This window comes from Achromobacter deleyi (assembly GCF_902859705.1).
Lineage (GTDB): Bacteria > Pseudomonadota > Gammaproteobacteria > Burkholderiales > Burkholderiaceae_B > Achromobacter > Achromobacter deleyi.
The window spans coordinates 1-114,231 of sequence record NZ_CADIJO010000015.1 but is presented as its reverse complement, the minus strand read 5'-3'; the positions used below and the strand labels follow the sequence as shown (position 1 = coordinate 114,231).

Annotated in this window: 101 protein-coding genes and 1 pseudogene (1 of these 102 only partly in view); 51 read left to right on the top strand and 51 right to left on the bottom strand. The window is 67.5% G+C overall.

Annotated features, from left to right (window positions below; genetic code table 11):
- Positions 1–806, bottom strand: the start of a protein-coding gene (locus HV798_RS20780; RefSeq protein ID WP_175193764.1) for a heavy metal translocating P-type ATPase. Its footprint begins 1,474 nt before the window's first position; the window shows 806 of its 2,280 coding nt (coding positions 1–806); the start codon lies at positions 804–806; its stop codon lies beyond the left edge, outside the window.
- A gap of 157 nt (positions 807–963) precedes the next feature.
- Between HV798_RS20780 and HV798_RS20775 the strand changes: the two genes are divergently transcribed.
- The 5 genes from HV798_RS20775 (at position 964) to HV798_RS20755 (ending at position 6,243) form a co-directional block, all read left to right on the top strand.
- On the top strand, positions 964–1,164 hold the full coding sequence (locus tag HV798_RS20775; protein ID WP_175193763.1) for a heavy-metal-associated domain-containing protein: 201 nt from the start codon (positions 964–966) through the stop codon (positions 1,162–1,164).
- A 169-nt stretch (positions 1,165–1,333) separates the two neighbouring features.
- Positions 1,334–2,062, top strand: coding sequence for a glutathione peroxidase (locus tag HV798_RS20770; protein ID WP_025136439.1), 729 nt, complete (start codon positions 1,334–1,336; stop codon positions 2,060–2,062).
- 211 nt (positions 2,063–2,273) lie between these two features.
- Positions 2,274–3,710 (top strand): dihydrolipoyl dehydrogenase, encoded by a 1,437-nt coding sequence (locus tag HV798_RS20765; RefSeq protein ID WP_175193762.1) that lies wholly within the window; start codon positions 2,274–2,276, stop codon positions 3,708–3,710.
- A gap of 182 nt (positions 3,711–3,892) precedes the next feature.
- Entirely contained in the window at positions 3,893–5,557 is a 1,665-nt protein-coding gene (locus HV798_RS20760; protein ID WP_175193761.1) for an HAL/PAL/TAL family ammonia-lyase, read from the top strand.
- Complete coding sequence (locus tag HV798_RS20755) at positions 5,554–6,243, top strand: GntR family transcriptional regulator (RefSeq protein ID WP_175193760.1); 690 nt, start codon at positions 5,554–5,556, stop codon at positions 6,241–6,243. Before HV798_RS20760 ends, HV798_RS20755 begins: the two co-directional genes overlap by 4 nt.
- A 34-nt stretch (positions 6,244–6,277) precedes the next feature.
- Here HV798_RS20755 and HV798_RS20750 read toward each other — a convergent pair whose 3' ends face one another.
- From HV798_RS20750 to HV798_RS20740, 3 genes are all read right to left on the bottom strand, one after another.
- Entirely contained in the window at positions 6,278–7,168 is an 891-nt protein-coding gene (locus tag HV798_RS20750; protein ID WP_025136443.1) for a 23S rRNA (adenine(2030)-N(6))-methyltransferase RlmJ, read from the bottom strand.
- Between the two features lie 12 nt (positions 7,169–7,180).
- Positions 7,181–7,936 (bottom strand): glycerophosphodiester phosphodiesterase, encoded by a 756-nt coding sequence (gene ugpQ, locus HV798_RS20745; protein WP_175193759.1) that lies wholly within the window; start codon positions 7,934–7,936, stop codon positions 7,181–7,183.
- 437 nt (positions 7,937–8,373) lie between these two features.
- Positions 8,374–9,666 carry a M20/M25/M40 family metallo-hydrolase gene (locus tag HV798_RS20740; protein ID WP_175193758.1) on the bottom strand — a complete coding sequence of 431 codons (1,293 nt, stop codon included), beginning with the start codon at positions 9,664–9,666 and terminating at the stop codon, positions 8,374–8,376.
- Positions 9,667–9,980: 314 nt separating this feature from the next.
- Between HV798_RS20740 and HV798_RS20735 the strand changes: the two genes are divergently transcribed.
- Positions 9,981–11,948, top strand: coding sequence for a SurA N-terminal domain-containing protein (locus tag HV798_RS20735; protein ID WP_175193757.1), 1,968 nt, complete (start codon positions 9,981–9,983; stop codon positions 11,946–11,948).
- Positions 11,949–12,029: 81 nt separating this feature from the next.
- Here the strand turns inward: HV798_RS20735 and HV798_RS20730 are convergent, their stop codons facing one another.
- On the bottom strand, positions 12,030–12,677 hold the full coding sequence (locus HV798_RS20730) for an arylesterase (RefSeq protein ID WP_025136447.1): 648 nt from the start codon (positions 12,675–12,677) through the stop codon (positions 12,030–12,032).
- Here HV798_RS20730 and HV798_RS20725 point away from each other — a divergent pair.
- Complete coding sequence (locus HV798_RS20725; protein ID WP_025136448.1) at positions 12,676–13,347, top strand: ABC transporter ATP-binding protein; 672 nt, start codon at positions 12,676–12,678, stop codon at positions 13,345–13,347. The two genes, HV798_RS20730 and HV798_RS20725, sit on opposite strands and share 2 nt — an antisense overlap.
- A 51-nt stretch (positions 13,348–13,398) precedes the next feature.
- Here HV798_RS20725 and HV798_RS20720 read toward each other — a convergent pair whose 3' ends face one another.
- From HV798_RS20720 to HV798_RS20710, 3 genes are read right to left on the bottom strand one after another with little or no spacing between them, the layout of a single operon-like run.
- On the bottom strand, positions 13,399–14,382 hold the full coding sequence (locus HV798_RS20720; protein ID WP_025136449.1) for an ABC transporter substrate-binding protein: 984 nt from the start codon (positions 14,380–14,382) through the stop codon (positions 13,399–13,401).
- Between the two features lie 23 nt (positions 14,383–14,405).
- On the bottom strand, positions 14,406–16,052 hold the full coding sequence (locus HV798_RS20715) for an ABC transporter permease (protein WP_175193756.1): 1,647 nt from the start codon (positions 16,050–16,052) through the stop codon (positions 14,406–14,408).
- 13 nt (positions 16,053–16,065) lie between these two features.
- Positions 16,066–17,142 (bottom strand): ABC transporter ATP-binding protein, encoded by a 1,077-nt coding sequence (locus HV798_RS20710; RefSeq protein WP_175193755.1) that lies wholly within the window; start codon positions 17,140–17,142, stop codon positions 16,066–16,068.
- A 242-nt stretch (positions 17,143–17,384) separates the two neighbouring features.
- Between HV798_RS20710 and HV798_RS20705 the strand changes: the two genes are divergently transcribed.
- The 3 genes from HV798_RS20705 (at position 17,385) to HV798_RS20695 (ending at position 19,575) form a co-directional block, all read left to right on the top strand.
- On the top strand, positions 17,385–18,293 hold the full coding sequence (locus HV798_RS20705) for a LysR substrate-binding domain-containing protein (RefSeq protein WP_025136452.1): 909 nt from the start codon (positions 17,385–17,387) through the stop codon (positions 18,291–18,293).
- A gap of 51 nt (positions 18,294–18,344) precedes the next feature.
- Entirely contained in the window at positions 18,345–19,061 is a 717-nt protein-coding gene (gene serB / locus HV798_RS20700) for a phosphoserine phosphatase SerB (protein WP_175216497.1), read from the top strand.
- A gap of 190 nt (positions 19,062–19,251) precedes the next feature.
- Positions 19,252–19,575, top strand: a complete 324-nt coding sequence (locus tag HV798_RS20695) for a hypothetical protein (protein WP_175193753.1) — start codon at positions 19,252–19,254, stop codon at positions 19,573–19,575.
- Positions 19,576–19,637: 62 nt separating this feature from the next.
- Here the strand turns inward: HV798_RS20695 and fabV are convergent, their stop codons facing one another.
- A complete protein-coding gene (gene fabV / locus HV798_RS20690) occupies positions 19,638–20,834 on the bottom strand; it encodes an enoyl-ACP reductase FabV (protein WP_175193752.1) in 1,197 nt (398 codons plus the stop codon).
- 83 nt (positions 20,835–20,917) lie between these two features.
- A complete protein-coding gene (locus HV798_RS20685; RefSeq protein ID WP_175193751.1) occupies positions 20,918–21,877 on the bottom strand; it encodes a DMT family transporter in 960 nt (319 codons plus the stop codon).
- Between the two features lie 87 nt (positions 21,878–21,964).
- Between HV798_RS20685 and HV798_RS20680 the strand changes: the two genes are divergently transcribed.
- The 13 genes from HV798_RS20680 (at position 21,965) to HV798_RS20620 (ending at position 35,226) form a co-directional block, all read left to right on the top strand.
- Positions 21,965–22,870, top strand: coding sequence for a LysR family transcriptional regulator (locus tag HV798_RS20680; protein WP_175193750.1), 906 nt, complete (start codon positions 21,965–21,967; stop codon positions 22,868–22,870).
- Positions 22,871–23,215: 345 nt separating this feature from the next.
- On the top strand, positions 23,216–24,262 hold the full coding sequence (locus tag HV798_RS20675) for a TRAP transporter substrate-binding protein (protein WP_175193749.1): 1,047 nt from the start codon (positions 23,216–23,218) through the stop codon (positions 24,260–24,262).
- A 77-nt stretch (positions 24,263–24,339) separates the two neighbouring features.
- Positions 24,340–24,960 carry a TRAP transporter small permease subunit gene (locus HV798_RS20670; protein WP_175193748.1) on the top strand — a complete coding sequence of 207 codons (621 nt, stop codon included), beginning with the start codon at positions 24,340–24,342 and terminating at the stop codon, positions 24,958–24,960.
- A complete protein-coding gene (locus HV798_RS20665; protein WP_175193747.1) occupies positions 24,957–26,240 on the top strand; it encodes a TRAP transporter large permease in 1,284 nt (427 codons plus the stop codon). The genes HV798_RS20670 and HV798_RS20665 overlap by 4 nt, the downstream gene beginning before the upstream one ends.
- A gap of 75 nt (positions 26,241–26,315) precedes the next feature.
- Positions 26,316–26,999, top strand: coding sequence for a DUF2848 domain-containing protein (locus HV798_RS20660; RefSeq protein ID WP_175193746.1), 684 nt, complete (start codon positions 26,316–26,318; stop codon positions 26,997–26,999).
- Between the two features lie 101 nt (positions 27,000–27,100).
- Complete coding sequence (locus HV798_RS20655; protein ID WP_175193745.1) at positions 27,101–28,450, top strand: amidase; 1,350 nt, start codon at positions 27,101–27,103, stop codon at positions 28,448–28,450.
- Between the two features lie 70 nt (positions 28,451–28,520).
- Positions 28,521–29,432, top strand: coding sequence for a LysR family transcriptional regulator (locus HV798_RS20650; RefSeq protein WP_175193744.1), 912 nt, complete (start codon positions 28,521–28,523; stop codon positions 29,430–29,432).
- Between the two features lie 101 nt (positions 29,433–29,533).
- Positions 29,534–30,340, top strand: a complete 807-nt coding sequence (locus HV798_RS20645) for a putative hydro-lyase (protein ID WP_175193743.1) — start codon at positions 29,534–29,536, stop codon at positions 30,338–30,340.
- A 326-nt stretch (positions 30,341–30,666) separates the two neighbouring features.
- Positions 30,667–31,923 (top strand): ABC transporter substrate-binding protein, encoded by a 1,257-nt coding sequence (locus tag HV798_RS20640; protein WP_175193742.1) that lies wholly within the window; start codon positions 30,667–30,669, stop codon positions 31,921–31,923.
- A gap of 45 nt (positions 31,924–31,968) precedes the next feature.
- Complete coding sequence (locus HV798_RS20635) at positions 31,969–32,820, top strand: branched-chain amino acid ABC transporter permease (protein WP_025136466.1); 852 nt, start codon at positions 31,969–31,971, stop codon at positions 32,818–32,820.
- Between the two features lies 1 nt (position 32,821).
- Positions 32,822–33,811, top strand: coding sequence for a branched-chain amino acid ABC transporter permease (locus HV798_RS20630; RefSeq protein WP_175193741.1), 990 nt, complete (start codon positions 32,822–32,824; stop codon positions 33,809–33,811).
- Positions 33,792–34,514, top strand: coding sequence for an ABC transporter ATP-binding protein (locus HV798_RS20625; RefSeq protein ID WP_175193740.1), 723 nt, complete (start codon positions 33,792–33,794; stop codon positions 34,512–34,514). Before HV798_RS20630 ends, HV798_RS20625 begins: the two co-directional genes overlap by 20 nt.
- A 4-nt stretch (positions 34,515–34,518) precedes the next feature.
- A complete protein-coding gene (locus tag HV798_RS20620) occupies positions 34,519–35,226 on the top strand; it encodes an ABC transporter ATP-binding protein (protein WP_025136469.1) in 708 nt (235 codons plus the stop codon).
- A 94-nt stretch (positions 35,227–35,320) separates the two neighbouring features.
- On the opposite strand, the gene HV798_RS20615 is transcribed toward HV798_RS20620, so the two are convergent.
- The 4 genes from HV798_RS20615 to HV798_RS20600 all read right to left on the bottom strand — a co-directional run bounded on the left by HV798_RS20615 (position 35,321) and on the right by HV798_RS20600 (position 39,506).
- Positions 35,321–36,391: a porin gene (locus HV798_RS20615; protein ID WP_175193739.1), complete on the bottom strand. Its 1,071-nt coding sequence runs from the start codon at positions 36,389–36,391 to the stop codon at positions 35,321–35,323.
- A 337-nt stretch (positions 36,392–36,728) separates the two neighbouring features.
- Complete coding sequence (locus HV798_RS20610) at positions 36,729–38,030, bottom strand: TRAP transporter large permease (RefSeq protein ID WP_175216496.1); 1,302 nt, start codon at positions 38,028–38,030, stop codon at positions 36,729–36,731.
- Positions 38,023–38,523 (bottom strand): TRAP transporter small permease, encoded by a 501-nt coding sequence (locus HV798_RS20605; RefSeq protein ID WP_175193737.1) that lies wholly within the window; start codon positions 38,521–38,523, stop codon positions 38,023–38,025. The genes HV798_RS20610 and HV798_RS20605 overlap by 8 nt, the downstream gene beginning before the upstream one ends.
- An 8-nt stretch (positions 38,524–38,531) precedes the next feature.
- Entirely contained in the window at positions 38,532–39,506 is a 975-nt protein-coding gene (locus tag HV798_RS20600) for a TRAP transporter substrate-binding protein (RefSeq protein WP_175193736.1), read from the bottom strand.
- 279 nt (positions 39,507–39,785) lie between these two features.
- Here HV798_RS20600 and nudC point away from each other — a divergent pair, with 279 nt between their 5' ends.
- The 3 genes from nudC to HV798_RS20585 all read left to right on the top strand — a co-directional run bounded on the left by nudC (position 39,786) and on the right by HV798_RS20585 (position 44,928).
- Positions 39,786–40,556, top strand: a complete 771-nt coding sequence (gene nudC, locus HV798_RS20595) for an NAD(+) diphosphatase (RefSeq protein WP_175193735.1) — start codon at positions 39,786–39,788, stop codon at positions 40,554–40,556.
- A 157-nt stretch (positions 40,557–40,713) separates the two neighbouring features.
- Complete coding sequence (locus HV798_RS20590; protein WP_006388202.1) at positions 40,714–41,223, top strand: winged helix DNA-binding protein; 510 nt, start codon at positions 40,714–40,716, stop codon at positions 41,221–41,223.
- An 81-nt stretch (positions 41,224–41,304) separates the two neighbouring features.
- The gene (locus tag HV798_RS20585) at positions 41,305–44,928 is read left to right on the top strand and encodes a hydantoinase B/oxoprolinase family protein (RefSeq protein ID WP_175193734.1); all 3,624 of its coding nucleotides are present in this window, start codon (positions 41,305–41,307) and stop codon (positions 44,926–44,928) included.
- A 73-nt stretch (positions 44,929–45,001) separates the two neighbouring features.
- Here HV798_RS20585 and HV798_RS20580 read toward each other — a convergent pair whose 3' ends face one another.
- Complete coding sequence (locus HV798_RS20580; RefSeq protein WP_175193733.1) at positions 45,002–46,063, bottom strand: C45 family autoproteolytic acyltransferase/hydrolase; 1,062 nt, start codon at positions 46,061–46,063, stop codon at positions 45,002–45,004.
- A gap of 164 nt (positions 46,064–46,227) precedes the next feature.
- Between HV798_RS20580 and glnH the strand changes: the two genes are divergently transcribed.
- The 3 genes from glnH (at position 46,228) to glnQ (ending at position 48,521) form a co-directional block, all read left to right on the top strand.
- Positions 46,228–46,980, top strand: a complete 753-nt coding sequence (gene glnH / locus HV798_RS20575) for a glutamine ABC transporter substrate-binding protein GlnH (RefSeq protein ID WP_025136477.1) — start codon at positions 46,228–46,230, stop codon at positions 46,978–46,980.
- A 159-nt stretch (positions 46,981–47,139) separates the two neighbouring features.
- Positions 47,140–47,796 (top strand): glutamine ABC transporter permease GlnP, encoded by a 657-nt coding sequence (gene glnP / locus HV798_RS20570; protein ID WP_025136478.1) that lies wholly within the window; start codon positions 47,140–47,142, stop codon positions 47,794–47,796.
- Entirely contained in the window at positions 47,793–48,521 is a 729-nt protein-coding gene (glnQ, locus tag HV798_RS20565; protein WP_025136479.1) for a glutamine ABC transporter ATP-binding protein GlnQ, read from the top strand. Before glnP ends, glnQ begins: the two co-directional genes overlap by 4 nt.
- Before the next feature lie 165 nt (positions 48,522–48,686).
- Here glnQ and HV798_RS20560 read toward each other — a convergent pair whose 3' ends face one another.
- The 5 genes from HV798_RS20560 to HV798_RS20540 form a co-directional block, all read right to left on the bottom strand.
- The gene (locus HV798_RS20560) at positions 48,687–50,981 is read right to left on the bottom strand and encodes a RelA/SpoT family protein (RefSeq protein ID WP_025136480.1); all 2,295 of its coding nucleotides are present in this window, start codon (positions 50,979–50,981) and stop codon (positions 48,687–48,689) included.
- A gap of 22 nt (positions 50,982–51,003) precedes the next feature.
- Entirely contained in the window at positions 51,004–51,207 is a 204-nt protein-coding gene (gene rpoZ / locus HV798_RS20555) for a DNA-directed RNA polymerase subunit omega (protein ID WP_006219679.1), read from the bottom strand.
- Positions 51,208–51,253: 46 nt separating this feature from the next.
- Positions 51,254–51,886 carry a guanylate kinase gene (gmk, locus tag HV798_RS20550; protein WP_175193732.1) on the bottom strand — a complete coding sequence of 211 codons (633 nt, stop codon included), beginning with the start codon at positions 51,884–51,886 and terminating at the stop codon, positions 51,254–51,256.
- Positions 51,887–52,005: 119 nt separating this feature from the next.
- Positions 52,006–52,944, bottom strand: a complete 939-nt coding sequence (locus HV798_RS20545) for a c-type cytochrome (RefSeq protein ID WP_425486162.1) — start codon at positions 52,942–52,944, stop codon at positions 52,006–52,008.
- Positions 52,945–52,949: 5 nt separating this feature from the next.
- Positions 52,950–53,672: a c-type cytochrome gene (locus HV798_RS20540; protein WP_425486161.1), complete on the bottom strand. Its 723-nt coding sequence runs from the start codon at positions 53,670–53,672 to the stop codon at positions 52,950–52,952.
- Positions 53,673–53,955: 283 nt separating this feature from the next.
- On the opposite strand from HV798_RS20540, the gene HV798_RS20535 reads away from it, so the two are divergent.
- A complete protein-coding gene (locus tag HV798_RS20535) occupies positions 53,956–54,726 on the top strand; it encodes an SDR family oxidoreductase (RefSeq protein ID WP_025136484.1) in 771 nt (256 codons plus the stop codon).
- A gap of 238 nt (positions 54,727–54,964) precedes the next feature.
- Here HV798_RS20535 and HV798_RS20530 read toward each other — a convergent pair whose 3' ends face one another.
- The 3 genes from HV798_RS20530 to HV798_RS20520 all read right to left on the bottom strand — a co-directional run bounded on the left by HV798_RS20530 (position 54,965) and on the right by HV798_RS20520 (position 58,441).
- Positions 54,965–55,561 (bottom strand): C40 family peptidase, encoded by a 597-nt coding sequence (locus HV798_RS20530; protein WP_025136485.1) that lies wholly within the window; start codon positions 55,559–55,561, stop codon positions 54,965–54,967.
- Positions 55,562–55,893: 332 nt separating this feature from the next.
- A complete protein-coding gene (locus tag HV798_RS20525; protein ID WP_175193730.1) occupies positions 55,894–58,026 on the bottom strand; it encodes a TonB-dependent receptor in 2,133 nt (710 codons plus the stop codon).
- 58 nt (positions 58,027–58,084) lie between these two features.
- Positions 58,085–58,441 (bottom strand): hypothetical protein, encoded by a 357-nt coding sequence (locus HV798_RS20520; RefSeq protein WP_246289001.1) that lies wholly within the window; start codon positions 58,439–58,441, stop codon positions 58,085–58,087.
- A gap of 275 nt (positions 58,442–58,716) precedes the next feature.
- Here HV798_RS20520 and HV798_RS20515 point away from each other — a divergent pair, with 275 nt between their 5' ends.
- Positions 58,717–60,216 carry an AMP nucleosidase gene (locus tag HV798_RS20515; RefSeq protein WP_425486158.1) on the top strand — a complete coding sequence of 500 codons (1,500 nt, stop codon included), beginning with the start codon at positions 58,717–58,719 and terminating at the stop codon, positions 60,214–60,216.
- Positions 60,217–60,424: 208 nt separating this feature from the next.
- The gene (locus tag HV798_RS20510; protein WP_175193729.1) at positions 60,425–61,969 is read left to right on the top strand and encodes an amino acid permease; all 1,545 of its coding nucleotides are present in this window, start codon (positions 60,425–60,427) and stop codon (positions 61,967–61,969) included.
- Positions 61,970–61,984: 15 nt separating this feature from the next.
- Here the strand turns inward: HV798_RS20510 and HV798_RS20505 are convergent, their stop codons facing one another.
- On the bottom strand, positions 61,985–64,081 hold the full coding sequence (locus HV798_RS20505) for a TerD family protein (RefSeq protein WP_175193728.1): 2,097 nt from the start codon (positions 64,079–64,081) through the stop codon (positions 61,985–61,987).
- A gap of 132 nt (positions 64,082–64,213) precedes the next feature.
- Positions 64,214–65,143: a YicC/YloC family endoribonuclease gene (locus HV798_RS20500; protein ID WP_175193727.1), complete on the bottom strand. Its 930-nt coding sequence runs from the start codon at positions 65,141–65,143 to the stop codon at positions 64,214–64,216.
- A gap of 195 nt (positions 65,144–65,338) precedes the next feature.
- Here HV798_RS20500 and rph point away from each other — a divergent pair, with 195 nt between their 5' ends.
- On the top strand, positions 65,339–66,076 hold the full coding sequence (gene rph / locus HV798_RS20495; protein WP_175193726.1) for a ribonuclease PH: 738 nt from the start codon (positions 65,339–65,341) through the stop codon (positions 66,074–66,076).
- Between the two features lie 102 nt (positions 66,077–66,178).
- Here the strand turns inward: rph and HV798_RS20490 are convergent, their stop codons facing one another.
- Both HV798_RS20490 and HV798_RS20485 read right to left on the bottom strand, forming a co-directional pair.
- A complete protein-coding gene (locus tag HV798_RS20490) occupies positions 66,179–67,549 on the bottom strand; it encodes an MmgE/PrpD family protein (protein WP_175193725.1) in 1,371 nt (456 codons plus the stop codon).
- A gap of 1 nt (position 67,550) precedes the next feature.
- A complete protein-coding gene (locus HV798_RS20485; RefSeq protein WP_175193724.1) occupies positions 67,551–68,711 on the bottom strand; it encodes an acyl-CoA dehydrogenase family protein in 1,161 nt (386 codons plus the stop codon).
- Here HV798_RS20485 and HV798_RS20480 point away from each other — a divergent pair.
- Positions 68,710–70,368, top strand: a pseudogene (locus HV798_RS20480) (methyl-accepting chemotaxis protein); the annotation flags it as partial. The gene HV798_RS20485 and the pseudogene HV798_RS20480 overlap by 2 nt on opposite strands.
- A gap of 150 nt (positions 70,369–70,518) precedes the next feature.
- Here HV798_RS20480 and HV798_RS20475 read toward each other — a convergent pair.
- On the bottom strand, positions 70,519–72,372 hold the full coding sequence (locus HV798_RS20475) for an EAL domain-containing protein (RefSeq protein WP_343038580.1): 1,854 nt from the start codon (positions 72,370–72,372) through the stop codon (positions 70,519–70,521).
- Positions 72,373–72,499: 127 nt separating this feature from the next.
- Between HV798_RS20475 and rdgB the strand changes: the two genes are divergently transcribed.
- The 5 genes from rdgB to ntrC all read left to right on the top strand — a co-directional run bounded on the left by rdgB (position 72,500) and on the right by ntrC (position 78,731).
- Complete coding sequence (gene rdgB, locus HV798_RS20470) at positions 72,500–73,123, top strand: RdgB/HAM1 family non-canonical purine NTP pyrophosphatase (protein WP_175193723.1); 624 nt, start codon at positions 72,500–72,502, stop codon at positions 73,121–73,123.
- A 34-nt stretch (positions 73,124–73,157) separates the two neighbouring features.
- A complete protein-coding gene (gene hemW / locus HV798_RS20465) occupies positions 73,158–74,378 on the top strand; it encodes a radical SAM family heme chaperone HemW (RefSeq protein WP_175193722.1) in 1,221 nt (406 codons plus the stop codon).
- A gap of 184 nt (positions 74,379–74,562) precedes the next feature.
- Positions 74,563–75,975 (top strand): type I glutamate--ammonia ligase, encoded by a 1,413-nt coding sequence (glnA, locus tag HV798_RS20460; protein ID WP_025136498.1) that lies wholly within the window; start codon positions 74,563–74,565, stop codon positions 75,973–75,975.
- 192 nt (positions 75,976–76,167) lie between these two features.
- Positions 76,168–77,232, top strand: a complete 1,065-nt coding sequence (glnL, locus tag HV798_RS20455) for a nitrogen regulation protein NR(II) (RefSeq protein ID WP_025136499.1) — start codon at positions 76,168–76,170, stop codon at positions 77,230–77,232.
- Positions 77,232–78,731 (top strand): nitrogen regulation protein NR(I), encoded by a 1,500-nt coding sequence (gene ntrC, locus HV798_RS20450; protein ID WP_025136500.1) that lies wholly within the window; start codon positions 77,232–77,234, stop codon positions 78,729–78,731. The genes glnL and ntrC overlap by 1 nt, the downstream gene beginning before the upstream one ends.
- A gap of 495 nt (positions 78,732–79,226) precedes the next feature.
- Here the strand turns inward: ntrC and HV798_RS20445 are convergent, their stop codons facing one another.
- The 10 genes from HV798_RS20445 to HV798_RS20400 all read right to left on the bottom strand — a co-directional run bounded on the left by HV798_RS20445 (position 79,227) and on the right by HV798_RS20400 (position 89,813).
- Positions 79,227–79,835 carry a PepSY-associated TM helix domain-containing protein gene (locus tag HV798_RS20445; RefSeq protein WP_246288998.1) on the bottom strand — a complete coding sequence of 203 codons (609 nt, stop codon included), beginning with the start codon at positions 79,833–79,835 and terminating at the stop codon, positions 79,227–79,229.
- Positions 79,836–79,903: 68 nt separating this feature from the next.
- A complete protein-coding gene (locus HV798_RS20440; protein WP_175193721.1) occupies positions 79,904–81,004 on the bottom strand; it encodes a YncE family protein in 1,101 nt (366 codons plus the stop codon).
- An 80-nt stretch (positions 81,005–81,084) separates the two neighbouring features.
- The gene (locus tag HV798_RS20435) at positions 81,085–83,490 is read right to left on the bottom strand and encodes a TonB-dependent siderophore receptor (RefSeq protein WP_175193720.1); all 2,406 of its coding nucleotides are present in this window, start codon (positions 83,488–83,490) and stop codon (positions 81,085–81,087) included.
- A 172-nt stretch (positions 83,491–83,662) separates the two neighbouring features.
- Complete coding sequence (locus tag HV798_RS20430) at positions 83,663–84,652, bottom strand: FecR domain-containing protein (RefSeq protein ID WP_175193719.1); 990 nt, start codon at positions 84,650–84,652, stop codon at positions 83,663–83,665.
- Positions 84,622–85,137 (bottom strand): sigma-70 family RNA polymerase sigma factor, encoded by a 516-nt coding sequence (locus tag HV798_RS20425; RefSeq protein WP_025136505.1) that lies wholly within the window; start codon positions 85,135–85,137, stop codon positions 84,622–84,624. The genes HV798_RS20430 and HV798_RS20425 overlap by 31 nt, the downstream gene beginning before the upstream one ends.
- A gap of 88 nt (positions 85,138–85,225) precedes the next feature.
- Positions 85,226–85,714 (bottom strand): GlcG/HbpS family heme-binding protein, encoded by a 489-nt coding sequence (locus HV798_RS20420; protein ID WP_025136506.1) that lies wholly within the window; start codon positions 85,712–85,714, stop codon positions 85,226–85,228.
- Between the two features lie 157 nt (positions 85,715–85,871).
- Positions 85,872–86,486 carry a response regulator transcription factor gene (locus HV798_RS20415; RefSeq protein WP_025136507.1) on the bottom strand — a complete coding sequence of 205 codons (615 nt, stop codon included), beginning with the start codon at positions 86,484–86,486 and terminating at the stop codon, positions 85,872–85,874.
- Complete coding sequence (locus tag HV798_RS20410; protein WP_175216495.1) at positions 86,483–87,991, bottom strand: sensor histidine kinase; 1,509 nt, start codon at positions 87,989–87,991, stop codon at positions 86,483–86,485. The genes HV798_RS20415 and HV798_RS20410 overlap by 4 nt, the downstream gene beginning before the upstream one ends.
- 113 nt (positions 87,992–88,104) lie before the next feature.
- A complete protein-coding gene (locus tag HV798_RS20405; RefSeq protein ID WP_425486157.1) occupies positions 88,105–89,271 on the bottom strand; it encodes an HPP family protein in 1,167 nt (388 codons plus the stop codon).
- An 89-nt stretch (positions 89,272–89,360) separates the two neighbouring features.
- The gene (locus tag HV798_RS20400; RefSeq protein ID WP_175193717.1) at positions 89,361–89,813 is read right to left on the bottom strand and encodes a MarR family winged helix-turn-helix transcriptional regulator; all 453 of its coding nucleotides are present in this window, start codon (positions 89,811–89,813) and stop codon (positions 89,361–89,363) included.
- 114 nt (positions 89,814–89,927) lie between these two features.
- Between HV798_RS20400 and HV798_RS20395 the strand changes: the two genes are divergently transcribed.
- The gene (locus tag HV798_RS20395; RefSeq protein ID WP_175193716.1) at positions 89,928–91,727 is read left to right on the top strand and encodes a chloride channel protein; all 1,800 of its coding nucleotides are present in this window, start codon (positions 89,928–89,930) and stop codon (positions 91,725–91,727) included.
- 90 nt (positions 91,728–91,817) lie between these two features.
- Here HV798_RS20395 and HV798_RS20390 read toward each other — a convergent pair whose 3' ends face one another.
- A complete protein-coding gene (locus HV798_RS20390) occupies positions 91,818–92,711 on the bottom strand; it encodes a LysR family transcriptional regulator (protein WP_175193715.1) in 894 nt (297 codons plus the stop codon).
- A gap of 170 nt (positions 92,712–92,881) precedes the next feature.
- Between HV798_RS20390 and argC the strand changes: the two genes are divergently transcribed.
- Together argC and HV798_RS20380 are read left to right on the top strand one after the other, a co-directional pair.
- Entirely contained in the window at positions 92,882–93,826 is a 945-nt protein-coding gene (argC, locus tag HV798_RS20385; RefSeq protein ID WP_175193714.1) for an N-acetyl-gamma-glutamyl-phosphate reductase, read from the top strand.
- 85 nt (positions 93,827–93,911) lie between these two features.
- Positions 93,912–94,469, top strand: a complete 558-nt coding sequence (locus HV798_RS20380; protein ID WP_175193713.1) for a DUF6622 family protein — start codon at positions 93,912–93,914, stop codon at positions 94,467–94,469.
- A 36-nt stretch (positions 94,470–94,505) separates the two neighbouring features.
- Here the strand turns inward: HV798_RS20380 and HV798_RS20375 are convergent, their stop codons facing one another.
- Entirely contained in the window at positions 94,506–95,402 is an 897-nt protein-coding gene (locus HV798_RS20375; RefSeq protein ID WP_051593535.1) for a LysR family transcriptional regulator, read from the bottom strand.
- Positions 95,403–95,562: 160 nt separating this feature from the next.
- Here HV798_RS20375 and HV798_RS20370 point away from each other — a divergent pair, with 160 nt between their 5' ends.
- The 4 genes from HV798_RS20370 to HV798_RS20355 are packed head-to-tail and all read left to right on the top strand — an operon-like array spanning position 95,563 to position 99,994.
- Entirely contained in the window at positions 95,563–97,200 is a 1,638-nt protein-coding gene (locus tag HV798_RS20370) for an ATP-dependent acyl-CoA ligase (RefSeq protein WP_175193712.1), read from the top strand.
- A 21-nt stretch (positions 97,201–97,221) separates the two neighbouring features.
- Positions 97,222–98,535, top strand: a complete 1,314-nt coding sequence (locus HV798_RS20365; protein ID WP_175193711.1) for an MFS transporter — start codon at positions 97,222–97,224, stop codon at positions 98,533–98,535.
- Entirely contained in the window at positions 98,532–99,683 is a 1,152-nt protein-coding gene (locus tag HV798_RS20360) for a thiolase family protein (protein WP_175193710.1), read from the top strand. The genes HV798_RS20365 and HV798_RS20360 overlap by 4 nt, the downstream gene beginning before the upstream one ends.
- Entirely contained in the window at positions 99,680–99,994 is a 315-nt protein-coding gene (locus HV798_RS20355) for a zinc ribbon domain-containing protein (protein WP_175193709.1), read from the top strand. Before HV798_RS20360 ends, HV798_RS20355 begins: the two co-directional genes overlap by 4 nt.
- A 63-nt stretch (positions 99,995–100,057) precedes the next feature.
- On the opposite strand, the gene HV798_RS20350 is transcribed toward HV798_RS20355, so the two are convergent.
- Positions 100,058–101,422: a S41 family peptidase gene (locus HV798_RS20350; protein ID WP_175193708.1), complete on the bottom strand. Its 1,365-nt coding sequence runs from the start codon at positions 101,420–101,422 to the stop codon at positions 100,058–100,060.
- Positions 101,423–101,452: 30 nt separating this feature from the next.
- Positions 101,453–102,274 carry a TlpA disulfide reductase family protein gene (locus tag HV798_RS20345; RefSeq protein WP_175193707.1) on the bottom strand — a complete coding sequence of 274 codons (822 nt, stop codon included), beginning with the start codon at positions 102,272–102,274 and terminating at the stop codon, positions 101,453–101,455.
- 197 nt (positions 102,275–102,471) lie between these two features.
- Between HV798_RS20345 and HV798_RS20340 the strand changes: the two genes are divergently transcribed.
- A complete protein-coding gene (locus HV798_RS20340; RefSeq protein ID WP_175193706.1) occupies positions 102,472–103,548 on the top strand; it encodes an NAD(P)H-dependent flavin oxidoreductase in 1,077 nt (358 codons plus the stop codon).
- Between the two features lie 7 nt (positions 103,549–103,555).
- Here the strand turns inward: HV798_RS20340 and HV798_RS20335 are convergent, their stop codons facing one another.
- Genes HV798_RS20335 through HV798_RS20310 form a run of 6 tightly spaced genes read right to left on the bottom strand, consistent with a single transcriptional unit; the run spans position 103,556 to position 107,942 of the window.
- Positions 103,556–103,978, bottom strand: a complete 423-nt coding sequence (locus tag HV798_RS20335; RefSeq protein WP_175193705.1) for a RidA family protein — start codon at positions 103,976–103,978, stop codon at positions 103,556–103,558.
- Between the two features lie 40 nt (positions 103,979–104,018).
- Positions 104,019–104,744 carry an amino acid ABC transporter ATP-binding protein gene (locus HV798_RS20330; RefSeq protein ID WP_175193799.1) on the bottom strand — a complete coding sequence of 242 codons (726 nt, stop codon included), beginning with the start codon at positions 104,742–104,744 and terminating at the stop codon, positions 104,019–104,021.
- 14 nt (positions 104,745–104,758) lie between these two features.
- A complete protein-coding gene (locus tag HV798_RS20325; protein ID WP_175193704.1) occupies positions 104,759–105,718 on the bottom strand; it encodes an agmatinase in 960 nt (319 codons plus the stop codon).
- 26 nt (positions 105,719–105,744) lie between these two features.
- A complete protein-coding gene (locus HV798_RS20320) occupies positions 105,745–106,407 on the bottom strand; it encodes an amino acid ABC transporter permease (RefSeq protein WP_175193703.1) in 663 nt (220 codons plus the stop codon).
- Positions 106,397–107,077, bottom strand: a complete 681-nt coding sequence (locus HV798_RS20315; protein WP_175193702.1) for an amino acid ABC transporter permease — start codon at positions 107,075–107,077, stop codon at positions 106,397–106,399. The genes HV798_RS20320 and HV798_RS20315 overlap by 11 nt, the downstream gene beginning before the upstream one ends.
- 13 nt (positions 107,078–107,090) lie before the next feature.
- Positions 107,091–107,942: a transporter substrate-binding domain-containing protein gene (locus HV798_RS20310; protein WP_175193701.1), complete on the bottom strand. Its 852-nt coding sequence runs from the start codon at positions 107,940–107,942 to the stop codon at positions 107,091–107,093.
- 147 nt (positions 107,943–108,089) lie between these two features.
- Here HV798_RS20310 and HV798_RS20305 point away from each other — a divergent pair, with 147 nt between their 5' ends.
- The 4 genes from HV798_RS20305 to HV798_RS20290 all read left to right on the top strand — a co-directional run bounded on the left by HV798_RS20305 (position 108,090) and on the right by HV798_RS20290 (position 111,425).
- Positions 108,090–109,001: a LysR family transcriptional regulator gene (locus HV798_RS20305; RefSeq protein ID WP_175193700.1), complete on the top strand. Its 912-nt coding sequence runs from the start codon at positions 108,090–108,092 to the stop codon at positions 108,999–109,001.
- A 127-nt stretch (positions 109,002–109,128) separates the two neighbouring features.
- The gene (locus HV798_RS20300) at positions 109,129–109,923 is read left to right on the top strand and encodes an amino acid ABC transporter substrate-binding protein (RefSeq protein WP_175193699.1); all 795 of its coding nucleotides are present in this window, start codon (positions 109,129–109,131) and stop codon (positions 109,921–109,923) included.
- 70 nt (positions 109,924–109,993) lie between these two features.
- On the top strand, positions 109,994–110,647 hold the full coding sequence (locus HV798_RS20295; RefSeq protein WP_025136523.1) for an amino acid ABC transporter permease: 654 nt from the start codon (positions 109,994–109,996) through the stop codon (positions 110,645–110,647).
- Between the two features lie 25 nt (positions 110,648–110,672).
- The gene (locus tag HV798_RS20290) at positions 110,673–111,425 is read left to right on the top strand and encodes an amino acid ABC transporter ATP-binding protein (RefSeq protein WP_175193798.1); all 753 of its coding nucleotides are present in this window, start codon (positions 110,673–110,675) and stop codon (positions 111,423–111,425) included.
- Between the two features lie 13 nt (positions 111,426–111,438).
- Here HV798_RS20290 and HV798_RS20285 read toward each other — a convergent pair whose 3' ends face one another.
- The 3 genes from HV798_RS20285 to HV798_RS20275 all read right to left on the bottom strand — a co-directional run.
- Positions 111,439–112,263 (bottom strand): ABC transporter ATP-binding protein, encoded by an 825-nt coding sequence (locus tag HV798_RS20285; protein WP_175193698.1) that lies wholly within the window; start codon positions 112,261–112,263, stop codon positions 111,439–111,441.
- Positions 112,242–113,300: a FecCD family ABC transporter permease gene (locus HV798_RS20280; protein WP_175193697.1), complete on the bottom strand. Its 1,059-nt coding sequence runs from the start codon at positions 113,298–113,300 to the stop codon at positions 112,242–112,244. Before HV798_RS20280 ends, HV798_RS20285 begins: the two co-directional genes overlap by 22 nt.
- A partial coding sequence (locus HV798_RS20275; RefSeq protein ID WP_175216494.1) for a FecCD family ABC transporter permease occupies positions 113,297–114,231 on the bottom strand: 935 nt, incomplete at its 5' end. The genes HV798_RS20275 and HV798_RS20280, both read right to left, overlap by 4 nt.

Here is a 114,231-nt window from a genome sequence, read left to right as displayed (position 1 = left end):
AGCACGAGGTCGCCACGGCGCACCTGTTCGATCTCGACGTCCTGCGGCTGGCCATCCCGCAGCACGCGCGCGGTGCGCGGCTGCAGGCCGATCAGCCGCTTGATGGCGGCGCCGGTCTTGCCCTTGGCGCGGGCTTCCAGCGTGCGGCCCAGCAAGATCAGCGTGACGATGACGGCGGCGGCCTCGTAATAGACGTTGCGGGCGGCTTCGGGCAGCCAGTCGGGCGCAAAGGTGGCCACGACGGAATAGCCCCACGCGGCACCTGCGCCCAGCGCCACCAGCGAATTCATTTCCGGGGCGCGGCGCCACAGCGCGGTCAGGCCCTTGCTGAAGAAGTGGCGGCCCGGCCAGGCCAGCACGGCCGTGGTCAGCACGAATTGCAGCAGCCAGCTGTTCTGCTGGCCGATGGTGCCCAGCACCCAGTGGTGCAGGGCGGGAATCAGGTGCGAGCCCATTTCCAGCACGAATACGGGCAACGTCAGCACCAGCGCGGCAATGAAGGCATGCTGCAGGCGCCGCGCTTCGGCGTCGCGGGCTTCGGATTGGCGTTCGGCGTGATCGTCCTGGGCCACGATGGGGCGGGCCTCGTAGCCCATTTTCACGACGGCCTCGACCAGCGCCTCGGGTTGGGCGGCTTGCGGGTCATAGGCGACCAGGGCGCGTTCGGTGGCCAGGTTGACCTGGGCCTGGGCCACGCCCGGCACGCGGGTCAAGGCCTTTTCCACGCGCTTCACGCAGGACGCGCAGGTCATGCCTTCGATGGCAAGTTCCAGCTCGACGGATGGGGCAGGGATGGCAGCGCTCATGGCAGTCTCGGTGGGGAGTGAACCCACAGTGTCATCCTTCCCATGATGGGAAGGTCAAGGTTTATTCTACGCTTGACCTTCCTATAATGGGAAGGTTTAAGCTGGGTTCAAGCTTGCGGGAAGCCATCCGCGCAGCCAACCTGAAATGGAGAACAGCATGAGCATCGAATTCCAAGTCCCCGACATGACCTGCGGCCATTGCGTCAAGACCATCACCGGCGCGGTCAATGCGGCCGCGCCCGGCGCTACGGTTGCCGTGGACCTGCCCAGCCACCGCGTGACCGTCAGCGGCACGGACCAGGCCGACAAGGTCGAGGCCGCCATCCGCGACGCCGGCTACGAGCCGCAACGCGTCTGAGGCCTGCCTGCCGCCAGAAGTTATGATAGAAAACTTCTGGCGGTGGTTATTTCGTAATTGCCAAAATCTATCGATCAAGTAAATTTATTAAATTTGAATAATTGATAGATCAGATTTATCATTCTTTCCATGGTGGTTAAACAAACCCCGCTACCCAAGGAGAGATTGAATGCTGCAAAACCGTGAAGGCCAACGTGTTCCCAACGTAACGTTCCCCGTCCGTGAGGGCAACACCTGGAAAAAGCTCACGTCCGACGACCTGTTCAAGAACAAGACGGTCGTGGTCTTTTCGCTTCCCGGCGCGTTCACGCCGACCTGCTCGTCCACCCACCTGCCGCGCTACAACGAACTGGCTCCGGCCTTCTTCGAAGCCGGCGTCGACAGCATCGTCTGCGTGTCCGTCAACGACACCTTCGTCATGAACGAATGGGCCAAGGACCAGGAATCGGCCAACATCACGCTGCTGCCCGACGGCAACGGTGAATTCACCGAAGGCATGGGCATGCTGGTCGACAAGAGCGACCTGGGCTTCGGCAAGCGCAGCTGGCGCTATTCCATGCTGGTCAAGGACGGCGTGGTCCAGAAGATGTTCATCGAGCCGGAAAAGGAAGGCGACCCGTTTGAAGTGTCGGACGCCGACACCATGCTGGCGCACTTCGCCCCGTCGGCCAAGAAGCCCGACCAGGTGGTCGTGTTCTCCAAGCCGGGCTGCCCGTTCTGCGTCGAAGCCAAGGCGCTGCTGGACAGCAAGGGCTACGCCCCGATCGAGATCCCGCTGGAAAACAAGGTCCGCGGCCGTGTGATCGGCGCCGTGTCCGGCAAGGGCACTGCTCCCCAGGTGTTCATCAACGGCGCGCTGATCGGCGGCCTGGAAGACCTGAAGGCGCACTTCGCCTAAATCAGTCTGATTGCTGGCGGGGAAGCGGCACCATGCCGCTTCCCGCCGCCGGGCCGCCCTGCGCGGTCCGGCGCGCCGGTTTCCCTTGCTTCGTATCTTCGAGCGGCCTCTTTTTGGGGCGGCGGGACGGCGTTCGTCCCGAGGGTGCGCAACAAGGCGGAATCCGCCTTTGAAACCATTGCTCCACGTGACAACCCGGGGGACCTGATAGATGAAGACTCTGCACACCGATATCGCCGTTCTTGGCGCCGGCACGGCCGGCCTGGCCGCCTACCGCGCCGCGAAGGCCGCGGGCAAGCGCGCGCTGCTGATCGAAGGCGGCCCCTATGGCACCACCTGCGCCCGCGTCGGCTGCATGCCGTCCAAGCTGCTGATCGCCGCGGCCGAAGCGGCCCACAACGCCGCCCACACCGAGCCGTTCGGCGTGCATGTGCAGGGCGAGATCGCCGTGGACGGCGTGGCCGTGATGGACCGCGTCAAGCGCGAACGCGACCGCTTCGTGGGCTTCGTGCTGGAAGGCGTCGAGAACATTCCCGCCGAAGACAAGATTCGCGGCTACGCCCGTTTCGTGTCCGACACGGTGCTGCGGGTGGACGACCATACCGAGATCCACGCCTCCCGCGTGGTGATCGCAACGGGTTCGCGGCCGGCGGTACCGCCGCCGTTCCGCGGGCTGGGTGATCGCCTGGTATTGAACGATGACGTGTTCGCCTGGGACGATCTGCCGCGCCGCGTGGCCGTATTCGGCCCGGGGGTGATCGGGCTGGAACTGGGCCAGGCGCTGGCACGGCTGGGCGTGGAGGTGCGCGTGTTCGGCGTCAGCGGCAGCCTGGGCGGCATCAGCGATCCGCAGGTACGCCACAGCGCCCGCAAGATCTTCCAGCGCGAGTTCTATCTGGACCCGGATGCCCGGGTGCTGGAAACGCAACGCGTGGGCGACGAGGTGGAAGTGCGCTACGTGGCGCTGGACAACAGCGAGCGCACCGAGCGTTTCGATTACGCGCTGGTGGCCACCGGCCGCCGTCCGAACGTGGATGGGCTGGGGCTGGAGAACACGTCGCTGCAATTGAATGCGCAGGGCGTGCCGCTGTTTGACCGTGACACGATGCAGGCGGGCGACTCGGCCATTTTCATCGCCGGTGATGCCAACGCCGACGCGCCGCTGCTGCACGAAGCCGCCGACGAAGGCCGCATCGCGGGCGAGAACGCGGCCCGTTATCCCGAAGTGCGCCAGGGCTTGCGCCGAGCGCCGCTGGCGGTGGTGTTCTCGGACCCGCAGATCGCGCTGGCGGGGCAGGGCCATGGTCGCCTGACCCCGGGCACGTTCGTCACGGGCGAGGTAGATTTCAGCGACCAGGGCCGTTCGCGGGTGATGCTGAAGAACCGCGGCCTGCTGCATGTGTATGCGGACATCGCGACGGGCCGCTTCCTGGGCGCGGAAATGGTGGGCCCCAGCGCCGAGCACATCGGCCATCTGCTGGCCTGGGCCGTGCAGCAGGAACTGACGGTGGCGCGCATGCTGGAAATGCCGTTCTACCATCCCGTCATCGAGGAAGGCCTGCGCACCGCGCTGCGCGATGCCGCGGCCAAGCTGGCGCGTGCGCAGGAAGCGCTGCGCCAGGTGGAAGCGGAAAGCGCCACGGCGTAAGGCCGGGGTGGGGGTCGCTCCGCGGCCCAACGCCCGCCGCCGTCGGCGAGCCAACCCGCCAGGCCATCACGTCTGCGAAGTTCGAAAAGGGCTGCCTTCGGGCAGCCCTTTTTCACGTTGCCGGCTTCTTGTCAGGTCAGAATATTTTATAGATAATCTATAAAAACTACCTGGCCTTCCCCATGACTACGCCTGAAATCATCCTGGACGGTGCGCATCTGTGCGCCGACGACGTTGTTGCCATCGCGCGGTCCGGCGCCAAAGTGGCCCTGGCAGACAGCGCCCGCGCCGCCCTCGGCGCCACGCGCGAATACATCGAGACGAACTGGCTCAACGACGCGGCGCCTCTGATGTACGCCTTCAATACCGGGGTGGGCGCGCTCAAGAGCCAGCGCATCGCGCCGGATGAAATCGCCACCTTCCAGGCGAGCCTGGTGCGGTCTCATTCCGCCGGCACGGGCGAACCGATGCCGCACGAGGTCGTGCGCGCGATGATGGCGTTGCGGGTGAATGCCTTTGCCAGCAACCATTCCGGCGTGCGCGTCGCGATCGTGGACCGGCTCATCGCCATGCTCAATGCGGGCATCACGCCCGTCATCGCGTCCAAAGGCAGCGTGGGCGCCAGCGGCGACCTGGCGCCGTTGGCGTTGATGAGCGGGGCCATGATGGGCCTGCCGCAATCGCGGGTGGCCTACCGGGGCGAGGTGATGCCGGCCGCGCGGGCCTTCGAACTGGCAGGGCTGGCGCCCACGATCGATGTGCAGGCCAAGGACGCGACGGCGCTCATCAACGGCGCGACGGCCTCGCTGGCGTATGCGGTGCTGGCGGCCAGCGACGCGCGCAAGCTGCTGACCAGCGCGACCATTTCCATGGTGTTGTCGCTGGAAGCCTTGCGCGGCGAACTCTCGTGCTTCGAGGCCCGGGTGATGCAGGCCCGCCCGCATCGTGGCCAGCGCGACGTGGCGGCCGCGATCCGCCAACTGGTGGCCGGCAGCCTGCGCTGCACGGAACCAGCCCGCCAGATACGCCTGCGCGGCACGCCGGGGCTGGACCCGGCGCTGGCGGGCACGCCGCACGAACCGCCGCTGGCCCCGCGTATCCAGGACGTGTATTCGCTGCGTTGCGTGCCGCAGGTCCATGGGCCGGTGCTCGAGGCGCTGGACTACATCGATGTCATTCTTGCCACCGAGATGAACAGCGCCACCGACAATCCACTCATCTTCCCGGAAGACGAAGGCTATGCCATTGTTTCGGGCGGCCACTTCCACGGCCAATACATTGCCCAGGCGATGGACCTGCTTGCCTTGGCGGTGACGGACCTGTCGGCGATCTGCGACCGCCGCAGCGCGCGGCTGGTGGACCCGGCCTGCAACTTCGGGCTGCCGGGCAACCTGATTGCCGAACGGCCCGGGATCAATACGGGGTTTTCGGTCGTGCAAAGCCTGGGCACGGGCCTGGTGCTGGAAAACGTGGGCCTGTGCGGGCCGGCCAGCGCCACCAGCCTGCCGGCCAAGGGCAACACCGAAGATCACATCAGCAATTCGTGCTTCGCGGCGCGGCGCACGCGCACGGTGGTCGAGAACGCCCAGGCGGTGGTCACGGTGGAAATGCTGCTGGCCGCGCAGGCGCTGGACCTGGCCGAGCCGGATCTGCGCGCCTATCCCGTAGGCCAGGGCACGGCTGCGGCCTGGTCTGCGATCCGCGCCGTTGTGCCGGCCATGCTGGGCGATGACCGCTGGGTGCACGACGACATCGCGCTGCTGCAATCGCGGGTGGCGGACGGCAGCCTGGCTGCCGCCGTGCAGTCGGCCTGCGGGCCGCTATGGTCTGCGCAGGGGGCGGCATGACACCGGTGGCTGGCGCGGCATCGCGCGACGATGACGACACCTTGCCCGGGCGCATCGCGCGCACGCTGGTCGAACGCATCATCACGGGGCAATTGCGGCCCGGCGAACGGGTGGGGCAGGACGCCCTGGCGGCAGAGTTCGGCGCCAGCCACGTGCCGGTCCGGGAAGCCTTCCGCCGGGTCGAGGCGCGCGGCCTGCTGGTCAGCGAGCCGCGCAAGGGCGTGCGTGTCAGTGCGCTGGACGAGGCCTCGGTGCTGGAAATCACCCGCATGCGCGGCGCCCTGGAATCCCTGGCATTGCGCTATGCGATACCGGCGATGACCGCGGACGATATCGGGCTGGCGCAGGCCGCAATTCAGGCAGGGGAACAGGCAAAGGACATGCAGCAATGGGAGGCCGCGAACCGCGTCTTTCACGAAGCCCTGTACCGGCCCTGCGCGATGCCCCGCCTGCTGGCCAGCATCGACATGCTGCACGAGTCGCGCGAACGCTACATGCACGTGACCGCGGCGTGCGTGGACTGGGACCCCGGCTCGCAACGCGAGCACCAGCAACTGCTGGCGGCGGTAACCAAGCGCGATGTCGAGCGGGCCTGCCGCCTGCTAGAGGCGCACATCGCCGAGGCGGGCGAGATCCTGGTGCAGGGGCTGGAAAAATGGCGCGCCACGGTGGCCGGGCCCGGCTGATGCGGGTCGGCGCCGTGGCGGCATGGCGCGGGAATCAGTCGTCAGACTGTTTCTTGGGCACCGGGAACGGGTTTTCGCGGTATTGCAGTGTGAAGCTGGCGCGGTCGTCCTGGGCCAGTTCACGGGCCAGGTAGGGCATGGCTTGCTTGAGGGCGTCGTGCAGCGTCCAGGGCGGGTTGACCAGGAACATGCCGCTGCCATGCAGGCCGTAGCCGTCGATGGTGGCCTTCTTGACGGTCAGGGTGGCATGCAGCCAGCTCTTGACCTTCAGGTTCTCGAAGTGGCGCGCCATTTCGCTGGCTTCGCGCCGCTGCACCAGCGGATACCAGACGGCAAAGGTGCCGGTGGCAAAGCGCTTGATGCATTCCTTGACGGTGATCAGGGTGCGGCGGTAGTCGTTCTTGTCTTCGTAGGAAGGGTCGATCAGGACCATGCCGCGGCGCGTGGGCGGCGGCAACAGGGCCTTGACGCCTTCGAAGCCGTCGTCGCCGTAGATGGTGGTCTGGCGCTGGGCGGTGCGGCCCTGGTGTTCGAGGTTGACGACCAATGCGTCGATCTCGGTGGGGTGCATTTCGAACAGGCGCAGGCGATCGGACGGGCGCAGCGCATCCAGGGTGAGCCAGGGCGAACCGGGGTAGCGCTTCAGGCGGCCGTTGGTGTTGAAGGCGCGGATGCGGGCGACGTAGTCGGCCAACAGGGGCGGCAGGTCGTCGCGTTCCCAGAGGCGGCCGATGCCGTCTGCGAATTCGGACGTCTTGGCGGCCCAGTCGCTGTCCAGGCTGTAGAGGCCGGCGCCGGCATGGGTGTCGACGACCCAGTACGGCGCATCCTTGCGATTGAAGTAGTCCAGGGTGTGGACCAGGATGGCGTGCTTGAGAACGTCGGCGTGGTTGCCGGCGTGGAAGGCGTGGCGATAGCTGAACACGGGGCGGGCGCCTTAAGCGGAAGCGGCCGGCGCGATGGCGGCCAGTTCGTCGGTGAAGATGCCGTCGATACCCCAGTCGAGCAGCAGCTGGGCGCGCGCGGGGTCGTTGACGGTCCAGGCGGCGATGCGGTAGCCGGCGGCGTGCACGGCGTCGATCAGTTCGCGGGTGGCGTCTTTCTGGTTGATGTTCAGAGCGACGCAGTCGTACTTGACCAGGCGGTCGAGCCAGTCGGCGGGCACTTTTTCAACGAGCAGGGCGCGCGGCAGTTCGGGGGCGACTTCCAGGGCGGCCTGCAGGGCTTCTTCGGCAAACGAAGACAACAGCGGGGGCACGGCGGCGTCTTTCCACAGTTCGCGGGCGGCCAGGGCGACGGCGGCGCCGGTCTCGGCTTCGCGGCCGGGGCAGGGCTTGATTTCGACGTTGCTGGCGATGCCGTTGGCAACGGTGTAGCGGGCGACGGCGGCGAAGGTGGGCAGGGGCTCGCCGGCAAAGCGGGCGGAATGCCAGCTGCCGAAGTCGAGCTGGGCGAGTTCGCTGAAGGTCTTGGCGGCGGCGGGGCCGTGGCCGTTGGAGGTGCGGTCGACGTCGTCGTCGTGCATGAGGACGAGGATGTTGTCGCTGCTGAGCTTGACGTCGTATTCGAAGATGGTGAAGCCGTGGTCGGCGCCTGTGCGCATGGCGGCCAGGGTGTTCTCCGGCGCCAGGCGGCCGCCGCCGCGGTGGGCGATATGACGGGAATAGGGCCAGGTGGGGAGTTTTGCTGTCATTTCTTTTGTTGCTTTATCGGTGCTTTTGGATAGGTTGCAAGGATACTCCTTCTTGGGGGTGGGTTTTTTTGGGTGGGTGGGTGGGTTCTTTTGGCGCGGCGTCGGGGCGGTGGGGCCGGGGCGGGGCTACGCGGCTTGTCCGGCGCGCGGGCGCCGGACAGCGCGTGCTCATCCTCGTCGTCGCCTGCGGCGACTCCTACGGATTCCGCCGCGCGCGCCGCTACACGCCCCGCCCCGGCCCCACCGCCCCGACGCCGCTCGCGTTTGGGATTAACCACGCGCGGTTGGGGCGAGTTGTGTGCTTGGGCTTCGTGGGGGGCAAAACTGTGGGGGGGAGAGGTGGATTGCGCCCGTCCAGGACGGGCCGCCCTGCGCGGCCGTCCTGGACATACGCTGCTGGTGATGTAGCGGTTGATGGCTTTGTTGTTGTGGTGGCTCTACTTCAGTGGGGCCTTGTCTTGTGAGATGTCCATGATCATGCGGGCGGCCAGGTAGAGGCGCGGGACGATGGAGTTGATCTGGATGTATTCGGCGTCGTTGGAGTGGGCGCCGAAGCCGGACAGGCCCATGCCTTCGATCACGGGGCCGCGGGCCTTGAGGGCGGCGAAGGCGGCGTCGGTGCCGCCGCCGCTGGCGCGGTCGATGACTTTCATGGGCAGGTCGAGTTCTTTGTAGATGGCGACGCCGTGGTTGGCCAGGGCGCGGGACGCGGGGGTGGCTTCCAGTGGCGGGCGGCGCACTTCGAATTTGACGGTGACCTTGGAGTCGGGCAAGAGCTTTTTCTGCACGCGTTCCTGCAGGGTGCGCGAGAGGGCGTCGAAGTCGGAGACTTTCAGGGCGCGGGCGTCGGCCTGGGCGGTGGCCTGGCCGGGGATGACGTTGCGGTTAGTGCCGGCCTGGGCGACGGTCCAGTTCAGTTTCAGGCCTTCTTCGGGTTTGGACAGCTTGTCCAGTTGCAGCAGCTGGTGGGCGAGTTCGTAGAGGGCGTTGACGCCGCCTTCGGGGCGGGCGCCGGCGTGGGAGGTCTTGCCTTGCACGTTGAGGTAGGCCGCGCCGATGCCGCTGGTGGCCAGGGTCAGGCGGGGCTCGGTGCCGCCGCCCTCGAAGGAGAAGACGGCGTCCTGGTCGGCGCCCAGGCGGGTGATGGTATCGCGGGCGCCGGGCGAGCTGATTTCTTCGTCGCCGTTGATGAGGACCGTGATGACGCCGTAGTCCTTGAAGTCCATTTTCTGCAAGAGGGCCAGGGTGTGCAGGATGGTGGCGACGCCGTGCTTGTCGTCGGCGATGCCCAGGCCGTAGGCGCGTTCGCCGTCGATGCGAAAGGGCTGGTCGCGCAGCATGCCGTTGCGATAGACGGTGTCCATGTGGGCGATCAGCATGATTTTCTTCTGGCCGCTGCCTTTGAATTCGGCATGGACCATGGGGCCGACGTGTTCGGGGGTGTCGTCCAGGCGGAAGATGTCGGTGGGCTTGATGATGTCGACCTTGCCGCCCAGCGCCTTGAGGCGGTCGCCGATGAGGGCGGCGATGCGTTCCACGCCTTCGACGTCCTTGCTGCCCGATTCGATGTTGACCAGGTCGCGCATGGTGTCGAGCATGCCTTGCTTCTGCCCCTGGGCGGCTTCGTGCACGGCGGCGACGGGGGCGGCCAGGGCGGCATGGGCGCCACCCAGGAAGGCCAGGGCGACGGCGGCGCGCAGGATGTGGGGACGTGAGAGCGGGAACGGCATGGATGGTCACCTATGCGTGGAGGGGATTTCACAATACGGGGGCAGGCCGGGTGCGAAAACGGGGGTTTCCCGAGTTGACGGGCGCAGGCTTCCATGGGGTCGGAAGGGCCCGGCAACGCCTCCGCGGGCAGGCGGGCGGGGCGGCAAGAGACGCGTTAGAATCGGGCGCTGCGGGACGAATGAGAAATGCTAAAATCCGCCCGCTGACCCGGTTTGACCGGTATGGGAATAGGGCGAATGAGATTCGCCTTTTTTTATGCGTTTTCGTGCGGCCCGGGCGGAAGTCTCCTCCCGAGTGCGGCAACAGGGATTCCATGTTCGAATTTATTCGCAGCCATCGGCGCTGGATGCAGTTCATCCTGCTGCTTCTGATTGTGCCTTCCTTCTTCCTCGTCGGGATTCAAGGCTATGACAGCTTTATGCGCCGCGAGCCTGAATTGGCAACCGTCGCCGGCCAGCCGATTTCCCGCGCCGAGTTCGACCAGGCGCACCGCAACCAGCTGGAGCAATTCCGCCAACGCCTGGGCGCCCAGTTCGACCCCGCGGTGATCGATACGCCGGCGCTGCGCGAAAGCCTGCTGAACCAGCTGATCAATCAACGCCTCCTGGCCAACGTGGCCGTCGACAACCGTTTCTCGGTGTCCGACGAAACGCTGCGCAACACCATCGCCGCGATCCCGGAAGTCCAGGACAACGGCCGTTTCTCGCCGGAACGCTATCGCCAGGTGCTGGCCGCGCAAGGCATGTCGCCCACGTCGTTCGAGGCCGGCCTGCGCCGCGACCTGGCCGTGGCCCGCGTGCTCGAGCCCGTCGGCCAGTCGGCCCGCGCGCCCGGTGAAGTCGTGGCCACGCTGGAAACCGCGCTGACGCAGCAACGCACGGTGCAGCTGCGCCGCTTCACGGCGGCCGATTTCCGTTCGCAAGTGACCGTCACGCCGGCTGACATCCAGACCTGGTACGACGCCAACAAGCAGCAACTGCAGATTCCCGAACAGGTGCAGGTGCAATACCTGGTGCTCGACGAAGCCGCCGCCACGCAGGGCGTGCAGGTCAAGGACGAAGACCTGGCCTCGTACTACGAGCAGAACAAGACCCGCTTTGGTCAACCCGAGCGCCGCCGCGCCAGCCACATCATGATCGAAGTGCCCGCGGGCGCCTCGGAAGATGCGCGCAAGGCTGCCCGCGCCAAGGCCGAAGACCTGGCCAAGCAGGCGGCCGCCGATCCGGCCAAGTTCGCCGATCTGGCCCGCAAGAATTCGCAGGACGCCGGTTCGGCCGCCAATGGCGGCGACCTGGGCTGGCTGGCGCCGGGCATGCTGTCCGGTCCGCTCGAAAAGGCGGTGTTCAGCCAATCCAAGGATCAGGTGTCCGGCGTGGTGGAAAGCCCGTCCGGTTTCCACGTGGTCAAGGTCACCGAGATCCAGCCGGCTGCGATCAAGCCGCTGGCCGAGGTCAAGGAACAGATCACCGCCGAAGTGCGCAAGCAATTGGCCGCCATCCGCTTCTCGGAAATGGCCAGCCAGCTGAACAAGCAGGTCTACGACCAGCGCGACAGCCTGCAGCCGGCCGCCGACGCGGTGGGCCTGAAGCTGCGCACCGCTTCGGGCGTCACCCGCGAAGGCCTGTTGCCCGCCGACCAGGCTGGCCCGGGTTCCGCCGTCGACAGCCCGGATGCCGCGCTGCTGGACAACCCGCGCGTGCGCCAGGTGGTGTTCTCGCCCGACGTGCTGCGTGAAAAGCAGAATTCCGGCGTGATCGAACTGTCGCCCGACACGATGCTGGCGGTGCGCGTGGCCGCGGTTGAACCCGCCCACATCCCGCCGCTGGACAAGGTCAGCGATTCCATCCGCGCCAAGCTGCTGGACGAGCGTTCTGCCGAAGCCGCCAAGAAGGCCGGCGAAGCCGCACTGGCGGCCGACCAGGCCAGCCCGGCGGCAACGCCGGAAGGTTTTGGCGGCCCGCTGGTCGTGTCGCGCCAAGACCCGAAGAACCTGCCGCGCCCGGTGCTGGACGCCGTGATGCGTCTGCCCGCATCCAAGCTGCCGGCCTACACGGGTGTGCAGTCGGGCGCCGACTACACGCTGGTGCGCCTGGAAAAGGTCGATGCCGGCACGGTCGACGCGGCTGACAAGGAACGCCTGGCGCAGCAGTTGTCGGGCGCCTGGGGCCAGGCCGAGAACGAAGCGCTGGTGCGCATGCTGCGCGAAGAGTACAAGGTGCAGGTGCTGCCGGCCGCCGCCGACGTCATCCGCGGCGACCAGCCCCAACAGGCCGCAGGCTGAGGCTTGCGCCACGCCGCGGCGTCCTGAGGGTGCCGCGGGCTTGACCTGAAGTTGCGCCGTCGTTGCGTCGCCGTTGCCGTGTTACTGCAACAGCGGCCGCAACACCGGCCACACGTTATCCAGCAATTGGCCCTGCGCATCCTCGTTCGGATGGATGCCGTCGGCCTGGAACATCGCCCGGTTCGTTGCAATGCCTTCCATCAGGAAGGGCACGAGCCGGGCGTTTTCGTCTTTGGCGACCGTGGGAAACACCTGGGCAAAGCGCTGGGTGTAGTCGCGGCCGTAGTTGGGCGGGATCTGCATGCCCACGATGACCACCTGGGCCTCGGCCTTGCGGGCCGTTTGCGCCATGGTGCGCAGGTTCTGCTCGGTCATGTTCAGGGGCAGGCCGCGCAGGGCGTCGTTCGAGCCCAGTTCCAGCACCACCACGGCCGGCTCATGCTGGCGCAGCAGCGCGGGCAGGCGGGCGACGCCGCCGCTGGTGGTGTCGCCACTGATGCTGGCATTCACGACCTTGTACTTCGGGTATTGTTCGGAAAGCCGGGCAGACAGCAGCGGCACCCAGCCGGTGCCGCGCTTGATGCCATATTCGGCGGCCAGGCTGTCGCCCACCACCAGCACGGTGCGCAGCGCGGAACCCTGCGCCGCGGCGGCGGTCTGAGCGTGGGCGGGCGCCAACAGGGCGCTCGCAAGGACGGACGTAAGTAGCAGACGGGGAAATAGGCGCATGGATAGCAAGAATTCGATCGAGGTGAAAGGGCTGGGCAAGCGGGTAGCCGATGCCGGCGGGACGCTGTCTATCCTGGAAGACATCGATTTTACGGTGCAGGCGGGCAGCGCCGTGGCCATCACCGGCAGCTCCGGTTCGGGCAAGTCCACCTTGTTGGGACTGCTGGCGGGCCTGGATGTTCCCAGCTCGGGCAGCGTGCGCCTGGCCGGGCAGGACCTGTTCGCGCTCGATGAGGACGGCCGGGCGCGCCTGCGCGCCAATCACGTGGGATTTGTGTTTCAGTCGTTTCAGCTGCTGCCGAACCTGACGGCGCTGGAAAACGTGATGCTGCCCCTGGAACTGGCCGGCCAGCCGGCCCGCGAGGCCGCGCAGGCCATGCTGGAACGGGTGGGCCTGGGCGCGCGGCTGCATCATTATCCGCGCACCCTGTCGGGCGGCGAGCAGCAGCGTGTGTCGCTGGCGCGCGCCTTCGTGGTGCAGCCGGATCTGCTGTTCGCGGACGAACCCACCGGCAGCCTGGATGCCGCCACGGGCGTGACGGTCATCGATCTGATGTTCGACCTGCACCGGGAACACGGCACCACCCTGGTGCTGGTGACCCACGATCCGCAGTTGGCCGCGCGCTGCGCCCGTCAGCTGGTGCTGGCGGCCGGACGCATGGTCCAGTAGGGGGCCAGCGTGCGGAGCCGGCGGGCCTGATGGCCCGCCGGGCAGTACCGCTTACTTGGCCTTGGCGACCGCCTGGTTCCAGGCGGTGACCACCGCTTCATATTCCTTGGCCGCCGCGTCCTGGCTGACCGGGAAGATCTTGATGCTCTTGAAGTCGGGCAGGGTGGTCAGGCTGGCCACCGCGATGTCCGTGCGGGTGGGGCGGCGGAAGTTCTTCACCAGCTGCGCTTCCTGGGCCTCCTTGCTGAGCAGGCCGTCGTAGAGCGCCTTGGCGGCGTCCAGGTTCTTGGCGCCCTTGATGATGAACATGCCTTCGGGCGCCAGGTAGCTGCCTTCGGACGGGTACACCAGCTTGATTTCCTTCTGGCCGCCGGCCACGTATTCCTGGGCGGCGTATTCCAGCGTCATGCCCACCGCGTATTCGCCCGCGGCCACGCCCTTGTAGGTGGTGCCCGACGAGGCCGTGACCACGGCGTTGGCGGCGATCTTGTCCAGGCCTTCCTGGCCGAACTGCTTGTACAGGCCATAGACCAGCATGTAGGCCGTGCCGCTCTTGGACGGGTCGGTGATGGCGAACTTGCCCTTCCATTGCGGCTGCATCAGGTCGGACCAGGTGGCCGGGGCCGGCAGGCCCTTCAACTGGCGTTCGTTGACCATCAGCACCATGATGTGCACGTTGGTGCCCACCCACAGGTCGTCCGGGCCGCGGAATTCGGCGGGAATCTTGTCCAGGTCGGGCGAGCGGTAGGGTTGCAGGTGCTGGCGGTAGGCGCCCAGCGTGCCGAAGCCGCCGCTCCAGAACAGGTCGCCGCGCGGGTTCTGCGCTTCGGCCTCGATGCGCTTCATCATCGTGCCCGTGCCGCCGGTGACCGGCTGCACGTTCAGCTTGGGCGATTTGGCCTTGACGGCGTCCAGCGCGGTTTCGATGGTTTCGGTGTTGTTGGACGAGTACAGGACCACGTTCTGGGCGTGCAGGGCGCCCGAGGCCAGGGTGGCGGCCAACAGGCCGGTTTGCAGGAGGTGTTTGAGGTGCATGGGTCGCCTTTGGTGGGTGCGGGTTATTTGCCGGAGAACAGCTTGATGCGGAACGCCTTGACCGACACGATGATGGGCAGCACGATCACCGTGACCAGCGCGGCGCCGTAAGCCGAGGCCATGCCCAGGCGGCCGCCGTCGACCTGCCGGAAAATGGCAATGGGCATGGTTTCCAGGCCGCCGCTGTAGGCCACGATGGACGCCGACAGCTCGGAAATCGTGGTCAGCCACATCAGGATGGCCGCCGAGATGATCGAGGCCTTCATGGCGGGCAGGATCACCTTGAAGAAGGTCATCAGCGGCGACACGCCCAGGCTGATCGAGGCCTCTTCGATGGAATCGGGAATGTTGAACAGCACGGACGAGGCGTTGCGCACCGCGAACGGCAGGCGCCGCACCGCATAGCACAGCACCATGATGCCGGACGTGCCCGCCAGCACCAGCCAGCCGGTGTTGAAGGTCTGCACCAGCGCAATGCCCAGCACCGTGCCCGAGATGGTCAGCGGCAGCACCACGATGTAGTCCAGCACCTGCGTGAAGGCGCTGCGCTTCTTGATGGTCAGGTAGCTGACCAGCACCGCGAAGGCCACGCCCGTCACGGTGGCCAGCGAGGCGAATTTCAGCGAATTCAGGATGGGTTCCGGCGCGCCGTGCAGCGCCCGCTGCATGCTGGCGAGCGACCACGAACCCCATTGCATCACCGGCCCGCTGGTCTTGGTGAACGCGGCCACGAATACGATGATGAGCGGCAGCATCGACACCAGGATCACCAGGCCGACGCCGCCCGTGTAGAGCAGCGCGGTCCACGAGCGCACGTGGCGTGCCGCCGGCGCGCGGCCCTGCGTCATGGTGTAGACCTTGCGTTCGACCACGCGTTTCTGGATGAACAGCACGATGGCGACGATGGCGATGGACACGACCGACATGGCGCTTTGCAGCGTGGGGCTGCCGCCCATTTCGCTGACGAAGGTGTTGTAGGTCATCACCGACAGCAGCGGCACGCGGCTGCCCAGCAGCATCGCCAGCGCGAAGTTGCCCACCACCAGCGTGAACACCACCAGCGCGTTCACCAGCACCGCGGGCAGCAGCACCGGCACCAGCACGCGCAGCTTGGTCATGAAGGGCGGCGTGCCCAGGCTGAGGCCGGCTTCTTCCAGCTGGCCGTCAAAGCCGCGCAGCGCGGCCAGTACGCCCAGGTAGATGTAGGTGTAGTACACCAGCGTCATCGAGAAGACCATGCCGGTCCAGCCGTAGAACGACGGCAGCGAGATGCCCGCATCGCCCAGCAGATTGGTCAGGATGCCGTTGTTGCCCAGGATCAGCAGCCACGACTGGCCCACGATGATCTCGGGAATCACGATGGTCAGCACCGGCAGGATGGCCACCAGGTTCTTGAGCGGGAAGTCGTAGCGCGCCACCATGTAGGCGAAGGGCACGCCCACCAGGATGGTGCAGGTGGTGACCGCCAGGCCCAGCACCAGCGTGTTGCCGAAGGCCTCCAGGTATTGCGAGTCGGCCAACAGGGCCTTGAAGCCTTCCAGCGAAAAGCCGCCGTCCTGGCCGGTGATGCTGTTGCTGAACAGCACCCCCAGCGGGTACAGCACGAAAAACAGCAACAGCGCCAGGCTGATTGCGGTCAGGATGCCCCAGGGCCACCATTTGATCTTCATGGCGCGGGCGTCCTCAAGCGTTCACGACGCGGCTGTCGGCGGGAATCAGCACCTGCACCGATTCGCCGGGCTGGAACTGCGCCACCATGTTGCCCGCGTGCAGTTCCACGCGAATTTCCGAACCGTTCTGCAGTTCGATGCGGTAGGCGGTCTTGAAGCCCAGGTACTGGCGCCGCAGCACCTTGCCGGGCAGCGTGTTGGGCACATAGGGCGCAGGCGCCATCAGCGCCAGTTCTTCGGGCCGGGCGATCAGCACGGCGCGGTCGGCCAGGTCGGCGCCGCCCAGGGTGCCGTCAAAGCCCAGTCCGCACAGTTCAAAGCGCACGTGGCCGGCCGGGGCGCCGGCCAGGCCCGCGCGAGCCGGCACCGGGATCACGTTGGCCGAGCCGATGAAGTCCGCCACGTAGGCATTGACGGGCGTGCCGTACAGTTCCTCGGGCGTGCCCAGCTGGGCGATGTTGCCGCTGTCCATGATGGCGATGCGGTCGGACATGGCCAGCGCTTCTTCCTGGTCGTGCGTGACGAACACGGTGGTGATGCCGGCTTCGCGCACCAGGTCCAGGATGACGTCGCGCATCTGCAGGCGCATCTTGGCGTCCAGGTTCGAAAGCGGCTCATCCATCAGCAGCACGCGCGGCCGGATCACCAGGGCGCGCGCCAGCGCCACCCGCTGGCGCTGGCCGCCGCTCATCTCGGCCGGGTAGCGGTCGGCCAAGGCCAGCAGGCCGACCTTGTCCAGCGCTTCGTTGACGCGGCGGGTGGTTTCCGCACGCGCCACGCCGCGGGCTCGCAGGCCATAGGCGACGTTGTCGAAGGCGCTCTTGTCCGGAAACAGCGCGTAGTCCTGGAACACCATGCCGATGTCGCGGCGGTGGGCGGACACATGAGTGACGTCGTCCTGGTCGAACAGCAGGCGGCCGCCATCGGGCGCGTAGAAGCCGGCAATGCAGCGCAGCAGGGTGGTCTTGCCGCAGCCGCTGGGCCCCAGCAGCGTGTAGAACCCGCCGTCGGGAATGTGCAGCGACAGGTTGCGCAGCACTTGCTGGCCGCCGAAGGTCTTGATGATGCCGTCTACCGTGATGGATGCCATGTGAGGTTCCTGCCTGTGATTGACGGCATCATAGGCAGGCCCATCGCCCGCCACCAGCAGCGTTTTTTAAGGCGAGTCGTTAGATTTTCTAAGAGGTCGGCGGCGCCGCAATCCCCTAGAATGCGGCCAACAGCCACGGCGCTTCACAATGCGCCGGGCAAAAAACAGACAGACAAGGGAAAACGTGGGTAACAGCAGCAGAGCCTTGCGCCATCGCGGCGCGCGGGCGGACGTCGCCTGAGATGGCGGGCCAGAGCCTGCCGCCGCTGAAGGCCTTGCGGGTGTTCGAGGCCGCGGCGCGCCTGCGCAGCTTCACTGCGGCGGCCGACGAATTGAGCATCACGCACAGCGCGGTCAGCCAGCAGATCCGCATTCTCGAAGACTACGTGGGCCAGCCGCTGTTCGCGCGCGAGGCGCGCGGCGTGACCTTGCTGCCTTGTGCGCAGGCGTATTTTCCCGAGGTGCAGGCCAGCCTGGAGCGCATCGCCGTGGCCACGGCCAAGCTGCGTTCGCCCAGTTATGGCGGCATGCTGCGCGTCAGCGCCACGCCGTCCCTGACCATGAAATGGCTGATTCCGCGCCTGTCGGCGTTCCAGGCGCTGCACCCCGGCGTGGACGTGCAATTGAGCACCCAGGGCCGTTCGTTCCTGGACCGCGGCGACGATGCGGGCAGCGACGTGCTGATCCGCCACGGCTACCTGGCGCATCCCGAGATGGCATGCGTGCATTGCCTGGATGATTTCCATGTGCCGGTGGCGTCGCCGCGCTTCATCGAGCGCAACCGGCTGGCCACGCCCGCCGATTGCCTGCGTCATCCGCTCTTGAAGGTGGCGGGCGGCATGGACCACTGGCCGCGCTGGTTTGCGCTGGCCAAGGTGGATGTGCCGGCGCAATTGCCCGGACCGGTGTTCGACCATCAGTTCCTGTGCATGCAGGCAGCCATGAATGACCTGGGCATTGCGCTGGCGCCATGGTGCCTGCTGCAGGATGACCTGCAGGCGGACCGGCTGCGGCCCGTGTTTCTCGAACCGCGCCTGCCCAATGCCGGCGTGCATGCGCTGTACCGCCAGGAGGGGCCTGCGGCCGCGGCGGCGCGGCATTTCATTGACTGGCTGGGCCGCGAGGCCGGCCATCCGCTGCCCGGGCAATAGCCTTTCGCACCCCGTTCACCCTCGACCCGACTGATCCAAGGACCGACTTCCATGCAAGCTTTCCCCGACGCCGCCGGCCTGCACTGGCGCGGCATCACGCCGTCGCTTTCGCTGTCCGACTACAAGGTCATTGCGTTCGACATGGACTCGACCCTGATCGCTATCGAGACCCTGGACGAGATGGCCGACCTGATGGGCAAGAAGGCCGAGGTGGCCGCGCTGACCGAAGCGGCCATGCGCGGCGAGATCACCGACTACAAGCAGAGCCTGCGCGAGCGCGTGGCGCTGCTGGCGGGCATGCCGCAGGCGGGGCTGGATGAGGTCTACGAACAGCGCCTGCGGCTCAATCCCGGCGTCGAAACCCTGATTGCCGCGTGCAAGGCCGCGGGCCTTTTCTGCCTGCTGGTGACGGGCGGCTTCACCTGCTTCACCGATCGGCTGCGGGTGCGGCTGGGGCTGGACGACGTGCGCGCCAATGTCCTGGAAATCGAAGGCGGCCGCCTGACCGGGCTGCTGCTGCCGCAGCCCTGGGGCGACCTGTGCGACGGCGAGGAAAAGCGCCGCAAGCTGCTGGAGGTGTGCACGGCGCTGGGCGTGGGACCGGAACAGGCGATTGCGGTAGGTGACGGCGCCAACGACCTGCCGATGCTGCGTACCGCCGGACTATCCGTCGCCTACCATGCCAAGCCCGCGGTGCGCCAGCAAGCCAAGGTCGCCATCGACACCGGCGGCCTGGATCAACTGTTGCGTCTGTTCGCCGCGAAATAAGCATTGAAACCGCGCGATCCGCGGATGTAATCTAGCCGCGACCCCACGGATTTACGGCGTGACCGCAGCCTGCGCAAGACGGTGTCCGGCATTGTTGCCGGCAACGGATTAAAGCTTGCTTCGAAAACGCCGTAAACAGAGAAGGAAGGGCATACCGTCTTTCCTTGCTCGCTAGCGCGAAGGAAATGACATGGGCATTTCTCGATCCGTCCGTGCGTTGCTGGTCTCATGTGCCATGGCCCCCGCTGCCGCGTTGGCGGCGCCGTCCGGCGGCACCATCCACTTCCAGGGCATCATCACCGAGCCGGCCGATTGCCGCGTGCAGGTCGCCGGGCCGCCACAGGCGCCGACAGCCCTGGCGCGTTGTCCGGCGCCGGCCGGGCTGGCGGCGGCCGACCACGCCGCCTGGCAGGCGTCCAAGGTCAGCGTCAGCACCCGCACGCTGGTGCTGCGGGCCGATGCCCAGGGCCGGCCGCTGCAATATGGCCAGGTCGTGACGCTGACCTACCAATAATCAGTCTCACATAGCCCGCTCCGGCATCCCCGCCCACGGACCGTGGGCGGGCATACGCAGGTTCAGGCCGGGATCAAGCCCGGAATCTTCACGTCCGGGTTGACGTCGGCCTGGTAGTCCACGCCCTCGATCTCGAAGCCGAACAGGCGCAGGAATTCCTGCTTGTAGCCGGCGAAATCGGTCAGTTCGTACAGATTGCCATCGGTGACCTGGTGCCACAGGGCCTGCACCTGGGCCTGTACGGCCGGGTCCAGTTCCTTGTAGTCGGCGCGCAGGCGGCCTTCGGCATCCAGGATGGGCGCATCGCCGCACAGGCTGTCGCGATACAGGCCGTAGACCTGCTCGATGCAGCCTTCATGGGTGCCTTGCTGCTTCATCACCTTGAACAGCAGCGACAGGTACAGCGGCATCATCGGGATTGCCGAGCTGGCCTGGGTCACCACGGCCTTCAGCACCGATACGCGGGCGTCGCCGCCACGCGCGGCCAGCTTGGCGCGGATGTCCAGCACCTTCTGGTCCAGGTCTTTCTTGGCTGCGCCGATCGAGCCGTTCCAGTAGATGTCGTGGGTGATCTTTTCACCCAGATAGGTGAAGGCGGTGGTGGTGGCGCCTTCGGCCAGCACGCCGGCCTCGAGCAGCGCGTCGATCCACAGCTGCCAGTCGTCGCCGCCCATCACGGCCACGGTGCCGTCGATCTCGGCCTGGGTGGCCGGTTCCAGCACCGATTCCTTGATGACTTCCTTGTCGGTATCCAACCCGCGCAGGTTTACGGCGTGGCCGATCGGCTTGAGGGTCGAGCTGAAGACTTCGCCGGTCTTGGGATGCGTGCGGCGCGGCGCGGCCAGGCTGTAGATCACCTGGTCGACCTGGCCCAGGTCGGCCTTGATGGCCGCAATGGTCTGGGCCTTGATGGCGTCGGAAAACGCGTCGCCGTTGATGCTCTTGGCGTACAGCCCTTCGGCGCTGGCGAACTTGTCGAAAGCGGCGCTGTTGTACCAGCCCGGCGTGCCGGCCTTGGCCGCGTCGCCCGGCCGCTCGAAGAACACCCCCAGGGTCTGGGCGCCGCACCCGAAGGCCGCGCTGATGCGGGCGGCCAGGCCGTAGCCGGTGGACGCGCCGATCACCAGCACGCGCTTGGGGCCCCCGGCGATCGGACCCTGGGCACGGACGTAGTCGATCTGGTTCTTGACGTTGGCTTCGCAGCCGACAGGATGGGTCGTGACGCAGATGAAGCCGCGCACGCGGGGTTTGATGATCATGAAGACCTCGTTCTGGGAATGCCGGGAAGGCGTGCCGCCCTGCAGGCGGCAAGCGCCGAGCATTGTACGGGAGTGCGCCGGCCCTAGCGGGCGTCGGCGCTGGCAGCCGCCGCGGCCAGCGCCCGGCCGCGCCGCCATTCGACCAGGCCGATGCCGATGCCGCTGGCGCAGATGATGGCAATGCCCAGCCAGGTCAGCGGATCGGGAAAGTGGTCCCAGACCAGCCAGCCGACCGTGGTGGCGCTGATGATCTGCAGGTAGATGAAGGGCGCCAGCGTGGACGCCGGGGCGCGGCGGTAGGCGGCGATCTGGAACAGGTGGCCCAGGCCGCCGGTGATGCCGGTGGAAATCAGCAGGGTCCAGTCCAGCGGCGTCAGCGCCTGCAGCACGGGCAGGGCGGGCGGCAGGATGAAGGGCAGGGCCAGGGTCAGGCAGCCCGTACCCACGGCGCCGCTCCAGATCAGCGAGGTGAAGGGGTCATCGCCCGCCACGCGCCGGGTGGCGATGAACTGGGCGGCAAAGCAACAGGCCGTGATCAGGCCGAAGATCGTGCCTACCGGGTGCAGCCCGCCGCCCGGGCGGATCACGATGACCACGCCGATGAAGGCGATGCCGGCCGCGACGAAGCGCGACAGGCGGGCGGGTTCTTTCAGTATCCAGGGGGCCAGCGACAGCACCAGCAGCGGCGCCAGGAAATTGATGGCGGTGGCTTCGGCCTGGGGAATGTAGCTAAGCGTGGTGAAGAACATCAGCGTGGCCAGGAACATCGAGCCGCCGCGCAGGATCTGTTCGCGCGGCTTCTTGCTGCGCAGGATGCCCGGCCCGCGGGTGGGCAGCACCAGCGCCAGCACCAGCACCAGGTGCACCGCATAGCGGAACCACGACAGCACCAGCAGCGGCACCCCGGCATTCATGACCCATTTGCCGCTGGCATCCAGGCACGACAGCGTCCACATCGACGCCACCAGCAGCAGGATGCCGACGAGCGGACCGCTGGCGGCAGGGGCGCCGCGACGCGGGCGACCGGTATCGGCCGGGGACATGGACAGACTCCTTGTGCGCGAGGGAGCCGCGGGCGGGGTCCCGGGGCGGCTGACATGATACGCTCATCGCGCCAGGGGAAAAGGCTCATGATCGAACTACGCAACATAGAAACATTTTTTTGGGTGGCCACGCTGGGCAGTTTCCGCGCGGCCTCGGACAAGCTCAACACCACGCAGCCGGCGGTGTCGCAACGCATCGCCTCGCTCGAGGCCGACCTGGGCGTGCGGCTGTTCGAACGCGACGCCCGCGGCGTCAAGCTGACGGGCAAGGGCCACGAACTGCTGTCGCACGCCGAGCGCATGCTGCAGGTGCGGCGCGACATGTTCGAGGCGGCCCGCGCGCAGAACGTCATGACCGGCACCGTGCGCATCGGCGTGGCCGAGACCATCGTGCAGACCTGGCTGCCCACGCTGATCGAGCTGGTGCACACCACGTACCCCGCGCTGGTGCTGGAAATCGAGGTCGACACGACCCACGTGCTGCGCTCGCACCTGATGGCGCGGCAGATCGACCTGGCCTTCCTGATGGGGCCGGTGCTCGAGGCGCGGGTCGAAAACCTGCCGCTGTGCACGTATCCGCTGGCCTGGGTCGCCAGCCCGTTGCTCGAACTGGGGCCCGAGCCGCTGACGCTGGAACGCATCGGCCGGCTGCCCGTCATCACCTATCCGTCCAACAGCGCGCCTTACCGCGTGGTGCGCGACATGCTCACCCGCGCAGGCGTCACATCACCGCGCATGTATGGCAGCGCATCGATGTCGATGGTGGTGCGCATGACGCAGGACGGCATCGGCACCAGCGTCATCGCGCCCGTGTTCCTGGGCAAGGAACTGGCGCGTGGCGAATTGCGCATCCTGCAGGTGGATGCCGATCCGCTTCCCGAACTGAGCTTCACCGCGACCTGGGTGCAAGGCCCGGACAGCCACGCGGTCAGGCTCATCGCGCAGATGGCGCAGAAGGTCGCGGCGCAGGCCGGCGACAGCATTCCCGTCTAGGTGTTTTCCCCGAAAGGTACCGCGCGGCCGCCCTGAAAGGCGGCTGCGGCGGGGGTACGCCTGGCGCCTGCCATTTGCCGCAAAGCCGCATGGTTGCTGGCTTTGCGCGTAGCGGCCAAGGCGGCTCTGGTGAGACCCAAGAAATATTTATACCCCCACATCGCAACATACGATTGGACGCTGTACGCCCCTGACGCTGCAATGGCGGCAGATCAGAAAAAGCCTGGATACACAGTGCGGGGGAAAGCCAACACTCCTCTGACGTTTCGATTTCTACCCGCGCGCGATCAGGGTAACGGGGACCTGCGCGCGGCAGACCATCCCGCCAGCTAGGAGTTTCAGTCCATGAAGAAGTCACTTGTTTTAGCCGCCATCGCCGCCAGCCTGCTCGCGGGCGCTGCCCAGGCGCAAGACCTGCCCAAGACCCACCTGAAGGTCGTGGGCGGCCTGTCCAACCTGACCGCCTATAACGACTACGAAAAGCCGTTCTGGACCAAGACCGTGCCGGAACAGTCCAAAGGCCAGGTGACGGCGGACATCAAGGGCTTCAACGAAATGGGCCTGAAGGGCCCGGAACTGCTGCGCCTGATGTCGACGGGCGTGGTCGAATTCGGCACCGCCACGCTGTCGTACTTCGCTAGCGACAACCCCATCAACGAGGCTATCGACCTGGCCGGCCTGGCGCCCGACGTGCAGACCGCGCGCGCCGTGACCAACGCGTTCGAGCCGGTGTATGCCCGCCTGTACGGCGAAGGCAACAACGTCAAGCTGCTGGGCATTTCCACCTATCCGGCCCAGGTGCTGTTCTGCAACGCCGAGATCAAGGGCCTGGCCGACATCAAGGGCAAGAAGGTGCGCACCAGCAGCCGCACCACGGCCGAGTTCGTCGAGGCGCTGGGCGGCTCCAGCGTCACGATGGCCTTCGGCGAAGTGGTGCCGGCGTTGCAGAACAAGGTGGTCGATTGCGCCATCACCGGTTCGCTGTCGGGCTATTCGGCCAAGTGGTACGAAGTGTCGACCCACCTGGTGGCGCTGCCGATCAACTGGAACCAGCAGATCCACGCCGTCAACCAGAAGGCCTGGGACAAGCTCGATCCCAACGTGCGCGCGTTCCTGCAGGCCAACGTGAAGACGCTGGTCGACAACATCTGGGACGCCGCGGCGCGCCAGACCCAGGAAGGCTATGACTGCAACACGGGGGCTGCGGCATGCCCGTTCCCGGTCAAGGGCAAGATGGTGCTGGTGCAGCCGTCCGATGCCGACCGCGCGCTGCTCAAGAAGGTCACGCAGGAAGCCGTGCTGCCCAAGTGGGCCGCCCGCTGCTCGGCGCAATGCGTCAAGGACTTCAACGCCACCGTCGGCAAGACGCTGGGCGTGACGGCGAGCAAGTAAGCGCCGGGGCGCGCCGCCGTGGCGGCGCGCCCGTCAATCTTCATCCAGGCCGAATCCGGCCGCAACAGGTTCTTCCCATGACCCGATCCGAACACCTCCGCCTGCTGGGCGGGCTGCTGCGGCGCGCCGAGACCTTCTCGCGCGCGGCGGTATGGGCGGGCGGCGCGCTGACCGTCGCCAGCGTCCTGCTCATTTCCTTTGATGTCCTGGCCCGCAAATTCCTGGGCTTCAACACAGGCGGCGCGGACGAATTGTCCAGCTACGCCTTCGCCATCAGCACCTCGTGGGCGCTGGCTTTCGCCACGCTGCAGCGCGCCAACGTGCGCGTGGACGTGCTCTACCAGATGCTGCCGGTGCGCGTGTCGGCGCTGCTGGACTGGCTTTCCATGGTGGCCCTGGCGGTCTTCATGGTGTTCCTGACGTATTACGCGTTCGAAGTGGTGCAGACCTCCTGGGCGCAGAAGTCCGCGGCCAACACGCCGCTGGCCACGCCGCTGTGGATTCCGCAAGGGCTGTGGCTGCTGGGGCTGGCCTGGATGTGCGTGACCGTGGCCTTGATGCTGGCGCGTGCGTCGGCGGCTTTGGTGACGGGCGACCTGGCGCTGGTCAAGGAGATCTGCGGCGTGCGTTCGGCGCAGGAAGAGGCCGACGAGGAAGCCGCCGCCGGTGAACGCATGGTCAAGGGAGCCGCAGCATGATCGCCACCGCCCTGACGCTGCTGCTGGTGCTGATCGGCCTGTCCATTCCCGTGGGCGCCGCCCTGGGCGTGCTGGGCCTGATCCTGGACCCGCTGTTTTCCATGCTGCCGCTGTCGCGTGCGATCGGCGAAATCTCGTGGAGCACGAACAACGAATTCCTGCTGGTGGCCATTCCGCTGTTCATCATGCTGGGCGAGGTGCTGCTGCGCGCCGGGTTCGCCGAACGCATGTACGGCGCGATGAGCCTGTGGCTGTCGTGGCTGCCGGGCGGCCTGATGCACGCCAACATCGGCGCGTCCACGCTGTTCTCGGCCACGTCGGGCTCCAGCGTGGCCACGGCGGCCACCGTCGGCACCGTGGCCATTCCGCAGATCCGCAAGTACGGCTACAACGAGCCGCTGTTCCTGGGCAGCCTGGCGGCCGGGGGCACGCTGGGGATCCTGATCCCGCCGTCCATCAACCTGGTGATCTACGGGGTGCTGACCAATTCGTCGGTGCCCAAGCTCTACCTGGCCGGCATCATCCCCGGTTTTGCCATGGCGGCGCTGTTCATGCTGACGGTGGCGATCGCCTGCCTGGCCAAGCCGTCCTGGGGCGGCAAGAAGATCCAGGCCACCTGGGGCGAACGCTTTGCCAGCCTGGTGCACCTGGCCCCGCCCATGGGCATCTTCCTGCTGGTGGTGGGATCGATCTACGCGGGCCTGGCCACGCCCACCGAAGCCGCCGCGCTGGGCGTGCTGGGCGCGCTGATCCTGGCCGCCTGGTTCCGCCGGCTGACCTGGACGATGCTGCGCGAGGCGATGGAAGGCACCATGCGTTCCACCGCGATGATCATGCTGATCGTCGTGGCGGCCAGCTTCCTGAACTTCGTCATGTCCGCCACCGGCCTGACCGACGCGCTGACGCAGTCGATCACCGGCCTGGGCCTGTCGCCGGGCTGGATGCTGCTGATCGTGATCGTGTTCTACCTGGTGCTGGGCTGCTTCATGGAGACGCTGTCCATGATGATCACGACCATCCCCATCGTGGCGCCCATCATGATCGCGCTGGGCTACGACCCCATCTGGCTGGGCATCATCATCATCATCCTCGTCGAGGCCGCGTTGATCACGCCGCCGGTAGGCCTGAACCTGTTCGTGGTGCAAAGCCTGCGCAAGAGCGGGTCGATGGGCGCGGTGATCGTCGGCAGCCTGCCGTTCGTGGCGGCGATGTTCGTGATGCTGGCGCTGCTGTCGTGGTGGCCGGACCTGGCCTTGTGGCTGCCGCGGGTGTTCGGCTAGCGCCGGCCCCGCATTGCCTGGGGCGCGGCAACGCGCCGCGCCCGATTCCCTTCCTTTTCCATTCGCAGGATAGTCATGAAAGCCGTATTCCAGATCGAAGCCGACACCCCCCGCCAGGTCGAGGTGGATTTCAACACCCTGATCGTCGCGGGCTGGGCCGGACGCGACATGGCCGCGATCGAGCACCATATCGAAGAACTGGCCGCCATCGGCGTGCCGCGCCCCAGCAGCGTGCCGCTGTATTACCGCATCGCAGAAAACCAGCTGACCCAGGGCGAGCGCGTGCAGGCGCTGGGCGGCGACTCGTCGGGCGAAGTCGAGACCTTCGTCTTTGCCGCGGGCGGCGAGATGTACGTCAGCATCGCGTCCGACCACACCGACCGCAAGCTGGAGACGGTCAGCGTGGCCATGTCCAAGCAGGTCTGCGTCAAGCCGGTGGCGGACAAGGCCTGGCGCCTGGCCGACGTGGCCGGCTACTGGGACGAACTGATCATCCGGTCCTGGATCGTCGAGAACGGCGAACAGGTGCTGTACCAGGAAGGCCCGCTGGCGTCGTTGCGCACCCCGCAGGAGCTGATCGCCGGCTATACGGGCGGGGCCGCCATGCTGCCCGAAGGCGCCGGCATGACCTGCGGCACGGTGGGCGCGATCGGCGGCATCCGCGCCGCGACCGAGTTCACCATGGAACTGCATGATCCGCGTCGCCAACGCAGCCTGCGCCACCGTTATCATGTCGAAAGCTTGCCCGTGGTGGCCTGACCTGAGGCCATCCTTTTGACAGGTACGGCGCGCCCCGGCGGGGCGCGCCAGCGCTATTTCCGTCCGTATTCTTCACGCCGCCCGGCGGCACCTGGAACCTTATGCTTGCGACCCTGAACGACTTGACGGCAGCCCTGAACGACGGCCGCACCACCTCCGTGCAACTGACCGAGGCCGCGCTGGCCCGCGCCGCCGATCCGGCGGGCGAGGGCGCGCGCGCCTTTACCCGCCTGTACGCCGAATCGGCCCTGGCCCAGGCTCGCGCCTCCGACACGCTGCGCGCCGCCGGCATCGTCCGCTCGGCCGTGGAAGGCTTGCCGATCAGCATCAAGGACCTGTTCGACATCGAAGGGGAAACCACGATGGCCGGGTCCGTGGCACGCGAAGGCGAGCCGGCCGCCGACGCCAACGCCGAAGTGGTGCAACGCCTGATCGCCGCGGGCGCGGTCATCATCGGCCGCACCAACATGACCGAATTCGCCTATTCCGGCCTGGGCATCAACCCGCATTACGGCACCCCGCTGAACCCGTGGGACCGCGCCACCGGCCGCATTCCCGGCGGTTCGTCGTCGGGCGCGGCCGTGTCGGTGGCCGATGGCATGGCCGTGGCCGCCATCGGTTCGGATACCGGCGGCTCGGTGCGCATTCCAGCCGCGCTGTGCGGCCTGACCGGTTTCAAGCCCAGCGCCTGGCGCGTGTCGATGCAAGGCGTGCTGCCGCTGTCGGCCAACCTGGACTCGATCGGCCCCATCGCCGCCAGTGTGCGCTGCTGCGCCGAGCTGGACGCCATCCTGTCGGGCGAGGGCGGCCCGGTGCCCGACCCGCTGCCGCTGCGCGGCCTGCGCCTGGCGGTGCCCAAGACGCTGGCGCTGGACGCCATGGACAAGCACGTGTCCGACACCTTCGCCCGTACCGTGGCCCGCCTGGTCGAGGCCGGCGCGCTGGTCGACGAGATCGCCATCCCTGAATTCGCCGAACTGGCCAACATCAACGCCAAGGGCGGCTTCACGGCCGCCGAGGCCTGGGCCTGGCATCGCGGCCTGATCGAACGCGCCGGCAAGCGCTACGACCCCCGCGTGGTCTCGCGCATCATGCGCGGCAAGGACATGAGCGCGGCCGACTACCTGGACCTGCTCGATGCGCGCGAAGCCTGGGTGGCCGCAGTGGACCGCCGCATCGCCGGCTACGACGCCCTGATCATGCCGACCACGCCCATCGTGGCCCCGCCCGTGGCCGACCTGGCCGCCTCGGACGAAGCCTATTACGCCGCCAACGGCCTGATCCTGCGCAATCCCACCCTGATCAATTTCCTGGATGGCTGCGCGCTGTCGCTGCCGTGCCACGCCGACGGCACGGCGCCGGTGGGCCTGATGCTCGCCGGCAGCAACGGCGCCGACCGCCGCATCCTGGCCATCGGCCAGGCGGTCGAAGACCTGCTGGCCGGACGTTGAGGCCGCGGCGGGGCCCGGGCGGCCCCGCCCACGGCTGGACACGCGCTGGGATACGCGGCAAGCTGGCTGCATGATCGACCTGCGCAATATCGAGACGTTTTTCTGGGTGGCCACGCTGGGCGGTTTCCGCGCGGCTGCCGAAAAGCTCAATGCCACCCAGCCGGCCATTTCCCAGCGCATTGCGTCGCTGGAATCCGACCTGGGCATCCGCCTGTTCGACCGTGACGTGCGCGGCATCAAGCTCACCGGCAAGGGGCGCGAACTGCTGTCCCACGCCGAACGCATGCTGCAACTGCGGCGCGACATGCAGGAAGCCGCCCGCGCCAAGAGCATCATGAGCGGCACGCTGCGCCTGGGCGTGTCCGAGACCATCGTGCACACCTGGCTGCCCACCCTGATGGAGTACCTGCACGACGCCTATCCGGCGCTGATGGTCGAGATCCAGGTGGACACCACCACCATGCTCAAGACCCAGCTGGCGTCGCGCCAGATCGACCTGGCGTTCCTGCTGGGCCCCATGGAAGAGCCGCGGGTCGAGAACCTGTACCTGTGCAATTACCCGCTCAGCTGGGTCGCCAGTCCCAAGCTCAAGGTCGGGCGCCTGCCCATCAGCCTGAAGCGGCTGGCGCAATGGCCGGTCATCACGTATTCATCCACCACCGACCCGCACCGCGCGGTGCGCCAGCTGATGCTTCAGGCCGGGGTGGAATCGCCCCGCATGTACGGCAGTTCGGCCCTGAGCGTGATCGTGCGGATGGCGCTGGACGGCATCGGCACGGCCGTCATCGCGCCCGTGATCCTGCACAAAGAGCTGGTGCAAGGCGAATTGCGGCTGCTGGACGTCAAGGCGCCGGCCTTGCCGCCGCTGCACTACACGGCCTGCTGGATGCAGGGGCCGGACAGCCAGGTGCCGCGTGCGGTCGCCGAAGCCGCACAGCAGATTGCGCGCGAAGAGGCGCTGCGCCATCCGGCAAAACCCTGATAAGGAATTTTGATCGGGGTCTATCGCAACATGTGATTAGACGCTGGCGCCGAGTTCCTGTGCAATGTCCCCATACCAATACTGGCGCAAGGGGAATAGACATGGCATTAGATCTGGCAGCCCGCAACAGCATCGAACTGGCGCGCCGCGCCCGGCTCGACGCCCGCAGCGGCAAACTGACCGGACCCACGGCGAATCTTGCGCCGGGGCACGTGCAGGCCAACCTGGCGATCCTGCCGCGCGCGCTGGCGGCCGATTTCCTGCATTTCTGCCAGCGCAATCCCAAGCCTTGCCCCTTGCTGGCGATGTCCGAACCGGGCGATCCCGCCTTGCCCGAACTGGGCCACGACATCGACATCCGCACCGACATCCCGCGCTACCGCGTCTGGCAGAACGGCGAACTGGTGGCCGAGCCCACCGATGTGCGCGACATCTGGCGTGACGACCTGGTGTCGTTCCTGATCGGCTGCTCATTCTCGTTCGAAGAGGCGATGCTGGATAACGGCCTGCCCGTGCGCCACATCGAACAGGGTTGCAACGTGCCGATGTACCGCACCAATATCCCGACCCACGCGGCCGGGGCCTTCGGCGGCCCGCTGGTGGTGTCGATGCGTCCGCTCAAGGCCGCCGACGCCATCCGCGCGATCCAGGTGACCTCGCGTTTTCCCTCGGTACACGGCGCGCCGGTGCACATCGGCGACCCCGCGTTGATCGGGATTGCCGACATCAACCGGCCGGATTATGGTGACGCGGTAGAAGTGCGGCCGGGCGAACTGCCCGTGTTCTGGGCTTGCGGCGTGACGCCGCAGTCGGTCGTGGCAGCCGTGCGCCCCGAATTCTGCATCACCCACGCGCCGGGCCACATGCTGGTCACCGACCTGATCAACAGCCGCATGGCCATCCTGTAGGCGCAGGCCGGCCAGGCATTTCTCAGTATTCCGTCAGCGCAAACGCGCTAGAAACAGGGTCACCGACAGGAATCTTCACCTTCACGCACGAATCAGCAGTCCGCACCACCGACGCCCGCTAGCCGGGCGCGCCAAGCAGCTTTGGTTTTGCCTCCAGAACGATCCATGAAAGGACAAGGGGAAAAGGCGACAAAAGTTCAGGGCCTACCGCCTTCCGGCATGCCGGAGGGTGGCGGGTTGCCGCAAGCCCGGAACCTCCGGGCCCGGGGCCGTGCGCCCCGCATATTGCATTGCTTTCACAGTGGGATTTTTCCAGGAGTCTAGTAATGAAGATGAAGCTCATTGCGGGTGTCGCCGCGAGTCTGGCGATGTTGGCTGCCGTGCCGCTTGCGGCCCAGGCGCAGGTCAAGACCGTCAAGATCGGCGCGATCTATCCCTTGTCCGGCGCGCTGGCGTCCACCGGCGCCGAGATCAAGGCCGCCGTGGAATTGGCCGTGGACATCATCAACAACCCGCATCCCGAGCTCGAGGGCATTCCCCTGGCCGCGGGCGCCGGGCTGCCGGCGCTGGGCGGGGCCAAGATCGAAGTGGTGTTCGGCGATTCTCAGGGCAAGCCCGAAGTGGGCCTGGCGGATGCGCAGCGCCTGATCGACCAGGAAAAAGTGGTGGCCCTGACCGGCGCCTACCAATCCGCCGTGACCAAGACCGCCAGCCGCATCGCCGAGCAGCGCGGCATTCCGTACCTGAACGGTGAATCCAGCAGCCCGGACCTGACCGAACGCGGCTACAAGTGGTTCTTCCGCACCTCGCCCAACGACGATACGTTCGTCGAAAACATGATGCAGTTCCTGGACACCATCAAGGGCACGCCGACGGCCAAGATCGCTGTGGTGTACGAGAACACCGACTTCGGCGTCAACACTTACAAGGCCGTTGAAAAGTTCGCCAAGCAGTACAAGCGCGAAGTGGTGGCCAACATTGCCTACAGCGCCGGTTCGGCCTCGGTGACCGCCGAAGTGCAGAAGCTGGCTGCCGCCAAGGCCGACGTGGCGATCTTCGCCAGCTACACCTCGGATGCCATGCTGTTCGTGCGCACCATGCGTGAAAGCAAGTACGCGCCGCCCGTGCTGCTGGCCAACGACGCCGGCTTCATCGATTCGCGCTTCGTGCAGGAAGTGGGCCCGCAGGTGCAGGGTGTGCTGACGCGCGACGTGTGGGGCAACGACGTCGCCGCCGCCAAGGCCGGGCTGAAGAAGATCAACGACATGTACAAGGCCAAGACCGGCAAGGACCTGAACGGCAACAACGCCCGTTCGATGCAGGGCGTGCTGGTGCTGGCCGACGCCATCAACCGCGCCGGCTCCACCGATCCGGAAGCGATCCGCAAGGCGCTGGCCGCCACCGACCTGGGCGAGTCGCAAGTGGCCATGCCCTGGGCCGGCGTGAAGTTCGACGACAAGGGCCAGAACACCAAGGGCTCGGGCCTGATCCTGGAACTGAAGGGCGCGTCATACCAGACGGTATGGCCGGAAAAGTACCGCACCGACAAGACGCTGCCCACGCTGCCGTTCTCCTGGAAGTAATCATCAGCCGTGGCGGGCCGCGGGGGCCCGCCACAGGAGCACTCCATGTTTGAAGCTCTCTCGGCAGGCCTGTTCAACGGCCTGATCTATGCCGCGGTGGCGGTGGGGCTGGCGCTGATCTGGGGCATCACCGACGTCATCAACTTCGCCCACGGCGAATTCCTGATGCTCGGCATGTATGCCGCCTATTGGCTCTATACCCTGGGGCATATCGACCCCACGCTGTCCGCGCCGCTGGTGGCCATCATCCTGGCCTTCGTCGGATTCCTGACCTATGCGTTGATCATCAAGCGCCTGCAGAAAGGCCCGGCCATGGCGGTCATCCTGGCCACCTTCGGGCTGGGCCTGGTGCTGCGCCAGCTGGCCTTCATCGCCTTCAGCCCCGACTACCGCAGCCTGCCTGACACGATGGTGTCCGGCAGCGTGACGCTGGCGGGCATCTCGCTGGGCCGTCCGCAGGTGGTGACCGGCCTGATCGCGCTGGTGGTCATCGTGGCGCTGTTCATCCTGGTGTACCGCACCCGCTGGGGCCATGCCCTGCAGGCGGTCGCCGAAGACCGCCAGGTGGCGGCGCTGGTGGGCATTTCGCCGGACCGGGTCAACGCCCAGGTCTGGATGCTGGGCAGCGCCGCGGTGGGTCTTGCCGGCGCGCTGCTGACCACCTTCTTCTACGTGTTTCCGTCGGTGGGCACGGTGTTCGGCCTGCTGGCCTTCGTGGCGGTGTGCATGGGCGGCTTCGGTTCGCTGCCGGGCGCGTTCATCGCGGGCATCCTGATTGGCATCATCGAGGCGATGACGGGCTACTTCGTGGCGCCCGCCTTGAAGACGGTCAGCGTGTTCATCCTGTTCATTCTGGTTCTCTGGTACCGGCCGCGCGGCCTGTTCGGGCGGTGGTGACATGACGACGACACAGAAAATCGATGGTGCGTCCTCGGGCGTGCCGAAATGGCCGGTGGCCGTGGCCCTGGGGGTGGCGGTGCTGCTGGCGGCGGTGCCGCTGGCGGTGACGGACTCGTTCACCTTGCAGGTGCTGCTGCTGGCCATCATGTTCGGCGCGCTGGGCGCGTGCTGGAACCTGGTGGGCGGCTTCCTGGGGCGCATTTCCTTCGGCCACAGCGTGTTCGTGGGCGTGGGGGGCTACACCACCTTGCTGCTGCTGCATCACCTGAAGCTCACGCCCCTGTTGGGTATTCCCCTGGGCGGGCTGATCAGCGCCGCGTTGGCCTGGCTGGTGGGCGGGCCGACGTTGCGCCTGTCCGGCCACTACTTCGCCATGGCCACCATCGCGCTATTGCAGATCGGCTTGCTGCTGCTGATCAACTGGGAATGGGCGGGCGGCGCCGTCGGGCTGGAAGCGCCCATCGGCGATGCGGCCTGGATGCTGCTGTTTCGCAGCAAGGTGCCGTACTACTGGATCGCAGTGGGGCTGGCGTTCCTGACGTTCTGCGCCACGTACTTCCTGGTGCATTCCAAGACGGGCTTCTATTGGCGCGCGATCAACGGCGACGAAGCGGCCTCGCGCAGCCTGGGCGTGCCGGCCGACCGCTACAAGATGCTGGCGTTCGTGCTGTCGGCGGGCATGACCGGGGTCTGGGGCGGTTTCTTCGCGATGTATGTGGGCTTCATCGATCCGGAATCGATGTTCAGCCTGACCATGTCGGTGCAGGTGGTGCTGGTGGCCATCCTGGGCGGGGTGGGCACGCTGGTCGGCCCATGGCTGGGCGCGGCGGTGCTGTTGCCGTTGTCGGAAGGCACCCGCGTGCTGTGGGGCAGTTCGGGCCTGGGCCTGGACCTGCTGATTTTCGGGCTGGCGATTCTGCTCGTCACCCTGTTCCTGCCAGGCGGTCTGGTGACATTGAGGAGGCGCCGTGGCTCTGCTGGACGTTAAGGACCTGACCAAGCGCTTCGGCGGCCTGGTCGCCAACAAGGACATCTCGCTGTCGGTCGAGGCGGGCGAGATCGTCGCCATCATCGGCCCCAACGGGGCAGGCAAGAGCACATTGTTCAACGGCCTGGTGGGCCATCACGAGCCCACCTCGGGCAGCGTGACCTTCGGCGGTGAATCCATGATCGGCCGCCGGCCCGAGCAGGTCGCGGCCATGGGGCTGGTGCGCACCTACCAGATCCCGCGCAGCTTCGGCCAGATGACGGTGCTGGAAAACGCCATGGTCGGCGCGCTGCTGCGCCATCCGCGGCTGCCCGATGCGCGCCGCGCCTCGGCCAAGGTGCTGGAACTGGTCGGCCTGGCCGACCGCGCCAACACGCTGGCCGCCGAACTGAACGTGGCGGGGCAGAAGCGGGTCGAGCTGGCGCGCGCGCTGGCGACCGAGCCGCGCATGCTGCTGCTGGACGAAGTGGCGGGCGGCCTGAACCCGGCCGAAGCCATTGCGCTGGCGGAGATCCTGCGCGGCATCCATGCCGCCGGGGTCACGCTCATCATCGTCGAGCACGTGTTGGAAGTGGTGATGCGGCTGGCCCAGCGGGTGCTGGTGCTGAACTTCGGCCAGATGATTGCCGAAGGCGCGCCGCAGGACATCGTGCGCAATCCCGCCGTGATCGAAGCCTATCTGGGGAGAAAGCACCGTGCCTGAAGTGATGTTGAAGGTAGAGAACCTGAGCGTGGCCTATGGCGGCGTGCAGGCCGTGCGCGGCGTGTCCCTGGAAGTGCGCCCGGGCGAGATCGCCGCGCTGCTGGGCGCGAACGGCGCCGGCAAGTCCAGCACGCTGCTGGCCATCATCGGCTCGGTCAAGCCCAAGGAAGGCCGGGTGGTCTTCGAAGGGCGCGACATCACGGGCACCCCGCCGGACCAGTTGGTCAAGCAGGGCATCGCGATGATTCCGGAAGGCGCGCGGGTGTTTGCGCGCCAACCGGTGGAGCAGAACCTGCGGCTGGGGGCCTACACGGTACGCGACGAACGCATCTACCAGGAGCGGCTGGAGAAGGTCTACGCCTTGTTCCCGCGCCTGAAAGAGCGGCGCGAGCAACTGGCGGGCACCATGTCCGGCGGCGAACGGCAGATGCTGGCCATCGGCCGCGCGCTGATGAGCGGCCCGCGGTTGCTGCTGATCGACGAGCCCAGCCTGGGCCTGTCGCCCCTGCTGGTCGAGCAGGTCTTTGACGCCCTGGCCGCGCTGAACCGCGACGATGGCCTGTCGGTGCTGCTGGTCGAGCAGAACATGGCCCAGGCGCTGGAAGTGGCGGCGCGCGCCTACGTGATGCAAAGCGCGCGCATCGCGCTGTCGGGCGATGCGGCCGAGCTGGCGGCGTCTGATGAGGTGCGCCGCGCGTATCTGGGGATGTAGCGGGACACTGACGCCAGACGAAAAAAAGCCCATCGCTCACGCGATGGGCTTTTGACTATGCGGCCGGGGGTAGGCCTTGAGTCCGGTGAAGGACTTAGAAAATGTGGCGGATGCCCACGCCCGCGCCGATCTGGCTGGTGCGGCCGGCGATTTCGCCGGTGACAGCGTCGTTGACCTTGTTGTAGTCGACGGTGCCGTACACCTGGGTGCGCTTGGACAGCGCGTATTCGGCCACGGCCACCAGGGCGTAGCGCTTGCCCTTGTCGCCGTCTTCGACCACGTTCTTGCTTTGGTCGTAGTAGGCGGCGCCGGTGATGGCCCAGCGCGGGGTGGCTTGCCAGGTCACGCCGGCGAAGTAGCCGTTGTCCTTGCGGTCGAGCTGGGCGGTGGTGGTGCCGCCCATGACGGCGTTGACCCAACCGGTCTGGTCGCGGCCATTGAAGTAACCGGCGAAGATCTTGGCGCTTTCGAACTGGTACGAGGCGCTCAGGTTCCAGACTTGCTGGCGCAGGTCGGAATCGGTGCCTTGGTACGTCTTCATGAACGCGCCGCCCAGGCCGAGCTGGCCGGCGGTGTAGCGCAGGCTGATGCCCATTTGCTGGCCGGCCTTCTTGTCGTCCCAACGGTCGCCGTTGGCCCACGACGCGATCACGGCCAGGTCGCCGATCGTGTTCGAGTAGCGCACGGTGTTGTTGTTGCGCACGCGGCCCATGGCAGCGGGCAGCCACGAGTTTTCGTTGTAGTTACCGACGGTCAGCGGATCGAAGTAGTCCGCCATCAGGTCCTGGATCACCGTGTTTTGCAGACCCAGGGTCAGCGCGCCGATCTTGCCGCCGTCCAGGCCGACGTAGGCCAGGCGGTTGAAGGTCTTGCTGGTGTCGGACGCACGGCCGTTCTGCACGTTGAAGCCTTGCTCCAGGCGGAAGAAGGCGCGGTTGCCGTCGCCCAGGTCTTCCGAGCCGCGCAGGCCCCAGCGGCTGTTCGAGATGGCGCCGTTTTCCATCGAGATGCGGCTGCCGTCCACGCCGGTCGAGCCGGAGCTGGTGTTGACGTAGCGCATGCTGACGTCGGCGATACCGTACAGGGTCACGCTGGTTTCCGCCGAAGCGGCGCCGGCGGCAAGGCCGAGGCCGGCTGCAGCGAGAGAGAGGGTGATGCGTTTCACGAAGGCTTCTCCTAGATGTTTCTGTTCTTAGCGTGAGCCGGGCTTGTGACTCGGCTGGTCGCGCCTGGCGGTTCGCCTGGAGCTGGGCCGTCGCACCGACGCCAGGGTTGGCGCGGGTCCGGAGCGTTGGCCGTTTGTGCGTTCATGCGCCATCTTGGTGCGCAACCAGAACGCCACGGGGATTCTAAAAAAGTTACGGGTTGTGTTGTTGTTTTATCTTTTTGGCGTTTTCCCTGGGTTTACAGAATTCCAAAAAACACGATTGTTGAAACAATCCCGTGATTGTTCCAAAAAAAACCCCGTTGCAAGAACGGGGTTTTGGGGCAGGCAGAGGCGCTCAAAGCGTCATGTGCAGCGGCAGCCACGTGGCAATGCCCGGGATGGCATAGAGCAGCAGCACCGCCAGGATCATCAGGAAGAACATCGGCAGCGAGGCCCGCGCGATGTAGGGCAGTTCGCGCCCGCTCATGCCCGACAGCACGAACAGGTTGAAGCCCACCGGCGGGGTGATCTGTGCCATTTCCACAACGAAAACGATGAAGATGCCGAACCAGATCAGGTCGATGCCGGCCGCCTGCACCGTGGGCAGCAGCACGCCCATGGTCAGCACGACGATGGAAATGCCGTCCAGGAAGCAGCCCAGGATGATGAAGAACACCATCAGCGCCATGATCAGCCAGAACTGCGACAGGCCCAGTCCACCGATCCATTCGGCCAGCGCCCGCGGCAGGCCGATGTAGCCCATGGCCAGCGTCAGGAACTGCGCACCGGCCAGGATCAGCGCGATCATGCAGTACAGCCGGGTGGCGCCCAGCAGCGATTGCATGAAGGTGCTGCGGTTCAGCGACCCCTGCAGCGCCGACAGGATCAGCGCGCCCACCACGCCCACCGCCGCGGCCTCGGTGGCCGTGGCGATGCCGGTGTAGATCGAACCGAGCACGGCGCCGATCAAGAGCATCACGGGAATCAGGTGGCGCGAGTGCGACAGCTTTTCCATGAACGTCAGGCCCGGGTCCGCCGCCGGCACCTGGCCGGGGTTGCGGATTGCCCACCAGGCGATGTAGCCCATGAACAACAGGGCCAGCAAGATGCCCGGCACGATGCCGGCGATGAACAGCTTGGCGATGGACACGTCCGCCGCCACGCCATAGACGATCATGATGATCGAGGGCGGGATCAGCAGCCCCAGCGTGCCGGCGCCCGACAGCGTGCCCAGGATCTTTTCCTCGGGGTAGCCGCGGCGGGTCAGCTCGGGAATGGTCATCTTGCCGACCGTGGCGCAGGTGGCGGCCGACGACCCCGACACCGCCGCGAAGATCGCGCAGCCGATGACGTTGGTGTGCAGCAGCCGGCCGGGCAGGCGGTTCAGCCACGGCGCCAGACCCCTGAACAGGTCTTCGGACAGCCGGGTGCGGAACAGGATTTCACCCATCCACAAAAACAAGGGCAGGGCGGTCAGGGTCCAGCTGGACGAGGCGCCCCAGATGGTGACGGCCATGGCGTCGCCGGCCGGGCGGCTGGAGAAGATCTCCATGCCGATCCAGGCGGTGCCCGCCAGCGTCAGGCCGACCCAGACGCCGCAGCCCAGCAGCGCAAAGATCGAGACGACCAATAAGGTAATGACGAGAAGTTCATTCATGGGTTTGCTGCGAGGTGGCGGCGGCCAGGCCGCGTGAACGGCGAACCAGCTCATCGAGCAGGGCGACCAGGAACAGGAGCGTGCCCGCGGCCATGCTCAGCTGCGGAATCCACAGCGGCGTGGCGTCGTTGGACGTCGAAATGTCGTTGAACTGCCACGAGTCGTAGGCCAGCTTGACGCTGAAGAACGCGAAGGCGGCGGCCATCAGGCAGCCCATGCCCAGGGCAAACATGTCCAGGCGGCGGCTGCCGGCCGGCGACAGCGCGTTCAGGAGCAGCGTCACGCGGATGTGCTCGCCGTGCTTGAACGTGCTGGCCAGCGCCAGGAAACCGGCCGCGGCCATGAAATAACCGGCATAGGCATCCGTGCCGGGGATGTTCAGGCCGAGCTGGCGCGCGATGATCGCGGCCAGCACCGACACCAGTACACCGATCGTGCACAGGCCGGCCAACAGGCCGGCCGCGCCGTAAAGACCATCTAGAAAGCGGCGCATGGTATCGATTACTGCTTCTTGTAGGCGTCGATCATGGCTTGGCCGTCAGCGCCTGCTTTCTTGAGCCAGTCGTCAAGCATGCGCTTGCCGATGACCGACAGGCCTTCCTTGAGCTCGACGGTCGGCTTGATGGTTTCCATGCCATTCTTGGCCAGCTCTTCCTGGTACCACTTGTTCTTTTCCTGCGACAGCTTCCAGCCGCGTTCTTCGGCCTGCGCGCCCGCCTTTTTCAGGGCCTCCTGGGTCGCCGGGTCCAACGCCTCGAAGGCCTTCTTGTTCACGATCACGGCGTTCTTGGGCAGCCAGGCCTGGGTGTCGTAGAACTTCTTGATGTATTCGTACGTCTTGGTGTCGTAGCCGGTCGAAGCCGACGACATGTACGAGTCGATCACGCCGGTGGCCAGGGCCTGTGCCAGTTCAGCCTGCTGCACGGTCACGGGCTGGGCGCCGACCAGTTCGGCGATCTTGGCCGTCACCGGGCTGTAGGCGCGCCACTTCAGGCCCTTCATGTCGCTGATCTGCTTGATGTCCTTGTTGGCGAACACGCCCTGGGGCGGCCAGGCCACCGCGTACAGCAGCGTCATGCCGTGGGCGTTCAGCTTTTTCTCCAGGAACGGCTTCTGCGCCTGGTAGAGCTTGAACGATGCGTCGTAGCCGGTGGCCAGGAAGGGCAGGCCATCCAGTTCGTAGATCGGGTCTTCGTTGGCGAAGTTGGTCAGCAGGATCTCGCCGATCTGCGCCTGGTTGCCTTGCACCGCGCGCTTGATTTCGGGCGCCTTGTACAGCGAGGCATTGTTGTGCAGCGTGATCTTGAGCTTGCCTTCGGACAGCGTGTCGACGTCCTTGACGAAGGTGGTCAGGTTTTCGACGTGGAAATTGCTGGCCGGGTAGGCGCTGGGCAGGTCCCACTTGGTCTGGGCCTGGGCGGCCGCGCTGAATGCCAGGGCGAGGCTGCCGGTCAGCAGCGAGAGCTTCTTGAACATGATGGTCCTTCTTTGCGAATGAGGAATGCGGGCAGGGGCCCGGTGGGCATTGCGAAAAAAAGAGCGCGGCGCAACATGACGCAGAGCTGAAAAGCCGTGCCATTCTATGTTGCCAATTGGTCACAAAGTTCCCCGAATCACGCATTTACGGGTAATTCCTAGGACCGTCACGCCTGAATGGTTGAAGCTTGAATCATTGAGACAGGGCGTTGCGCGATGCATCGCAGCGCGCGTTTTTCTTCTAAGATTCCAACGTTGAATCGTGCCGCAGAGGCTTGTGTGAATTTCGTTTTCCGTCGTGATGAGTTGCTGGTCGAAGAAGCGTCCAGCGTATTGCCCGACCTGGACGCCTGTGTCCGGGCGGGCGTGGCGGCCGAAGGGCTGCAACCGGTCTGGGCCGCGCCGGAATCGCCGGCCCGCACCGTCCACGTCGAACCGGGCGTCGAACCGCCGCACGGCTATGCCTTCAAGAAGCTGCGTTCGCTGTTCGGCGTCTTCGACGACGAACGCATGGCGCTGGCCGGCCGCGCCTACCAGATCGCGGAATGGGCGCGTACGCACCGTTTCTGTGGGGCCTGCGGCACCGCCACGGTGCGCGTGGCCGGCGAGTTCTGCCAGCGTTGCCCGGCCTGTGGCTTTTCGGCCTACCCGCGCATTTCGCCCGCGATGATGGTGCTGATCCGCAAGGGTGACAGCATCCTGCTGGCCCGCCACACCACCAACGCGGCGTCGCGCTACACGGCGCTGGCCGGTTTCGTCGAGCCGGGCGAAAGCATCGAGCAGACGGTGCACCGCGAGGTCTACGAAGAAGTGGGCCTGAAGGTCGGCAACCTGAAGTATTTCGGCAGCCAGTCCTGGCCGTTCCCGCATTCGCTGATGGTGGCCTACACCGCCGAATACGTGTCCGGCGACATCCGGGTGCAGGAAGACGAGATTGCCGACGCGCGCTGGTTCGGGCCGGGCGACCCGATGCCTGACATCGCGGCGCGCATCTCGATTGCCGGCTCGCTGATCCGCGCGCACTTGCCCGCCGGTTGGGACGCGCCGTAGCGCGCTTGCAGGGCAGGAAAGTGCGTCTGCTGCGCGCTTTCCTCTCAGGGTATTCCCTCGAAATGAGGGATTTTTTGCGTCCCTGATTTATTTTTTATTGATGAAATATAGATAAATTATTAGTATTTCGCACAGATAAACTTGTAGCCCGGCCTCTATGACCTCCACGTTGATTGCCTCGTCGGCCCACCTGGCCGGGGGCAGCGCGCCCGATCTGTCCGAAGTCGAATTCGGCCTGATGATCGCCAGCCACGCCTTTGACCGCTGGACGGTGCGCTGCATGGCGGCGGCAGGTCTGCCGGACCTGACGCCTACCGACGTCATGGTGTTTCACCACGTGTTCCATCGCCAGCGTCCCAAGAAGCTGGCCGACATCTGCTTCACGCTCAACGTCGAAGACACGCACATCGTCAATTACGCGCTCAAGAAGCTGGACCGCCTGGGCGTGGTCAAGGGCGAGCGCGCCAGCAAGGAAGTGTTCTACAGCGTCACGCCCGAAGGCGCGGCCATCATCAAGCGCTATGGCGAAATCCGCGAGCAATGCCTCACCGCCGGCCTGGATGCGCCGGGCGGGGGCGGCCTGGAATTCAGCCGCCAGCTGGCGCACACCCTGCGCGCGCTGTCCGGCCTGTACGACCAGGCGGCGCGCGCGGCAACCTCCCTATAACCGATACGCGGGGCCAGCCCCCGAACCTGCAACCCGCCGTGACGCCTGCGCCGCGGCGGCTTCCCGTACCCGAGGATACTTATGAAGTGGCAATTCTGGATTGATCGTGGGGGCACCTTCACCGACATCGTGGCGCGCCGCCCCGATGGCTCGACCACCACCGCGAAGATGCTGTCGGAAAATCCCGAGCAGTACCGCGACGCCGCCGTGGCGGGCATCCGCAAGCTGCTGGGCATCGCGCCCGGGCAGCCGGTGCCCACCGAGCAGGTCGAATGCGTGAAGATGGGCACCACCGTGGCCACCAACGCCTTGCTCGAACGCAAGGGCGAACGCACGCTGCTGGTCACCACCCGCGGTTTCCGTGATGGTCTGCGCATCGCCTACCAGAACCGTCCGCGCCTGTTCGACCGCAACGTCGTGCTGCCCGAAATGCTGTACGAAAGCGTGGTCGAGGCCGACGAGCGCGTCGCCGCCGACGGCGAAGTGATCCGCGACCTGGACGAAGCCGGCCTGCGCCGCGACATGCAGGCCGCATTCGACAGCGGCATCCGTGCCGTGGCGATCGTGTTCATGCATGCCTGGCACGCCGCCGGGCACGAGCAGCGCGCCGCCCGCATCGCCCGCGAAGTAGGCTTTACGCAGGTGTCGGCTTCGCACGAGGTCAGCCCGCTGATCAAGTACGTCTCGCGTGGCGACACGACCGTGGTCGACGCCTACCTGTCGCCTATTCTCAAGCGCTACGTGGACCAGGTGGCCGGCGAATTGCCCGGCATCCGCCTGATGTTCATGCAGTCCAGCGGCGGCCTGACCGACGCGCATCGCTTCCGAGGCAAGGACGCGATTCTGTCCGGCCCGGCCGGCGGCATCGTCGGCATGGTCCGCACCAGCGAACAGGCCGGGTTCGACAAGATCATCGGCTTTGACATGGGCGGCACGTCCACCGACGTCTCGCACTACGCGGGCGAATTCGAACGCGAGTTCGAAACCCAGGTGGCCGGCGTGCGCATGCGCGCCCCGATGATGAGCATCCACACCGTGGCAGCCGGCGGCGGTTCGATCCTGCATTTCGACGGCGCGCGCCTGCGCGTCGGCCCGGATTCGGCGGGCGCCAACCCCGGCCCGGCCTGCTACCGCCGCGGCGGTCCGCTGGCCGTGACCGACTGCAACGTGCTGCTGGGCAAGATCCAGCCCGACTTCTTTCCCAAGGTGTTCGGCCCCGAGGCCAACGAGCCGCTGGACCGCGACGCCGTGGCGCAGCGCTTTGCCGCCATGGCCGACGAGGTACGCGCGGCCACCGGGCGCGACATGTCGCCCGAGCAACTGGCCGAAGGCTTCCTGGAAATCGCCGTGGGCAACATGGCCGAGGCCATCAAGCGCATCTCGGTGCAGCGCGGCCACGACGTCACCGAATACGCCTTGACGGTATTCGGCGGCGCGGGTGGGCAGCATGCCTGCCTGGTGGCCGACGCCCTGGGCATGACCACGGTGTTCGCGCATCCGCTGGGCGGCGTGCTGTCGGCTTACGGCATGGGCCTGGCCGACCAGACCGACATGCGCCAGAAGACGGTTGAAAAGGTGCTCGATGCCGACCTGATGCGCGAACTTGCCGGCGAGCTGGACGCGCTGGCCAGCCAGGCCGTGGGCGAACTGCGCCGCCAGCACGTGGCCGACAGCGACATCAGCGTGCAGCGCCGCCTGCACTTGAAGTACCGCGGCACGGATACCGCGCTGGAAGTCGCCTATGGCGACCTGGAGCAGGCCCGCCGCGACTTCGAGGCGGCCTACCGCCAGCGCTATTCCTTCCTGATGCCCAACCGCGAGCTGGTAGTCGAGACCATTTCGGTCGAAGCCACGGGCGGCGGCGAACGCGTGACCGAAACGCCCGCATCGCGCACCCGCGACAGCGCGCTGGCCGCGCGCCGCACGGTGCGGATGTACAGCGGCGGCGCCTGGCGCGACACGCCCCTGTACGTGCGTGAAGACATGGCGGGCGGCGACGTGGTGGCGGGCCCCGCCATCATTTCCGAGCCCAACCAGACCACGGTTGTCGAACCCGGCTGGCAAGCCGAGCTGACGGCGCAGGATCACTTCGTGATCCGCCGCGTCGAGGCCCGTCCGCAGCGCCGCGCCATCGGCACCCAGGCCGACCCGGTGATGCTGGAGGTCTTCAACAACCTGTTCATGTCGATCGCCGAGCAGATGGGCTACCGCCTGCAGAACACGGCGTACTCGGTCAACATCAAGGAACGCCTGGACTTCTCCTGCGCCATTTTCGACGCCAAGGCACGCCTGATCGCCAATGCGCCGCACATGCCGGTGCACCTGGGGTCCATGGGCGAATCGGTGCGCACGGTCATGAACGCCAACGCCGGCCGCATGCAGCCGGGCGACGCCTATGTGGTCAACGACCCGTACCACGGCGGCACGCACTTGCCGGACGTCACGGTGATCACGCCGGTGTTCGACCGCAAGGGCAGCGAGATCCTGTTCTACGTCGGTTCGCGCGGCCACCACGCCGACATCGGCGGCACCACGCCAGGCTCGATGCCGCCGGATTCCAAGACGGTGGAAGACGAAGGCGTGCTGTTCACGAACTTCCAGCTGGTCAAGGGTGGTGAATTCCGCGAACAGGCGGCGCGCGACATCCTGGGTTCGGGCCGCTGGCCGGCGCGCAACCCCGACCAGAACATCGCCGACATGCATGCGCAGATCGCCGCCAACGAAAAGGGCGTGCAGGAATTGCTGCGCATGTGCGACCACTTCGGGCTGGACGTGGTGAGGGCCTACATGGGCCACGTGCAGGACAACGCTGAAGAGGCCGTGCGCCGCGTGATTTCGGTGCTCAAGGACGGCAGCTACGAGTACCCGCTGGACAACGGCGCGGTGATCCGGGTGGCGGTGCGGGTGGACAACCAGGCGCGTAGCGCCGTGGTGGACTTCACCGGCACGTCGCCGCAGCTGGACAACAACTTCAACGCCCCGGGCGCCATCGCCGTGGCCGCGGTGCTGTATGTGTTCCGCACCCTGGTCAACGACGACATCCCGCTGAACGACGGTTGCCTGGTGCCGCTGTCCATCATCCTGCCGGAAGGCTCGATGCTGCGTCCGAACCCGCCGGCCTCGGTGGTGGCGGGCAACGTCGAGACGTCCATGTGCATCGTCAACGCGCTGTACGGCGCGCTGGGCGTGCTGGCTTCCAGCCAGGGCACGATGAACAACTTCACCTTCGGCAACGCGCGCCACCAGTACTACGAGACCATCTCGGGCGGTACGGGCGCCGGCCCGGTGAAGATCGACGCCGCGGGTCCGCACGACGAAGGCTTTGCCGGCACGTCCGTGGTGCAGGCCCACATGACCAACTCGCGCCTGACGGACCCCGAAGTGCTGGAATTCCGTTTCCCGGTGCGGCTGGAATCGTACGAGATCCGCCATGGCTCGGGCGGGGCAGGGCGCTATCGCGGCGGCGACGGCGGCGTGCGCCGCATCCGTTTCCTGGAAGACATGACCGCGGCCATCCTGTCGAACAACCGCCGCTTCGCGCCGTTCGGCCTGGCCGGCGGACAACCCGCCGCCATGGGCCGCAACTACGTCGAGCGGCTGGATGGCTCGATCGAGGAACTGGGCCCGCAGGACAGCGCCCAGTTGCAACCGGGCGACGTCTTCGTGGTAGAAACCCCCGGGGGCGGCGGCTACGGCGCCGCCTGATCCCGGACGGTAGCCACCGTCGGCTGCGGACCTTGTCGCCAACGCGATGGGGTCCGCGACAGCCCGATTCCGCTTACGCGGGATCGGGCTTTTTCTCGTCGTCGGGGTCCGTCATGACGTCCAGGGCGATATCGGCGCGCGTCTTGCGGTCGTAGACCCGCAGTGTCACTTCGTCGTCGCGGATCTCGAAAATGGCGGTGGCCAGGGTGTTTTCGTCGTCCGGATCGTCTTTGGCGGTGCGCAGGATGGGCAGGTCGCCGCTGGCGTCGTGCAGCGCCGCCAGCAGCTCGGCGCCGCCGGTGGCCGGCGACCAGCCGTCCACAATGCCTTCGATGCGGTTCTGGCGGGTGCGCGAGGAATCCGTGATGATCTGCGCCTGGCCCCGGGTTTCCTGGTGGATCATGTGGTTGGCGTGCCCGTAGCGGGTGCCGATTTCCAGGAACGAGGCGCCGCCCGGCGCGACCTCGGCGCTGAAGATGCGCGGGTCGGCGGCCGACCCCAGCGTATGGTGAAAACCGCCCGAGCGCGGCGCATCGCGCAGCAGCGCGATGGCCTCGTCCAGCGTGGTGCAATCGAGCACCGCCCGCGCCAGCAGCATGCGCGGCACGCCCGGGTGGCGCTGGCGCGTGCGCAGGTTGTTGATGGTCTGCACCAGGCCGGCGCGGTTGGCGGCAAAGGTGTGGCCGGGCAGCGACCCCGGGTAATAGAAGCTGAGGTAACCCGGCGCATCTTCCAGCGCCACGTCCACCAGGTGGCAGCGGCCATACAGATAGGGGTCGCCGTCTTCGTTGTGGCCGATCCAGCGGGTGCCGTCCGCGGCCTTCAGGGCCACTGACGTGCAGCCGTCGCCGGTGCTGCTGTGCAGCAGGTCGCCGCGGCAATTCCAGAGCAGCACGTCGGCCAGCGGCATGCGCAACCCCTCGGCCAGGCCTTCCAGTTCTTCCCAGATGGCCGGCAGGGCGTCACGCGCGAATTGGCCCAGCTGATCCAGGTAACTGTGGCCGCGCCAGGGCCGCAGGGCTTCCCACGTGCCGTTCTGCTCGAGGTAGGCCGCCATCAGCGGCCGGGCGAGCTTGCCCAGGGCGACGCCGACCTGGCGGCGATTGCCGGCGATGCGTACATATTTGTAGGGCATGGGGATTCTCCGGGTGTCATGCGGATTGTAATTTTTCTAAGCTCTCTGCGGTGGGGACGGATGCGTTAAGATTTGCCGTAAGTTGCTCCGGCGATCCCGGCGTGACCGGCATCATGTCCCAACTACAACCCCGGGTACCAAAGGGTCCCCAAGAGGAGAGTTTCATGATTAAACGCAAAGTCGCCGCCGCCTTGGTCGGCCTGTCCATGGCCATGTTCGGCGCCGCTTCCGGCGCTTACGCCCAAGGCAAGGAATTGGTGGTGGCCACCGATACCGCCTTCGTCCCGTTCGAGTTCAAGCAGGGCAATACCTACGTCGGTTTCGACATCGACCTCTGGGCTGCCGTCGCCAAAGAGCTGAACCTGAAGTACAAGCTCCAGCCGATGGACTTCAACGGCATCATCCCGGGCCTGCAGACCAAGAACATCGACGCCGCGTTGGCCGGTATCACGATCCGCGACGACCGCAAGAAGGTCATCGACTTCTCCGATCCTTACTACGAAAGCGGCCTGGCCATCCTGGTCAGCGACAAGAACAGCGACATCAAGGACGCCAAGTCCCTGGCTGGCAAGACCGTCGCCGTCAAGACCGGCACGGCCACCGTCGACTACCTGAAAGCCCAGGTGCCGGACGCCAAGCTGAAACTGTTCCCCAACATCGATAACGCCTACCTCGAACTGGCCACCGGCCGCGTCGACGCCGCCGTGCACGACACGCCCAACGTCCAGTACTACGCCAACACGGCGGGCAAGGGCCGCGTCAAGGTGGTGGGTTCGCTCAAGAGCGGCGACTTCTACGGCATCGCTTTCCCCAAGGGCAGCGACCTCGTGCCGCAGGTGAACAAGGCGCTGGCCACCCTGAAGGCCAACGGCCAGTACGACGCCATCTACGAGAAGTGGTTCGGCAAGAAGCCCTGATCGTTCAAGCTTGATTGACTCTGCATTCGGGGCCGCCCGGCAGTCTGGGGCCTGGGCGCCACTTCGGTGGCGCCGGGTCCCGGCGGGCGGCCCCGAGCCGTTTGCCGCCCGGCATTTGCTTCATGCCGCGGCGCGGTTGCACGCTATTAAGGGGTAATTGTGGATTTTGACTGGAACGTAGTGACAGAGGCGTTGCCCAACCTGTGGGTGGGCACGCAAATGACCATCAAGATCACCTTCTGGGGCCTGTTCGGCGGCTTCCTGCTGGGCGCGCTATCGGGCGTGACGCGGGCCTACGGGCATCCCATCCTGTCGGGCATTGCGCAGGTGTACGTCGCGGTCATCCGCGGCACGCCGATCGTGGTGCAGGTGATGTTCATCTATTTCGCCTTGCCGCTTCTGGCCAACATCCGGGTGGATGCCGAGTGGGCGGCCATCGTCACGCTCATCATCAATTCCGGCGCCTACATCTCGGAAATCGTGCGCGGCTCGCTGCTGTCCGTGCACAAGGGGCTGAAGGAAGCCGGCCAGGCCATGGGCCTGCCGTTTCACAAGATCCTGTTCCACATCATCGGGCCGGTGGCGTTTCGCCGCATGATTCCGCCGCTGGGCAACCAGTGCATCATCAGCCTGAAGGATTCGTCGCTGTTCATCGTGATCGGCGTCGCGGAACTCACTCGCCAAGGCCAGGAAATCATGGCCGCCAACTTCCGCGCGGTCGAGATCTGGTCCGCGATTGCAATCGTCTATCTGATCCTGACGGGCACGATGGCGCTGGTCCTGCACCTGATTGAAAAGAGGATGCGCATACTATGAGCATGGTTGAATTTCACAACGTCACCAAGAACTTCGGCGAGTCCATGGTGCTCAATGGCATCTCGCTCAATATCGATGCGGGCGAGGTCGTGGTGGTGGTGGGCCCGTCCGGGTCCGGCAAGTCCACCTTCCTGCGCTGCATCAACGTGCTCGAAACCATCAACGACGGCGACCTGCTGGTCGATGGCCTGAGCGTGCTGGGCGATGCCGCGCAAGTGCGCGAGATCCGCCGCGAAGCCGGCATGGTGTTCCAGCAGTTCAATCTGTTCCCGCAGATGACGGCGCTGCAGAACGTCATGTTCGGCCCGGTGCACACGCGCGGCCTGGCGCGTGACGAAGCCCGCGAACTGGCCGAGCAACTGCTGGCCAAGGTCGGGCTGGCCGAACGCATGAACCACTATCCTGGCGAATTGTCGGGCGGCCAGCAGCAACGCGTGGCCATCGCCCGCGCGCTGGCCATCAAGCCCAAGCTGATGCTGTTCGACGAGCCCACCTCGGCGCTTGACCCCGAGCTGCGCCACGAGGTGCTCAAGGTCATGCGCGACCTGGCCGAAGAAGGCATGACCATGGTCGTGGTAACCCACGAAATGGAGTTCGCGCGCAAGGTCGGCAGCCGCCTGATCTTCATCGACGCAGGCAAGATCGCGCACGACGGCCCGCCGGCCGAACTGCTGGACAATCCGCCCAGCCAGCGCCTGAAAGACTTCCTTCAGCACGTCGCCTGAAGGGGCAGAAGCGCCAGACCTTGTCTGGCGCTTCTGTCTTCCACGTCTTGGCTTGCCCCGACTCAATGGCCGGGCAATGCCACCCCTTCATCCGTCGTCATGATGTCGCCGAAGGTGTCCGCCAGCGCGGGTCGGCGCGGGTTGCATCACCCGCGCCGGTGCGCGTCAGCCTTTCACGCGGACAATCTTCTGCACTTGCGGCACGTGGCGGATGGCGCGGATGACCTGGGCCAGGTGCTTGCGGCTGTCGACCTGGATGGTCAGGTGCAGGGATACCGTGGACACCGCGTCATCGTGCATCGTGACATGCATGATGTTGGCATCGGCTGCGGTGACTTCCGCGGCCAGCCGTCCCAGCACGCCGCGTTCGTTGCGGGTGACGATGTCCAGGCGGGTTGCCAGGTGCTTGGCGGTGTGGGTATCCCACGCAACGTTGATCCAGCGTTCCGGCTCGCGCAGCCGCTGGCGCATGGCGACCGGGCAGTCGGCGGTATGCACCACCAGGCCGTGGCCCATGCGCATGCCGGCGATGATCGGGTCGCCGGGCAGGGGGCCGCAGCAGGGCGCCAACTGCACCGCCTGGCCTTCGTTGCCCTGGATCAGGATGGGGGCGCTGCGGGCCGAGGTCAGTTCGTCCACTGCGGCGGCGGTGGTGGCCACCAATTGATGTTCGGGCGCAAAACGCCGCGCCACCACGGCGGCCAGGCGCTTGCCCAGCCCGATGTCGGCCAGGATTTCCTCGCGCGAACTTGCGCCGGTGCTGCGCGCCAGTTTCTGCCAGGCCGGATCGTCGGTGGCCGGCAGCGGCATGTGCAGTTCTTGCAGGGCCTGGCCTAGCAGACGCTCGCCGAAGGCCACGGACTCTTCGTACTTGACCGTGCGCAGGTAGTGGCGGATTTCGGAACGCGCGCGGCCGGTGCGCACGTAGTTCAGCCACTGGGCGTTGGGGCGCGATGCGGGCGAGGTGACGATTTCGACGGTGTCGCCGCTGTTCAGTTCGGTGCGCAGCGGCACGAATTCGCCATTGACCTTGGCCGCCACGGCTTGGTTGCCGATGTCGGTGTGGATGGCGTAGGCGAAGTCGACCGGCGTGGCGCCACGCGGCAGCGAGATGATCTTGCCGCGCGGGGTGAACACATAGACCGCGTCGGGGAACAGGTCGACCTTGACGTGTTCGAGGAATTCGCCCGAATCGCCCGTCTGGCTTTGAATGTCCAGCAGCGACTGCAACCACTGATGGGTGCGCTTTTGCAGGTCGTTCAGGGTCAGGTCGGCGCCCTTGTACAGCCAGTGCGACGCCACGCCTTCTTCGGCCACGTGATGCATGTCGCGGGTGCGGAACTGGAATTCCACCGGCGTGCCGTAGGGGCCCACCAGCGTCGTGTGCAGCGACTGGTAGCCGTTGACCTTGGGAATCGCGATGTAGTCCTTGAACTTGCCGGGCACCGGGCGATACAGCTGGTGCAGCGTGCCCAGCGCCAGATAGCATTCGGGCAGCGTGTGCACGATGACCCGGAAGCCATAGATGTCGAGCACGTCGGAGAAGGACTTTTTCTGGTCCACCATCTTGCGATAGACGCCATACAGCGTCTTTTCGCGGCCGGTGACCTCGGCTTCGATGCCGGCGGCCGGCAGCGCGGCGCGCACGGAATCGGCAATCTTGCCGATGACCTCGCGGCGGTTGCCGCGCGCGGCCAGCACGGCCTTGTACAGCACCTGGTAGCGGTTGGGGTACATGGCCGCAAAGCACAGGTCCTGCAGTTCGCGGAACAGCAGGTTAAGGCCCAGCCGATGGGCGATGGGCGCGTAGATGTCCAGCGTTTCGCGGGCGATGCGGCGCCGCTTTTCAGGGTTGACCGCATCCAGCGTGCGCATGTTGTGCAGGCGGTCGGCCAGCTTGATGAGAATGACGCGCACGTCGCGCGCCATCGCCAGCAGCATCTTGCGGAAACTTTCGGCCTGTTGTTCGGCCTTGGTGGCGAAGTCCAGGCGGTCCAGCTTGGACAGGCCATCGACCAGTTCGGCGACTTCAGGGCCGAATTTCTCGGCCAGCTCGTGCTTGGCGATGCCCTGGTCTTCCATCACGTCGTGCAGCAGGGCAGCGGACAACGCGTTGACGTCGAGCTTCCAGCCTGCGCAGATTTCGGTGACGGCGATGGGGTGCGAGATGTAGGGCGAACCGCTGGCGCGGAACTGGCCCAGGTGTGCCTGGTCGGCGAAGCGATAGGCTTCGCGAACGCGTTCTACATCTTTCTTGTCGAGATAGCTGCCGATGATTTCGGTCAGCGGCGCCAGCGAAGCGACCGGCGAGGCGGTCGCGTCAGCCGCTTCTTGCGCGGCGACGGATGCTGGCGTGGAGGGATTCTTGTCTTTCTTGCCCGTGCGGCGCCCAAGACGGGAGCCGGCACGTAGCGCGGCAAGCAGACCAGATGAAGCGTACTTCAGCCCGGGAAAAGCCATGCTTGCCGCCCCCCGGAGAGTATCAGGTGGGAACTTTACGCAGCATTTCCACGCCGGTTAGGCCGCCTGCGATTTCGCGCAGTGCAGTGACCGTGGGCTTGTCTTTGCTGTCCAGGCGCGGGGCATGGCCTTGCGCCAGCTCGCGGGCGCGGTACGTGGCGGCCAGCGTGAGCTTGAAACGGTTGGGGATCTGATTCAGACAGTCTTCGACGGTAATGCGAGCCATTAGGACACCTGGTGCTGATGGAGGATAGGGAGAATGCGGATTCGTTTCAGTGCGCGGCCGGGATGCCGAGTTGCGCAAACAATTCAGCATGGCGGGCGGCCTGAGACGAAAAACGTAGCCGCGCGGCGCTGACGATTTGAGTCAGTTCCGACAAGGCTACGCTAAATTCTTGATTAATAATAACATATTCGCATTCAGGCGCGTGGGCGATTTCGCCCCCCGCGGCCATCAGGCGGCGCGCAATGACTTGCGGGGCATCCTGGCCGCGCGCCTTGAGCCGGCTTTCGAGTTCTTCGATGGACGGCGGCAGCACGAAAATGCCGATCGCGGCCGGAAAACGCTGGCGCACCTGGCGCGCGCCTTGCCAATCGATTTCGAGCAGGACGTCGCGGCCTTCGCGGGTGGCGGCGTCGATGGGATCACGCGGGGTGCCGTAGAAATTGCCGTGCACTTCGGCCCATTCCAGCAGGCGCTGTTCTTCGCGCAACTGCTTGAATTCTTCGGCGCCGATGAAGCGGTATTCGCGGCCGTCTTCTTCGCCGGGGCGCGGGGCGCGGGTCGTGCAGGAGACAGACAGGAGAATGGCGGGATCTTGCGAGAGCAAGGCCTTGACCAGGCTGGACTTGCCGGCGCCGCTGGGTGCGACGACCATGAAGACATTTCCGGGGTTGGCGTGCATGAATATGACGTGCGTGTGATGCTGAGACCCGAAGGATAGCAAATCGCGCGGCGCGGCAGGGGGAAAACCCGCCGCGCCGCGCGATTTTGCGTTGAGCGCTGCCGATTATCTGTCGATGATTATTTGGCAGCCGCCTGCACCAGTTTGCCGCCCGGCGCGGGCGAGTCGCTGCCGAGCAGGTGGCCGTTGATTTCCAGGCCATACAGCGAGTCGTCCGAGTCGTGATACTTGGCGCGGGTCTTGGCAACCGATTCGGTATAGCGCGGGTCCTGCGGGCGTTCGTGCGCGTTCATGAAATACGCCACGTCCCAGGCTTCCTGATCGTTCAGCATGCCGGCCTGGCCCAGCGGCATGTTGGCCTTGATGAAGCCGGCGGCGTTGCCGATCTGGTGCATGCCTGCGCCCCAGTTGAACGAGTCCGGGCCCCACAGCGCAGGGAAGACCCAGTGCGTACCGTTCTTCTGGCCCTGGCCCTTGTCGCCATGGCAGACGGCGCAGTACTGCCCGTAGACCTCGCTGCCGCGCACGTAATCGGCCTTCTGGGCCGGCGCAGGCAGTTTCAGGTAGCCCTGGCCCTTGAGCGCAACGCCGGTCGGCGCCTTGCTGGCCAGCCAGAACATGTAGGTCTGCAAGGCCGTCAGCACGGGGTCGTCGGCGGCTGGCGCCTTGCCGTTCATGCTGAAGCGAAAGCACCCTTGCAGGCGTTCGGCCAGCGTGTTGACGTGCCCATTTTTGGCGCGGTAGGCGGGATACAGCACGTAGGCGGCCCACATTGGCGCGGAATCCGCGCGGCGGCCGGCGTCCAGGTGGCAGCTGGCGCAGTTCAGGTCGTTGCCGACGAACTTGGCGGCGTTCTGCGGGGTGTGCAGGAAGATCTGTTCGCCCTGGCGCACGATCTTGCCGAACTCGCTGTCGGGCAGCGAGGCGGCGGTGGGCGGCGTGAAGGCGGGGCGGGCGTCGGTGACGGGACCGGCGGCGTGGGCAGCGGTGGCGGCGAGGCCGGCGGTCAGGGTCAGCGCGGCGAGCCGGGCGGTGGCGCGGCTGAGTCGGCGGGACATCGGATTCATGGCTTGGCTCCCGCGGCGGGGGTGGCTTGCGCGGCAAGCAGGTCGGCCGCCTTGGGCAGGCCGGCGTAATAGGCGGACACGGCGTCGATCTCGGCGTCGGTCAGGCGGGTGGCGACGGCGGGCATCAGGCCCAGCGGGCCGGGCGGACGCTGGCCCTGGCGCCAGGCGCGCAACTGGCCGGCGATGTAGGCGGCAGGCTGGCCGGCCAGGCTGGGAAAGTTGGCGCCGACGCCGATGCCGCCGGGGCCGTGGCACTGATTGCATGCGGGCACGTTCTTGTCCCACGCGCCGCGGTTAGCGAGCCAGGCGCCGGTGTCGTCCGCCTTGGCGGGCGGCTGTGCGGTGGCGGCCAGGCGGTCGATGTTCAGCGGCGAAGGCAGCTGCGCGTAGTACTGCGCCACGGCCTGGCGCTGGGCAGGGTTCAGTGCCTTGGCGGTGGCGGCCATTACCGGGCTGACGCGCGAGCCATTGGCCATGGCTTCGAGCTGCTCGGCCAGGTAGGCGGCGCCCATGCCCGCCAGATGCGGAAACCCGGCGACGGCATTGCCTTCGCCCTTCGCGCCGTGGCAGGTGACACAGGCGGGCGCGCCGTTGGCGCCCTGGGTGCTGATCTGTTGGCCGTCAGGTGCGCTTTGGGCGTTGGCCAGGGCGCTGGCGCCCAGGGCCAGCGCGCCCGCCCAGCGGGCGACGGTACAGGACCGCAGGAAGAAGGGCTGCAAACGGATGGGCAGGGGCCGCAATGACTGGGGCCGTGAAGACAGGGGCCGTGAAGGCATGGAGGAGGTCTCCGTCCGGTTATTGATTTTGAGTAATAAGCTAATTTCCAGAAATTATATAAAAGGTTGTGACAGATCAGGGCATCGCATCGTGATTGATGTGGCGCGCGCCGTTTCATTTGCTTGCGTCGCCGAGGTGGCCGACGGGCAATGATGGAACGTTCGCTTGCAGCATGGCCAGATTGATTCGGGTAGCATTTCGCCGATCGATAACAAGGAGAATTCCATGCACACGAACGAGATCGACCCCCCGCGCGTAGCCCTGGTCACGGGCGCTGGCACCGGCATAGGCCGCGCGGTGGCGCTGGAGTTTCTGGCGCAGGGTTATCGCGTGGTGTTGGCGGGCCGCCGGCGCGAACCGCTCGAGGCTACCCGCACGGCAGCGGGCGAAGACGGCGTCAGGGCGTTGGTGGTGCCTACCGATGTGTCCGACGAGCAGGCGGTGCGCGAGCTGTTCGATGCCACGCAACGCGAATATGGCCGTCTGGACGTGCTGTTCAACAATGCCGGGCGCGGCGCGCCCGCGATGCCGATCGAAGAGCTGCCGGTGGCGCTCTGGCGCGAAGTGGTCGATACCAACCTGACCGGCATGTTCCTGTGCGCCCAGGCCGCGATCCGCGTCATGAAGGCCCAGACGCCGCAGGGCGGCCGCATCATCAACAATGGGTCGATCTCGGCGCATGCGCCGCGTCCGTTCTCGATCGCCTATACGGCCACCAAGCACGCCGTGACGGGCCTGACCAAATCGATTTCGCTCGATTGCCGCCAATACCACATCGCTTGCGGCCAGATCGACATCGGCAATGCCGCCACCGAGATGACCGAGCGCATGGCGGCGGGCATCCTGCAGGCCGACGGCAGCACCAAGGTCGAGCCGCGCATGGACGTCGCCCACGTCGCCCAGGCCGTCGCCGCCATGGCCCGCCTGCCGCTGGAAGCCAACGTGCAGTTCATGACCATCATGGCCACCAACATGCCGTTCGTGGGGCGTGGCTAGGCAGCCGCCTGGCAAGGCAGCAAAAAAAGCGCCCACTGGGCGCTTTTTTTATCGGCCGCAAGAAAGCCCGCCCCGCCGCCGGGCCGCCCCAAGGCGGGGCAGCCTGGGGTGGCGCACCAATCTCATGCTAGAACAGCTGCCCGTGCGCCGGGCCGCCCCAAGGGCGGGCAGCCCCCTAGGGGGGCAGCAAGCACGCAAGGCGTGTGTGGCGTGGGGGCCCTTTCTCTGGGGCCTACATTTATCGGCCGGCGACCATCTGGCCTTGGGCCTGGTCGATGTAGCTGCGCGCGCCGACGTAGCGCTTGGACCAGTACGGGTTCTTCATTTCGTCCACGCGGACCTTGGCGCCGCGGCGCGGGGCGTGCACGAACTTGTTCTGGCCGATGTAGATGCCCACGTGCGAGGTGGTGCCGCGGCCGCGGGTGGCGAAGAACACCAGGTCGCCGGGCTTGAGCTGCTGCTTGTTGGACACCATGTCGCCGTGGGTGCGCTGCTGGCGGGCGGTGCGCGGCAGTTCCAGGCCCGCGATTTCGCGGTACACGAACAGCACCAGGCCGCTGCAGTCGAAGCCTTCGGCGGCGTCGTCGCCGCCCCAGCTATACGGTGTGCCGATGGCGGAGAGGCCGGCCTGCACCACGCGTTCGCGCAGGGTGGGCACGGTGGGTTCGTGTGCCAGGCTCAGGCCGGACAACGAGCCGCGGGCGGCATCGGCGGAAGGAAGGGATGCCTGGGCAGCGCCAGGTAACCAGGAGAACGTCAGGGCCAGCAGGGGGGCGGACAGGAAGGCGGGGATGCGGAACGAGGCAAATCGTGCTTTTCGCGTGGGCGGCGTCATTACGTCACTTCAAAAATCGGAGTAGGCGGCATGGCTTTGCCCAGGGGGCAAGCCGGCGGAAAGGAGGCAGGTGAGCCTAGGGTCTGCCAACGCGAGCGCGGTGCTTTTGCGGTGTTGGCAGGCCTTAGGCCCCACTGACTGCCACGGTATTGTAATGGAATAAAGTTTCATTACATTTGTAGTGCAATGCAGCATTCTGGTGGGGCGGCCGTTACTTTGCCCGGTCGGAAAAAGGTAACGGCCAGCCGTCGAAAATATCGGTGACGGATAGTGGTGGCCGAATCGGGCGGACGCAGCCATCGCCGCGCCCGATCCGTGCCTGGCCTGGCTCGTCAGAAACTGCCGCGCAGCCCGACCATCACCGCGCGGCCGCCCTCGGGGGCGACGTCGCGCAGGACAGACGTGGCGTAGCGGATGGTCTGGTTGGTCAGGTTGATGCCGCGCACATACGCCTGCCACTGCACGGCCGCCACCTTGAAGCGATAGCCGGCGTTGGCGTCCAGGCTGTAGTAGCCGGGCGTGGAGGTGTCGTTGTCCGGATGGCTGTGCTGGGCGAAGGCCTTGGAAACGCTGACGCCGGCGTTGTACGGGCCGTAGCCATAGTCCAGCGCCACGCGCAGGCGCAGCGGCGGAATGCGCGGCAGCGAGCGGCCGGTGTCGTTGTTGCGCGCCACCGTGTAGTCGCCCGACAGGCCCAGGTCCAGCTTGTGGCCATTGCGCTGCAGGACGCGGGTGCTGCTTTCGGCTTCCAGGCCGTACAGGCGGGCGGACACGCCCTGGTAGCGGGCCTCGGGCAGCGCGCCGTCGTCGCCGGCCGCCACTACGTCGCCATCGTCATTGCGATAGCGGCCGGTATTGGTTTCAGCGAGGTAGTTCGAGAAGCGGCTGTAGAACACGCCGATGCTGGCCTTGTCGGCATCCTTCTTGTAGCGCAGCGACAGGTCGCCGGACCAGGCGCGTTCCTTGGCCAGGTTCTGGTCGCCCACCAGGTACTGGCCGGTGGCGGCGTGCGGGCCGTTGGCGTACAGCTCGTAGAACGTCGGGGCGCGTTCGGTGTAGGCGGCATTGGCCGCCACCGACCAGGCGCTGTCCAGCTTGTAGATGCTGCCCAGCGAGAAGCTGCCGGCCGTGAAGCTGCGGCGGCTGGCGCCGTCGAAGCGTTCATAGCCGCCGCCGGCCGGCGTCAGGCGAGAGTAGTCGGCGCGGGCGCCCGCGCTCAGGGTCAGGCGGTCGTTCACGGCCCATTCTTCCAGCAGGAACAGGGCGGCCGAATCGGTGTCGGTGGTGGGCACCAGGGCTTCGTCGCCCAGCGCCGAGAAGCGCGTCTGGCCCAGTTGCAGGCCCACGACGCCGTGCAGCGGGCCGATGTCGGCATGGCGAGCCTCGAGGCGGGCCTCGTAGCCGCGGTTCTTGAAGATGGTGCCCGTTTCGCCGTCTTCGATTTCCTTGTGCTGGTAGTCGGTGTAGGCGAAGTTGAGCTTGACGCTGGTGAACAGGCCGTCCAGGTCGCGCAGTTCGCTGGCGAAGCCGAAGCGTTCCTGGCGCATCTTGATGCGCACGTCCGGCTCGGCGACCGAACCGTAGTCCGAGTCGTAGCCGCTGTAGGACAGGCCGGCATAGCCATGCTCGCCGGTCCAGGACATGCCCAGCGCGCCACCGCTGGCCTGGCCGTCGCTGTTGGGCAGGCGGCCCCGCGGTTGGTCCTGGTCAGGGCCGTCGATGGCGCGTTGCTGCGACGAGCGGGCGTAGCCGGGAATGCGCAGGTCGCCCGTCTTGCGGCTGAAGGCGTCGGCATGGATGGCGAAGGTGCCATCGCCGCCTTCGACTTGCACGGCGCCATTGCGGTCGTTGTTGGCGCCGCCGTAGCTGCCGGCCACGTCGCCGTGGATGCCGTCGATGGGTTCGGTGGGAATGCGGTTGTCGATGGTGTTGACCACGCCGCCGATGGCGTTGCCGCCGTAGAGCAGGGCGGCCGGGCCGCGCAGGATCTCGACGCGATTGGTGGACAGCGGGTCTTGCGGCACGGCGTGGTCGAACGACAGCGACGAGGCGTCCAGCGATCCGACGCCGTTGTTCAGGAGGCGGATGCGGTCGCCATCCAGGCCGCGGATGATGGGGCGGCCGACCATCGGGCCGTAGGTGGTGGTCGATACGCCGGGCAGGCCATTCAGCGTTTCACCCAGGTTCGAGCCGCGCCGCAGGTCCAGGTCCAGGCCCTGCACGATGGTGGACGGCGAAGCCAGCGCTTCGCTGCCCAGGGGGTTGGCGGTGATGACGACGGGGGACAGCGTGGTGGTGTCCGGGGCGGCCTGGGCGAGGGCGGCCTGGGGCAGGGCGAGCAGGCAGGCAAGGGCGAGCGGGGTCAGGGTCAGCGAGGTGCGGGCGGATGACGAGCGGGCCGACGATGAAGCGGTGAAGGCGCGCAGGGACAGGCGCGTTCCCGCGGCGGAAGCAGCAAAAGGCATGGTGGCAATCCTGGGTGCCGGCCAAGAGGGCGGCGGTTGAAATCGGGGCTAGGGGATTTCAAGCCGCGGCGGGCGGGGCGCGGGATTGGAACCAGCTGCCGGCGGCCACGGTGGCGCCGCCCGGCGCCGACGGCGTCGGTGCGATGCGGGGCGCCGTGCCGGCGATGAGCGGAAAGGACGCCGGCAAGGTGGCGTCCAGCAAGTCCCAGATGTGGCAGAGGTCGCAGTGGCCGAGCTTGTCGGCAGTGTGCACGTCGTCTGGCACCGGGGCGGACGACGGGTTGGAGGCCGCTCCGGCGAGGGATGCCGCCAGGTTGCCGTGCGCCGGCGGCGCGCCGTTGTCCAGGTGCGTGAGCACGTGGCGCAAGCCGCCCAGCGGGGCCAGCAGCAGGCAGGCGCACAGCCACGCCAGCACGGCCCATCGGGTCAGGTGCTGAGGACTGCCTGGGCGGGGGCGATAGGCCGGCGGCATCGGGGAAGGGGGCAACGGAAACGGAAAAAACGGAATGATATATTGTTTCTATTGCGCTGGCGATGCCGGCTGCGGCGACCACGCGCCGAGAAGCGCGCGAATATGACACTTCATACGGCCCCGGGGTCGTGCATAATCGTCGGCATCGGCCTCTTCCGGCTTGATTGCCGAGAGCGGCCGCTTAAAACAAGATAGAAAAGAAAGCGGAGTAATGCTCAATGATGAACGCAGTACACCCCCTGTCCTCCATGAACCGGCCCGAGGCGATTCCTTTCGAGCCCTACCATGACGCGGTGGCGGCGGTCGACCGGCTGGTGGAAATCTACGCGCGCAACACGGCCTTCCTGCGGTCGGCGTTCCGCGAAGTCCTGAAGGGCTCCGGCAACGGCCGCGAACGGGCCCGCGCGTATTACCCGGCCATCCGCATCCTCGTCGAAACCTACGACCCCATCGATACCCGCCTGTCGTACGGCCACGTGGCCGAACCCGGCATCTACCAGACCACCGTCACCCAGCCGGCCCTGTTTCGCGACTACCTGATCGAACAGGTGGGCCAGTTGCTGCAGAACCACCGCGTGGCGGTCGAGGTGGGCGAGTCCGATTCCCCGATCCCGCTGCATTTCGCCTTTCCGGAAGGCGCCTATGTCGAAGGCGAGCACCTGGAAGCGCTCAAGCGCCCCTTGCGCGACCTGTTCGACGTGCCCGACCTGGCCGTCACCGATGACGCGATCGTCAACGGTTCGTGGCGCGGCAAGGAAGGCGAACCCAAGCCGCTGGCGCCCTTCACGGCGCAGCGGGTGGACTATTCGCTGCACCGCCTGCAGCACTACACCGCCACGGCGCCGGGCCACTTCCAGAATTTCGTGCTGTTCACCAACTACCAGTTCTATGTCGACGAGTTCTGCGCCCGGGCCCGCGCCCTGATGGCCAGCGGCAACGAAGACTACGAGATGCTGGTCGAACCCGGCAACCGCATCACCCGGCGCGGCGAATCGTCTCCGGCCGACGAAGGCCAGGGCCAGCGGCTGCCGCAGATGCCGGCTTACCACCTGGTGCGCGGCGACCATTCCGGCATCACGCTGGTCAACATCGGCGTGGGGCCATCCAACGCCAAGACCATCACCGACCACATCGCCGTGCTGCGTCCGCATGCCTGGCTGATGCTGGGCCACTGCGCCGGCCTGCGCGATTCGCAACGGCTGGGTGATTACGTGCTGGCCCACGGCTATGTGCGCGAAGACCACGTGCTGGATGCCGATCTGCCGACCTGGGTGCCGGTGCCGGCCCTGGCCGAAGTCCAGGTGGCGCTGGAGCAGGCTGTGGAGGAAGTGGCCGGCCTGTCCGGCTGGGACCTCAAGCGCATCATGCGCACCGGCACGGTGGCCACCATCGACAACCGCAACTGGGAACTGCGCGATCACGTCGAACTGGTCGAGCGCTTCGCGCAGTCACGCGCCATTGCGCTGGACATGGAATCGGCCACCATCGCGGCCAACGGTTTCCGCTTCCGCGTGCCTTACGGCACGTTGCTGTGCGTGTCCGACAAGCCGCTGCATGGCGAGCTGAAGCTGCCGGGCATGGCCAGCGCCTTCTACCGCCGGCAGGTCAACCAGCATCTGGAAATCGGCATCCGGGCGCTGGAGCGCCTGCGCGACATGCCGCCCGAACGGCTGCATTCGCGCAAACTGCGTACCTTCATGGAGACGGCGTTCCAATAAGGCGCGTTGCCTTTACCAGGGGAAAAGCGCTTTCCGAGCGGCCCAAAGGCCTTCGGAAGGCGCTTTTCTTTTGTGGGCGGCCGCGGCGGCATTTCCCTGGGGATTTCGCCGACCGGGGGCAGTTGCGCTATGCTCCGCCGTTGCCGGGAAAACCCGCAGCCCTCGCCACCCGGCCGGCGGGGGCTTTTCGCTCTGAAGGAACACGACTTTGGCATTATCGGAACACGACTCGCGCCCAAGCGGCGGCAAGGCGGCGACACCCGCGCCGTCCGAACTGCGCCGCACCTTGTCGTCGCGCCACCTGACGATGATCGCGGTGGGCGGCTCCATCGGCACGGGCCTGTTCGTGGCCTCGGGCGCCACCATCGCGCAAGCCGGCCCCGGCGGCGCGCTGCTGGGCTACGTGCTGATCGGCGTGATGGTCTATTTCCTGATGACCAGCCTGGGCGAACTGGCCGCCAGCATGCCGGTGTCCGGGTCGTTCTCGACCTATGGCGCGCGCTATGTGGAAGAGGGCTTCGGCTTCGCGCTGGGTTGGAACTATTGGTACAACTGGGCCGTCACGGTGGCGGTGGACCTGGTGGCCGCCCAGCTGGTGATGGCGTACTGGTTTCCGGACGTGCCCGGGGTCTACTGGAGCGCGCTATTCCTGGCGATCACCTTCGGCCTGAATGCCTTGTCGGCGCGCGGCTTCGGTGAAGCGGAATTCTGGTTCGCCCTGATCAAGGTGGTGGCGGTACTGGCCTTCGTGGCAATGGGCGTGATGATGCTGCTGGGCATCATCCGTGGCGGTGAAAGCGGCGGCGTGGCCAACTGGACGGTGGGCGACGCGCCTTTCGCGGGCGGTTTCGCGGCGCTGATCGGCGTGGCCATGGTGGTGGGCTTCTCGTTCCAGGGCACCGAACTCATCGGCATTGCCGCCGGTGAATCGAAGGACCCCGCCAAGAACCTGCCGCGCGCCGTGCGCCAGGTGTTCTGGCGCATTCTGCTGTTCTATGTGGCGGCGATCCTGGTGATCGGCCTGCTGATTCCTTATACCGATCCGCATCTGCTGCGCAACGAAGTCACCGACATCAGCGTCAGCCCGTTTGCCCTGATCTTCGAGCGCGCCGGCCTCTTGGCCGCGGCCTCGATCATGAACGCCGTGGTGCTGACCTCGGTGCTGTCGGCCGGCAATTCCGGCATGTACGCGGCGACCCGCATGCTCTACAGCCTGGCGCGCGACGGCAAGGCGCCGGCGGTGTTCGGCCGTGTGTCGCGCTCGGGCGTGCCGTTGTGGTCGCTGGTGGCCACCACGGTGGTTGCGGCGCTGTGTTTCTTCACGTTTGTGTTCAGCCCCAAGGCCGTCTACATCTGGCTGCTCAATACGTCGGGCATGACCGGCTTCATTGCCTGGCTGGGCATTGCCATCAGCCACTACCGATTCCGCCGCGGCTACGTCAAGCAGGGCCGCAACCTGGCCGATCTGCCTTATGTGTCGCCATTCTTTCCGTTCGGTCCGATCTTCGCGTTCGCGCTGTGCCTGATCATCACGCTGGGGCAGAACTACCAGGCTTTCCTGGAGCAGCGCATCGATTGGGGCGGCGTTGCCGCCACGTACATCGGCATTCCGCTGTTCCTGCTGATCTGGCTGGGCTACCGGCTGGCCAAGGGATCGCGCTTCGTGAGCTACAAGGACATGACCTTCCCGGACGCCCGGGCGCGCAGCGCGTACCTGGATTCGGCCTTGCGGGGAGAGCCAGCGCCGCGCTGACCAAGCGCGGGCGCGCTAAACCAGGAATTCCGCGCGGATACGGTCGGTGTCGAAAGGGGTGATGCCCCCGTGTACGCCAAAGACAGTCCGCGCTGCCTGCGCGTCGTCCACGATCCGGCCGCGCGCCTGGGCATGCAGCGTGAACAGCGTATGCAGGTCGGGTTGGGGGCGCGTCATCAACGAGCGCAGCATCAGCGACACGCCGGACAGGTTGTTGGCCACATTGTTCAGCCGGGGCTGTTCGCGCAGCGCCACATCCATCCAACGGATGCGCCCGGCGTGCAGGTCCAGCGCCAGCGGCAGGCTGATCATCATATTGGACGCCAAGTCGACCCGATCCATGACCGTGCGCGGTTCGAAGGGTTCGCCCGAATTCGCGTCATGGCGGGCCATCCATCCGGCGAAGCACTCGGGCAGGTCGCAATACGGCTGGCCTGTGAAGCTATTGAGCACCATGACGACGAAGCGTACGCCGCGGCCGCGCAGGCGTTCCAGGTCCAGGTCGATGAATTCAGCCGCACCCTGCGGCGCGTCGACGATATCGCCGCTGTGATAGCCGCCGTAGCTTTGCAGGCGGTAGTAGGTCAGCGCGTCGATGAATTCGAAGTCCGCGCCGAACATGGCGGCAGACAGGTCGACGTCGGCGCGGCCCCTGCCGTTCTTCCACCAGAGGAACATTCTGACGAAGTCAGCGTCGGGCAAGGGCAGGCTGCTGCCGCGTGCCAGCGTGCGCAGGCTGCGCGACGCGGCGCGTTGAGCCAAAGGCACCACGTGATCGCGCAGCGCCGGGTCCAGATAGCAGTCGCCCAACGGCGCCAGCGTGGCAAACCGCTTGAGTAGCGTGGCCTGGCACAGGTCGCCAAGGGCCGCGGCCGATCCATCGGGCAGCGGTGCGCGGGCGTCCGCCATCGCAAATACCTTGGCCACGTCGCCCTTGGGGTAGAACGAGCGCAGCGCAGTGGGCGCGTCGCGGTGCGTCGCGTGGGTATGCAGTTGCAGCAGCAGGGGAGTCGGCACCTGCTCGATGACGCGGGCAAAGCCCTGCAGGACCGACTGCGGGTTTGCCGCGGTACGCAGCAGATGGTCCAGCCGGCGCGCGAATTCGCCTGGGCGGCTGGCCAGGCGCTGGGCGGCGTCCTCCGCCTGGCCGGCGGCCAGCAAGGCTTCGATGGCGCTGTTGAAGGTGGCCGGGGGGCGGCCGCTGCGCAGCTGGGCAAAGGCGGCGGCCGTCGCCGGGAAGCGGTCGGCGTATTCGCCGGGGTGCAGCACTTCGCCCAGCCGCTTCCAGCGCTCTTTCCAGCGCGGCATGTCCTGTGCGGCATTGGGGTGCCGCTCTACAAGCGCCAGCAACTGCTTGCGCCGGGCGCGGGCAAGGGAGGCAAAGCGCGTGGGCAGCGCAAGCGACACATCGCCGTCCGCCAGGGCCACCGCGACGCGGAGCACGTCGGTGGCGGTGTCCAGCCGGTCATGCAGAAAGGCGTCCGTGGCGGAGCCCGGCACGTGCCGGATGAGGTGGGAGCAGACCAGTGCAAGCGTTTCTTTGAACGGAATCTTCGCCGGCATCAAACGGAAGATGTCGGCACGATATTGCTTCACGTACCAGGCCAGGTCAATGCGATCCGTCTCGGACAGCGAGGTGGCCGACGCGGCCAACTGGGTGAAGATGGCTTCGCATTCGGCGGCCTCGCCCAATTCAATGATCTGCGGCTCGCGCCCATGGAACAGCGGCGGGCGGTCGGAGCCGTCGCCGGGCATCCGGCGCAGGGTCACGTAGTGCGTGATGGCATCCAGATAGCGCTGCGCATCGCTCAAGTCCTGCACCTGTTTCGGAAAATCCGGGTACAGCGGCCGGTACTGGCGGTGCGCGCCCGTCATTTCGCGCAGGACCTTCAACAGTTGGCGTCCGACCAGCGTCACGGACGGCCGCGGCCACGCCGCCAGGCGGGTCAACACCGCATCCGACAACAGGTAGCCCAGCGCTTCGGCTTGCGCCTGGATGGCGGCCAGCTCGACGGCGGTCACGGGGCCTGAGGGCGTGTCGGACCCGTTGCCGGCAGGAGGTGTCTTGCCCAGCAGGAGCCGGCAGCGGCGACGCAGATAGATCGGATTCATGATGCAAGTCCACGTGAAAACGCCTGCCGAAGGCAGGCGCAATGCGGAAAGCGGGAACCCTAGGTATCAAGGATAGAAGGAAGGACTCCCATAGCCGCGGCGTCACCTTATCACATCGGGAATCCTGTCGCGCTATTCGATGTTTTGCGCCTGCTCGCGCATCTGTTCGATCAGCAGCTTCAGGTCCATGGCGGCGCGAGTGACTTCCATGCTGCCGGCCTTCGAACCCAGGGTGTTGGCTTCGCGGTTCATTTCCTGGAACAGGAAGTCCAGGCGCTTGCCGGCGCTGCCGGCGTTTTTCTTGCCCGTGGCCTTGCTGCCGCCGTCGGTGAGCAGGTGGCGCAGTTCTTCCAGGTGCGAACGCAGGCGCGACAGTTCTTCGGCGACGTCGATGCGCAGGGCGAACAGGTTGGCTTCCTGGGACAGGCGCTCGGACAGCTCGGCGCCCGTGATGTGGGTGAAGCCGCCGGGGAAGGCGGATTCGACGCTTTCGCGCAGCTTGGACGCGAGTTTGTCGCGGTGGTCGGCCAGCAATTGGGGCAGGTGGTTCTGGACCAATTCGACGATGCCCGCGACGCCGTCGGCGCATTCGCGCATCATGCCGGCCAGGCGTTCGCCTTCGCGGGCGCGGCCGTCCTGCAACTGGGTCAGGGCTTCCTGGGCGGCCTGCAGGCAGGCGGCGCCCCAGACTTGCGGGTCGAGCGCGTCGTTGGTGCGCTGGCCGGGCCAGTTGAACAGCTCGACCAGGCGCGGCGCGGCGATGTCGGGCAGCACGCGGCGTGCGGCTTGCAGCTGTTCGGCCAGGGTTTCGAGCCAGGCGGGTTCGAGCTTGGACAGGTCGGTGCTGACGTTACGCGTATAAGACACCCGGATCTCGACCTTGCCGCGCGCCAGTTGGGCGGTCAGCAGTTCGCGCAGCGGCGTCTCGACGTGGCGCAGCTCGTCGGGCAGGCGGAAATAAAGGTCCAGGAAGCGGCTGTTGACGCTGCGCAGTTCCAGCGCCAGCGTGCCTTGTTCCAGGTCTGCCCGGGCGTTGCCGAAGGCGGTCATGCTGCGGATCATGGTGTGGGTTTCCTTTTGCTGTTTTGGGGCCGGGCCGCGCCGGTTCCGCCGGCCCGCCGGGGCGGGGGCGGGTATATGCAGCCCGTATATCGCGGCAGGATACTCCAAACGCGCACGCCGCTGGGGCCGGCAGGGCCTGCGGTGACACGCTGCCCGTACAATGCCGCCAATCGAATCTGACTGGAGTCTTGCCCCATGACCACTGCCCCTGCCATCGCCCGCCCGTCGGGCCGCGCCGTCGACGAACTGCGGCCGTTCAGCCTGGAGCGCGGCTTCACGCGCTACGCCGAGGGCTCGGTTCTGGTCAAGGCCGGCAACACCCACGTGCTGTGCACGGCCAGCGTGCTGGAAAAGGTGCCGCCCTTCCTGAAGGGCAAGGGCGAAGGCTGGGTGACGGCCGAATACGGCATGCTGCCGCGCGCCACGCACACGCGCGGCGATCGTGAAGCCGCACGCGGCAAGCAAAGCGGCCGCACCCAGGAAATCCAGCGCCTGATCGGGCGCAGCCTGCGCGCGGTGTTCGACATGCGCGCGCTGGGCGAGCGCACGCTGCACCTGGATTGCGACGTCTTGCAGGCCGACGGCGGCACGCGCTGCGCCAGCATCACGGGCGCCTGGGTGGCGGCGGCCGATGCCGTGGCGCTGCTGATGCAGCGCGGCGACGTGGCGGTGAACCCGATCCGTGACGCGGTAGCCGCCGTGTCGGTGGGCCTGGTGGATGGCCGCGCGGTGCTGGACCTGGACTACCAGGAAGACTCGGCCTGCGACGCGGACGTGAACGTCATCATGACGGGCAGCGGCGCGTTCGTCGAAGTGCAGGGCACGGGCGAAGGCGCCACGTTCACGCGCGCCGAGCTGGACGCCATGCTGGCGCTGGCCGAAGGCGGCATCGCCGGGCTGGTGCGCGAACAGCGCGCGGCGCTGGGCGGCTGAAGCACGAAGCGGGATGGCGCCCGGGTGGGCGGCCATCCCGTTGAAATATCCGGCGGGTGCCGGCCTGGCACGCTGCCATCACAGCTGGGGCCAGATTTGCGGTTACGGCAGCAGCGCGCCGATCCGTTCCGCTTTTTCCAGATTCCAGATCGCGCCGATCAGGCCGCGCAGTTCCGCGTCGGTCGCGGCATCGGCGTAACGGCCCAGGCTGAGCGTCTTGGCCTCGATTTCATCGCGCGACAGGGTATTGCCCGGATCGCCTTTCGGTTCGTCGACGCGGCCGTGCAGGGTGCGGCCGTCGCGGGTGTGGACGGTGACCTTGCCGATCCAGCGCTGCGGGTAGGCGGCGTCGACCTCGGGGTCCAGTTCCATCGTGACGCGGGCGCGGAAGGCGGCGACCGCGGGGTCGTCCAGCGCGGCGTCGAATTCCGGCAGGCCGGCGCGGCCCTTGCGGGCGATCAGGCCCAGCACCGTTCCCATTGAAAACTTGGATTGATGCACCGTGCGTGGGTCGACCACGGGCCCCAGCACGTCGATGGCGCCCTGGTGGACGTGCGCGACCACGCGGTCGATGGCGTCTTCGGTCAGATGGTTGTCGCGCAGCACCTGTTGCAGGGCGTCGGCTGCCGGATGCGTGTGGCGGCACGAGGCGTGGAACTTGAACGAGGTTTCGGCCAGGGCCCAGCGCGTGCCCAGGCCGTCGGTCAGGCGCGTGGGGTCGGCGTCGCGGGACATGCCGGCGGCCATGCCCTGCGGGCCTTCCAGGATGTGGCGCGCGCCGGTGAAGCCTTCGCGGGCCAGGTAGGCGGCGGCAATGCCGTTGGCGGCGGCGCGGGCGGTGTGCAGTTGCTTGGAATCGGCCGCGTCGCGCAGGAATTCCCACAGGCCGGCGGCCTGGGTGCCGGCCGAGCCCAGCGCATGCAGCATGGCCTCGGGCGACAGGCCCAGCAGGCGGCCGGTGGTGGCCGCGGCGGCCAGGGTGCCGGCGGTGCCGGTGGTGTGGAAGATCTTGTAATGGGAACGGCCCAGGAATTCACCGACCCGGATGCCGACTTCGTAGCCGGCGACGGCGGCCACCAGCAGGTCGCGGCCCGAGCTGCCCAGCGCCTGGGCCACGGCCAGCGCGGGCGGAAACACCACGGCGGCCGGGTGGAACACCGAGCCGTTATGCACGTCGTCCTGCTCGACCACGTGAGCGGCCGCGGCGTTGACCATGGCGGCGAACACGGGCGAGGTGCGGCGCCGGTTGATCAGGATTTCGCTGGGGCCGTCAGCCGGCCCCATGGCGGCGGCGTAGCGGTCCATGGCCAGCACCGGACGGGCAGACGCGCCGGCCAGGATCGAGGCCAGGCAGTCCAGCAGCAGGTCTTCGGCGCGGCGCAGCACCGGGGCGGGGATGTCTTCGAAGCGCAGGTTGGCCGCAAAAGCGGCGAGTTCGGCGCTGAGGTGGGGGGTGTCTTTGGCGGCGGTCATGTCAGAAGGAGCGGGGCAGGCCCAGGATGTGTTCGGCGACGTAGGACAGGATCAGGTTGGTCGAGATCGGCGCAACCTGATACAGGCGGGTTTCGCGGAATTTGCGTTCGACGTCGTATTCGGTGGCAAAGCCGAAGCCGCCATGGAATTGCAGGCAGGCGTTGGCGGCTTCCCAGGACGCGTCGGCGGCCAGCAGCTTGGCCATGTTGGCCTGGGCGCCGCAGGGCTCGTGGGCGTCGAACAGGCGGCAGGCCTCGTAACGCATCAGGCTGGCCGCTTCGACGTTGATGTGGGCCCGGGCGATGGGGAACTGCACGCCCTGGTTCTGGCCGATGGGGCGGCCGAACACCATGCGTTCCTTGGCGTAGGCGGTGACCTTGTCGACGAACCAGTAGCCGTCGCCGATGCATTCGGCGGCGATCAGGGTGCGTTCGGCGTTCAGGCCGTCCAGGATGTACTTGAAGCCCTTGCCTTCTTCGCCGATGAGGTTGTCCGCCGGGATTTCGAGGTTGTCGAAGAACAGCTCGTTGGTCTCGTGGTTGACCATGTTGGGAATGGGGCGGATCGACATGCCGTGCTTGACGGCCTCGTGCAGGTCGACCAGGAAGATGGACATGCCTTCGGACTTGCGCGTCACCTGGTCCAGCGGGGTGGTGCGCGCCAACAGGATCATCAGGTCGGAATGCTGCACCCGCGAGATCCAGACTTTCTGGCCGTTGATGACGTAGCGGTCGCCGCGGCGCACGGCGGTGGTCTTGATCTTGGTGGTGTCGGTGCCGGTGGTGGGCTCGGTGACGCCCATGGATTGCAGGCGTAGTTCGCCCGCGGCGATGCGCGGCAGGTATTCGCGCTTTTGCGCATCGGAACCGTGGCGCAGCAAAGTGCCCATGTTGTACATCTGGCCGTGGCAGGCGCCCGAGTTGCCCCCGCTGCGGTTGATTTCTTCCATGATGACCGAGGCTTCGGTCAGGCCCAGGCCGGAACCGCCGTATTCCTGGGGGATCAGGGCGGCCAGCCAGCCGGCTTCGGTGAGCGCGCGGACGAAGGCGTCGGGGTAGCCGCGTTCTTCGTCGACTTTGCGGAAATATTCGGCGGGAAATTGCGCGCAGAGGTCGCGCACGGCTTCGCGGATGTCCTGGTAGGCGTGGGAGGCGTCGGGCATGGAGTCGTCGGTGTCTATGAATGAATCGGTACAGCATCGAATGTGCCGCAAGGGGCCGCGCCTGCCAATTCACAATTCATTAATACGGGGTTCCTGTTCGCAAAAGCGCATTTGTGTGACCGCCGTTTGTCATGCTGGGCCGGGGATGTGTCAAGAAATTGCCAAACTGCATCCCCATAATCGGCCCGTTACGCCTATGTGGCGATGCAACAGACGGATGGATATGCGGAAAAATCTCAGGGTGACGACAGCGGTTTCGGCGATTCTCGCGGTGTTTGTGGCGCTGTTTGCGCTGGCGGCGGCGGCCGGGATCGCCGTGCTGCGCGAGAACCGGGCCGATATCGAGGCGCTGGGCCGCGGCAGCATCGAGCGCGCCAGCGACCTGTCGGACATGACCAGCCGCCTGTTCCAGGCGCGCGCCGCGCTGACCGACGCCAAGACGGCCATGGAAGGCGGGCTGGAAGAAGCCCGCGACCAGTCGCTGACCCACGCCGACGCGCTGCTCAAGCAGGCCGCGGCCAGCCTGGCGCGGCTGCGCGCCAATGCGGACACCAGCGAGCAGGGCGCGCCCTTGTTCGACCAGGCGCTGGCGGCCAACGCGGCGTTTGCCGACCAGACGCTGGCGCCGATGTTCAAGGCCATCAAGGGCTGGAACGGCATCGAGGTGAACAGGCTGGTGGACAAGGTGCTGCCGGTGACGGGCGCCGCCTATGTGAAGCAGGCGGATGCCTACCAGGCCTATGCCCGCGAACAGGGCCAGGCGGCGGTGGCCGGCGCCAGCCAGACGATGCAGCGGGTGACGGTGGTGGCCGCGGCCGTGCTGGCCTTCGTGCTGGTGCTGGCGGTGCTGATCCGCCTGGGATTCCGGCGCCGCATCCTGCGGCCGCTGAACGAGGCGGGCGCGCATTTCGACCGCATTGCCGACGGCGACCTGACCGGCAACATCGCGGTGCATGGCGATAACGAGATCGGCGTGCTGTATTCGGCCATGCGCCGGATGCAGACGGGGCTGTCGGCGGCGGTGGCCTCGGTGCGCCACGGCGTCGAGGAAATCCATACCGGGTCGGGCGAGATCGCCGCGGGCGGGGCCGACATGTCGGACCGCACGGCGCGCCAGGCCGGCTCGCTGCAGGAAGCGGCGGCCAACATGACGCAATTGGCGCATACGGTGCAGATGACGGCGGGCAATGCCGACCTGGCCAGCCGCCAGGCGCTCAGCGCCACCCAGCTGGCCCAGCGCGGCGGCCAGGCGGTGGAAGAAGTCGTGACCAGCATGCAGGGCATCGCCGACAGCGCGCGCCGCATCGGCGAGATCGTGGGCGTGGTCGACAGCATTGCCTTCCAGACCAACATCCTGGCGCTGAATGCGGCGGTGGAAGCCGCGCGCGCGGGCGAGCAGGGCAAAGGCTTTGCGGTGGTGGCGGGCGAGGTGCGCTCGCTGGCCCAGCGCAGCGCGCAGGCCGCCAAGGAAATCAAGGGCCTGATCGAGGATTCCGCTTCGCGCGTGCAAGTGGGCGTGCGCCAGGTGAACCTGGCCGGCGACACCATGCGCGACATGCTGGCCTCGGTCGATAAGGTGACCCAGATCGTGGCGGAGATCTCCAGCGCCACGGCCGAGCAGGCCGCCGGCATCGCGTCGGTCAATGATGCGGTGGCGGACATCGAACGCTCGACCCAGGAAAACGCCGCCATGGTGGAACAGACCGCCGCCGCGGCCGCCGCGCTGGAATTGCAGGCACAAGGCCTGCAGCGCGCGGTCTCGGTGTTCCAGATCGCCCAGGCGGCGCAGCACGCCGCCGGGCAGGCGTCAGGGAGTGAGCTGCGGCAGGGCGCCGCCGCTGTAGCGCTCGGACACCAGCGACAGGTTCCCATGCTTGACCTTGTGCTTGACATGGGCAGCGGCCGACGCGATGTCCTCCGGGCGGATGCGCTCGCATAGGGAAGGCGTGACGGTCAGCGCGCCGACCCCCAGCGTGACGAACGGGAAGAAGCGCGGCACGCCGTAACGGTCTTCGGCTTCGATGCCGCCGTTGCGGCGGCCCTGGTCGTCGTACAGGTCGACGGCGCGTTCATTGAACTCGGCGATGATGCGCTGGATGCGTTCGGTCCAGTCGGGGCTGCGCAGCAGCACCACGAAGTCGTCACCGCCGACGTGGCCCACGAAATCGCGCAGCGGATCGCAGTGGCGCTTGATGACGTCGGCGGTCAGCATGATCATGTCGTCGCCGCGCCAGTAGCCATAGACGTCGTTGAACGGCTTGAAGTTGTTCAGGTCGCCATAGCAGATGGTGAAGTCGGCGGCGTCTTCCAGCAGCGTGGCGATGTGCCGGCTGATGGGGATGTTGCCGGGCAGCGAGGTCAGCGGGTTGGCATAGCGTGCGGCCTCGATGCGCATTTCGGTCACCGAGCGGACCAGCGTTTCGCCGGTGGCCAGGCCGTCGTAGCGGCCGTCGCGGGTGATGATCAGGCCGTCCATCAGGTAGCGCTGGTCTTCCGAGATCAGCACGTGGCTCAATTGGTCGATGGACACGTCCAGGTCCACCAGCACCGGCTCGGCGTTCATGAAGGTCGAGCAGGCGTCGCGGCCGAACAGTTCGCGGGTATAGCGCTGGGCGTAATGCTCGGAAAAGTCGCGCCGGTTGATGATGCCGACCGGGCGGTTGTCGCCGTCCACCACGGCCACGGCGTGCAGGCTCTTGTGTTCGATGAAGAGCCGATGCACGTCGTCGTTGGTGTGCTTGGTCAGGAGGGCGGCGGGGGCTTCCACCCGCAGGCTGGCCGCGGTGCCGCCGGCCGAGCGCTGCGACAGCGGAGCCGGCGCGCGCACCCGCAGCGAATCGCGCAGGGGCGGGGTCAGCTCGGTGAGCAGGGCCTCGTCGGGGCGGCCCAGCAGCCAGCCCTGGGCGTAGCGGATTTCCAGGTCGCGCACCACCGCCAGGTCTTCGGCGGTCTCGATGCCTTCGGCCACGATGGCGGTGCCCAGGTACTGCGCCACCTTCAGGATGGCGCGCACCATGTTCTGCTTGCGGTCGTCGTGGCCGATGCCATTGAAGAAGTAGCGGTCGATCTTGACCAGGTCGGGCTGCATCTCGGACCACAGCTGCAGGTTCGAATTGCCCACGCCGTAGTCGTCCAGCGCGATGCGCATGCCGTATTCACGCAGGCAGGCGAAGGCGCTGCCCAGCGTGGCCATGTGTTCGGACAGGGGGTCCTGCTCGGTCAGTTCGACGATGATGTTGGACGGCGCCAGCGTGCAATCCTTGAGCAGGCGCAGCGGCATTTCGTCGCCCCACAGCGTCCAGTAGTGGATCAGCGCCGAGCCCGACAGGTTCAGGAACAGCTTGCCCGGCGCCTCGTTCTGGTTGAAGCCCTGGGCGCCCGCCCGGAAGCTGGCCAGTTCCAGCTGCGGATGCAGGCCCTGGCGGCGGGCTTCGGCGAACAGGGCGTCGGGAAAGTGCAGGGCGGTGTCGACCGGGCCGCGGATCAGGCTTTCATGGCCGTAGATGCGGCTGTGGGACAGGTCGATGACGGGTTGGAAGCGCGGGCGCAGCAGCCGTTCGCGCAGAATGCCCGCCAGGCTGACGGACGCGGACGCCGCGCCGCCAGGAATGGGGGGCACACCGGCCGCATACGGCCGGGGCAAAGCTTGAGGTGGGTTCATCGCCGGAGCGTTTGGATACGATCAGTGACAAGATTAGTGATATTGACCATCGAATATTTCTGTGTTGTTGCGGTTACACGTAACAGGCGGTCTGCAATCGCGACCGCGCCCTATACAATTTGGCCCTATGACATCCCCCCATATTCCCGATTCCCTGCGCCGCGTCGTGCTGGCCTCCAACAATGCCGGCAAGCTGCGTGAGTTTTCCGCCCTGTTCGCGCCCCTGGGCATCGAACTGGTGCCGCAGGGCGAACTGGGCGTGCCCGAGGCCGAAGAGCCGCACGTCACCTTTGTCGAAAACGCCCTGACCAAGGCCCGCCACGCCAGCCGCCTGACGGGCCTGCCCGCGCTGGCCGACGATTCCGGCCTGTGCGTGGCCGCGCTGGACGGCGGCCCGGGCGTGTATTCCGCCCGCTACGCCAAGATGCATGGCGGTGAAAAATCCGACCAGGCCAACAACGCGCTGCTGGTGTCCAAGCTGGCCTCGGTGACCGACCGCCGCGCCTGGTACGTGGCGGTGCTGGCCCTGGTGCGCAGCGAGAACGACCCGTGCCCCCTGATCGGTGAAGGCCTGTGGCATGGGGAAATCATCGACCAGCCCGAAGGCGCCAACGGCTTCGGCTACGACCCGCACTTCTACCTGCCCGACCAGGGGCTGACGGCCGCTTCGCTCGACCCCGAGGAAAAGAACGCCATCAGCCACCGCGCCCGCGCCCTGCGCGAACTGCTGGGCAAGATCAGCCAGGCTTGATGCAAGGCGGGCGCGTCCCGCCCAGGAACACCGCATGTCCATCACCATCCCCATCCGCCCCGACACGGGCGCCGCGCGTACGCGCCTGGTCACGCCGGCCGGCGCCACGCTGACCAGCCTGCCGCCCCTGTCGGTCTATGTGCACGTGCCCTGGTGCGTGCGCAAATGCCCGTATTGCGACTTCAATTCGCACGCGGCGCCGGGCGAGATTCCCGAGCGCGCCTATCTTGATGCACTGCGCAGCGACCTGGAGCAGGCGTTGCCGTCCATCTGGGGCCGCCAGGTGGTGTCGGTATTCATCGGCGGGGGCACGCCCAGCCTCTTGTCGGCCGCCGGGCTGGACGAGCTGCTGGCGATGCTGCGCGCCTGTTTGAATATGTGGCCCGACGCCGAAATCACCATGGAAGCCAACCCCGGCACCGCCGAGGCCGATCGCTTTCGCGATTACGCGGCCAGCGGCGTGACCCGGTTTTCGCTGGGTATCCAGAGTTTTGACGACGCCCAGTTGAAGAAGCTGGGCCGCATCCATGATTCGGCCCAGGCCCGTGCCGCCATCGAGATGGCCCAGCGCGCCGCGCCGCGCGTGAACCTGGACATGATGTTCGCCTTGCCGGGCCAGACGCTGGAGGCCTGTGTGGCCGATCTGCGCCAGGCCATCGGCTTTGGCACGGAACACCTGTCGCTCTATCACCTGACGATGGAGCCCAATACGGTGTTCGCCAAGTTTCCGCCCGAAGACCTGCCGGACGATGACACCAGCGCGGCGATGCAGGACGCGGTCGAGGCCGAACTGGCCGCGGCCGGCCTGGCCCGCTACGAGGTGTCCGCCTACGCCCGGGCCGGCGCGCGCTGCCGCCACAATATGAATTACTGGGAATTCGGCGACTACCTGGGCCTGGGCCCGGGCGCGCACGGCAAACTGTCGTTCCACGACCGCATCGTGCGCGAGGCGCGGCTGCGCAGCCCCGAATCCTGGATGCAGGCCGCCGCGGCCCGCGACGGCAGTCACCTGTCGGAAAACCGCCAGGTGGGCCCGGACGAACTGCCGTTCGAATTCATGCTGAACGCGCTGCGCCTGAAGGACGGCGTGGCCACCACGATGTTCAGCGAACGCACCGGCCTGTCGCTGGCCGCCATTGCGCACCAATTGGAGGCAGCCTCGAAACGGGGCCTGCTGGACGCCGATCCGACCCGCCTGCGGGCCACGCCCCTGGGCTGGCGTTTCCTCAATGACCTGCAGGAAATGTTCCTGTAGCAGTCTGGCACCAAAATGGGGCATTCGTGCCCCATGCTTTGCACCATAATGGTGCTACATTTTTCCCTGACCTGGCCAATCCTCGGGCAATCCCGGGGGTAGAACCTGGCACGCTTATTGCTTCCCTCTTTTATGCCAGTCGAGAGCGGCACAGCCCTCGACCCTTTTATCTAATGGAGATGACATGGCAAGCCCGAAAGACGTCCTGAAACAGATCGCCGATAACGAAGTCAAATTCGTGGATTTCCGCTTTACCGATACGGTTGGCCGTGAGCACCACGTGTCCGTGCCCACCACCGCGATCGACGAAGACAAGCTGGAAAGCGGGCAGGCCTTCGACGGTTCGTCGATTCCGGGCTGGAAGGGCATCGAAGCCTCCGACATGCTGCTCATCCCCGATCTGTCGACCGCCAACCTGGACCCGTTCCGCGAAGAGCCGACGCTGATCCTGTCGTGCGACGTGGTCGAACCGTCCGACCTGAAGGGCTATGACCGCGACCCGCGTTCGCTGGCCAAGCGCGCCGAAGCCTACCTGAAGGCCTCGGGCCTGGGCGACACCGCCTACTTCGGTCCGGAACCCGAATTCTTCGTGTTCGACGGCGTGACCTGGAACACCGACATGTCGGGCACCTTCGTCAAGATCAAGTCCGAAGAAGCCTCGTGGTCGACCGGCCTGGAATTCGAAGGCGGCAACACCGGCCACCGTCCCGCTGTGAAGGGCGGCTACTTTCCCGTGCCCCCGGTCGACTCGTTCCAGGACATGCGTTCGGAAATGTGCCTGCTGATGGAACAGATGGGCGTGCCGGTCGAAGTGCACCACCATGAAGTCGCCGGCGCCGGCCAGCTGGAAATCGGCACCAAGTTCAGCACCCTGGTGCAACGCGCCGACTGGACCCAGATCGTCAAGTACGTCGTGCACAACGTGGCCCATGCCTACGGCAAGACCGCCACCTTCATGCCCAAGCCCATCGTTGGCGACAACGGTTCCGGCATGCACGTGCACCAATCCATCTGGAAGGATGGCCAGAACCTGTTCGCGGGCAACGGCTACGCCGGCCTGTCGGAATTCGCGCTGTACTACATCGGCGGCATCATCAAGCACGCCCGCGCCCTGAACGCCATCACCAACCCGGGCACCAACTCGTACAAGCGTCTGGTTCCGCACTACGAAGCCCCGGTCAAGCTGGCTTACTCGGCCCGCAACCGTTCGGCCTCGATCCGCATTCCGTACGTCGGCAACCCGAAGGGCCGCCGCGTCGAAGCGCGCTTCCCGGACCCCCTGGCCAACCCGTACCTGGCCTTCTCGGCCCTGATGATGGCCGGCCTGGACGGCGTGCAGAACAAGATTCACCCCGGCGATCCCGCCGACAAGAATCTGTACGACCTGCCGCCGGAAGAAGACGCCAAGATCCCGACCGTGTGCTCCTCGCTGGAACAAGCGCTGGAAGCCCTGGACAGCGATCGCGAGTTCCTGACCCGCGGCGGCGTCTTCAGCAACGACATGCTCAACGCCTACATCGACCTGAAGATGGGCGATGTGAACCGTCTGCGCATGACCACGCACCCGGTCGAATTCGACATGTACTACAGCCTCTGATTTCGAGGCAGTAGCTGGGGGAGCGCGATGATGTAGGCAACCAACCAGGGCCCACACCACGCGCACCGCCAGGTCGCTGACCGATGGCTTGCCCCGTCCGGCTTCGTGCCGGACGGGCAGGGCGCCGCCCCCGGGCGCCGTCCGGGTCCGCGTTCCGATTTCCCCCCTGTAGTCATTCGGGTACGTTGAAAAATGAATGTAGAAGCTCTCGATCTGCTTGCCACGTCCGTTTTCCTGGTCAACGAACGCGGGCACATCGAATACGCCAACGCGGCCGCCGAAGACCTGTTCGGCCGCTCGCGCAAGCAACTGTGCGGCCATTCCGCCGCCACCCTGTTCGACAACCCTGAGAATATCCAGTCATCCATCGACCGCGCCGCGGCCGGCCGATATGCCGACGTACGCCAACTGGCGTCGCTGCGCCGCGCCACGGAGTCCGTGGAAGTGGCCGTGACCACGGTGGGCCTGAGCGGCCAACGCTGGCCCGCCCTGATCGAAACCCGCGAGATCGAACAGCGCGTGCTGGCCGACCGCAACCATCGCCTGGTCGACGAGATCGAAGCGCACCGCGAATTGCTGCGCAACCTGGCGCATGAAGTCAAGAATCCCCTGGGCGGATTGCGCGGCGCCGCGCAACTGCTGGAAGCCGAGCTGCCCAGCGCGGCCCTGGCCGAATACACCCAGGTCATCATTTCCGAAGCCGACCGCCTGCAGGCGCTGGTGGACCGCCTGAGCGGCCCGCAACGTGTGCCGCTGAACGCGCGGCCGGTCAACATCCATGAAATCTGCGAGCGCGTCTGCGCCCTGATCCAGGCCGAGTTCCGCCACGACGTCACGCTGGTGCGTGACTACGACGCGTCGATGCCCGACCTGAAAGGCGACGCCGCCCGCCTGATGCAGGCCGTGCTCAACGTGGCCCGCAACGCCGCCCAGGAACTGGTCGCGCGGCCGCAAGGCCCCGGCGTCGAACCCGGCGTCGTTACGCTGCGCACCCGCGTGGCGCGCCAAGTCATGCTGGCGCACCGCCAACACCGCCTGGCCCTTGAGCTGTCGATCATCGACAACGGCCCGGGCGTGCCCGACCACATCCGCGACCGCATTTTCCATCCGCTGGTCACGGCGCGTGCCGGCGGCACCGGACTGGGCCTGAGCCTGGCCCAGGACTTCGTGCAGCAGCACGGCGGCATCATCGAATTTGAATCCCGACCCGGGCGTACCGAGTTTCGCCTGGTCCTACCGATGGAGCCCGCACACTGATGAAACCCGTATGGATCGTCGACGACGACCAGGCCATCCGCTGGGTCCTCGAAAAGGCCCTGGCCCGCGCCGGTGTCCCCACCCGCAGTTTCTCCCAGTCGGCCGACGTGCTCGAGGCCCTGGCCCACGACACGCCCGTTGCGCTGGTGTCCGATATCCGCATGCCTGGCGGCAACGGCCTGGAATTGCTGCGCCAGCTCAAAGAGCGCCATCCCGGCTTGCCGGTCATCGTCATGACCGCCTTTGCCGACCTGGACAGCACCGTTTCCGCCTTCCAGGGTGGGGCCTTCGACTACCTGGCCAAGCCCTTTGACGTCAACGAAGCCGTCGCGCTGATCCAGCGCGCCATGCAGGAATCGGCCCAGCCCGAAAGCCCCGAAGGGCAGGGCGAGGCCCAGAACAACGAGCGCTGGATGATGACCCAATCGTCATCCACCGCCATGCAGGAAGTCTTTCGCGCCATCGGCCGCCTGGCGCAGTCCAAGGTCACCGTCCTCATCACCGGCGAATCCGGCACCGGCAAGGAACTCGTCGCCCGCGCCCTGCACGGCCACGGCGTGCGCGCCAGCGGCCCCTTCGTCGCCCTGAACGCCGCCGCCATCCCGCGCGACCTGCTCGAAGCCGAACTCTTCGGCCACGAGCGCGGCGCCTTCACCGGCGCCAACACCCTGCGCCGGGGCCGCTTCGAAGAAGCCCACGGCGGCACCTTGTTCCTGGACGAAATCGGCGACATGCCGATCGAACTGCAGACCCGCCTGTTGCGCGTGTTGGCCGAAGGCAGCTTCTACCGCGTCGGCGGCGCCCAACCGGTGCGCGTCGACGTGCGCATCGTCGCCGCCACCCACCAGCCGCTCGAACAACGCGTCGAACAGGGCCTGTTCCGTGAAGACCTGTTCCACCGCCTGAACGTCATCCGCCTGCGCCTGCCGCCGCTGCGCGAACGCATCGAAGACATCCCTGCGCTCGCCAACCACTTCCTGGCCGCCAGCGCCCGTGCCCTGGGCGTGCCGGTCAAGCGCCTGACGCCCGAAGCGCTGGCCGTCCTGACCAAGTTCGACTTCCCCGGCAACGTCCGCCAGCTCGAAAACTTCTGCCACTGGCTCACCGTCATGGCCCCCGGCCAAACGGTGGAACGCGCCGATCTCCCCCCCGAGATCCGCGCCATGGAGCACCCCCCCGCCACCAGCGCCGCCCCCCCTCGCGTCGCCATCGGCGGCAGCATCTCCACCATCGGCACCGTCGTCCAGCACACCGCCCCCGCCCAGGACGACGGCCCCCCGCGCAACTGGCAAGACTCCCTGCTGCGCGACGCCCAATACCGCCTGGAACGCGGCGAACCCGCCGTCATGGCCACGCTGACCCGCCAATTCGAAAAAATCCTGCTGCAAAGCGCCCTCGACGCCAGCCGAGGCCGCCGAGTAGAAGCCGCCTCCCGCCTGGGCATCGGCCGCAACACCATCACCCGCAAACTGCGCGAACTAGGCATAGAAGACGAGTAACCCAGGCCCGCGCGCAACGCGCGCGGACCCACTCGCACGCAAATGCCGGCGAAAAAAAGCGCCACAGCAGGGCGCACAAAGCCAATCAGCAAGCAAGCGGCAAACGCCAAACGGCAAACGCCAACGCCACCCACACGCGCAAGCGCCATCCGCTGACGCAAGACACCGCGTAAGCCTCGTAAGGCCGCCCGCGCGGCCGGCACGAGGCGGGCCCCGCAAACCGCTCCACACCCCCACTGACCGCGGCCACCACGCCAAGCAAACCGCCCGCCCCAGCACCCGAGGCAAATCCTCATCATGAGCGCTTGGCGGCGTGGGCGGGTGAGGGCGGGGCGTGTAGATGCGCCCGACGGAATCGGAAGGGAAGGCCGGAGGCCTGGACGACGATGAGGACGGGGAAGTCCGGAGCGAAGGCTCCGGACCGCAATCGTAGCCCCGTCCTCACCCGCCCACGCCGCCAAGCGCGGCTAAAGAACCCCCCTCAAGGCAAAAAACTCAACCCCAAGACCCCACCACAGCAACAAAAAACGCCAAAACACCCCCCAAAGCCACCAACATCCCCACAACCTTCCGCCGCTCCAATTCCGTCCAAAGCAACACCCCCGTCAAACACAACACAATCAACGCCCCCCCCACAGAATCCGACAACAACACCCACCCAACCCCCACCCCATTAGCCCGATGAAAATTCTGCACAACCCCCCACCACCCGGCCACACTCCGCCGAGCACTAGCCCCCCCGCTTGAAGGCCAGAACTCCACCTGCACCTGATACCCCGGCGCCCGAAACAACGCCTGCCACTTCTCCGGCTGGCGCGCCGTCACATCCCCCCAATGCACCTCGTGTGCCGGCTCCTTGCGGATCCGTTCCACCGGCTTGTTCAACTGCAACGCCTCTTGCAGCCATCGCCCCACCGCCGCATCCGTTCGCGGCAGATCCGGCGGCGCCTGCAACTGCAGCGTCTCCACCACCGGCCCCGGCATATCGATCTTCAGCACTGCCCGGTGGTTCTGCAGAATCCCGCTGGCCCCGAACAGCAGCCCCAGCAACGCCCCCCACAGCCCCAGCCAGCCATGCGCCTTGCGCAACGCCTTCAGGTACACCCCGCGCCGGTTCGGCGGCCGCGGCCGGGCAGCCCCCGCAGGCGTTGGCGCGGCCGTCATCGGCCGGCTCACGGGCGCACCTCTTGCCCTTGATCCCTTTGCCGTTGATCCGCTTGCCGCTCCACGCCATGACGTTGCGGCGCTTGCAGCCGCAACGTCGTCAGCGTGAAGCTGTCCGCCGCGAAGTGCCGCTGCGCCTCGCCGCCGCCCGCCGGATACACCTCGGTGTCGTCCATACTGGGCAGGTACGCGATGCCGCGGTCGGCGTCATAGGCCATGTTGTGGGCCCAGGGGCGGGTGCCGATCGACGCCACCCGGCGCAGTCCGGCCGGCGCGCTGACGTCGTAGATCGACAGCCGCGCGTCGGCGCCGCTGGGCGCCAGCAGCCAGCCGCGGCGGTCGTCGTAGGCCAGCGCATTGATGTCGCGGCCGGCCGGCGCGCTGGCCAGCACGGCACCGCTTTGCGCATCCAGGCTCAAGAGGCGCGGCGTCGCGCCGCGGCAGGCCACGAACAGGCGCTTGCCGGCGGCGTCGGCCGCCAGGGCGCTGGGGCGCGCGCATTGCGGCGGTTGCCAGACCTGAAGCAAGGCCATGCGGCGCAGGTCAATGACGGCGATGCGGCCTTCATCCCGCATCGGCAGCGCGATCCGCCCCGGCCCCAGCAACACCGGCGCATCCAGCTTGGCGGCCGGCAGGTCCAGGCTGGCGCGCACGCAGTCGCAGGCCGGGTCCAGCCGATACACCCGTGACACGGCCCCGCGGCGGCCGCTGGTCAACAGCACCTGGCCGCTGGCGGGATCGAACAGCGCATTGTTCAGATTGCCGCTGTCCACCGGCACGCGTTTCAGCACCTGCCGGTCGGACGCGCGTATCACGATGACGCTGCCATCCATGGCCGCCACGTACAGCCGGTCGGCAGCCGGGACGGCGACCGCGGCATTGGCGCCTTCGGTGCCGGGGATGTCCGGCAGCGCTTCGCGGCGGGCCGCGTCCCAGATCGTCAGGCCGTTTTCGCGGCGGGCCAGCAGCACGTGCCGGCCGTCTTGCGCCAGCGCGGCAAACCCCCAGCTGTGGCCGCTGCCGGGCAGCACCGTGGCGCTGCGCTCGGCGACGATGGGATCGGCGTCGGCGTGCGCCGTCGCGGCCAGAGCGGCCAAGGTCGCGGCCATCAGGCCGGACGCCGCCCGTCGCCCGAGTCCCACGAGTCGCGAGGCCCGCGAAACGCCGGTATATCGTTGCGGCGCCATGCTTAGAACTCCACCCGGGTCGACAGCACGAACTGACGCGCATCGCCCATGGAAATGAAGTACTGGTTGGCGCTGGACGTGTAGTAGGTGCGGTCGAACAGATTGTTCACGTTCAGCTGGAACTGCACATTGCGCCCGGCTACGCGCGTGTCGTAGGTGGCGAACGCGTTCATCACCGTGTAGGCCGGCAGCTCGAACGAATTGGCCGAATCGCCCGGCCGCGTGCCCACGTAGCGCGCGGCGGCGCCCAGGCGCAGGCGGCCTTCGCCGATCTGGCCGGCGTTGTAGACCAGCGCCAGCGACCCGGTGTGCTGGGCCACGTTCCACAGGCGGTTGCCCTGGTACAGCGGGTCGTCGGTGGTGCGGGCATCCAGGTAGGCATAGCTGGCCATGAAGTCCCAGCGGGCCGACAGCGAACCGCTGACGTCCAGTTCCACGCCGCGCGAACGCGCCGCGCCGCTGGTGCGCCAGTCGGTCAGCTTGGTGACGTCGTTGTATTGCGACACCAGCACATTGCGCTTGCGGATGTCGAACAGCGCCAGTGTGCCGGTCGTCTGCCCCGGCATGTCCCATTTCAGGCCCAGTTCCCACGACTTGGACTGTTCGGGTGCCACGCCCGAATCGATCACAGTGCCGCTGGTGAGCGGGGCGATCGTGGAGGTAGGCTTGAGCGATTCGGTGTAGCTGCCGTACAGCGAGACTTCGGGCGTCCACTTGTAGACCAGGCCGGCGCGCGGCAGCCACTTGCCGCCCTGGATGTCGGTGTTGGTGTTGAACGGGCGGCCGCGGCCGGCCAGTTGTTCGTAGTGCTGGTAACGCAGGCCGCCCACCAGAATCCAGCGATCGGTCAGGTGCAGCGAGTCTTGCAGGAAGAACGAGGTGGCGCGCAGCTTGTCGGTCTGGTCGCTGTCGCTGGCGACCACGGTGTTGCCGGGGTCCTGCAGGTCGTACACGGGGTTGACGTAGCTGAACGGCTTGGACAGGTTCTGGCGGATCAGGTCCGAACGGAAGATCTTGCGGCGTTCGTAGTCGGCGCCGATCTGCACGTCGTTGCGCAGCCCGCCCAGGTCGACCCGGCCGTCGAGATAGCCGATCACGTAGTGGTCGGTGGACAGCGCCCCGCGGGTGCCGTCGTTGCTGCGCTTGAGCGTGCCCGTGGCCGGATCGATGCTGGTCACGCGGACCTGGTTGGCGTCGTAGCGTTCCTGGTTCCAGCTGTAGCCCAGGTGGGCCTTCCAGTTCTCGGTGACGCGCTGGTCGATGGTGACCTGCGCCAGTTCGGTGCTGCCCCACATATTGTTGTAGGGCTCGTCCAGGCGGCGGCGCGAAGGAATGTCCAGCGGCTTGCCGGTGGTGGGGTCCAGCGCGGTGCCGCGATCGAACGGGTATCGGTAGTCGCGGTGTTCGTACGAGGCCACGATCTGCGTGTCTTCGCCATACCAGGCCAGCGACGGCGCCACCAGCGTGTCGCGGCGCCGGCCGAAGTCGCGCCAGTAGTCTTCGTTCATCGTGTCCACCACCAGGCGGTAGGCCAGGCGCGAGTCGCCGATGGGGCCGGTGGAATCCAGCGTGGCGCCCGCGCCGGTGCGGCTGTGGGCGTAGCTGGAACCGGTGACGGTGATGGCGTTGTACGGTGTCAGCAGCGGCCGCTTGCTGACGATGTTGATGACGCCGCCCGGGTCCATGATGCCGTACAGCAGCGAGGCCGGGCCTTTGAGCACTTCGACCGAATCGGCGGCCGCGTTCAGGCCGCGGCCCTGCACCAGCGGCATGCCGTTGTGCATGATCGAGCCGTCGCGGTTGGCGCCGAAACCGCGCTTCATCAGCGTGTCCTGCGTGCCGGCCAGCGTGTTGCCCTGGGTGATGCCGCTGACGTTGGCCAGCGCGTCGTCCAGGTTGCGCGGGCGCTGGTCGCGCAGCACCTGGGCAGGCACCACGTTCACGGCCTGTGGCTGGTCCAGCACCGCCAGGGGCGAGCGGCTGACGCCCGCGACCGGTTCCGGCTGGTAGCTGGGGTTGATGACCGAGGCGCCGACCACGGTCACCGCGTCCAGTTGCGCCGTGTCATCCGCCGACGACAGCGGCCGCACGGTGTAGACGTTGTCCGAGCGCCGCTCGGCGCGCAGGCCGGTGCCATCCAGCAGGCGGCCGAAGCCCTGGTCGATGCTGTAGGGGCCGGACAGGCCCGCGCTCTGCTTGCCGGCCACCAGGCGGCCATCCAGCGACAGTGTCACGCCCGCCTGGCTGGCGAATTGGCTGAGCGCCTGCGACAAGGGGCCGGCGGGCACCTGGAAGCCGGCAGAGACCTGGGCCTGGACCGGCGTGGTAGCCAGGGCGAAAGCCGGGGCGGCCAACGCGGCGGCCAGGGCGCGGACCAGGAGCGGAGAGCGAAGGGTGGGGACGTGCATGGGTTTCCTTGGCGACAGGACGCGCAAAACGCGGCGTACATCTGGCATGCCAAGCGAGATGGCAAAAGGGGAACCGCGATAAGGCGGCTGTTACAAAAAAGAGCCGCGGCGGGTTGCGCTTCAGGGGCCGCCGGGTCCATCGAGGATTCGCCCCGCGATGCAAGCCCCGGTGCTACGCCGCCTCCAGCCGTATCCATCCCGGCAGGACGCGGTGCGCGCGCACCGGCAGGGTGGATTCCAGGGCGCGCAGGATGCGATCGGTGTCGGCCAGGGGGAACACGCCCACCAGCGGCAACTGCGCGATGTCGGGCGTACAGGTGACGAAGCCGCGGCGGTAGCGCGCCAATTCGGCGGCAAAGCGGCCCAGCGGCATGCCGTCGGCGACCAATTCGCCACGGGTCCAGGCGTCGCGCGCCGAGTCCAGCGGCTGGGGGGCATCAATGGCGCGGCCGGAAAATGCGGTGCGGGTGCCGGCGGGCACGATGCGGCTGGCGGCGTCGGCGGGCTGGATCTGCACGGCGCCGGCATACACGTCCAGCCAGGCGCGGCCGCCATCGCGCAGCACCGCGAAGCGTGTGCCCAGCGCCTGCAATTGGGCATAGCCCACGTCCACGAGGAAAGGGCGCGCGGGCGTGCGGGCATCCGGATGCGTGTCGATCAGCGTTTCGCCGTCCACCAGCACCACGCGCCGCGCCGTGTCGTCAAAGCGCAGGTTGACGGCGCTGGCGGTATTCAGCCACAGCCGCGAACCGTCTTCCAGGGTGGCCTGGCGCGTCTGGCCGACGTCGGTGCGCAGGTCGGCCCATTGGCGCCGGGTGGCAGGCTGGGTCCAGGCGGCGGCGCCCAGGCCGCCTGCGCCGGCCAGCAGCATCAGCGTGCGCAGGGCGCGGCGGCGGCCTTGTCCGGCGTGGGTCAGGGCGTCCAGCGCGGGTTGGCCTGCCACCGCTTCGAAACGGGCGCTGATGGCCGTGACGGCATCCCAGGCGCGGCGGTGTTCGGGCGTGGCGGCCAGCCAGGCCTGCCACTGGCGGGTGTCGTCGGCGCTGGCGCGTTCGTCGCCCAGGCGCGCGAACCAGTCGGCCGCGGCTTGCAGCACACGGCGGTCGGGGGCGGCAGACAGCGGCGTGGCCCTCACCAGACGCCGTCCGCGATCAGCAGGCATTGCAGCATCACCTGCGACATGTATTTCTTGACCATGCGCTCGGACACCTCCAGGCGCAGGGCGATATCGGCATAGGTGTGGCCGCCCAGTTGCGACAGCAGGAAGGCCTCGCGGGCGCGCGCCGGCAGGCGATGCAGCATGGCGTCGATCTGGAGCAGGGCTTCAAGCACCAGGGCGCGCCGTTCAGGTGATGGGGTGGTGGCTTCGGGGCGCTGGGCCAGCGCTTGCAGATAGGCCTGTTCCAGCTCGCGGCGCCGCCATAGATTGACCACCAGGCCGTGGGCGATGCGGGTCAGGAAGGCGCGGGGCTCGCGCAGGCCCGGCGTGTCGCGGGCCGCCATCAGGCGCACGAAGGTGTCCTGGGCCAGGTCGGCGGCGTCGTGGTCGTCGCGCAGGCGGCGCCGCAGCCATGAAGTCAGCCAGGCGTGATGGGAGCGGTAGAGCGTGTCGACGGCATGCGGAGCCGATAGATCGCCGGGCGGCACGGTAACTCCAGACCTGAAAGAATAATGGGAATGGTTCCTATTATATCTATTCAGGCCGGGAGCGCCATCGTTGCAAACAGACGGCGGCTTACTTGAACAGCGCGGCGTTCTCTTCCAGCACGGCGTCGGCGCACTGGGCGTCCAGGTTGCCGCCCGGGGCGCCGGCCACGCCGATGGCGCCGATGACGTTGGCGCCGGCCTTGATGGGCACGCCGCCGCCCAGCAGCAGGAAGCCGGGGATGTCGGTCAGGTTGGCGGCGCCGGGGTTCTTCTGGGCGTTTTCCATCATGGCCAGCGTGGGCGCCTTGGCCGACGCGGACGTGAAGGCCTTGGCGCGGCTGGCTTCAATGGTGTGCGGGCCGGCGTTGTCGCCGCGCACGAAGGCCTTGAGCAGGCCGGCGCGGTCGACCACCGAGGCGCTGACGTTGTAGCCCTTGGCCTGGCATGCCGCCACAGCGGCGGTGGCCAGCTTCTGCGCGTCGGCGGTCGAGATGTTGCTTTCGCTGAGCACGGCGGCGTGGGCGGCGCCCGTGAAAGCCAGCGTGGAAACCAGTGCGGCGAGCGTGTGGCGGGTCATGTCTGCGTCCTTTTATCGAGTGAAAGTCAGGAGCAGTCAGTGTGGCCAAAAGGGCGAATCGGCGGTATACGCCCGAATACGCTGGCGTCTCCGTAGCGCTACGGAGGGCAGGGCTGATGACGGCCGGGCAAGCGGCGTAGTCTGTGCCGCGACGCGGCTAGTCGAGCAGCGTGGCGTACTGGCGGATCAGTTGCGCCAGCGAGTCGGCTTCGAGCTTGGCGAAGACATTGGCGCGGTAGGTTTCGACGGTGCGCGGCGACAGGTCGAACTCGCGCGCGATTTCCTTGTTGCTCAGGCCTTGCACCACGCGTTCGAGCACCTCGCGTTCGCGCGCGGACAGCCGCGCCAGCCGGTCGGCCGCGGCCTGGGTGACGGCCAGGCGTTCACGGCTGGCGATGTGGGTGCGCACGGCGGCCTGCACGGCATCCAGAAAGACGTCGTCGTCTACCGGTTTTTGCAGGAATTCCATGGCGCCGCCCTTGAACGCGCGGCGGCACAGGTCGACGTTGGCGTGGCCGGTCAGCATCACCACGGGCAGGTCGGATGTGTCGGCCAGGCGCGCCAGCACGTCCAGCCCGCTGATGCCGGGCATGCGGATGTCCAGCACCACGCAGCCGATGGTGTGCGGCGACAGGCCGGCCAGGAACGCCTGCGGATCGGCGTGGCCTTCGCTGCGCAGGCCTACGCTGCGCAGCAGCAGCGCCAGCGCGTCGCGCACCGCGTCGTCATCATCGACCAGGTAGACCAGCGGGGAATGATCGGGGGCGTTCATGTCGGGCCCTTGGCCAATGGCAGGGTCAGGGTGAAGCAGGCGCCCGACGGCTGCAGGTTGTGCGCGGCCAGGCGGCCGTCCATGGCGCCGGCCAGCGTTTCGCACAGCGCCAGGCCCAGGCCCATGCCCTGGGCGCGGGTGGTGTAGAACGGCGTGAACAGGCGGGCCAGCGCGTCGGGGGCAATGCCCGGGCCGTTGTCGCTGACCGTGAAGACATAGGCGTCGCCTTCAAGGCGGCCTTCCAGCGTGATTTCGGGCGCGGCGTCGGCGGTCGGGCGGGGCCCGCGGCTGGCGGGATGGGCGGTTGCCATGGCGGTGTCGGTGCCGTCGGACGCGGTGTGCACCAGGGCATCGGCCGCGTTCTGCACCAGGTTGTGCAGGATCTGTTCCAGCGCCACGCGGTCGCCCAAAGGACGCGCGCCCGGGCTGGCGTTGCGCCAGGTCAGGCGGATGCCGTGGCGGGCCAGTTCGGGTTCGCGCAGAAAGCGCAACGAGGCCGCCAGCGCGTCCGGGTCCAGCGCTTCGCGCCGGCTGGGCGCGGTGGGCTGCACCAGCGCGCGCATGCGGCTGATGATGTCGGCGGCGCGCTTGGCCTGCTCAGCGCTGGCAAGCAGGGCGCGGCGTACCGACGGGCGTTCGTCTTCGTCGTCCAGCAGGCGTTGCGCGGCGCGGGTCTGCGCCAGGATGGCGGTCAGGGGCTGGTTCAGTTCGTGGGCGATGCCGGCGGCCATTTCGCCCAGCGTGCTCAGGCGCGCCATCGCGGCCAGGCGAGCCTGTTCCTGCTGGCGCCGCGCTTCGGCGCGCGAACGGCGCATGGCGGTCACGCCGGCCACCAGCAGCGCGCTGGTCAGGCCCCACAGCAGCCACGGCAGCCAGGGCCACGATGCGGGCGTGAGCGTGCGCGCGCTGTGCAGCATGAAGGGCTGGCTGGCCGCGCCGAGCGACTTGGCGAGTGCCAGCGGCCAGCCCGGGCCGGCGGGGTCCGGCTGGCGCGCCAGCAGCGTGAGCGGCGCCTGGCCGATCGCCAGGGTCAGGTTGGCCAGGCCCGCGGGCAGGTCGGCCGGGGCGACCAGGTGGCGCGCATCGACCAGCAGGCTCCAGCTGGACGGCGCCACCAACCAATAACGGGCCGTGTCCAGCGGCAGCACGACCGGGCGGCCCAGCGTGCGGGCCTGCTCGACGGCGGCGCGCAGGCCGGGCGGTTCGTCGGTGCTGCCGGCCCAGGCGCCGTCAGGCAGGTAACCCAGCCCCTGCAATTGCGGCATGGCCGGCTGCAGGCTGGGAAACAGGCGTTCGGGGGCCGGCGGATGCGACAGGGCGGACAGCGTGGCCAGCACGGCTTCGTGCTGCCCGGTTTTCTGGCTGAGCATGCGCTGGGCGATGCTGGTGTCCTGGAAAAAGCGGTCGTATTGGCCGACGTAATCCTGGCGGCCGAGCCAAAGGGCGCCAAGCAGGAACAGCACCAGCCAGTAGAAGAGGGCGCGATGGCGCAAGGGGGGATTCACGCCTGGAATTATGCCCTGCGGAGATTCCGGACCGGAATCCGTAGGGCTACGGAGGGCGGTACACGACGCACCCCCGCGCGGCCCGTCAATGCGCGCAGGGTCGCGCGGGGCGCTCAGGCCGCCAGCCGTGAGCCGATGTCCTGGTCCGGTGCGGTCTGCGCCGCGGCCGACACCGTCATCTGGTACAGCGCGGCCACCAGATCGGACTGGGTCACCAGGCCGACCAGCGTGCGGTCTTCGCCCAGCACCGGCACGCAATGCAGATGGTCCGACATCGGCCGCGCGAGTTCGATGGCGGGCAGGCCCGGCGTGGCGAACGGCACTTCGGACCGCATGCAGTCGGCCACCAGCAGGTCGGCCGGCGCGCCGCCAGCCGCTGCAACGGGCGCCGGCCGGCTCTTGCGGGCCAGCACGTCGCCCTGAGCCAGCATGCCGGCGTAGTGGCCGGACGAATCCAGCACCGGCAGCCACTGCAGCCGATGCTTGTCGAACAGGCGCACGGCGTAATCCAGCGGGTCTTGCCGCTGCACGGTGACCACGTCGCGCGACATGATGTCGGCGCAACGCACGTCGCCAAAGCGGCGGGTGCTGGCGCGCAGTTCGGCGGCCAGCACGATGTCTTCAAGGTCTTCCTTGCTGATGTCCAGCAACTCGCCGCGCTGGGCCAGCGCCTGGTCCAGGTCGGCGCGCGAAAAGCCCAGCCGCGCGCTGGGAACGGGGTCGCGGGTGCGGTGGCCGGCGGCCGGCTCGGCGTGGCGGCGCGGGTAATTGCGTTTGAGCAGGCCGTTGAAGACCACGGCGATGCACAGCAGGATGACGGTATTGAGCCCCACCGGCCACAGCACGAAGCCATAGCCCAACGCGGCCACGGGCGGACCGCCCAGCACGGCGGTCAGGGCCACCGCGCCGCTGGGCGGATGCAGGCAGCGCAGCCAGAACATGGCGCCGATGGCCAGCGCCACGGCCGTGGCGGCGGCAAGGCCGGGGTCGCCGATGAACTGGGCGCAGAATACGCCGATCAGCGCCGACACCAGATTGCCCGCCAGAATGGACCAGGGCTGGGCCAGCGGGCTGGCAGGCGCGGCGAACAGCAGCACGGCGGACGCGCCCATCGGCGCGATGAACCAGGGGCTGGCCACGCCCAACGCATGGCGGCCGACCCATTCGGTGCAGAACAGCCCCACCAGCGCGCCCACGGCGCCATAGAGCTTTTCGCGCCCGTTGACGCCGACCGGCGCTGGTGCGAACGCGCCAAGCCAGCGCTTGATACCCACAGCCAAAACCCTCTCCTTGCCCCCGTGAAATATATCGGGGGACGATAATTTATCACGCGGCGGGGGTTGGGCCGAGTCAGGTAATGGTCAGGAAATCAGCGCGCGGGTGCGTCGTCGTCGATGCGGGTCAACAAACGGGTCAGCAGCGGCCGCATGGCGCGCAGTTCTTCCAGGTGCGAGGCCGACAGGCTTTCCAGGATGCGTTCGGCCTTGGCCGTCAGCACCACTTCCACGCGGCGGCCGTCTTCGGGGTCGGGCTCGCGGCGCACCAGGTCCAGCCGTTCCAGGCGGTTGACCAGTTCGGCCGCCGTGTGCGGCCGGATCAGCAGGCGCTCGGCAATTTCGCCCACGTACAGGCCGCGGCGGGCCGGGGCGCCGGCGCGGCTGCCCTTGATGGCGAGCAACGCCTGGTGTTGTTGCGGCATCAGGTCCAGGCCGGCGGCGGCGTTTTCGCTGAAGGCGGCGAACTTGCGCAGCGCGTAACGGAATTCGGCCAGCAATTCGTAGTCGGACGCGGACGGCAGGGCGGGGGGCGGGGATCGTTTCACCGGCCGATTCTAATATATGTCGTGATACGATATATTTGATCTTTCGCAAACGCCGCGCAGAAAACACCTGCGCCGGTTTCCGGGCCTTGCGCCCCGTCTCCTGTCCCAAGAACCATGCCTCCCGTTTCCACTTCCGCCCGCGCCGCCTTGCGGCTGGGCGACTTCACCACCGACCGGCGCGTCGTGCTGCTGATGGCGCTGGCCGTGCCGGTGGGCCTGGCCAGCGTGGCCGCCGCCTGGGCGCTGCTGCGCCTGATCGCGTTTTGTACCAACCTGGCCTATCACGGCCTGTTCTCGTTTGCCGACCTGCCCATCACGACCGGGCGCCTGGGCTTGGCGTCGGTCGCCATCCCCGTCATCGGCTGCCTCATCATCGGCCTGATGGCGCGCTACGGGTCCGAAAAGATTCGCGGCCACGGCATCCCCGAAGCCATGGAAGCCATCCTGATCGGCAAGAGCCGCATCGCGCCCAAGGTTGCCGTGCTCAAGCCCGTGTCGTCGGCAATATCCATCGGCACCGGCGGCCCGTTCGGCGCCGAAGGGCCCATCATCATGACGGGCGGCGCCATCGGCTCGCTGCTGGCGCAGACCATCCACCTGAATGACGGCGAGCGCAAGACGCTGCTGGTGGCGGGCGCGGCGGCGGGCATGACGGCCATCTTCGCCACGCCGCTGGCGGCCGTGCTGCTGGCGGTGGAACTGCTGCTGTTCGAATGGAAGCCGCGCAGCTTCCTGCCGGTGGCCACGGCCGCCTTGGTGGCGGCGGTGGCGCGCGCCTTCGTGCTGGATGGCGGCCCCATCTTCGCCTACACCGGCGCCTTGCCATTCACGCCATGGCACCTGGTGGCCTGCGCCGCCGTGGGGGTGCTGGCCGGCCTGGGGTCGGGCGTGCTGACGTCGCTGGTGTATGCCGCCGAAGACCTGTTCGAAAAGTTGCCCATCCACTGGATGTGGTGGCCGGCCCTGGGCGGCCTGGCCATCGGCATCGGCGGGCTGATCGACCCGGCCGCGCTGGGCGTGGGCTACGACAACATCCGCCACCTGCTGGCGGGCGACCTGGCCATGCAGGCGGTGCTGCTGCTGTTGGCGGTCAAGGTGGCGATCTGGGCGATCGCGCTGGGCTCGGGTACGTCCGGCGGGGTACTGGCGCCGCTGCTGATCTTTGGCGGCGCGCTGGGTGCCCTGGCCGCGCCGCTGCTGCCGCAGGCCGATCCGGGCTTCTGGGCGCTGGTGGGCATGGCCGCGATGATGGGCGGCACGATGCGCGCGCCGCTCACGGCCACGCTATTCGCGGTGGAACTGACTGGCAACCTGGGCGCCTTGCTGCCGGTGCTGGCGGCCTGCGTGTTTGCCTACGGCGTGACGGTGCTGCTGCTGCGCCGGTCGATCCTGACCGAAAAGATCGCGCGCCGCGGCCATCACATCAACCGCGAATATCGGGTCGATCCGTTCGATCTGCTGCGCGCAAGCCAGGTCATGACAAGCCCGGCGCAAACGCTGCCCGACACGCTCACGGTGGCGCAGGCCATCGCGCATTTCACACACACGCAGCCCGTGCACACCAGCTATCCGGTGGTGGATGCCGACGGCGCGGCGGTGGGCGAAGTGACGCGCGCCGACAGCCTGGCCTGGGCGCTGGACCCGGCCTCGCAGGCGCAGACCTTGGCGCAGGCGCTGCAAGGCCGCGAGTTGGTCTACGGCTATCCGGAAGAACTGGCCAGCCAGATCGCCGACCGCATGGCGCTGTCGGGCGCGGGCCGCGTGCCCATCCTGGATCGCGCCAGCGGACGGGTGCTGGGCATCGTGGGCCGCAAGGACCTGTTCCGCAGCCGTGCCCGGCGGCTGCGCGAAGAAAGCGAACGGGCGGCGTTCTTCCGGCGTGCGCCTGCGGTGGCGGGGAAGGGCGAAGGGTGAGCGTGACGTCTCTGTTCGAGATCGTGGCGTAAACGTAATAGGCTTGAGCGGCGACTCAGGCTGTCGCTCAAGCCCGGCAGGCCAGGCTCATCAGGCCGCGTCCGCTTCACGCAGCGCCCACAAGGCATCCAGCACATGCTGCGTGGCGCGTTCGACCTGGCCGGCCCGGTGCGCGATGCCCAGCGGGCGCCACAGCGCCGGACGCAACGGCCGCATGGCGATGCGCGGATCCGGCTGCGGCGCGGTGGCTTCGTGCGGCAGCAGCGTGGCGCCGTAGCCTGCCGCCACCAGGCTCTTGATGGCGTCGTTGTAGTTCAGCTGGATGCGCGGCCGCGGGTTCAGGCCCGCGCCGGCAAACCACTCGCCGGTCTGGCGCGACAGCCGCGTGCTGGCATCGTTGAGAATCAGCGGCCGTTCGCCCAGCCAGGCCGGCGTGATGCGCGCGGGCGCTTTCCAGCCCGCCGGCAGAAACGCCATGATGGGATCGCGCCGCCACGGCCGCAGCACCAGCCCCGGCATGGGCGGCTGCGGCAGCGCCACCAGGCCGACGTCCAGCGCGCCTTCGTTCAACTGCTGCAAGGTTTCCTGCGAGGTCAGCACGGCCACCTGCACGTCGATGCCGGGATGGTCGCGCCCCAAGGCCTCCAGCGCCTGCGGCAGCAGGTGCGCGATGGCGCCGGTGGACGCACCCAGCCGCACCCGGCCGCCCAGCCCCTGTACCTGCCGCTGCACGTCGTCCAGCGCCTGGTCGGCTTCGGCCAGCAGACGGCGCGCGCGTTCCAGCAGGGTGTCGCCGATGGGCGTGGGGCGCACCTGGCCGCGCTTGCGCGTGAGCAGCGGGGCGCCGATGCGCGCTTCCAGGTCGGCCACGTGCAGGCTGACCGTGGGCGGGGCCAGGTGCAGCGCGCGGGCGGCGTCGGCGAATGAGCCCAGGTCGGCAATGGCGACCAGGGTGCGCAGGCGGTCCAGGTTGATTTCACGCATGGTGTCGACGTTCAGTAAAGCTGAATTGAATCGTCATGATATTCGACTTTTACTATGCAGCGCATTGGGCAATGATGAGCACGTACCCGGAAGGCTGCGGTCAACAGGCCCGGCTCCGGATTCTATCGACGACCCGCCGGCCGCGCCGGCATTTCAGGATGGCCACGCTCATGACCCACCCCCTTGTATTCATCGACGGCGACCAGGGCACCACCGGTCTGCAGATTCATGAACGGCTGCAAGGCCGCACCGACCTGCGCCTGGTGACGCTGCCTGCCGCCGACCGCAAGGACCCGCAGCGGCGCGCCGACGCCATCAATGCGGCGGACATCGCCATTCTGTGCCTGCCGGACGAGCCGGCGCGCCAGGCCGTGGCGTCCATCGTCAACCCCGATGTGCGCGTCATCGACGCCAGTTCGGCCCATCGCACCACGGCGGGCTGGGTCTACGGCTTTCCGGAAATGGCTGAGGGCCAGGCCGAGCGCATCGCCCAGGCCAAGCGGGTCAGCAACCCCGGCTGCTACCCCACCGGCGCGATCGCCTTGCTGCGTCCGCTGGTGCAGGCAGGTTTGGTGCCCGCGGACTACCCCTTGGCCGTGCAGGCGGTGTCGGGCTATTCGGGCGGCGGCCGTGCCACTGTCGACGCCTACGAGGCGCCGGGCGCGGCGGGCGGCCCGGCCTTCCAGGTCTATGGCCTGGGCCTGGCGCACAAGCACACCCCGGAAATCGAGCGCCATGCGGGCTTGAGCCAACGGCCGGTGTTCGTGCCGTCGTACGGTTCGTTCCGCCAGGGCATCGTGCTGACCGTGCCGTTGCAACTGCGCCTGTTGCCCGCCGGGGTCACGGCGCAGCAGTTGCACGACTGCCTGGCGCGCCATTACGACGGCCAGCAGTACGTGCAGGTGGTGGCGCAGCAAGAGGCCGCCGCGCACACGCACCTGGATCCGCAGGTGCTCAATGGCACCAATAATCTGCGCCTGGCGGTGTACGGCAACGATGCGCACGGGCAGGTGCTGCTGACGGCGGTGTTCGACAACCTGGGCAAGGGCGCGTCGGGCGCCGCGGTACAGAACCTGGACCTGATGATCCAGGCGATGGCGCTGGCCGAAGCCTGATCGAACCCCCACAGCAGTTTGTCAGGAAATTCCTGCTCAACTGGCGGGATCAATGACGCCACCGGCCCCGACCTTCGGAGCGCACATGAGCCTCGACATCCTGCTGCATCGCACCCCGCCCTGGGTATGGGCGCTGTTCGCCGTGCTGGTGTACCGCGGCATACGCGCGCTGCGTCCGCGCCGCATGTCGGTGGCGCGGACCTTTCTCTTGCCCATCCTGTTCCTGGTCTGGGTGCTGGTATCCATTCACAGCGAAGTCACCGATCTGCAATCGGCCTACGAGGCCTTCGTGGCGGGCGCTGCCGCGGGCGGCGTGATCGGTTGGGTGCTGTGGGCGCGCGCCGGCCGCGCCACCTATTACCCGGACACGCAGATGATCGAACGCCCCGGGTCGCCCTTGACCCTGGTGCTGCTGATACTGGCTTTCCTGTCCAAGTTCGCCCTGATGGCGATGCTGGCGCAAGACCACGGGCTGGCTGCGAACGCTGCGTTCTCGGCGGCATTCGGCGGTGTGTCGGGGCTGGTCGACGGCATGTTCTGGGGCGGCACGCTGTCGCAGGTGTGGCACCTGCGGCATCTGGCGTTGGGGATGCCGGTGGCCCCTGTGATCGTCGATGCCCCCGGGCCTGATGACCGGCGCTAGGGCGGTCGATCAGGCAACGGACGCGGCGGGCCAGCGCTAGGCGTCGGCCGGCGCGGCGGGCCGATCCGCCAGCGTGTCCACCACCAGCAGGCGCAGCCAGCGCGTGCCCGGATCGCTTTCAAAGCGCGGGTGCCAGTGCACCGTCACGCTCAAGGGCGGCAGCGCCAGCGGCAACGGCCGGATCTCGAAGGCGCTGTCGCGGTTGAACCAGACGGCGGCGCGGTAGGGCAGCGTCACCGTCAGGTCGGTACGGCGCACGATCTCGGCGGCGGCCGAAAAATGCGGCAGCGTCAGGTAGGGCTGGCGATGCAGCCCGGCTTCGCCCAGGACATCATCCAGCAAGCGGTGGGCGCTGGCGCGCGAGGCCACCAGAATGTGGTCCAGCCGCTTGAACTGGCCGCGCGTCAGGCCGGCGGACAGCACCGGATGGCCGCGGCGCCCCATGCAGGCATAGCGCTCGCTGAACAGGTCGGCATGATGCGTGTGCCGGCCCAGTCCGGCCAGGTTGCCGATCGCCAGGTCGACTTCGCCCTCTTGCAGGGCCTGGGGCAGGCGTTCCAGCGCAATTTCCACGACTTCGACCTGCAGGCGCGGCGCCCGCGCGTGCACGCGTTCCATCAAGAGCGGCAGGAACACCATTTCGCCGATGTCGGACATCGACAGGCGAAACCGCCGCGTGCTGCGCGCCGGGTCAAAGTGCTGACGCAGGCTGACGGCTTCGGCAAAGCTGTTCATGCCGCGCTCGATCGGGCCGGCCAGCGCAAACGCCACCGGCGTGGGCTGCATGCCGGCCGGCGTGCGCACGAACAAGGGGTCATCGAATTTCTCGCGCAGGCGTCCCAGTGCGTAGCTGACTGCGGGCTGCGTCAACTGCAGCCGTTCGGCCGCGCGGGTGACGCTGCGTTCGTGCAGCACCGTCAGGAAAACCCGCATGAGATTCAAATCGAAGTCCACGCTTGCCCTTGATATCAGTGTGATTTATGCAGGAAATAATACCCATAAATTTGACACATAAATAGTTGATTCCTAGACTAATTTTCACGAGCCGGGGCAACGGACCCGCGGCCGCTTTCGACAAGGGGAAGCACGCTTCATGCACGCATTGACATTGCCGTCGCTGCTACGCGACCAGGCCGCCCGTCAGGGCGACCGGCTGTGGGTCCAGGCGCCGGGTGGCGCGTTGCGTTATGCCGAGGCGCCGGCCGTGGCGGCCCGCTGGGCGGCGCTATTGGCATCGGCCGGCGTGGCGCGCGGCGACCGCGTCGGCCTCATGGCCGGCAACCGCATCGAATTCCTGTCGGTGGTGCTGGGCTGCGGCTGGCTGGGCGCGGTGGTGGTGCCCATCAATACCGCGTCGCGCGGCATGCAGCTGCGGCACATCCTGGCCAACAGCGGCTGCGTGCTGCTGGTGGCGGATGCCGCGTCATGTCCCGCGCTGGCGGGGTTGGCAGCCATGGACGGGGCAGGGCAGCACGCCGACGCCCTGGCGCTGCGCCGCATCTGGCTGCTGGACGATGCGGCATTGGCTGCCGATGGCGAGGCGGTGCAGACACCTGCCGCGCCGGTCGCCGTGGCCGACTTGCCCGCGGCTGCCGAACCCTTGCCCGCTTTGCCCGATGCCCTGGCGCCCGCCGCCGACCTGGGGCCGGGCGACATGCTGGCCATTCTGTACACCTCGGGCACCTCGGGCCTGTCCAAGGGCGTGTGCTGCCCGCACGCGCAGTTCCACTGGTGGGGCGTCATCGCCGCGCGCAACCTGGAAATCACGGCCGCCGACGTGCTGCACACCAGCCTGCCGCTGTTCCACACCAATGCGCTCAACGCCTGTTTCCAGGCGCTGGTGACCGGTGCGTCGATCATCTGCGATGCGCGCTTCTCGGTCAGCCGGTACTTCGAGCGGCTGGCGGCCACCCAGGCCACGGTGACCTATCTGCTGGGCGCCATGGTGCCCATGCTGCTGGCGCGCGAGGCGTCGGCCGCCGAAAGCGGCCATCGCACCCGTATTGCCTTGGCCCCGGGCGTGCCCGAACGTTTTCATGCCGCATTCACCGGCCGCACCGGCATCGCGCTGCTCGAAGGCTACGGCTCGACCGAAACCAATTTCGCGCTGGGCGGCCCGCTGGCCCAGCAGCGCGCCGGCACGATGGGCCGCGTGGCGCCCGAGTTCGATGCCATCGTTGCCGACGAATACGATGCGCCGCTGCCCGACGGCCAGGCCGGCGAACTGCTGCTGCGCGCGCGTCCGCCGTTCGCCATCGCCACCGGCTATTTCGGCATGGCCGACAAGACAGTCGAGGCCTGGCGCAACCTGTGGTTCCACACCGGCGACCGGGTGGTGCGCGACGCAGACGGCTATTTCCGCTTCCTGGACCGCATGAAAGACGCGATCCGGCGGCGCGGCGAGAACATTTCTTCGTACGAGGTCGAACAGGTGCTGCTGGCGCATCCGTCAGTGGCCGTCGCGGCCGTGTACGCGGTGCGTTCGGAACTCGCCGAAGACGAGGTCATGGCGGCGCTGGTCTACAAGCCCGGCTGCGCGCTGGCGCCCGAGGCGTTGCTGGATTTCTGCCAGCCGCGCATGCCGTACTTCGCGGTGCCGCGCTACCTGCGGGTGCTGGACGACCTGCCGCGCACCGAAAACGGCAAGGTCCGCAAATTCCGCCTGCGCGACGACGGCATCACCGCCGACACGTGGGACCGCGACGCCGCCGGCTATCGCGTGACAAGGTAGACCACAACAAGGGGAAACAGCATGACGTTGGCATACCAGGGGTCGGCGCGCAGCGCCGAAGAGCAGGCCCGCAGAAAACGCACGCGCAAGGTGGTGATGGCGTCCGTGGCCGGCAACGCGATGGAGTGGTACGACTTTTTCATCTACGGCACGGCGGCGGCGCTGGTGTTCGGCGAGCTGTTCTTTCCCAAGGGCACCGATCCGCTGCTGGGCACCATGGGCGCCTTCGCAGGCTTCGCGGTGGGGTTCCTCGCGCGGCCGCTGGGTGGCGTGGTGTTCGGCCATATCGGCGACCGCTATGGCCGCAAGCTGGCGCTGGAATGGACGCTGGGCATCATGGGCGCGGCCACGTTCCTGATCGGGCTGTTGCCCACCTATGAGCAGGTGGGCCTGTGGGCGCCGGCCGCGATGGTGCTGCTGCGTATCCTGCAAGGCGCGGCGGCGGGCGGCGAATGGGGCGGCGGCGTGCTGCTGATCAGCGAGGCCGTGGGCGGCAAGCGCCGCGGCTATTTCTCGTCGTTCAGCCAGCTGGGCGTGGCGGGCGGCTTCGTGCTGTCGTCGGGCGTCTTCATGTTGGCCCAGCAGCTGCCGCAGGATGACTTCATGAGCTGGGGCTGGCGCCTGCCTTTCCTGCTCAGCGTGCTGATCTTCGGCGTGGGCCTCTACATCCGCAAGCACATTCCGGAAAGCGAGGAATTCGTGCAGGCGACCAAGACCGCCAAGCGCGGCATGCCGGCCGTCGAAGTGTTTCGCCGCTATCCGCGCCAGGTGTTCACGGCGATGGGGCTGCGGGTGGCGGAAAACGGCGGTTCGTACATCTTCCTGGCGTTCGCGCTGGCCTACGGCAAGTTCCTGGGCATTCCCAACGATGTGATGCTGGGCGGCGTCTTGGCGTCGATGTTCATCGAGCTGGGCACGCTGGTGTGGTTCGGCCACCTGTCCGACCGCATCGGGCGGCGCACGGTCTACCTGATCGGCTCGGCCGGGCTGGCACTGGCGGCGTTTCCGTTCTTCTGGCTGGTGCAGACCAAAGAGCCTATTTGGATCTTCCTGGCGTTCTTCATGGGCAACACCGTGTGCCACGCGGCCATGATCGGCACGCAGCCAGCGTATTTTGCCGAACTGTTCCCGCCCGAAGTCCGCTACACCGGCCTGGCGCTGGGCCACGAACTGGCGTCGGTGTTTGCCGGCGGCCTGTCGCCCCTGATCGCCATGGCGCTGCTGCGCAAGTACGAATCGGCCACGCCGGTGGCGTGGTTCCTGGTCGGCATGGCGGTCATCACCGTCATCACCTTGCTGCTGACGCGTGAACCGCCGCGCGAGGATTCGGCATGAGCGGCAAGCCCGCAAGCCCTGGCATTGTCGGCGTGGGTGAAACCCCCGCGCTGCGCCACCCCGGGCCGGATTGCAGCACGGCCGGGCTGATCGCGCAGGCCGTGCGCCTGGCGCTGGACGACGCCGGGCTGCGGCCAGCGGACGTCGATGGCCTGGGCGTGGCTTCGTTCACCTTGCGGCCCGACCGCGCCATCGACCTGGCCTGGCGGTTGGGGCTGACGCTGGGCTGGTGCATGCAGGACGAAATGGGCGGCGCCAGCGCCATCAATATGCTGCGCCACGCCTGGCTGGCCTTGCAGGCGGGGCAGGCGCGCACCATCGTCCTGGCGGCGGGCGACCATTTCACCGGTGCCGATTTCGCGGCGCTGGTGCGCGGCTACAACCGCAGCGCGCAAGACTACCTGAGCCCCTTGGGCAGCGCCGGCCCGAATCCGCTGTTCGCCATGCTGACGCAGCGGCAGATGGCGCAGACCGGTTTGCGGCGCGAAGACTACGGCGCGCTGTGCGTAGCGCAACGTGAGTGGGCGGCCGGCAACCCCAACGCCGCCTATCGCCAGCCATTGACGCTGGCGCAATACCTGGACGCGCCGATGGTGGCCGCGCCGCTGGGGCGGATGGACTGCGTGCCGGTGGTCAGCGGCGCCTGCGCGCTGGTGTTGCAGGCGCAGCCCAACGGCGTGCATGTCACGCTGCGAGCCAGCGGGGCGCGCTACAACGGCGACCAGCAGGAAGGCGATGGCCTGGTCACCGGCATCGCCGACTTCGCGCCCGCGCTGTGGGCCGACGCGGGCTTGGGGCCAGACGACATGGATGTGGTGGGCGTGTACGACGATTACCCGGCGATGGCCGTGGCGCAGTTGTGTGACCTGGGCCTGGCGCCAGCCGACGATTTGCCGGGCTTCATCGCCCGCCGCATTGCCACCCGCGCGCTGCCGGTCAACACGGCGGGCGGGCAGTTGTCGGCGGGGCAGGCGGGCACGGCGGGCGGCATGCACGGCTTGGTGGAAGTGACACGGCAACTGCTCGGCCGGGCCGGCGCGCGGCAGGTGGCGGGCGCACGCCATGGCGTGGCCACCGGCTATGGCATGGTGCAGCTGCGTTATGGCATGTGCGCCAACGCCGCCGTGCTGGCCAGGGAGGACGCATGAGTGTCAAAGTGATGGCTTGCGCGCAATGCGCGCACCGGGTGTATCCGGCCCGGCTCTGGTGCCCGGCCTGCGGGCACGACCAGGCCAACGAGGTGGCGGTGGACGAGGCCGAGCTGCTGGCCTGGACCCGCGTGCCGGGGGCTGGGGACGAAGGCGACCGCCTCATCGCCACCGCTCAGGCTTTGCCGCTGGGGCCGGTGCTGGTCGTGCGGCTGGATGCCCAGGCGGGGCACATGGGACAACGCCTGCGGCTGATGACAAAGGTCGAGCAGGGCGTGGCCCTGCCGTGGGCCGAGCCGGTTTCCGGCTAGCCGTCTGGCGCAGCCCGGGGCGGCGTCTGAATCCGCGCCTGTCGCGGGCCGGCGCCCGGCCGCCTACTTCAACGCCGTCAACGCGGCGAGCAGGGCAGGGTCGCTTTCCGCGGGCGCCGATGCCAGCGCCGCGCGTAGGCGTTCAGCCATGTCGGCATTGAAATCGGCCGCGACGTCGGCGCGCAAGGACATCTTGCCCGTGGCGGCGTCTATCAACAATTGCGGCGTCACGCCCGCGCCCTCCAGCCGCGCGCCGTTGGCCCGATGCACGCGCGCACTGGTCACCACCAGCGCACCCTCGTTCGCGGGCAGCGGCAGCACGGTCTGTATGGTCCCCGCGCCGGCGGTCTTTTCGCCGATCACGAGTGCGCGGCCGTGGTCCTGCAATGCCGCGGCCACGATCTCGGCGCCTGCACCGGTGCGGCGGTCGACGATCACCACCACCGGCACGTCATGCGGCAACAGACTGTCGCGCGCCACCAGCGCACGTGAATCGGCGGGCGTGCGGCCGTACAGGTTGCCGATCCGCGAACCTTTGCGCAGCATCACGCCGGCCACTTGTTCGGCCACGTCAAGCAGCCCGCCGGCATTGCCGCGCAGGTCCAGCACCAGCCCGCCCAGCCGCGAGCCGGCGCGTGCGGTCGCGGCGTCCAGCGCGGCCCGCAGTTGGCTGTCCGTCTTGCTGTCAAAGGCCGCCAGCGTGACGATGGCCACCGTGCCGTTCATGTCCCAGCGCACCGAGGGCGGGGCCTGCACCGGGCCACGCACGGGCTGCACGATGAGGGCTTGCGCGGCCCCTGGCCGCTGGATGCGCAATGTCGGGCGGGTGCCCGTCGCGCCGCGCAGCAAGGCCACCGCTTCGGGCAGCGGCAGGCCGGCCGTGGCGCGGCCGTCGATGTCGGTCACGACGTCGCCTTTGCGCAGGCCGGCGCGTTCGCCAGGCCCGCCGGGCAGGGGCCGCACCACGGTCAAGGCGCCGTTCTGGATCGACAGTTCCAGGCCGACGGACGCGGGCGGCGGCGCCATCTCGGCCGGCGTCGCGACCCGGCTGTAGGCGTCCAGGCTGGCCATCATGCCGCGCAAGGCGGCGTTCAACGCGGCGTCGCGCGGCGCGCCATCGGCGAAACGCAAAATCTCATCGGCCAGGATGCGGCTTTGCGCCGGGATGTCGGTGGCTTGGCCTTCGGCGGCGACGGCCTGGTCGATGGCCGACTGGCGCGATGCGCCGGTTCCGCCCGGCAACGCTTGCAGCGCGCGCAGGCCGTGCAGCGCCAGCGCGCGCGTATCCACCGGGTCCACGTACTGATTCATCAACTGGGTCAAGGCTGCCTCCAGCGTGCTTTCGACCTGCTCGCGCGGCTGGGCGCTGGCGGGCGCCGCAAACGCGGCCAGGCTGGCGGCAAAGAAGGCAATCGCAGTTCGTCGCATGGTGGCTCCCAGGTACCCAGGCGTCCAGAATCAGGGGGCAGCAACCGGGCGGATCGCCTCCAGCCGCTGTGCCAGCGTGGCGCTGGACAGTTCGCCGACCCGCACATCCATCAACCGGCCGTCGGCATCCAGGAACAGCGTGGCGGGCAGGCCGCGATTGCTCATGGTGCGCGAGGCCTCGCCAGCCGGGTCCAGCAAAGCGTTGGTCAGTGACGGCGCATGCTGATCCAGGTATTGCCGCACCGCGTCGGGCGTTTCGCCCTGGTTCAGGAAAACGAAGTGGATGTCGGGGTTGGCGGCCTGGGCGCGTTCGAAGGCCGGCATCTCGCGGCGGCATGGTGGACACCAACTGGCCCACAGATTGACCACGGTGGGCTTGCCCTGGAAGGCAGCCAGGGCGGCAGGCTTGCCGTTCAGGTCCTGCAAGGCCACTGCGGTCAGCGCGGGCTGGGGCTGTGGCGTGGGCGCCAGCAGTTGCCCGCCGATCAGCCAGGTGCCGGCGGCCAGCGCCAGCGCGCCCAGCAGCGCCGGCCGGGGCGCCATGGCCCGCAGTGCGGCGTAGGCCACATAGGCGCAGGCGGCCGCCAGCCCGACCATGCCCGTCCAGCCGCCGTCGCGTATATCCAGCGCCTGGATCGGGTCTTGCAGAATATGTTCGCGGGTCTGCCACAGGAAACCCAGACGCGCGGCGACCAGGCCGATCAGCAGCGCGCGCCACAGCACCGCGCTGATGTCCGGTGCACGCTTGCCGCCGAACAGGCGCGCGGCCAGCAGACCGACGGCGCCGGCCACGATCAGCACGGCCAGCTCGGTGGGAAAGACCAGGGGGCCCAGACGGATGGCGGGGCTCATGCGGCGCACTCCGGGCGCGCGGCCGGGCGGCAGGAAAGCGGAAGGAAGCAGCGTCGTGTCATGCGACTAAGCCTAGCATGGCCGGCAGGGGGCCAAGGGTCACGCCGCAAAGCCCTTGTACGCGGGTGGGGCGTAGCGCTCGGGCCGCCATCCCTTGCGATATGCTTGAGCGTCCCTTTTTTCTGGTCGCCACGCCCATGAAATCGCTGCCTTCGCTGTTGCCTCTCATCCAAGCCCCGATGGTCGGTTCGTTCAGCCCCTTGACCGTCGCGGCCTGCCGCGCGGGCGCGCTGGGGTCGTTGGCCTGCGCCGCGCTCAGTGCGGATGCGCTGCGCGAGCAGATCGCCGCCATTCGCGCCGAGACCGACGCGCCGTTCAACCTGAATTTCTTCAGCCACACGCCGCCGCAGCCGGACGAGGCCGCCCAGGCGCGCTGGCGCGACACGCTGGCGCCGTACTACCGCGAAGCCGGGCTGGACCTGTCCGCCGCAGGCAGCGGCCCGGGCCGCGCGCCATTCGACGACGCCATGTGCCAGGTCGTCGAAGACCTGCGCCCCGCGGTGGTCAGCTTCCATTTCGGGCTGCCGGACGAGGCCCTGCTGGAACGTGTGCGCCGCACGGGCGCCCTGGTGCTGTCGTCCGCCACCACGGTCGAGGAGGCGCGCTGGCTGGACGCCCGCGGGGTGGACGCCATCATCGCCCAAGGGGTCGAGGCCGGCGGCCATCGCGGCATGTTCCTGACCGACGACATCGGCGCGCAGCCCGGCCTGTATGCCTTGCTGCCGCAGGTGGTGGATGCGGTGGGCGTACCCGTGATTGCAGCCGGCGGCATCGCTGACGGACGCGGCATTGCCGCGGCCTTCGCCCTGGGCGCCGCCGCCGCGCAACTGGGTACGGCCTATCTGCTGACGCCGCAGGCAGGGCGCTCGGCCATTCATCGCCAGGCGGTGCGCCAGGCGCGTGACGATACGACGCGCTTGACCAATCTGTATACCGGTCGCCCGGCGCGCGGCCTGCTGACCCGTTTCATGCGCGAACAAGGGCCGATGAGCGCCGTAGCGCCGGCCTTTCCGCTGGCAACCGGCGCGGTCGACCCGCTGCGCGCGGCTGTCGAGAAGACCGGCAGCGGCGACTTTTCGCTGCTGTGGTCGGGCGAAGCTGCTGCGCTGGCGCAGGAAACCGACGCCGAAGCGTTGACCCGCCAACTGTGGGACGACGCATTGGATTGCGCGGCGGGCCTGCGCGCGGGCATGGCGGCCCGGGCGCAGCGCTAGCGGCCAGTCAGTCGGGAATGACGGCGATCACGTCGATCTCGACCAGCCATTCCGGCCGCGCCAGCGCCGACACCACCAGGCCGGTGGACACGGGAAACACGCCCTTGAGCCACCGGCCCATCACGTTGTAGACCGCCTCGCGGTAGCGCACGTCCACCAGGTACACGGTGACCTTGCAGATGTGCGACAGGTCGCTGCCGCATTCGCGCAGCAGCATCGCCACGTTGGCCATGGCTTTTTCCGCCTGGGCGGCGGCATCGCCCACGCCGACGGAGGCCCGGGTGTCCAGGTCCTGTCCGATCTGGCCGCGCAGGTAGACCGTCTTGCCGGCCACCACGGCCTGGCAAAGGTCATTGTCCAGCTGCTGTTCGGGATAGGTCTGGCGGGTATTGAACTTGCGGATGCGGGTATGGGCGTGAGGTTGCGTCATGGCAGCGTGGTGGAATGCGCCCGGCAGGCCGGGCGGCGGGTCAATGGGGCAGGATCTTGGACAGGAAGCGGCGCGCCTGCGGACTGGCTGCGTCGCGAAAGAACTGGTCGGTGGCGCAGTCTTCGACAATCGCGCCGTCTTCCATGAAGACCACGCGATTGGCCACCCGGCGGGCAAAGCCCATCTCGTGGGTCACGACCATCATGGTCATGCCTTCCTCGGCGAGTTCCACCATCACATCCAGCACTTCATTGACCATTTCGGGGTCCAGTGCGGACGTGGGTTCGTCGAACAGCATCGCCATCGGGTCCATCGACAGTGCGCGGGCGATCGCCACGCGCTGCTGCTGGCCGCCGGACAACTGGCCCGGATGCTTGCCCGCGTGCGCCGACAGGCCCACGCGTTCGAGCAGCGCGCCGGCCTTGGCGCGGGCCGTGTCGATGCCGCGCCCCAGCACGATCTGCTGCGCCAGGGTCAGGTTGCGCAGGATGTCCAGGTGCGGGAACAGCTCGAAATGCTGGAACACCATCCCGACCTTGGTGCGCAGCTTGGGCAGGTCGGTGGCGGCGGTGACCGAGGCGCCGTCGATCAGGATGTCGCCGCCCTGGATCGGTTCCAGTGCGTTGACCGTCTTGATCAGCGTGGACTTGCCGGAGCCGGACGGCCCGCAGACCACCACGATCTCGCCCTTGTCCACGCGGGTCGAGCATTGCTTGAGCACGTGGTGGCTGCCGTAGTATTTGTCCACCCCGCGGATCTCGATGATGGGTGCGGTCGCGTTCATTTGTCGTAGTGCCCCGCACGGATCGACGCGCCGATCAGGTTCAGGATCAGGCGGCCGGCAGTGATGCATGAGATCTGGTTCAGGTCTTTTTCGGGCTGGATCTCGACGATGTCCATGCCCACCACGCGGCCCTTGGCCACCAGGCCGTGGATCAGCTTGCGGGCCTGCACGAAGGTGACGCCGCCCGGCGCCGGCCCGGCCACCGCGGGCATCGTGGCGGGGTCCATGCCGTCGGCGTCGATGGTCAGGTAGTAGTTGCCGCCGTCCGGAATGCGCGCCAGCACCGCATCCATGCCGATGTCGTGCAGCTCGTAGGCCGTGACCAGCTCGGCGCCGTAGGCGCGGGCGGCCACCAGTTCTTCGGGGCGGCCGCTGCCCTGGGCGCGCAGGCCGATCTGGATGATGCGGTCCACGTGGGCCATTTCAGAGGCCCGGCGGATCGGACTGGACAGGCCGTCGCGCACGCCGTTGACGTCATCGCGCCAGTCCAGGTGGGCGTCGATGTGCACGAGCGTGATCGGGCCTTTCTGGTCCAGGCCGCGCAGGATGGGCGTGGTGATGCCGTGGTCGCCGCCCAGCACGATGGGCACGGCGCCGGCCGCCGCGATGCGCCGCACGGCGGCTTCGGCCCGCGCGTAATGTTCGCCGCGCGGCTGGGACAGGTCGGGAATGATGTCGCCGCAGTCCACGAAGCGGATGTCGTCGCGGCCTTGCAGCAGGGGGCCGTCGATGTCGAAGTCGTAGTGGCCCGGGCGGCGCACCACGCGGTCGGTGGCCTGGCGGATCGCGGTGGGGGCATTGGTCTGGTCATTGCTGAAATCCGCCGCGGAATAGGGCGAGCCGTAGGGCATGCCCAGCACGGCGATATCGGCCTGCAGGTTGTCCAGGTCCAGCGCCAGGGTCGAATAGAGCAGGGTGGGGTGGCCGGTTTTGGGCGCAACGGTGTACGAGGTCATGAGGGTTTCCTTGTGGAATGAGTGGGTCAGGCCTGGCCCGCGCGGCGGCGCGCCAGGGTCTCCAGGCGGCGGCCGGCGCCGGCCATCGCCACGCTGCATAGCCAATAGATCAGGGCGGTGGTGCCCAGGACTTCCAGGTAGGCAAAGGTGTTGGCGGTGAGCAGGTTGCTCTGGTAGGTCATTTCCGGCAGGCTCATCACCGAGAAGATCGCCGAGTCCTTGAACATCATGATGACCAGGCTGGTGGTGGGCGGGATGAGATAGCCGAACAACTGCGGCACGACGATGTGGCGCTGCGTCTGCCAATAGGTCATGCCCAGCGACAGGGCGGCGCCGGTCTGCCCGCGCGGCACGCTTTGCAGCGCGGCGCGCAGCACTTCGCAGAAGTAGCCGCCCGTATAGAAGGCGGTGCAGCCGATGGCCACCGACATCGCCGAGGCCGGCACGCCCAGCTTGGGCAGGCCGAAAAACGCCAGGTAGACGAGGATCAGGTACGGAATGTTGCGCACCAGTTCCACGTAGGCCAGCGCCAGCGGCCGCAGCGGCGTGCGCGACTGTGCGGCATAGGCGGCAGCCGTGCCGATCAGCATGCCCAGCGGAATGCCGATCAGGCTGACGAGCGCCGTGATCCGCAGGCCCTTGAGCAGCACGGGAATGGCCTGCCCGACAAGAGAGAGATCAATGGGCATGGGGCAGCATCCTCGAGACGCGCCGCTCGCACAGGCGCGAGGCAGCCGACAGGCAGAAAAGAATGATGAAGTACACGCAGGCCGTCACCGTGAACACCTGCAGCGGCAGGTCGCTTTGCAGGGTGGCGTTGCGCGCCACGGTGGCCAGCTCCGGCACGGCAATGATGGACATCAGCGACGAGGCCTTGAGCAGGATGGTGAGTTCGCTGGTCAGGGGCGGAATCGCGCGGTAGAACACCTGCGGCAGCAGCACGTAGCGCCAGATCTGCCGGTGGCGCATGCCCAGCGCCCGCGCCGCGGCCACCTGGCCGGCCGACAGCGTGCCCAGCGCCCCGCGCAGGATCTCCACGATGTAGGCGCTGGTATTACAGGCCAGCGCGCCGATGCCGGCTGCCAGGGGCGATACCGAGATGTCCAGCAGCGGTGGCACCACGTAGTAGGCCAGCAGCAGGTGGATCAGCGCGGGCGTGCCGCGGATGGCGCTGACCCACAGCATGACCAGGCCGCGCACCGGGGCGTAGGGCGACAGGCGCGCCAGTAGCAGCGCCACCCCCAGCCCGATGCCGATCACAAATGCCGCCACCGAGGCGGCCAGCGTGATCGCCGTGCCCGAGACGACACCGTGCAGGAACGGCGCCAGCGCGCCGTTCTGGTTCAACCAATCCAGCATGGGAGTCCCTCGCTCAGACTGCGCCGTCAGGCAGGTAGCCCGCGCGCGGGGTCTCCATCGGGCCGCCGAACCACTTTTGCTGCAAGGTCAGCAACTGGCCATTGGCGCGCAGTTCGTCCAGCGTGTCGTTGACGAACTGGCGGATTTCCAGGTCTTTCGGGTTGGCCACCCACGCCAGCAGCTTGGCGTCGCCGATTTCTCCGGCAATACGGAAGGCGTTCGGCTGCTTGCGCATCTGCACCGCGGCGATGTTGGACGGCATCAGCGCCACGTCCACCGTCTTGTTGGCCAGGGCGTTGGACACATCCGGGTAGGCCTGGAACAGCTTGGTGTCGGCATAGCCCTTGCCGGCCTGGGCCTTCAGGCGCTTCTCGAATTCCTCGGCCACCGGCTGCGACGACGACCCCATCTGGGTGCCGATGATCTTGCCGGCCAGGTCCATGCTCTGTTTGATGGTCGCGTCGTCCACCCGCACCATCAGCACCGACTTGACCACGCCCACGGGCTGGGTGAAGGCAAAGCGCCGGGCGCGCTCGGGCGTGATGCCGACGCTGGTGGCCACCAGGTCGAATTTGCGCGACATCAGCCCCGGCAGCAGGCCCTGGAAGGGCAGGTTCATCTGTTCCAGCTGCACGCCCAGCTTGGCTGCCATCAATTGCAGCAGGTCATGGCCGTAGCCGACCACCTGGCCGTTCTCGACGAATTCAAACGGTTCGTAGGCGGCTTCGGTGCCCACGGTGAGCTTGCCGCGTTTCTTGATGTCGGCCAGCGAGCCGCCTTCGGCGAAGGCCAGGCCCGGCAGCGCCAGCGCCGCCCCGGTGGCGAGCGTCGTGGCGACAAAGCGCCTTCTGGACAGGTTGCGCATGATTTTTCCCTTGTATGTCGTGATCGTTGGCCGCGCGGGGCCGGTAGCCGCCGCGGGAGCGGGCGCCGGGGTCTGTGCCCCGTGCTGCCACTGCTGGACCAACTGTATTGCGCGGGCACGGTCATGAAAAATGATTTTTTTAGTGGTATGGTTTCGAAAATCAATACCTTTCAAAAAGAAACGACTTTGTCCCGTCCCGAGTTCACCGAGCGCGACCTGCGGTCCTTGCGGGTGTTCTGCGCCGTGGCGCAGGCCAACGGCTTTGCGGCGGCGGAAAAGCAGCTGCACATGTCCAAGGCGTCCATCAGCCGGCACGTGCGCGAGGTCGAGGAAACCCTGGGCGTGCGGCTGTGCGACCGCGGGCCGTCCGGCTTTGAACTGACCCAGGCCGGCAAGGTGGCGCTGGACCTGGCGCGCGAGGCGCTCAAGGCGCTGGAACGCATCCGTCCCGAAATCGACGCGGTGCGCGGGGTGCTGTCCGGCACCTTGTCCATCGGCATGGTCGAGCACGTCATCACCGACGCCGATTGCCATATTCCGACCGCGCTGGCGGCCATGCTGGAAGAGGCGCCCGACGTCAAGGTCGAGATCACCGTGATGACCTTCAACGATCTGGACCAGGCGCTGCGTGAACGCCGGGTGCAGATCGCCATTCGCGGCATGTACCGGCGCGAGAACGCCTTCAATTACCAACGTTTGTATGTCGAGCGCCACCGCATGTTCGTCGCGCGGCGCAGAGCCCGCCAGGCCCGCACGCTGCCGCTGGTGTATCGCTCGCACCCGTTCGTGCACGATGCGCTGGGCGAATATGGGTTTACCCGCGGGCCAGAGGCCTCGGGCCTGGAAGCCATTGCCATGCTGGTGTCGTCGGGCCACTACGTGGGCCTCTTGCCGCAGCACTACGCGGATTCGATATCGCGCCGCTTTGCCCTGACGCGCGTGCCAGGCGGGCCGGTGTACGAAAACACCATCAGCGCCATCACCGAAGCATCGCGGCCGGCCTCGCGGGCCGTAGAGCTGTTTCTGCGCCTGCTCGAACGCTTTCATCCCGCGCCGTAGCGGGGCGCGTGGCCCCCTGGCTGGCGTCGTTCGCCGGGAAGGCTAAAATACCGGCTCGCGGCTTCTGTCGATCCGGACGGCGAGCCTCCCGGCATTCTTCATCCCTGCGCCTCGCGCGCCCATAAATATGAAAAAACTGACTGCTGTTCTTCTCGTGTCCGCAACCACGATGCTGACCGCCTGCGGCCCGTCCGACAACGCGCCCGCCGCCGCTGGCGCGCAGGCCCCGGCTGCCGCCCGCAAGGTCGTGGTCGGCCTGGACGACAACTTCCCGCCCATGGGTTTCCGCGACGCCAGCAACCAGATCGTCGGCTTTGACATCGACATGGCCAAAGAAGCCAGCAAGCGCCTGGGCATGGAAGTCGAATTCAAGCCCATCGACTGGAGCGCCAAGGAAGCCGAACTGAACGGCAAGCGCGTCGACGTGCTCTGGAACGGCCTGACCATCACCGAAGAACGCAAGAAGAACATCAGCTTCACCGCGCCGTACATGGCCAACCACCAGATCATCATCGTCGGCAATGCCTCGCCCGTGAAGGTCAAGGCCGACCTGGCCGGCAAGGTCGTCGGCGCGCAGGATGGCAGCAGCGCCACCGACGCCATCGCCAAGGACCCGGTCGCCGGCAGCATCAAGGAAGTCAAGAAGTTCGGCGACAACGTCACGGCCCTGATGGACCTGGCCGCCGGCCGCCTGGATGCCATCGTGGTCGACGAAGTGGTGGGCCGCTACCTGATCAGCAAGCGCGCAGGCGAATACCGCGTGCTGGACGAGAACTTCGGCACCGAAGACTACGGCGTCGGCGTGCGCAAGGACGACACCGACCTGCTGGCCAAGCTGGACAAGACGCTGGATTCGATGAAGCAGGACGGCACCGCCGGCCGCATCGCCACCCAGTGGTTCGGCGCCAACATCATCAAGTAATCCCCCTTGAAACGCCCGGGCCGCGCCGCGGTCCGGGCGTTTTGCAGTTCTACGGCGCGAACCTTCCCGCATGGACTATGTAATTTCCCTTCTGGGCCCCCTGGCGCAAGGCGCCAAGGTGACCTTGACGCTGTTCTTCATCACCCTGGCGCTGGCGGTTCCGCTGGGCCTGGTGCTGGCGCTGCTGCGCATCTCGAAATGGACGCTGGTCAGCCGGCTGGTCAATGGCTACATCTGGCTCATGCGCGGCACGCCGCTGATGCTGCAGATGCTGTTCATCTATTTCGCCTTGCCGTTCGTGCCGGTGGTGGGCGTGCGCCTGCCCGATTTCCCGGCGGCCGTCGTGGCGTTTGCGCTGAACTACGCCGCGTACTTCGCCGAGATCTTCCGCGCCGGCATCCAGTCGGTGGACCGGGGCCAGTACGAAGGCAGCAAGGTGCTGGGCATGACCTATCTGCAGACGTTGCGCCGCATCGTGCTGCCGCAGATGGTGCAGCGGGTGCTGCCGCCCATGAGCAACGAAACCATCACCCTGGTCAAGGACACGTCCCTGATCTACGTGCTGGCGCTCAACGACATCCTGCGCACCGCGCGCGGCATCGTGCAGCGCGACTTCACGACCACGCCGTTCCTGGTGGCGGCCGCCTTCTATCTCATCATGACGCTGGTGTTGACGTGGTTCTTCCAGCATATGGAAAAGCGCTATGCCAAATACGACCAGTAATCCGTCCGCGGGCGAGCGCCGCGCCATGATCTCGGCCCGCGGCATCGTCAAGTCGTTCGGCGCCAACCGCGTGCTGGACCAGGTGTCGCTGGAATTGGGCAAGGGCGAAGTGGTGGCCGTGATCGGGCCGTCGGGCTCGGGCAAGAGCACCTTCCTGCGCTGCCTGAACCACCTGGAAACCATCGACGAAGGCGCCATCGACGTCGAAGGCGAAGCCCTGGCCAGCGCCGTGCCCGGCGGGCGCAGCCAGTACGCCAGCGACGCCGACGTGCGCCGCATCTGCCGCAAGATGGGCATGGTGTTCCAGTCGTTCAACCTGTTCCCGCACATGACCGTGCTGCAGAACATCATCGAAGCGCCCATGATCGTCAAGGGCATGCCGCGCGCGGCCATCGTGCCCAAGGCCGAGGAGCTGCTGCGCAAGGTCGGCCTTCTGAACAAGCGCGACAACTATCCCACGCGCCTGTCCGGCGGCCAGAAGCAGCGCGTGGCGATTGCCCGCGCGCTGGCGATGGAGCCGGACATCATGCTGTTCGACGAACCGACGTCGGCGCTGGACCCTGAACTGACAGGCGAAGTGCTGCGCACCATGCGCCAGCTGGCCGACGAACACATGACCATGCTGGTCGTGACGCACGAAATGGGGTTCGCCCGCGAAGTCGCGCACCGCGTGATCTTCATGGACGAAGGCCGCATCGTCGAAGAAGCGCCGTCGGCGGAATTCTTCCGCGCGCCGCAGCACCCGCGCAGCCGGGAATTCCTGGCGCACATGCTGTAGGGCGATGGGGTGGTCAGTCCCGGCCGCCGCGCCGGGGCACGATCATCGGGCTGCCCGTTTCCGGATCGGGCAGCACCCTGCAATCCAGGTCAAACACCTGCTGCATCGCGGCTTCGGTCACCACCTGCCGCACCTCGCCCTGCGCGGCGATGCGGCCGGACCGCATCATCACCACCCGATCGGCATAGCGGAACGCCAGGTTCAGGTCGTGCAGCACCACCACCAGCGTGCGGTCGGCCTGGTGCAGGCGCGCACACAATTCCAGCAGGTCGATCTGGTGGCGGATGTCCAGAAACGTGGTGGGTTCGTCCAGCAGCATAATGCCCGCATCCTGCGCCAGCACCAGCGCCAGCCAGGCGCGTTGGCGCTGGCCGCCCGACAGGGTGTGCACGGGATGGTCGGCCAGGTCCGTCAGGTCGGTATCGGCCAGCGCGGCGTCCACGGCCTGGGCATCGGCTGGCGACCACTGCCGCAGCAAGGTCTGGTGCGGATAGCGACCGCGCGCCACCAGGTCGCGCACGCTGATCATTTCGGGGGCCACCGGATTCTGCGGCAGATAGGCCAGGCGCCGGGCCACCGCCTTGCGGCGCAGCGTGGCCAGGTTGGCGCCGTCCAGCCACGCCTGGCCCCGGGTGGGCGCCAGTGCGCCGCCCAGCACCCGCAGCAAGGTGGACTTGCCGCAGCCATTGGGCCCCACCACCGCCGTGAACGCGCCGGGTTCGACGGCCAGCGACAGGCCTTGCAGCACCGCGGTCTCGCCATACGCCAGATCCACATTCTGCAGTTGCAGCGCGGATGCGCCGGGGAAAGTGTCGTTCACGTCGAAGCCTTGCGCCATTCAAGCACCAGCAGGAAAGCCAGATAAACGCCGCCGATGCCGGCGGTCAGGACGCCCACGGGCAGGCCGTTGGGGCCGGCGGCGCGGGTCAGAAGGTCGGCTGCGGCCAGCAGCACCGCGCCGGTCAGGGCGGCCAGCAGCGGTTGCGGGCCGCTGGCGCGTACACAGCGGCGCGCGATCTGCGGCGCGGCCAGGGCGATGAACGCGATGGGGCCGGCCACCGTCACGGCGGCCGCGGCGGCCAGCACCGCCACCAGTGTTGCGGCCAGGCGGCTGCGTGCAGGCGATGCGCCCAGCGCCTGCGCCAGGTCATCGCCCATTTCCAGCAGGCGCAGCCGGGCGCACAGGGCCAGGCCCAGCGGCAGCAACACGGCGCAGGCCACGCTGATCAGCGCCACGTCGTGCCAGGTCTTGCCCGCCAGGTTGCCGTTCAACCAGGTGGCCGCCATATAGGCCTGTTCGCGCCGCAGGTTCGATAGCCCGTATTGCACGAACGCAAAGGCGATCGCGCCCACCGCGATGCCGGCGATGACCATGCGCTGCGGCGCGGCAAAGCCTGCGCCCGACCCGAACCAGACGCCGGCGGTGGCCAGCAGCGCGCCGGTCGCGGCGCCCCAGGCCACCGGCATCAGGCCGGGCCACACCATGGCCACGGCCACCGCGCCCGCAGAGGCGCCCGCGGTCAGCCCGATGACGTCGGGGCTGCCCAGCGGATTGCGGGTGAGGCTTTGGAACAGCGCGCCCGACAGGCCCAGCGCGGCCCCGGCCCCCAACGCCGACAAGGCGCGCGGCAATCGCACGGTATGCACCAGCCATTGCTCGACCGCGCTGCCGCCGCCCAGCAGCGCCTGCCACAGCGTGGCCCAAGGCAGGCCGGGGTCGCCCGTGCGCAGGGTGGTGGCGAGCAAGGCAGCTGCCATGACCAACAGGCTTGCGCCATAGACCAGCGCGCGCGGTGCCAGCGGCCAGGCCAGCCAGGACCCGGCGCGCAGCATGGGCGCAGACGGATGAACCGGGGCCAGGGGATGCCGGGTCATGCCAGGCTCCGGCCGCGGCTGCGCAGCGCGGCCAGCAGGAAGGGCGCGCCGATGAAGGCCACCACCACGCCCGTCAACAATTCCGCCGGGGCGCGCAGCAGCCGCGCCAGGATATCCGCCACCAGCATCAGCAGCGGCCCCAGCACCACGCAGTAGGCCAGCAGCCAGCGCAGGTCCGGGCCGGCGTAGCGGCGTGCAATGTGCGGCACGGCCAGGCCGACGAACGCAATCGGGCCGGCCGCCGCCGTGGCTGCGGCGGCCAGGATGGCCACGCACAAGAGTCCCAGCAGGCGATACAGCCCGGCGCGCAAGCCCAACGCCTGCGCCAGCGCCTGGCCCAGGGCCAGCAGATTGAGCGGCCGCGCCAAGGCGGCGGCCAGCAGCAGGCCGGCGCCGATATAGGGCGCCGCGCGCAGTGCGGCGTCCAGGCTTTGGCCGGCCAGCGACCCCACTGCCCAGAAACGATAGGCATCGAAGATATCGCTGCGCAGCAGCGCCACGGCCTGCACATAGGCGAACAGCACCGCGTTCACGGCGGCGCCAGCCAAGATCAGCCGCACGGGCTGCAGGCCGCGACCGCCGGCGCCGATCAGATAGACCGCCGCGGCGGCGGCCAGCGCGCCGGGCAGGGCGGCCCAGAAGGGGTGGGCGGGCAGGCCGCCCGCCATCAAGGCCGCCGTCACGATCGAGGCCGCCGCGCCCGCGTTCACGCCCAGCAGGCCCGGCTCGGCCAGCGGGTTGCGGGTCAGCGCCTGGATCAGCGCGCCGGCCACGGCCAGCGCCGAGCCGGTCAGCAAGGCCAGCAGGGTGCGGGGAATGCGCGAGGCCACCACCAGCGCGGCATAGCTGTCGTCGGGCCGCACCAGGGCCTGCCAGACGGCGCCGGCCGACAGGCCGCGCGAGCCCAGCCACAGGCTGGCCAGCGCGGCCG

Excerpts from the sequence above, each read along its gene's own strand:
- HV798_RS20775 (WP_175193763.1), top strand. The coding sequence starts at position 964 with ATGAGCATCGAATTCCAAGTCCCCGACATGACCTGCGGCCATTGCGTC.
- HV798_RS20770 (WP_025136439.1), top strand. The coding sequence starts at position 1,334 with ATGCTGCAAAACCGTGAAGGCCAACGTGTTCCCAACGTAACGTTCCCC.
- HV798_RS20765 (WP_175193762.1), top strand. The coding sequence starts at position 2,274 with ATGAAGACTCTGCACACCGATATCGCCGTTCTTGGCGCCGGCACGGCC.
- HV798_RS20760 (WP_175193761.1), top strand. The coding sequence starts at position 3,893 with ATGACTACGCCTGAAATCATCCTGGACGGTGCGCATCTGTGCGCCGAC.
- HV798_RS20755 (WP_175193760.1), top strand. The coding sequence starts at position 5,554 with ATGACACCGGTGGCTGGCGCGGCATCGCGCGACGATGACGACACCTTG.
- ugpQ (WP_175193759.1), bottom strand. The coding sequence starts at position 7,936 with ATGACAGCAAAACTCCCCACCTGGCCCTATTCCCGTCATATCGCCCAC.
- HV798_RS20740 (WP_175193758.1), bottom strand. The coding sequence starts at position 9,666 with ATGCCGTTCCCGCTCTCACGTCCCCACATCCTGCGCGCCGCCGTCGCC.
- HV798_RS20735 (WP_175193757.1), top strand. The coding sequence starts at position 9,981 with ATGTTCGAATTTATTCGCAGCCATCGGCGCTGGATGCAGTTCATCCTG.
- HV798_RS20725 (WP_025136448.1), top strand. The coding sequence starts at position 12,676 with ATGGATAGCAAGAATTCGATCGAGGTGAAAGGGCTGGGCAAGCGGGTA.
- HV798_RS20730 (WP_025136447.1), bottom strand. The coding sequence starts at position 12,677 with ATGCGCCTATTTCCCCGTCTGCTACTTACGTCCGTCCTTGCGAGCGCC.
- HV798_RS20720 (WP_025136449.1), bottom strand. The coding sequence starts at position 14,382 with ATGCACCTCAAACACCTCCTGCAAACCGGCCTGTTGGCCGCCACCCTG.
- HV798_RS20715 (WP_175193756.1), bottom strand. The coding sequence starts at position 16,052 with ATGAAGATCAAATGGTGGCCCTGGGGCATCCTGACCGCAATCAGCCTG.
- HV798_RS20710 (WP_175193755.1), bottom strand. The coding sequence starts at position 17,142 with ATGGCATCCATCACGGTAGACGGCATCATCAAGACCTTCGGCGGCCAG.
- HV798_RS20705 (WP_025136452.1), top strand. The coding sequence starts at position 17,385 with ATGGCGGGCCAGAGCCTGCCGCCGCTGAAGGCCTTGCGGGTGTTCGAG.
- serB (WP_175216497.1), top strand. The coding sequence starts at position 18,345 with ATGCAAGCTTTCCCCGACGCCGCCGGCCTGCACTGGCGCGGCATCACG.
- HV798_RS20695 (WP_175193753.1), top strand. The coding sequence starts at position 19,252 with ATGGGCATTTCTCGATCCGTCCGTGCGTTGCTGGTCTCATGTGCCATG.
- fabV (WP_175193752.1), bottom strand. The coding sequence starts at position 20,834 with ATGATCATCAAACCCCGCGTGCGCGGCTTCATCTGCGTCACGACCCAT.
- HV798_RS20685 (WP_175193751.1), bottom strand. The coding sequence starts at position 21,877 with ATGTCCCCGGCCGATACCGGTCGCCCGCGTCGCGGCGCCCCTGCCGCC.
- HV798_RS20680 (WP_175193750.1), top strand. The coding sequence starts at position 21,965 with ATGATCGAACTACGCAACATAGAAACATTTTTTTGGGTGGCCACGCTG.
- HV798_RS20675 (WP_175193749.1), top strand. The coding sequence starts at position 23,216 with ATGAAGAAGTCACTTGTTTTAGCCGCCATCGCCGCCAGCCTGCTCGCG.
- HV798_RS20670 (WP_175193748.1), top strand. The coding sequence starts at position 24,340 with ATGACCCGATCCGAACACCTCCGCCTGCTGGGCGGGCTGCTGCGGCGC.
- HV798_RS20665 (WP_175193747.1), top strand. The coding sequence starts at position 24,957 with ATGATCGCCACCGCCCTGACGCTGCTGCTGGTGCTGATCGGCCTGTCC.
- HV798_RS20660 (WP_175193746.1), top strand. The coding sequence starts at position 26,316 with ATGAAAGCCGTATTCCAGATCGAAGCCGACACCCCCCGCCAGGTCGAG.
- HV798_RS20655 (WP_175193745.1), top strand. The coding sequence starts at position 27,101 with ATGCTTGCGACCCTGAACGACTTGACGGCAGCCCTGAACGACGGCCGC.
- HV798_RS20650 (WP_175193744.1), top strand. The coding sequence starts at position 28,521 with ATGATCGACCTGCGCAATATCGAGACGTTTTTCTGGGTGGCCACGCTG.
- HV798_RS20645 (WP_175193743.1), top strand. The coding sequence starts at position 29,534 with ATGGCATTAGATCTGGCAGCCCGCAACAGCATCGAACTGGCGCGCCGC.
- HV798_RS20640 (WP_175193742.1), top strand. The coding sequence starts at position 30,667 with ATGAAGATGAAGCTCATTGCGGGTGTCGCCGCGAGTCTGGCGATGTTG.
- HV798_RS20635 (WP_025136466.1), top strand. The coding sequence starts at position 31,969 with ATGTTTGAAGCTCTCTCGGCAGGCCTGTTCAACGGCCTGATCTATGCC.
- HV798_RS20630 (WP_175193741.1), top strand. The coding sequence starts at position 32,822 with ATGACGACGACACAGAAAATCGATGGTGCGTCCTCGGGCGTGCCGAAA.
- HV798_RS20620 (WP_025136469.1), top strand. The coding sequence starts at position 34,519 with ATGTTGAAGGTAGAGAACCTGAGCGTGGCCTATGGCGGCGTGCAGGCC.
- HV798_RS20610 (WP_175216496.1), bottom strand. The coding sequence starts at position 38,030 with ATGAATGAACTTCTCGTCATTACCTTATTGGTCGTCTCGATCTTTGCG.
- HV798_RS20605 (WP_175193737.1), bottom strand. The coding sequence starts at position 38,523 with ATGCGCCGCTTTCTAGATGGTCTTTACGGCGCGGCCGGCCTGTTGGCC.
- HV798_RS20600 (WP_175193736.1), bottom strand. The coding sequence starts at position 39,506 with ATGTTCAAGAAGCTCTCGCTGCTGACCGGCAGCCTCGCCCTGGCATTC.
- HV798_RS20590 (WP_006388202.1), top strand. The coding sequence starts at position 40,714 with ATGACCTCCACGTTGATTGCCTCGTCGGCCCACCTGGCCGGGGGCAGC.
- HV798_RS20585 (WP_175193734.1), top strand. The coding sequence starts at position 41,305 with ATGAAGTGGCAATTCTGGATTGATCGTGGGGGCACCTTCACCGACATC.
- HV798_RS20580 (WP_175193733.1), bottom strand. The coding sequence starts at position 46,063 with ATGCCCTACAAATATGTACGCATCGCCGGCAATCGCCGCCAGGTCGGC.
- glnH (WP_025136477.1), top strand. The coding sequence starts at position 46,228 with ATGATTAAACGCAAAGTCGCCGCCGCCTTGGTCGGCCTGTCCATGGCC.
- glnQ (WP_025136479.1), top strand. The coding sequence starts at position 47,793 with ATGAGCATGGTTGAATTTCACAACGTCACCAAGAACTTCGGCGAGTCC.
- HV798_RS20560 (WP_025136480.1), bottom strand. The coding sequence starts at position 50,981 with ATGGCTTTTCCCGGGCTGAAGTACGCTTCATCTGGTCTGCTTGCCGCG.
- rpoZ (WP_006219679.1), bottom strand. The coding sequence starts at position 51,207 with ATGGCTCGCATTACCGTCGAAGACTGTCTGAATCAGATCCCCAACCGT.
- gmk (WP_175193732.1), bottom strand. The coding sequence starts at position 51,886 with ATGCACGCCAACCCCGGAAATGTCTTCATGGTCGTCGCACCCAGCGGC.
- HV798_RS20545 (WP_425486162.1), bottom strand. The coding sequence starts at position 52,944 with ATGTCCCGCCGACTCAGCCGCGCCACCGCCCGGCTCGCCGCGCTGACC.
- HV798_RS20535 (WP_025136484.1), top strand. The coding sequence starts at position 53,956 with ATGCACACGAACGAGATCGACCCCCCGCGCGTAGCCCTGGTCACGGGC.
- HV798_RS20530 (WP_025136485.1), bottom strand. The coding sequence starts at position 55,561 with ATGACGCCGCCCACGCGAAAAGCACGATTTGCCTCGTTCCGCATCCCC.
- HV798_RS20525 (WP_175193730.1), bottom strand. The coding sequence starts at position 58,026 with ATGCCTTTTGCTGCTTCCGCCGCGGGAACGCGCCTGTCCCTGCGCGCC.
- HV798_RS20515 (WP_425486158.1), top strand. The coding sequence starts at position 58,717 with ATGATGAACGCAGTACACCCCCTGTCCTCCATGAACCGGCCCGAGGCG.
- HV798_RS20505 (WP_175193728.1), bottom strand. The coding sequence starts at position 64,081 with ATGAATCCGATCTATCTGCGTCGCCGCTGCCGGCTCCTGCTGGGCAAG.
- HV798_RS20500 (WP_175193727.1), bottom strand. The coding sequence starts at position 65,143 with ATGATCCGCAGCATGACCGCCTTCGGCAACGCCCGGGCAGACCTGGAA.
- rph (WP_175193726.1), top strand. The coding sequence starts at position 65,339 with ATGACCACTGCCCCTGCCATCGCCCGCCCGTCGGGCCGCGCCGTCGAC.
- HV798_RS20490 (WP_175193725.1), bottom strand. The coding sequence starts at position 67,549 with ATGACCGCCGCCAAAGACACCCCCCACCTCAGCGCCGAACTCGCCGCT.
- HV798_RS20485 (WP_175193724.1), bottom strand. The coding sequence starts at position 68,711 with ATGCCCGACGCCTCCCACGCCTACCAGGACATCCGCGAAGCCGTGCGC.
- HV798_RS20475 (WP_343038580.1), bottom strand. The coding sequence starts at position 72,372 with ATGAACCCACCTCAAGCTTTGCCCCGGCCGTATGCGGCCGGTGTGCCC.
- rdgB (WP_175193723.1), top strand. The coding sequence starts at position 72,500 with ATGACATCCCCCCATATTCCCGATTCCCTGCGCCGCGTCGTGCTGGCC.
- hemW (WP_175193722.1), top strand. The coding sequence starts at position 73,158 with ATGTCCATCACCATCCCCATCCGCCCCGACACGGGCGCCGCGCGTACG.
- glnA (WP_025136498.1), top strand. The coding sequence starts at position 74,563 with ATGGCAAGCCCGAAAGACGTCCTGAAACAGATCGCCGATAACGAAGTC.
- glnL (WP_025136499.1), top strand. The coding sequence starts at position 76,168 with ATGAATGTAGAAGCTCTCGATCTGCTTGCCACGTCCGTTTTCCTGGTC.
- ntrC (WP_025136500.1), top strand. The coding sequence starts at position 77,232 with ATGAAACCCGTATGGATCGTCGACGACGACCAGGCCATCCGCTGGGTC.
- HV798_RS20440 (WP_175193721.1), bottom strand. The coding sequence starts at position 81,004 with ATGGCCGCGACCTTGGCCGCTCTGGCCGCGACGGCGCACGCCGACGCC.
- HV798_RS20435 (WP_175193720.1), bottom strand. The coding sequence starts at position 83,490 with ATGCACGTCCCCACCCTTCGCTCTCCGCTCCTGGTCCGCGCCCTGGCC.
- HV798_RS20430 (WP_175193719.1), bottom strand. The coding sequence starts at position 84,652 with ATGCCTGCTGATCGCGGACGGCGTCTGGTGAGGGCCACGCCGCTGTCT.
- HV798_RS20420 (WP_025136506.1), bottom strand. The coding sequence starts at position 85,714 with ATGACCCGCCACACGCTCGCCGCACTGGTTTCCACGCTGGCTTTCACG.
- HV798_RS20415 (WP_025136507.1), bottom strand. The coding sequence starts at position 86,486 with ATGAACGCCCCCGATCATTCCCCGCTGGTCTACCTGGTCGATGATGAC.
- HV798_RS20395 (WP_175193716.1), top strand. The coding sequence starts at position 89,928 with ATGCCTCCCGTTTCCACTTCCGCCCGCGCCGCCTTGCGGCTGGGCGAC.
- HV798_RS20390 (WP_175193715.1), bottom strand. The coding sequence starts at position 92,711 with ATGCGTGAAATCAACCTGGACCGCCTGCGCACCCTGGTCGCCATTGCC.
- argC (WP_175193714.1), top strand. The coding sequence starts at position 92,882 with ATGACCCACCCCCTTGTATTCATCGACGGCGACCAGGGCACCACCGGT.
- HV798_RS20380 (WP_175193713.1), top strand. The coding sequence starts at position 93,912 with ATGAGCCTCGACATCCTGCTGCATCGCACCCCGCCCTGGGTATGGGCG.
- HV798_RS20375 (WP_051593535.1), bottom strand. The coding sequence starts at position 95,402 with ATGCGGGTTTTCCTGACGGTGCTGCACGAACGCAGCGTCACCCGCGCG.
- HV798_RS20370 (WP_175193712.1), top strand. The coding sequence starts at position 95,563 with ATGCACGCATTGACATTGCCGTCGCTGCTACGCGACCAGGCCGCCCGT.
- HV798_RS20365 (WP_175193711.1), top strand. The coding sequence starts at position 97,222 with ATGACGTTGGCATACCAGGGGTCGGCGCGCAGCGCCGAAGAGCAGGCC.
- HV798_RS20360 (WP_175193710.1), top strand. The coding sequence starts at position 98,532 with ATGAGCGGCAAGCCCGCAAGCCCTGGCATTGTCGGCGTGGGTGAAACC.
- HV798_RS20355 (WP_175193709.1), top strand. The coding sequence starts at position 99,680 with ATGAGTGTCAAAGTGATGGCTTGCGCGCAATGCGCGCACCGGGTGTAT.
- HV798_RS20350 (WP_175193708.1), bottom strand. The coding sequence starts at position 101,422 with ATGCGACGAACTGCGATTGCCTTCTTTGCCGCCAGCCTGGCCGCGTTT.
- HV798_RS20345 (WP_175193707.1), bottom strand. The coding sequence starts at position 102,274 with ATGAGCCCCGCCATCCGTCTGGGCCCCCTGGTCTTTCCCACCGAGCTG.
- HV798_RS20340 (WP_175193706.1), top strand. The coding sequence starts at position 102,472 with ATGAAATCGCTGCCTTCGCTGTTGCCTCTCATCCAAGCCCCGATGGTC.
- HV798_RS20335 (WP_175193705.1), bottom strand. The coding sequence starts at position 103,978 with ATGACGCAACCTCACGCCCATACCCGCATCCGCAAGTTCAATACCCGC.
- HV798_RS20325 (WP_175193704.1), bottom strand. The coding sequence starts at position 105,718 with ATGACCTCGTACACCGTTGCGCCCAAAACCGGCCACCCCACCCTGCTC.
- HV798_RS20320 (WP_175193703.1), bottom strand. The coding sequence starts at position 106,407 with ATGCCCATTGATCTCTCTCTTGTCGGGCAGGCCATTCCCGTGCTGCTC.
- HV798_RS20315 (WP_175193702.1), bottom strand. The coding sequence starts at position 107,077 with ATGCTGGATTGGTTGAACCAGAACGGCGCGCTGGCGCCGTTCCTGCAC.
- HV798_RS20310 (WP_175193701.1), bottom strand. The coding sequence starts at position 107,942 with ATGCGCAACCTGTCCAGAAGGCGCTTTGTCGCCACGACGCTCGCCACC.
- HV798_RS20305 (WP_175193700.1), top strand. The coding sequence starts at position 108,090 with ATGGTTTCGAAAATCAATACCTTTCAAAAAGAAACGACTTTGTCCCGT.
- HV798_RS20300 (WP_175193699.1), top strand. The coding sequence starts at position 109,129 with ATGAAAAAACTGACTGCTGTTCTTCTCGTGTCCGCAACCACGATGCTG.
- HV798_RS20295 (WP_025136523.1), top strand. The coding sequence starts at position 109,994 with ATGGACTATGTAATTTCCCTTCTGGGCCCCCTGGCGCAAGGCGCCAAG.
- HV798_RS20290 (WP_175193798.1), top strand. The coding sequence starts at position 110,673 with ATGATCTCGGCCCGCGGCATCGTCAAGTCGTTCGGCGCCAACCGCGTG.
- HV798_RS20285 (WP_175193698.1), bottom strand. The coding sequence starts at position 112,263 with ATGGCGCAAGGCTTCGACGTGAACGACACTTTCCCCGGCGCATCCGCG.
- HV798_RS20280 (WP_175193697.1), bottom strand. The coding sequence starts at position 113,300 with ATGACCCGGCATCCCCTGGCCCCGGTTCATCCGTCTGCGCCCATGCTG.